General features: G+C 60.4%; 102 protein-coding genes, 1 tRNA gene and 2 pseudogenes (2 of these 105 cut by a window edge). 44 read left to right on the top strand and 61 right to left on the bottom strand.

The features are described from left to right. The 3 genes from PPUTUW4_RS11930 to PPUTUW4_RS11920 form a co-directional block, all read left to right on the top strand. Positions 1–728 carry the 3' portion of a LysR family transcriptional regulator gene (locus PPUTUW4_RS11930; RefSeq protein WP_015094877.1) on the top strand. Its footprint begins 136 nt before the window's first position, so the window shows 728 of its 864 coding nt (coding positions 137–864); the start codon falls outside the window, past its left edge; it ends in the stop codon at positions 726–728. A 106-nt stretch (positions 729–834) separates the two neighbouring features. Next, a complete protein-coding gene (locus tag PPUTUW4_RS11925) occupies positions 835–1,980 on the top strand; it encodes an SRPBCC family protein (protein ID WP_015094876.1) in 1,146 nt (381 codons plus the stop codon). Next, positions 1,977–3,056, top strand: a complete 1,080-nt coding sequence (locus tag PPUTUW4_RS11920) for an SMP-30/gluconolactonase/LRE family protein (RefSeq protein WP_015094875.1) — start codon at positions 1,977–1,979, stop codon at positions 3,054–3,056. The genes PPUTUW4_RS11925 and PPUTUW4_RS11920 overlap by 4 nt, the downstream gene beginning before the upstream one ends. 274 nt (positions 3,057–3,330) lie before the next feature. On the opposite strand, the gene PPUTUW4_RS11915 is transcribed toward PPUTUW4_RS11920, so the two are convergent. Next, positions 3,331–3,564 (bottom strand): DUF465 domain-containing protein, encoded by a 234-nt coding sequence (locus tag PPUTUW4_RS11915; protein ID WP_015094874.1) that lies wholly within the window; start codon positions 3,562–3,564, stop codon positions 3,331–3,333. Here PPUTUW4_RS11915 and PPUTUW4_RS29905 point away from each other — a divergent pair. Continuing rightward, positions 3,563–3,739 carry a hypothetical protein gene (locus tag PPUTUW4_RS29905; protein ID WP_158467549.1) on the top strand — a complete coding sequence of 59 codons (177 nt, stop codon included), beginning with the start codon at positions 3,563–3,565 and terminating at the stop codon, positions 3,737–3,739. The two genes, PPUTUW4_RS11915 and PPUTUW4_RS29905, sit on opposite strands and share 2 nt — an antisense overlap. A 43-nt stretch (positions 3,740–3,782) precedes the next feature. After that, positions 3,783–4,304: a DUF4142 domain-containing protein gene (locus PPUTUW4_RS11910; RefSeq protein ID WP_015094873.1), complete on the top strand. Its 522-nt coding sequence runs from the start codon at positions 3,783–3,785 to the stop codon at positions 4,302–4,304. A gap of 149 nt (positions 4,305–4,453) precedes the next feature. On the opposite strand, the gene PPUTUW4_RS11905 is transcribed toward PPUTUW4_RS11910, so the two are convergent. After that, positions 4,454–6,565: an ATP-binding protein gene (locus tag PPUTUW4_RS11905; protein WP_041474851.1), complete on the bottom strand. Its 2,112-nt coding sequence runs from the start codon at positions 6,563–6,565 to the stop codon at positions 4,454–4,456. Positions 6,566–6,704: 139 nt separating this feature from the next. Beyond that, on the bottom strand, positions 6,705–7,394 hold the full coding sequence (locus PPUTUW4_RS11900) for a GntR family transcriptional regulator (protein ID WP_007973313.1): 690 nt from the start codon (positions 7,392–7,394) through the stop codon (positions 6,705–6,707). A 140-nt stretch (positions 7,395–7,534) separates the two neighbouring features. On the opposite strand from PPUTUW4_RS11900, the gene PPUTUW4_RS11895 reads away from it, so the two are divergent. The 7 genes from PPUTUW4_RS11895 (at position 7,535) to PPUTUW4_RS11865 (ending at position 14,900) form a co-directional block, all read left to right on the top strand. Continuing rightward, positions 7,535–8,620: an ABC transporter ATP-binding protein gene (locus PPUTUW4_RS11895; RefSeq protein ID WP_015094871.1), complete on the top strand. Its 1,086-nt coding sequence runs from the start codon at positions 7,535–7,537 to the stop codon at positions 8,618–8,620. A gap of 1 nt (position 8,621) precedes the next feature. Beyond that, a complete protein-coding gene (locus tag PPUTUW4_RS11890) occupies positions 8,622–9,539 on the top strand; it encodes an ABC transporter permease (RefSeq protein ID WP_015094870.1) in 918 nt (305 codons plus the stop codon). Continuing rightward, the gene (locus tag PPUTUW4_RS11885) at positions 9,536–10,324 is read left to right on the top strand and encodes an ABC transporter permease (RefSeq protein WP_007995935.1); all 789 of its coding nucleotides are present in this window, start codon (positions 9,536–9,538) and stop codon (positions 10,322–10,324) included. The genes PPUTUW4_RS11890 and PPUTUW4_RS11885 overlap by 4 nt, the downstream gene beginning before the upstream one ends. A gap of 16 nt (positions 10,325–10,340) precedes the next feature. Continuing rightward, positions 10,341–11,423 (top strand): extracellular solute-binding protein, encoded by a 1,083-nt coding sequence (locus tag PPUTUW4_RS11880; protein ID WP_015094869.1) that lies wholly within the window; start codon positions 10,341–10,343, stop codon positions 11,421–11,423. Positions 11,424–11,544: 121 nt separating this feature from the next. After that, a complete protein-coding gene (locus tag PPUTUW4_RS11875; protein ID WP_015094868.1) occupies positions 11,545–12,741 on the top strand; it encodes an amidohydrolase family protein in 1,197 nt (398 codons plus the stop codon). Beyond that, positions 12,738–14,225, top strand: a complete 1,488-nt coding sequence (locus PPUTUW4_RS11870; RefSeq protein ID WP_015094867.1) for an amidohydrolase family protein — start codon at positions 12,738–12,740, stop codon at positions 14,223–14,225. Before PPUTUW4_RS11875 ends, PPUTUW4_RS11870 begins: the two co-directional genes overlap by 4 nt. A gap of 12 nt (positions 14,226–14,237) precedes the next feature. Next, positions 14,238–14,900, top strand: a complete 663-nt coding sequence (locus PPUTUW4_RS11865; RefSeq protein WP_007995928.1) for a flavin reductase family protein — start codon at positions 14,238–14,240, stop codon at positions 14,898–14,900. Positions 14,901–15,020: 120 nt separating this feature from the next. On the opposite strand, the gene PPUTUW4_RS11860 is transcribed toward PPUTUW4_RS11865, so the two are convergent. From PPUTUW4_RS11860 to PPUTUW4_RS29170, 7 genes and pseudogenes are all read right to left on the bottom strand, one after another. Beyond that, positions 15,021–18,119, bottom strand: a complete 3,099-nt coding sequence (locus tag PPUTUW4_RS11860; protein WP_227698125.1) for an error-prone DNA polymerase — start codon at positions 18,117–18,119, stop codon at positions 15,021–15,023. Beyond that, positions 18,095–19,510 carry a DNA polymerase Y family protein gene (locus PPUTUW4_RS11855; protein WP_015094865.1) on the bottom strand — a complete coding sequence of 472 codons (1,416 nt, stop codon included), beginning with the start codon at positions 19,508–19,510 and terminating at the stop codon, positions 18,095–18,097. Before PPUTUW4_RS11855 ends, PPUTUW4_RS11860 begins: the two co-directional genes overlap by 25 nt. A gap of 7 nt (positions 19,511–19,517) precedes the next feature. Then, positions 19,518–20,135: a translesion DNA synthesis-associated protein ImuA gene (gene imuA, locus PPUTUW4_RS11850; RefSeq protein WP_007973327.1), complete on the bottom strand. Its 618-nt coding sequence runs from the start codon at positions 20,133–20,135 to the stop codon at positions 19,518–19,520. After that, positions 20,135–20,752 carry a transcriptional repressor LexA gene (gene lexA, locus PPUTUW4_RS11845; RefSeq protein ID WP_015094864.1) on the bottom strand — a complete coding sequence of 206 codons (618 nt, stop codon included), beginning with the start codon at positions 20,750–20,752 and terminating at the stop codon, positions 20,135–20,137. The genes imuA and lexA overlap by 1 nt, the downstream gene beginning before the upstream one ends. Positions 20,753–20,917: 165 nt before the next feature. Next, positions 20,918–21,037: pseudogene (locus tag PPUTUW4_RS30615) on the bottom strand (gamma-butyrobetaine hydroxylase-like domain-containing protein); the annotation flags it as partial. After that, positions 21,019–22,251 (bottom strand): MFS transporter, encoded by a 1,233-nt coding sequence (locus tag PPUTUW4_RS11840; protein WP_015094863.1) that lies wholly within the window; start codon positions 22,249–22,251, stop codon positions 21,019–21,021. The pseudogene PPUTUW4_RS30615 and the gene PPUTUW4_RS11840, both read right to left, overlap by 19 nt. 93 nt (positions 22,252–22,344) lie before the next feature. Beyond that, positions 22,345–22,416, bottom strand: a pseudogene (locus PPUTUW4_RS29170) (gamma-butyrobetaine hydroxylase-like domain-containing protein); the annotation flags it as partial. A 1,202-nt stretch (positions 22,417–23,618) separates the two neighbouring features. Here PPUTUW4_RS29170 and PPUTUW4_RS11830 point away from each other — a divergent pair. Continuing rightward, positions 23,619–24,338, top strand: a complete 720-nt coding sequence (locus tag PPUTUW4_RS11830) for an AAA family ATPase (protein WP_041474850.1) — start codon at positions 23,619–23,621, stop codon at positions 24,336–24,338. A gap of 69 nt (positions 24,339–24,407) precedes the next feature. On the opposite strand, the gene PPUTUW4_RS11825 is transcribed toward PPUTUW4_RS11830, so the two are convergent. The 10 genes from PPUTUW4_RS11825 to PPUTUW4_RS11780 all read right to left on the bottom strand — a co-directional run bounded on the left by PPUTUW4_RS11825 (position 24,408) and on the right by PPUTUW4_RS11780 (position 33,891). Beyond that, on the bottom strand, positions 24,408–24,686 hold the full coding sequence (locus PPUTUW4_RS11825) for a DUF971 domain-containing protein (protein ID WP_015094860.1): 279 nt from the start codon (positions 24,684–24,686) through the stop codon (positions 24,408–24,410). After that, positions 24,683–25,645 (bottom strand): HEAT repeat domain-containing protein, encoded by a 963-nt coding sequence (locus PPUTUW4_RS11820; protein WP_015094859.1) that lies wholly within the window; start codon positions 25,643–25,645, stop codon positions 24,683–24,685. The genes PPUTUW4_RS11825 and PPUTUW4_RS11820 overlap by 4 nt, the downstream gene beginning before the upstream one ends. Further along, a complete protein-coding gene (locus PPUTUW4_RS11815; RefSeq protein ID WP_015094858.1) occupies positions 25,642–26,490 on the bottom strand; it encodes an ABC transporter ATP-binding protein in 849 nt (282 codons plus the stop codon). Before PPUTUW4_RS11815 ends, PPUTUW4_RS11820 begins: the two co-directional genes overlap by 4 nt. Next, positions 26,490–27,272 (bottom strand): ABC transporter permease, encoded by a 783-nt coding sequence (locus tag PPUTUW4_RS11810; protein ID WP_015094857.1) that lies wholly within the window; start codon positions 27,270–27,272, stop codon positions 26,490–26,492. The genes PPUTUW4_RS11815 and PPUTUW4_RS11810 overlap by 1 nt, the downstream gene beginning before the upstream one ends. Before the next feature lie 137 nt (positions 27,273–27,409). Further along, positions 27,410–28,816 carry an ABC transporter substrate-binding protein gene (locus PPUTUW4_RS11805; RefSeq protein ID WP_015094856.1) on the bottom strand — a complete coding sequence of 469 codons (1,407 nt, stop codon included), beginning with the start codon at positions 28,814–28,816 and terminating at the stop codon, positions 27,410–27,412. Positions 28,817–29,052: 236 nt separating this feature from the next. Then, entirely contained in the window at positions 29,053–29,298 is a 246-nt protein-coding gene (locus PPUTUW4_RS11800; protein ID WP_003180418.1) for a ferredoxin family protein, read from the bottom strand. A gap of 26 nt (positions 29,299–29,324) precedes the next feature. Further along, the gene (locus PPUTUW4_RS11795) at positions 29,325–31,055 is read right to left on the bottom strand and encodes a fumarate reductase/succinate dehydrogenase flavoprotein subunit (RefSeq protein ID WP_015094855.1); all 1,731 of its coding nucleotides are present in this window, start codon (positions 31,053–31,055) and stop codon (positions 29,325–29,327) included. Further along, entirely contained in the window at positions 31,052–31,804 is a 753-nt protein-coding gene (locus PPUTUW4_RS11790; RefSeq protein ID WP_015094854.1) for a GntR family transcriptional regulator, read from the bottom strand. The genes PPUTUW4_RS11795 and PPUTUW4_RS11790 overlap by 4 nt, the downstream gene beginning before the upstream one ends. Positions 31,805–32,018: 214 nt before the next feature. Then, positions 32,019–32,987, bottom strand: coding sequence for a Gfo/Idh/MocA family oxidoreductase (locus PPUTUW4_RS11785; RefSeq protein ID WP_015094853.1), 969 nt, complete (start codon positions 32,985–32,987; stop codon positions 32,019–32,021). A gap of 16 nt (positions 32,988–33,003) precedes the next feature. Next, positions 33,004–33,891, bottom strand: coding sequence for a Dyp-type peroxidase (locus tag PPUTUW4_RS11780; RefSeq protein ID WP_015094852.1), 888 nt, complete (start codon positions 33,889–33,891; stop codon positions 33,004–33,006). Between the two features lie 282 nt (positions 33,892–34,173). Here PPUTUW4_RS11780 and PPUTUW4_RS11775 point away from each other — a divergent pair, with 282 nt between their 5' ends. Both PPUTUW4_RS11775 and PPUTUW4_RS11770 read left to right on the top strand, forming a co-directional pair. Beyond that, the gene (locus tag PPUTUW4_RS11775; protein WP_015094851.1) at positions 34,174–35,799 is read left to right on the top strand and encodes an NADP-dependent glyceraldehyde-3-phosphate dehydrogenase; all 1,626 of its coding nucleotides are present in this window, start codon (positions 34,174–34,176) and stop codon (positions 35,797–35,799) included. 44 nt (positions 35,800–35,843) lie between these two features. After that, entirely contained in the window at positions 35,844–36,884 is a 1,041-nt protein-coding gene (locus PPUTUW4_RS11770; protein ID WP_041474849.1) for an FUSC family protein, read from the top strand. Positions 36,885–36,899: 15 nt separating this feature from the next. Here PPUTUW4_RS11770 and PPUTUW4_RS11765 read toward each other — a convergent pair whose 3' ends face one another. Beyond that, the gene (locus PPUTUW4_RS11765) at positions 36,900–37,793 is read right to left on the bottom strand and encodes a DMT family transporter (protein ID WP_015094849.1); all 894 of its coding nucleotides are present in this window, start codon (positions 37,791–37,793) and stop codon (positions 36,900–36,902) included. 135 nt (positions 37,794–37,928) lie between these two features. Here PPUTUW4_RS11765 and PPUTUW4_RS11760 point away from each other — a divergent pair, with 135 nt between their 5' ends. Together PPUTUW4_RS11760 and PPUTUW4_RS11755 are read left to right on the top strand one after the other, a co-directional pair. Next, complete coding sequence (locus PPUTUW4_RS11760; protein ID WP_015094848.1) at positions 37,929–38,366, top strand: Lrp/AsnC family transcriptional regulator; 438 nt, start codon at positions 37,929–37,931, stop codon at positions 38,364–38,366. Positions 38,367–38,422: 56 nt separating this feature from the next. Then, positions 38,423–38,752 carry a YceK/YidQ family lipoprotein gene (locus PPUTUW4_RS11755; protein WP_015094847.1) on the top strand — a complete coding sequence of 110 codons (330 nt, stop codon included), beginning with the start codon at positions 38,423–38,425 and terminating at the stop codon, positions 38,750–38,752. A gap of 60 nt (positions 38,753–38,812) precedes the next feature. Here PPUTUW4_RS11755 and PPUTUW4_RS11750 read toward each other — a convergent pair whose 3' ends face one another. Continuing rightward, positions 38,813–39,484: a Bax inhibitor-1/YccA family protein gene (locus tag PPUTUW4_RS11750; RefSeq protein ID WP_015094846.1), complete on the bottom strand. Its 672-nt coding sequence runs from the start codon at positions 39,482–39,484 to the stop codon at positions 38,813–38,815. 123 nt (positions 39,485–39,607) lie between these two features. Here PPUTUW4_RS11750 and PPUTUW4_RS11745 point away from each other — a divergent pair. After that, positions 39,608–39,695: transfer RNA gene (locus PPUTUW4_RS11745), tRNA-Ser, on the top strand. Between the two features lie 198 nt (positions 39,696–39,893). On the opposite strand, the gene PPUTUW4_RS11740 is transcribed toward PPUTUW4_RS11745, so the two are convergent. From PPUTUW4_RS11740 to PPUTUW4_RS11670, 15 genes are all read right to left on the bottom strand, one after another. Further along, positions 39,894–42,320: an efflux RND transporter permease subunit gene (locus PPUTUW4_RS11740; protein ID WP_015094845.1), complete on the bottom strand. Its 2,427-nt coding sequence runs from the start codon at positions 42,318–42,320 to the stop codon at positions 39,894–39,896. Between the two features lie 7 nt (positions 42,321–42,327). Continuing rightward, the gene (locus PPUTUW4_RS11735; RefSeq protein ID WP_015094844.1) at positions 42,328–43,284 is read right to left on the bottom strand and encodes a YCF48-related protein; all 957 of its coding nucleotides are present in this window, start codon (positions 43,282–43,284) and stop codon (positions 42,328–42,330) included. 68 nt (positions 43,285–43,352) lie between these two features. Beyond that, positions 43,353–44,711 carry a DUF1329 domain-containing protein gene (locus tag PPUTUW4_RS11730; protein WP_015094843.1) on the bottom strand — a complete coding sequence of 453 codons (1,359 nt, stop codon included), beginning with the start codon at positions 44,709–44,711 and terminating at the stop codon, positions 43,353–43,355. Positions 44,712–44,724: 13 nt separating this feature from the next. Next, positions 44,725–46,539 carry a DUF1302 domain-containing protein gene (locus tag PPUTUW4_RS11725; RefSeq protein ID WP_227698124.1) on the bottom strand — a complete coding sequence of 605 codons (1,815 nt, stop codon included), beginning with the start codon at positions 46,537–46,539 and terminating at the stop codon, positions 44,725–44,727. A gap of 440 nt (positions 46,540–46,979) precedes the next feature. After that, positions 46,980–48,539, bottom strand: a complete 1,560-nt coding sequence (locus tag PPUTUW4_RS11720; RefSeq protein WP_015094841.1) for a long-chain fatty acid--CoA ligase — start codon at positions 48,537–48,539, stop codon at positions 46,980–46,982. A 268-nt stretch (positions 48,540–48,807) separates the two neighbouring features. Next, the gene (locus tag PPUTUW4_RS11715; RefSeq protein WP_015094840.1) at positions 48,808–51,528 is read right to left on the bottom strand and encodes a LuxR C-terminal-related transcriptional regulator; all 2,721 of its coding nucleotides are present in this window, start codon (positions 51,526–51,528) and stop codon (positions 48,808–48,810) included. A gap of 29 nt (positions 51,529–51,557) precedes the next feature. Beyond that, a complete protein-coding gene (gene phaZ, locus PPUTUW4_RS11710) occupies positions 51,558–52,394 on the bottom strand; it encodes a poly(3-hydroxyalkanoate) depolymerase (RefSeq protein WP_015094839.1) in 837 nt (278 codons plus the stop codon). Positions 52,395–52,481: 87 nt separating this feature from the next. Continuing rightward, positions 52,482–54,158: a class II poly(R)-hydroxyalkanoic acid synthase gene (gene phaC, locus PPUTUW4_RS11705; protein WP_007973374.1), complete on the bottom strand. Its 1,677-nt coding sequence runs from the start codon at positions 54,156–54,158 to the stop codon at positions 52,482–52,484. Between the two features lie 85 nt (positions 54,159–54,243). Next, positions 54,244–55,860 carry a GMC family oxidoreductase N-terminal domain-containing protein gene (locus tag PPUTUW4_RS11700; protein ID WP_015094838.1) on the bottom strand — a complete coding sequence of 539 codons (1,617 nt, stop codon included), beginning with the start codon at positions 55,858–55,860 and terminating at the stop codon, positions 54,244–54,246. An 11-nt stretch (positions 55,861–55,871) separates the two neighbouring features. Next, a complete protein-coding gene (locus PPUTUW4_RS11695) occupies positions 55,872–57,305 on the bottom strand; it encodes a coniferyl aldehyde dehydrogenase (RefSeq protein WP_015094837.1) in 1,434 nt (477 codons plus the stop codon). 227 nt (positions 57,306–57,532) lie between these two features. After that, complete coding sequence (locus PPUTUW4_RS11690; RefSeq protein WP_015094836.1) at positions 57,533–59,113, bottom strand: arylsulfatase; 1,581 nt, start codon at positions 59,111–59,113, stop codon at positions 57,533–57,535. A 56-nt stretch (positions 59,114–59,169) separates the two neighbouring features. Then, a complete protein-coding gene (locus PPUTUW4_RS11685; RefSeq protein ID WP_008059174.1) occupies positions 59,170–60,003 on the bottom strand; it encodes an SDR family NAD(P)-dependent oxidoreductase in 834 nt (277 codons plus the stop codon). Positions 60,004–60,036: 33 nt separating this feature from the next. Then, positions 60,037–60,459, bottom strand: coding sequence for a MaoC family dehydratase (locus tag PPUTUW4_RS11680; protein WP_007973379.1), 423 nt, complete (start codon positions 60,457–60,459; stop codon positions 60,037–60,039). A gap of 12 nt (positions 60,460–60,471) precedes the next feature. Then, complete coding sequence (locus tag PPUTUW4_RS11675) at positions 60,472–60,912, bottom strand: MaoC family dehydratase N-terminal domain-containing protein (protein WP_007973380.1); 441 nt, start codon at positions 60,910–60,912, stop codon at positions 60,472–60,474. Between the two features lie 10 nt (positions 60,913–60,922). After that, positions 60,923–62,107, bottom strand: a complete 1,185-nt coding sequence (locus tag PPUTUW4_RS11670) for a lipid-transfer protein (protein WP_015094835.1) — start codon at positions 62,105–62,107, stop codon at positions 60,923–60,925. Between the two features lie 114 nt (positions 62,108–62,221). On the opposite strand from PPUTUW4_RS11670, the gene PPUTUW4_RS11665 reads away from it, so the two are divergent. Further along, entirely contained in the window at positions 62,222–63,235 is a 1,014-nt protein-coding gene (locus PPUTUW4_RS11665) for an AraC family transcriptional regulator (RefSeq protein ID WP_007973383.1), read from the top strand. 125 nt (positions 63,236–63,360) lie between these two features. Beyond that, positions 63,361–64,503: an acyl-CoA dehydrogenase family protein gene (locus PPUTUW4_RS11660; protein WP_015094834.1), complete on the top strand. Its 1,143-nt coding sequence runs from the start codon at positions 63,361–63,363 to the stop codon at positions 64,501–64,503. A 378-nt stretch (positions 64,504–64,881) separates the two neighbouring features. Here PPUTUW4_RS11660 and PPUTUW4_RS11650 read toward each other — a convergent pair whose 3' ends face one another. After that, the gene (locus tag PPUTUW4_RS11650; RefSeq protein WP_015094833.1) at positions 64,882–65,805 is read right to left on the bottom strand and encodes a universal stress protein; all 924 of its coding nucleotides are present in this window, start codon (positions 65,803–65,805) and stop codon (positions 64,882–64,884) included. 322 nt (positions 65,806–66,127) lie between these two features. Here PPUTUW4_RS11650 and PPUTUW4_RS11645 point away from each other — a divergent pair, with 322 nt between their 5' ends. Next, positions 66,128–66,553, top strand: a complete 426-nt coding sequence (locus tag PPUTUW4_RS11645; RefSeq protein ID WP_015094832.1) for a potassium channel family protein — start codon at positions 66,128–66,130, stop codon at positions 66,551–66,553. A 60-nt stretch (positions 66,554–66,613) separates the two neighbouring features. On the opposite strand, the gene PPUTUW4_RS11640 is transcribed toward PPUTUW4_RS11645, so the two are convergent. Further along, complete coding sequence (locus PPUTUW4_RS11640; protein WP_015094831.1) at positions 66,614–67,498, bottom strand: universal stress protein; 885 nt, start codon at positions 67,496–67,498, stop codon at positions 66,614–66,616. Positions 67,499–67,759: 261 nt separating this feature from the next. Between PPUTUW4_RS11640 and fnr the strand changes: the two genes are divergently transcribed. Beyond that, positions 67,760–68,503, top strand: a complete 744-nt coding sequence (fnr, locus tag PPUTUW4_RS11635; protein WP_015094830.1) for a fumarate/nitrate reduction transcriptional regulator Fnr — start codon at positions 67,760–67,762, stop codon at positions 68,501–68,503. Between the two features lie 85 nt (positions 68,504–68,588). Here fnr and PPUTUW4_RS11630 read toward each other — a convergent pair whose 3' ends face one another. Beyond that, complete coding sequence (locus PPUTUW4_RS11630; RefSeq protein WP_015094829.1) at positions 68,589–69,500, bottom strand: universal stress protein; 912 nt, start codon at positions 69,498–69,500, stop codon at positions 68,589–68,591. A gap of 225 nt (positions 69,501–69,725) precedes the next feature. On the opposite strand from PPUTUW4_RS11630, the gene PPUTUW4_RS11625 reads away from it, so the two are divergent. Beyond that, positions 69,726–70,289 (top strand): GNAT family N-acetyltransferase, encoded by a 564-nt coding sequence (locus PPUTUW4_RS11625; RefSeq protein ID WP_015094828.1) that lies wholly within the window; start codon positions 69,726–69,728, stop codon positions 70,287–70,289. 53 nt (positions 70,290–70,342) lie between these two features. Here the strand turns inward: PPUTUW4_RS11625 and PPUTUW4_RS11620 are convergent, their stop codons facing one another. Further along, on the bottom strand, positions 70,343–71,266 hold the full coding sequence (locus tag PPUTUW4_RS11620) for a universal stress protein (RefSeq protein WP_015094827.1): 924 nt from the start codon (positions 71,264–71,266) through the stop codon (positions 70,343–70,345). A gap of 185 nt (positions 71,267–71,451) precedes the next feature. Continuing rightward, a complete protein-coding gene (locus tag PPUTUW4_RS11615) occupies positions 71,452–71,667 on the bottom strand; it encodes a hypothetical protein (protein WP_041474847.1) in 216 nt (71 codons plus the stop codon). Between the two features lie 349 nt (positions 71,668–72,016). On the opposite strand from PPUTUW4_RS11615, the gene PPUTUW4_RS11610 reads away from it, so the two are divergent. After that, complete coding sequence (locus tag PPUTUW4_RS11610; protein WP_015094825.1) at positions 72,017–72,937, top strand: universal stress protein; 921 nt, start codon at positions 72,017–72,019, stop codon at positions 72,935–72,937. 21 nt (positions 72,938–72,958) lie between these two features. Here PPUTUW4_RS11610 and PPUTUW4_RS11605 read toward each other — a convergent pair whose 3' ends face one another. From PPUTUW4_RS11605 to PPUTUW4_RS11590, 4 genes are all read right to left on the bottom strand, one after another. Beyond that, positions 72,959–74,158, bottom strand: a complete 1,200-nt coding sequence (locus PPUTUW4_RS11605; RefSeq protein ID WP_015094824.1) for a patatin-like phospholipase family protein — start codon at positions 74,156–74,158, stop codon at positions 72,959–72,961. 328 nt (positions 74,159–74,486) lie between these two features. Next, positions 74,487–74,768 (bottom strand): hypothetical protein, encoded by a 282-nt coding sequence (locus tag PPUTUW4_RS11600; protein WP_041474846.1) that lies wholly within the window; start codon positions 74,766–74,768, stop codon positions 74,487–74,489. Between the two features lie 396 nt (positions 74,769–75,164). Continuing rightward, positions 75,165–75,350, bottom strand: coding sequence for a hypothetical protein (locus tag PPUTUW4_RS30220; RefSeq protein WP_041474845.1), 186 nt, complete (start codon positions 75,348–75,350; stop codon positions 75,165–75,167). Positions 75,351–75,361: 11 nt separating this feature from the next. Then, positions 75,362–77,497 (bottom strand): calcium-binding protein, encoded by a 2,136-nt coding sequence (locus PPUTUW4_RS11590; protein ID WP_015094822.1) that lies wholly within the window; start codon positions 77,495–77,497, stop codon positions 75,362–75,364. Between the two features lie 530 nt (positions 77,498–78,027). On the opposite strand from PPUTUW4_RS11590, the gene PPUTUW4_RS11585 reads away from it, so the two are divergent. From PPUTUW4_RS11585 to PPUTUW4_RS11570, 4 genes are all read left to right on the top strand, one after another. Then, positions 78,028–78,588, top strand: coding sequence for a YSC84-related protein (locus PPUTUW4_RS11585; protein WP_015094821.1), 561 nt, complete (start codon positions 78,028–78,030; stop codon positions 78,586–78,588). Positions 78,589–78,820: 232 nt separating this feature from the next. Beyond that, entirely contained in the window at positions 78,821–80,035 is a 1,215-nt protein-coding gene (gene gltS, locus PPUTUW4_RS11580; protein ID WP_015094820.1) for a sodium/glutamate symporter, read from the top strand. A 115-nt stretch (positions 80,036–80,150) separates the two neighbouring features. Then, positions 80,151–80,966 carry an AraC family transcriptional regulator gene (locus PPUTUW4_RS11575; RefSeq protein WP_015094819.1) on the top strand — a complete coding sequence of 272 codons (816 nt, stop codon included), beginning with the start codon at positions 80,151–80,153 and terminating at the stop codon, positions 80,964–80,966. A 62-nt stretch (positions 80,967–81,028) separates the two neighbouring features. Further along, positions 81,029–82,150: a low specificity L-threonine aldolase gene (locus tag PPUTUW4_RS11570; protein WP_343228946.1), complete on the top strand. Its 1,122-nt coding sequence runs from the start codon at positions 81,029–81,031 to the stop codon at positions 82,148–82,150. Positions 82,151–82,229: 79 nt separating this feature from the next. Here the strand turns inward: PPUTUW4_RS11570 and PPUTUW4_RS11565 are convergent, their stop codons facing one another. The 4 genes from PPUTUW4_RS11565 to PPUTUW4_RS11550 all read right to left on the bottom strand — a co-directional run bounded on the left by PPUTUW4_RS11565 (position 82,230) and on the right by PPUTUW4_RS11550 (position 84,812). Next, positions 82,230–82,487: an Atu4866 domain-containing protein gene (locus PPUTUW4_RS11565; protein WP_015094817.1), complete on the bottom strand. Its 258-nt coding sequence runs from the start codon at positions 82,485–82,487 to the stop codon at positions 82,230–82,232. A 15-nt stretch (positions 82,488–82,502) separates the two neighbouring features. Further along, on the bottom strand, positions 82,503–83,240 hold the full coding sequence (locus PPUTUW4_RS11560; RefSeq protein ID WP_015094816.1) for an SDR family oxidoreductase: 738 nt from the start codon (positions 83,238–83,240) through the stop codon (positions 82,503–82,505). A 133-nt stretch (positions 83,241–83,373) separates the two neighbouring features. Continuing rightward, the gene (locus tag PPUTUW4_RS11555) at positions 83,374–84,297 is read right to left on the bottom strand and encodes an NADP-dependent oxidoreductase (protein WP_015094815.1); all 924 of its coding nucleotides are present in this window, start codon (positions 84,295–84,297) and stop codon (positions 83,374–83,376) included. Positions 84,298–84,371: 74 nt separating this feature from the next. After that, positions 84,372–84,812 (bottom strand): DoxX family protein, encoded by a 441-nt coding sequence (locus PPUTUW4_RS11550; protein WP_015094814.1) that lies wholly within the window; start codon positions 84,810–84,812, stop codon positions 84,372–84,374. A 153-nt stretch (positions 84,813–84,965) separates the two neighbouring features. Between PPUTUW4_RS11550 and PPUTUW4_RS11545 the strand changes: the two genes are divergently transcribed. Continuing rightward, entirely contained in the window at positions 84,966–85,868 is a 903-nt protein-coding gene (locus PPUTUW4_RS11545) for a helix-turn-helix domain-containing protein (protein WP_015094813.1), read from the top strand. Positions 85,869–85,912: 44 nt separating this feature from the next. On the opposite strand, the gene PPUTUW4_RS11540 is transcribed toward PPUTUW4_RS11545, so the two are convergent. Beyond that, positions 85,913–86,677 (bottom strand): SDR family oxidoreductase, encoded by a 765-nt coding sequence (locus PPUTUW4_RS11540; RefSeq protein WP_015094812.1) that lies wholly within the window; start codon positions 86,675–86,677, stop codon positions 85,913–85,915. 246 nt (positions 86,678–86,923) lie between these two features. Between PPUTUW4_RS11540 and PPUTUW4_RS11535 the strand changes: the two genes are divergently transcribed. Next, complete coding sequence (locus PPUTUW4_RS11535; protein ID WP_015094811.1) at positions 86,924–87,841, top strand: LysR family transcriptional regulator; 918 nt, start codon at positions 86,924–86,926, stop codon at positions 87,839–87,841. A gap of 163 nt (positions 87,842–88,004) precedes the next feature. After that, on the top strand, positions 88,005–88,898 hold the full coding sequence (locus PPUTUW4_RS11530; protein WP_015094810.1) for a LysR family transcriptional regulator: 894 nt from the start codon (positions 88,005–88,007) through the stop codon (positions 88,896–88,898). Here PPUTUW4_RS11530 and PPUTUW4_RS11525 read toward each other — a convergent pair. The 3 genes from PPUTUW4_RS11525 to PPUTUW4_RS11515 form a co-directional block, all read right to left on the bottom strand. Beyond that, the gene (locus tag PPUTUW4_RS11525; RefSeq protein WP_015094809.1) at positions 88,886–90,058 is read right to left on the bottom strand and encodes a carboxymuconolactone decarboxylase family protein; all 1,173 of its coding nucleotides are present in this window, start codon (positions 90,056–90,058) and stop codon (positions 88,886–88,888) included. The genes PPUTUW4_RS11530 and PPUTUW4_RS11525 overlap by 13 nt on opposite strands. Before the next feature lie 18 nt (positions 90,059–90,076). Then, positions 90,077–91,129, bottom strand: a complete 1,053-nt coding sequence (locus PPUTUW4_RS11520; protein ID WP_015094808.1) for an alpha/beta hydrolase — start codon at positions 91,127–91,129, stop codon at positions 90,077–90,079. Positions 91,130–91,193: 64 nt separating this feature from the next. Beyond that, positions 91,194–92,288, bottom strand: coding sequence for an alpha/beta fold hydrolase (locus PPUTUW4_RS11515; protein ID WP_015094807.1), 1,095 nt, complete (start codon positions 92,286–92,288; stop codon positions 91,194–91,196). Positions 92,289–92,494: 206 nt separating this feature from the next. On the opposite strand from PPUTUW4_RS11515, the gene PPUTUW4_RS28030 reads away from it, so the two are divergent. Together PPUTUW4_RS28030 and PPUTUW4_RS11510 are read left to right on the top strand one after the other, a co-directional pair. After that, positions 92,495–92,794, top strand: a complete 300-nt coding sequence (locus tag PPUTUW4_RS28030) for a DUF4189 domain-containing protein (protein ID WP_015094806.1) — start codon at positions 92,495–92,497, stop codon at positions 92,792–92,794. A gap of 160 nt (positions 92,795–92,954) precedes the next feature. Then, positions 92,955–94,694, top strand: coding sequence for a dipeptidase (locus PPUTUW4_RS11510; protein ID WP_015094805.1), 1,740 nt, complete (start codon positions 92,955–92,957; stop codon positions 94,692–94,694). Between the two features lie 454 nt (positions 94,695–95,148). Here PPUTUW4_RS11510 and PPUTUW4_RS11505 read toward each other — a convergent pair whose 3' ends face one another. Together PPUTUW4_RS11505 and PPUTUW4_RS11500 are read right to left on the bottom strand one after the other, a co-directional pair. Further along, a complete protein-coding gene (locus tag PPUTUW4_RS11505; RefSeq protein ID WP_015094804.1) occupies positions 95,149–95,676 on the bottom strand; it encodes a GNAT family N-acetyltransferase in 528 nt (175 codons plus the stop codon). A 3-nt stretch (positions 95,677–95,679) separates the two neighbouring features. Then, positions 95,680–97,164: a PLP-dependent aminotransferase family protein gene (locus PPUTUW4_RS11500; protein WP_015094803.1), complete on the bottom strand. Its 1,485-nt coding sequence runs from the start codon at positions 97,162–97,164 to the stop codon at positions 95,680–95,682. Between the two features lie 116 nt (positions 97,165–97,280). Here PPUTUW4_RS11500 and PPUTUW4_RS11495 point away from each other — a divergent pair, with 116 nt between their 5' ends. Both PPUTUW4_RS11495 and PPUTUW4_RS11490 read left to right on the top strand, forming a co-directional pair. Then, the gene (locus PPUTUW4_RS11495) at positions 97,281–98,045 is read left to right on the top strand and encodes a sulfite exporter TauE/SafE family protein (protein WP_015094802.1); all 765 of its coding nucleotides are present in this window, start codon (positions 97,281–97,283) and stop codon (positions 98,043–98,045) included. Between the two features lie 176 nt (positions 98,046–98,221). Next, complete coding sequence (locus tag PPUTUW4_RS11490) at positions 98,222–100,348, top strand: TonB-dependent receptor (RefSeq protein ID WP_015094801.1); 2,127 nt, start codon at positions 98,222–98,224, stop codon at positions 100,346–100,348. Between the two features lie 46 nt (positions 100,349–100,394). Here PPUTUW4_RS11490 and PPUTUW4_RS11485 read toward each other — a convergent pair whose 3' ends face one another. Next, complete coding sequence (locus PPUTUW4_RS11485; RefSeq protein WP_015094800.1) at positions 100,395–101,225, bottom strand: oxidoreductase; 831 nt, start codon at positions 101,223–101,225, stop codon at positions 100,395–100,397. 130 nt (positions 101,226–101,355) lie between these two features. Between PPUTUW4_RS11485 and PPUTUW4_RS11480 the strand changes: the two genes are divergently transcribed. The 4 genes from PPUTUW4_RS11480 (at position 101,356) to PPUTUW4_RS11465 (ending at position 106,225) form a co-directional block, all read left to right on the top strand. Continuing rightward, positions 101,356–102,276, top strand: coding sequence for a LysR family transcriptional regulator (locus PPUTUW4_RS11480; RefSeq protein WP_015094799.1), 921 nt, complete (start codon positions 101,356–101,358; stop codon positions 102,274–102,276). 28 nt (positions 102,277–102,304) lie between these two features. Next, positions 102,305–103,582 carry a flavohemoglobin expression-modulating QEGLA motif protein gene (locus PPUTUW4_RS11475; RefSeq protein WP_015094798.1) on the top strand — a complete coding sequence of 426 codons (1,278 nt, stop codon included), beginning with the start codon at positions 102,305–102,307 and terminating at the stop codon, positions 103,580–103,582. Between the two features lie 172 nt (positions 103,583–103,754). Beyond that, a complete protein-coding gene (locus PPUTUW4_RS11470) occupies positions 103,755–105,305 on the top strand; it encodes a DUF3300 domain-containing protein (RefSeq protein WP_015094797.1) in 1,551 nt (516 codons plus the stop codon). Positions 105,306–105,385: 80 nt separating this feature from the next. Then, positions 105,386–106,225, top strand: a complete 840-nt coding sequence (locus PPUTUW4_RS11465; RefSeq protein ID WP_049810800.1) for a DUF2950 domain-containing protein — start codon at positions 105,386–105,388, stop codon at positions 106,223–106,225. Between the two features lie 30 nt (positions 106,226–106,255). Here PPUTUW4_RS11465 and PPUTUW4_RS11460 read toward each other — a convergent pair whose 3' ends face one another. Beyond that, positions 106,256–106,759, bottom strand: a complete 504-nt coding sequence (locus PPUTUW4_RS11460; RefSeq protein ID WP_015094795.1) for a GNAT family N-acetyltransferase — start codon at positions 106,757–106,759, stop codon at positions 106,256–106,258. A 144-nt stretch (positions 106,760–106,903) separates the two neighbouring features. Here PPUTUW4_RS11460 and PPUTUW4_RS11455 point away from each other — a divergent pair, with 144 nt between their 5' ends. Genes PPUTUW4_RS11455 through arsH form a run of 4 tightly spaced genes read left to right on the top strand, consistent with a single transcriptional unit; the run spans position 106,904 to position 109,764 of the window. Beyond that, the gene (locus PPUTUW4_RS11455; protein ID WP_015094794.1) at positions 106,904–107,251 is read left to right on the top strand and encodes a metalloregulator ArsR/SmtB family transcription factor; all 348 of its coding nucleotides are present in this window, start codon (positions 106,904–106,906) and stop codon (positions 107,249–107,251) included. Between the two features lie 23 nt (positions 107,252–107,274). Then, on the top strand, positions 107,275–108,558 hold the full coding sequence (locus PPUTUW4_RS11450) for an arsenic transporter (RefSeq protein WP_015094793.1): 1,284 nt from the start codon (positions 107,275–107,277) through the stop codon (positions 108,556–108,558). A 28-nt stretch (positions 108,559–108,586) separates the two neighbouring features. Further along, positions 108,587–109,057: an arsenate reductase ArsC gene (locus PPUTUW4_RS11445; protein WP_015094792.1), complete on the top strand. Its 471-nt coding sequence runs from the start codon at positions 108,587–108,589 to the stop codon at positions 109,055–109,057. A gap of 11 nt (positions 109,058–109,068) precedes the next feature. Beyond that, on the top strand, positions 109,069–109,764 hold the full coding sequence (gene arsH, locus PPUTUW4_RS11440) for an arsenical resistance protein ArsH (RefSeq protein ID WP_015094791.1): 696 nt from the start codon (positions 109,069–109,071) through the stop codon (positions 109,762–109,764). 222 nt (positions 109,765–109,986) lie between these two features. On the opposite strand, the gene PPUTUW4_RS11435 is transcribed toward arsH, so the two are convergent. Both PPUTUW4_RS11435 and PPUTUW4_RS11430 read right to left on the bottom strand, forming a co-directional pair. Beyond that, on the bottom strand, positions 109,987–110,373 hold the full coding sequence (locus tag PPUTUW4_RS11435; protein ID WP_015094790.1) for a YkvA family protein: 387 nt from the start codon (positions 110,371–110,373) through the stop codon (positions 109,987–109,989). Positions 110,374–110,502: 129 nt separating this feature from the next. After that, a complete protein-coding gene (locus PPUTUW4_RS11430) occupies positions 110,503–111,717 on the bottom strand; it encodes an aldose 1-epimerase family protein (protein WP_015094789.1) in 1,215 nt (404 codons plus the stop codon). 303 nt (positions 111,718–112,020) lie between these two features. Here PPUTUW4_RS11430 and PPUTUW4_RS11420 point away from each other — a divergent pair, with 303 nt between their 5' ends. Then, positions 112,021–113,154: an aminotransferase class V-fold PLP-dependent enzyme gene (locus PPUTUW4_RS11420; protein WP_015094788.1), complete on the top strand. Its 1,134-nt coding sequence runs from the start codon at positions 112,021–112,023 to the stop codon at positions 113,152–113,154. A gap of 89 nt (positions 113,155–113,243) precedes the next feature. On the opposite strand, the gene PPUTUW4_RS11415 is transcribed toward PPUTUW4_RS11420, so the two are convergent. Beyond that, positions 113,244–113,335: the 3' end of an alpha/beta hydrolase gene (locus PPUTUW4_RS11415; protein ID WP_015094787.1), read on the bottom strand. It continues 739 nt past the right edge of the window; only the last 92 of its 831 coding nucleotides appear in the window; its start codon lies off the right edge, out of view; the stop codon is at positions 113,244–113,246.

Below are 113,335 nucleotides of genomic sequence, written 5' to 3'. Positions count from 1 at the left end.
CCCTGTTCGTGCGCAATCGTGCCGGTGCTCGCCTGACGCCCAACGGTGAAGCGTTCGTGGTGTACGCCAACCAACTGGTGCAAACCTGGGACGCCGCGCGGCGTGATCTGCCCTTGCCCGAGGGGTATCGCGATGTGCTGCACATCGGTGGCGAGGTGAGCCTGTGTAACCCGCTGATGCTCGGCTGGGCCGGCGAAATCCGCAAGCACATCCCCAGCCACGCCCTGCGCATGGAAATCCATGACGGCGAAAACCTCCTGCGCCAACTGGAGTTGGGCGTTCTGGATGCTGCGCTGGTGTATCAGCCCGAGTATTGGCCGCGTTTGCAGGTCGAGCAGGTACTCGAAGAAAAACTCATTCTCGTGCGCCTGGCCGACAGGCCCGATCCTTATGTGTACATCGATTGGGGCGCCGAATTCCGGCGCCAGCACGATGCCGCCCTGCCGGAAAATGCCAAGGCTGCGCTGAGTTTCAATCTTGGCCCGTTGGGCTTGCAGTACCTTCTCGAAAACGGCGGTAGTGGTTACTTCCGTACCCGTGTCGTGCAGAGTTATCTCGATAGCGGTGCCCTGGAACGGGTGCCCAAGGCTCCGGAATTCAGCTACCCGACCTATCTGGTCTACTCCCGCGATCGTGACTCGCCGATGCTGCAACGCGCCTTCGACCTGCTGCGCGAGGTGATCGATTCCGACGAAGACTGGTCGCAACGCTGGGACCCGCTGACCTGAGACCGGTTTGCACCGGATCATGGCCGTTGTGTCCTCAAGGTTCGCCCCGCCAGAACAGCGGAATCGACTAATCTGCAGGAGATAACAATAACGACAGGTGATTGCAGTGAGGCAGACCACCGAAGGATTCCGCAGCCATTACCGCGCCGCCATTCATCCGCTCTACAACCCTTGGCTGCATGGCGCTTTTGTCCTGTTGTTCGGGGCGCTGGCGATCAGCGTTTTCTGGAGCAACGTGCATCAGGTACAGCTGGCACAATGGATTGCGGTGCCCGTCACGCTGCTAGTGTTCAACCTCGGCGTGTACATGGTGCATCGCCACCTGGGGCATCATAAAAAGGGATTCGCCCGGCTGTTTTATGCCCGTCACGCCGGCGACCACCACAGTTTTTTCACCCCAGGCCACATGACCTACGACAGCGCCCGCGACTGGCGGGTGATCCTGTTTCCGGCATGGCTGATCGTACTGCACACACTCGCCGTGGCCCTGCCCCTCTGGTGGCTGCTCAAGCACATCGATACCAACGTCGCCGGACTGGTCGGCGGTGTTCTTGTCCTCGGCTACCTGGCTTATGAAGTGTTCCATGCCTGCGAGCATCTGCCGTCGCACAATCCGCTCACACGGCTGCCGTGGATCCGCCAGATGCGCCGGCTGCACGAACTGCACCACCGCCGCGAACTGATGCAGGAGCGCAATTTCAACATCGTTTTCCCGCTGATGGACTACCTGTTCGGCACCCTCTATTGGGAGCCGGAGCCCGTGCCGCTCAACCCGACGAGAACGCCCATGACCCGCATGCAGCATCAGATTGTCATTGCCGGACACCCGATCGATGTACTGGCCTACGCCAGCACCGTGACCCTTTGGCCGCAATGGCACCCGTCGTCGCTGCACATCGATGGGCCCAAAGGTCCATTGCATGCCGGCGCACGTTTCGAGGAGGACATCCGCGCCGGCGGCCGTGAAGGACACTTGCGCTGGGAAGTGGCGCAGTACCTGCCCGGCCAGCGCTGGAGCGCGCGTGCCCAGGGTGACCATGGCCTGTCGCTGGTGGTCACCTACGAATGCGAAGCCCTGGGCAAGGACACACGTTTCGTCCGCACCCTGGAATACCGGTTCAGCGGTCTGGCGATGCGGATTGCCAACCGGTTGTTGCTCAAGCGGCGCATCGATCGGGAATCGGCGGCGTCGATGCAAGCGTTGCGCGAGATGGCGCAGAAATACCTGGTGGCAACCGGAGTCAACGCGTGAGCAGAATCCTCAAATGCCTGCTGCTGGTCATTGTCGTCATCGGCGCCTTCCTGCTGCTGATGCCGACCAAGGTGCGACCGGTGGCCTGGACGCCACAACCCGCGCCGTCCCTCTCCAGCGGCATCTACGCCGACAATCAGCGCCTCAAAGGCATGGAGCGCGTCGGTGCCGCCGACATCGACGGGCCGGAAGCCCTGCTGCTGGAAAACGACACGCTCATCACCGGCCTGCACGACGGGCGCCTGATCCGCACCAGCCTGGATGGCAAGACCACCAAAGTCCTGGCCGACACCGGTGGCCGGCCACTGGGCCTGGCCCGGCATCCCAATGGCCTGCTGGTGATCGCCGATGCCGTCAAGGGTTTGTTGTCCCTCGACGCCCAGGGGCGCCTGGTGGCCTTGACCACGGAGGCCGGCGGCGTTCCCTTCGGTTTTACCGACGATGTAGTCATCGACAAACCCGGTCACTACGCTTATTTCAGCGACGCTTCGAGCCGCTTCGGCTATGGCCACGACGGTGAGGCCGTGCTCGAACACGGTGGTGACGGTCGATTGCTGCGCTACGACTTCCAGACCGGCAAAACGTCGGTTGTGCTGGACAAGCTGGAGTTTGCCAACGGCGTGGCCCTCGGACCGGACGACGCCTACGTGCTGGTCAATGAAACCGGCGCCTACCGCATCAGCCGCTTTTGGCTCAGCGGCCCCAAGGCCGGCACCCAAGACCTGTTCATCGACAACCTGCCGGGCCTGCCGGACAACCTGTCGTTCAATGGTCACGACCGGTTCTGGGTGGCATTGTACGCCCCCCGAAACGCCCTGCTCGATGGCACGGCGGCGCATCCCTTCGTGCGCAAGATGATCGTGCGAGCCATGACCGTCCTGCCCAAACCCGTGGAAAAGCGCGGGTTCGCCCTGGGCCTGGACCTTGAAGGCAAGGTGATCGCCAACCTGCAGGACGCCAGCAGCGACAACTACTCACCGATCACTACGGTGCGCGAGTATGGGGACTGGTTGTATTTCGGTTCACTGAAGGCGCAGAACATGGCGCGGTTGCCTTTGAGCAAGGCGTTGCAATGATCGGCACTACTATCTGAATACACTGAAGACCCAATGTGGGAGCGAGCCTGCTCGCGATGACTGAGGCACATTCAAAACAACTGGTGACTGACCCTCCGCTATCGCGAGCAGGCTCGCTCCCACATGGACAGCGGTGAGTTCACCGGGATATTCGGGCTGGGTCATGAGGCACCTCGTTGAGAGCCGTAATATCGGTCTCTGAGCATTCGAGGTGCCGGTTCTGGTGGCCGTTCCAACTTTCCAGTCACCGATAGTCTGTGTCAGGCACGCTGGATCAGGACCGCAACTGGAGTTGTTTGACGATCTTGTCCTTGACCTCCAAGCGCTTCGCCTTGAGCTTCGTCACCGCGTCATCGCTGGATTTGGCTTCCTCCGCTTTCACCACTTCGGCATCAGCCTGGGAATACTTGTTGATCAGTGAATCCAGTAACGGATCCTTGGTGCGTTTCTGCTGGATTTCTTCCTTTGTGCAACTCAGATCCTGAAAAAGGTCATGGGGCACCGGCATGGAACACCTCCGTTTGTTAATCGGTAGCAAACGCCGACTGATTGCGTTCACCAACTATCAGAATGGCCTCGGTTGGCCCGTTCTGTCGACCACCTGTCAGACCAGCGGTGCCCGTTCGTCGTCCTGTCGCAAATACGATAAAACCTTTGTCTGCACCGCCGCCTCCACCGGTTAACGATCACTCGATCACCTTTGAAAACCTGTGTGGAGAATCACCGATGGACAGACTCAACGTGCGTCACCTGGCCCTGGTTATCGCAATGAGCAGCTGCATGGGCAGTGCCCTGGCTGCCACTTCCAATGACTTTGTCGACAAAGCGGCCGCCGGCGGCATCGCCGAAGTCGAGGCCAGCCGGCTGGCCCTGGAAAAAAGTGCATCAGCCGACGTCAAGAAATTCGCCAACATGATGATTACCGATCATTCCAAGGCCAACGATGAACTGGCCGCCCTGGCGAAAAAATTCGACATCGAAGTGCCGGACAGCACGACGCTGACCAAACAAGCCAAGGAAAAAATCCTCGACATGCGCGACGAATCCTTCGACGCGGCCTATGCCGACAACCAGGTCAAGGCCCATGAGGAAGCCATCGACCTGTTCAAGAAGGAAGCCGATACGGTGACGGACGACCGGGTCAAGGGCGCCACCGAGCTCAAAGGCTTTGCGCAAAAAATGCTGCCGGCGCTGAAAAAACACCTGGAAATGGCGAAAAAACTCCAGGCCGCCCATCCGAGCAAGTAACTGCGTCATCCATGCACCCTTGTGGGGGCGGGCTTGCTCCGGGAAGCGATCCGATCAAGGCGTCAGGTCAGCAAGCATCTCTATTGGATGTACCGGCCTCCTCGCGAGCAAGTCGGATCGCCGCACCGCCGCCCCCACAGGGAATTGTGTCAGCCGCCAAGAACTGTCCGCACCATTTGCGTCAACGCGTCAGGACTGTAGGGTTTGCTGAGCAAATGGGTATCCGGGCTAAGCTGATGATTGCGCGAGATGATGTCGCGGGTATGCCCCGAAGTGAACAGCACCGCCACCGGCGGCTCCTGCACCTTCGCCCATGCCGCCAGGTCCGAACTCTTGATCAGGCCGGGCATGACCACGTCGGTGAATATCAGGTCCACCGTCACCCCTTCCAGCAACATTTGCATGGCAGCGTCTGCGTTGGTGGCCGTGAGGACTTGATAGCCCTCCTCGCACAACAACTCCACCGCCGACACTCTCACGGCCTCATTGTCCTCGACCACCAGGATGCGCTCGTGCCCACCCCGTTGCGGCATATCGGGGCCCGGCGTTTCACTGGGTACCGCGCGCAAGGTGCGCGGAAAGTACAACTGCACCCGGGTCCCCGCCCCCACGTCACTGGCGATTTCGATATGACCGCCACTCTGCTTGACGAAGCCAAACACCATGCTCAAGCCCAATCCGGTGCCCTGCCCGTCGGCCTTGGTGGTGAAGAATGGCTCGAACACCTGGGCCAGCACCTGCGGCGGCATGCCGACGCCGGTATCCGTCACGGACACCCGCACATAGTCCCCCGGGGCAATGCCCCTACCGGCGCAAAACTTGCGATCGAGGACGAGGTTTTCCGCGCACAGGTCAATCCTGCCCTCGCCTTGAAGGGCGTCACGGGCATTGATCGCCAGATTGAGAATGGCGTTTTCCAGTTGGTTGCGATCAACAAACACATTCCACGAATCTTCGGGTGCCGTCATGTGAACCTGAAGGGTTTCACCCAGGGCACGCAGCAACAACTCCGCCAGGCCATCGAAAATCTGCCGCAATGTGAAGACCGCGGGCGACAAGGGTTGGCGGCGGGCGAATGCCAGCAATTGCGAGGACAGCTTGGCACCGCGCTCGACAGCGGCAATCGACGCCGAAACCCGGCGCTGCACATTGGCGTTACCCCGCTCATGGCGCGCCAGCAAGTGCAGGTTACCGGCGATCACTTGCAACAGGTTGTTGAAGTCATGGGCCACACCGCCGGTGAGGCCGCCGATGGCTTCCAGCTTCTGTGACTGGCGCAATTGTTCTTCCGCCGCCAGCCGCGCCTCGACCTCGTCGGCCACCCGGTGCTCCAGGTTGCGGGTGAACTTGAGCAGGGACTCTTCGGCGGTCTTGCGTTCGTGGATGTCGATCAGCACGCCGGGGAAACGAAACGCCTCGCCCTGTTCATTGAACTCGCAACAGCCACTGGCGAGTACCCAGAGGTAACTGCCGTCGGGGCGCCGGATCCGGTATTCGACGTTATAGGGCTCGCCCGTCTCCACCGACAATTTGACGCGTTCCCGGACCCAGCTGCGGTCGTCTGGATGGATGCGGCTTTCTGCGATTTCCTGGGACAGGTTTTCCAGGTCTTGCCCGAGGGGATAGGAAAACGTGCGGGCAAAACGCTCATCGCCCGACAGCACGTTGGCCTTGATGTCCCAGACAAAAGAGCCGAGCAATGCACCGGCGTTCAGCGCCAGGCGCACCCGTTCGTTGTCGGCGCGGTAGGCGTTTTCAGCCGCCTGTCGCCGACGTTCGGAGATCACCCGATCCGTGGTTTCCACCACCATGGCCATGACCCCGGCCGGGCGTCCGTCATCGTCGGCTACCGGGCTGTAGTAGAGGTCCATCCAGACATCTTCCGGAACCCCGTCACGCAGCAGCACCAGTTCTTTGTTGCGATAGGACAAGGTGCCGCCCGCCAGGCAGGTGTCGACCACGTGGCGATTGAATTCGGCGACCTCGGGCCAACCCAGTTCCACGGCGGAGCCGAGCAGGTACGGATGACGCCCACCGGCAAACTTGGAATAAGCGTCGTTATAGATCATGTACCCGGACTGGCCCCAGAGCATCACCATCGGCAGTGGCGAGGCGAGCATCAACTGCACCGCGCTGCTCAGGCTCCTGGACCATGAGTCGAGCGGGCCAAGTTCGGTCCGGCTCCAGTCGAACGCACGAATGCGCCCGGCCATTTCGCCGCTCCACCCGGCACACCCGTGGCTATCCGCTAGAAACTGCATCGGCTGGCTCTATCCCGGTAAATGGCACCCGTTTGTTTCGAGCATGCTGCACGCGATTCGTTTCATAGAGGTATAGCTGATTCTGGCGGGCTACCGGAGATCCCCACACTTTGGTCCTCAGTAACCGAGAGACCGTGCACTACACCTCAATCAAATGCTTGAGCGGGTTGTAACTGCTTTTCAGGGTCGCCGCGACATCGAGAATGGCCTTCTCGATGCCATTCAAATGCATGCAGGTCAGCTCGATGGCCGCGCTCTGGTTGCCCGCTTCGATGTACTCGATCAATCGCAGGTGTTCATCGTCGCGACAGGCTTCGTGGCTGTCGTCATCCAGTGCGGCGGCATACAGCGAGGCCCGGGAAATCAGCTTCTGGAACCAGTCGAGCAATACCGGATTGTTCAGGCTGCGGGCCAGTTTGATATGGAACTCGCCGAGCAGGTGAATCAGCCGTTCGTGATCACCGCTTTGATGTGCTTCATCTTCCAGCAGCAGGTGATCGCGCAGATCCTGGGTCACCGCCGTATCACGGCGACGGCACAGTTCACTGACGATACCGATCTCGACCAGACGCCGGGTTTCGAACAGCGAGCGGATCTCCTCGTCACTGGGCAATGACACCGATGCACCTTTATTAGGCTCGGTGGTGACCAAGCCATCGGCCTCCAACTGCTTGAGCGCAGCCCGCACAGACGTGCGGCTGACGTTGAACAGCTCGGCCAGCGAGGCTTCGCCCAGCTTCATCCCCGGACGCAACGAACGCTTGCTGATCGCCTCGTAAACCCCTTGGTAGACGCGGTCGACCGTGGTTTCCAGTTTCTTTTCCGTCATTCATCAACTCCTTGCGCCCTGTGCAAACAACCCTGGCGAATGATCAGCCTTTGAAAAAGGGGCTTGCACGAGCAGGTTAATCCGGGTATTTCTAAATTGCATCCAGATTTTGCATACAATAATTAGAGGAATGCACCATTATGGGTCATCCAGTTGCAATTGAAGTGCGAAACGTCTCCAAGCGATATTCCGACGACCCTGGGCTGGCGCCAGCCCTCGACAATGTTTCTGTCGACATCGCCGACAACGAATTCTTCACCCTGCTCGGCCCCTCCGGCTGTGGCAAGACCACCCTGCTGCGCACCATTGCCGGCTTCGAACACGTCAGCGACGGTGAGATCCGCCTCGCGGGCGAGCCGGTCAACGATTTGCCGCCGTTCAAGCGTCGGGTCAACACGGTGTTCCAGAGTTACGCGCTGTTTCCGCACATGAGTGTTGCGCAGAATATCGCCTTCGGCCTCGAGATGCAGGGCCTTGATCGCAAACTGATCCCGCAGCGGGTCGAGGAAATGCTCGCGCTGGTGCAAATGCAGCACCTGGCCAAACGCAAACCGGCCGAATTGTCCGGCGGCCAACAGCAACGGGTGGCTCTGGCCCGGGCCCTGGCGCCGAAACCGAAAGTGCTGTTGCTCGATGAGCCGCTGTCGGCGCTCGACCTCAAGCTGCGCAAGGAAATGCAGGTCGAACTCAAGCGCGTGCAAAAAGAAGCCGGGATCACCTTCATTTTCGTCACCCACGATCAGGAAGAAGCGCTGACCCTGTCCGATCGCATTGCCGTGATGTCCGCCGGCAAGATCCTGCAAATCGGCACGCCCAACGAAATCTACGAGCGTCCGCAGCACCAGTTCGTCGCGCAATTCATCGGCGACATCAACTTCCTCCCCGGGCACCTCAAGCGCGGCCAGCAGAACGAAAAGCTCTTCGTGCCCAACGGCATGCCCGTGGAAATCCCCTGCCCGGCCCAGGGCTTTGACGGCAGCAAGGTGCAACTGGCGTTCCGCCCCGAGCGTTCGCAACTGGTTGAGCCGTCGCAGCCCCATCACCTGCGCGGCGTGATCGAGGCCGTGCTGTACGTCGGCACGGCCACGCTCTATCAGTGCCGCCTGAACAACGACATCAAGGTCATGCTGCGCGAGAACAACGAAGGCCTGAACCACGGGCGGGTGGTGGGTGATCGCGTCGCGGTCAACCTGCCGCCCCACGCCTGCCTGCTGATGGAGGCCTGAGATGAGCGTCAGCAGCACTTCCCCTGCCCTCAACCGCGCGCTGTTGCTCAGCCCGGTTGTCCTGACCCTGTTGGCCCTGATCGCCATTCCGCTGGGCATCATGGGCTACATCAGCCTGTTGCCGCGCAACGTCTATGGCGGCGTCGACTGGCAGGCCGACTGGCAATTGCAAAGTTATGTGCAGCTGTTCTTCCAGGAAGGTTTCGACGGCGAACTGGAGTTGAACTGGGTCTACGCCCAGGCGTTGTTGCGCTCGGTGTTCCAGGCCGGCGGCACCACGGTCCTGTGCTTCCTGTTCGGCTTCCCGGTGGCGTTGTGGATGTCGAGCCTGACACCGCGCCGACGCAACCTGATGGTGTTGCTGATCACCATCCCGTTCTGGACCAACCTGCTGATTCGCAACTATGCCTGGCTGATCATCCTGCGCGAACACGGCTGGGTCGCCCAGAGCCTCAACGCGCTGTTCCCCCAGGCCGGCGGCATCACCCTGCTCTACAACGACTTCGCGGTCAGCGTCGGCCTGGTCTACAGCTTCCTGCCGTTCATGATCCTGCCGATCTACTCGACCCTGGAGAAACTCGACTGGCGTCTGGTGGAAGCCGCCTATGACCTGGGCGCCAATCGCTGGCATGCGTTGCGGCGGATCATCCTGCCGCTGTCGATGCCGGGGGTGATTGCCGGTGCCTTGCTGGTGTTCGTGCCGAGCCTGGGTGCCTTCATTACCCCGGCGATCCTCGGTGGCGGCAAGACGCTGATGATCGGCAACCTGATCCAGCAGCAGTTCGGCACCGCGCGCAACTGGCCGCTGGGCAGTTCGCTGTCGTTCCTGCTGCTGGGGATCATGTTGCTGTCCCTGGTGCTCTACGCCCTCTATAGCCGCAATGCCGCCAAGACCCAACGCCCAGGAGCCCAAGCATGATTGCCCTGCACCTGAAGAAACTGCCGCTGACCCGTGAAGTCAGCCTGTTGATGCTGGCCTATCTGTACCTGCCGATCTTCGTGCTGATCGCCTACAGCTTCAACGCCAACCGTTCGGCGACGGTGTGGACCGAGTTCTCGTTTGCCTGGTACGGACGCATCCTGGCCAACCCGTCGATCCAGACCGCGGCATTGAACTCGATCATCGTCGCCAGCATCGCCACGGTCTGCGCCACGGCGATTGCCCTGCTCGCGGCGCTGGCGACGTACCGGCCGTTCTACGGACAGAAAATGGTCGAAGGCGGGATCAACCTGCCGCTGATCCTGCCGGAGATCGTCACGGCCGTGGCCACCCTGCTGCTGTTCATGGCACTGGGAATCAAGCTCGGCCTGCTGACGGTAATCGTCGCCCACATCGGCTTTTGCATCCCCTTTGCCTACCTGCCGATCCGCGCGCGGCTCAATGACCTGGACAAGAGCCTGCTGGAAGCGGCGAACGACCTGTACGCCAACCCCTGGCAGGTGTTTCGCCGGGTGACCTTGCCGCTGCTGTGGCCGGCGGTGCTGTCCGGTTCGGTGCTGGCGTTCGTGGTCAGCCTCGACGATTTCATCATGACCTTCTTCGTCGCAGGGCCGGGTTCGACCACCTTGCCGGTGTACATCTTCTCGGCGATCAAGGCCGGCGTGACGCCGGAGATCAATGCGATTTCGACCCTGATGCTGGTGATATCCATCGTGCTGGTAGTGCTGGCCTTCTGGCTGGGACAGCGCGGCAAACAACAATGAGCCTAGAGACTTCTTTATGAGCAAGAAAGTGAAAAGCCCCCGTTTTGCTGCTGCCGGTTTCGCCGTTGCCGGTCTGGCCTTGAGTTGCTTCACCGCGTTCGCTGCGTCCAGCGCCCAGGCCGCCGAGCCCAAGGAGCTGTTCTTCTACAACTGGACCGATTACTACCCGGTCGACCTGCTGGCCAAGTTCGAAAAGGAGACCGGCATCAAGGTCACCATGGACGGCTACGACAGCAACGAAACCCTGCTGGCCAAATTGCAGGCCGGCGGCGCGGCGTACGACGTGATCGTGCCGTCGCAATCGATCATGCGCACTTTGATCAACCAGAACCTGCTGCTGGAAATCGACGCCTCGGCCCTGCCCAACTTCCAGTACGTCAAGCCGGCATTCCGCGACCCGAGCTTCGACCCGGGCCGCAAGTTCTCGGCACCGTACCTGTGGGGCACCACCGGGTTCTCCTATGACAGCGCCCGGGTGCCCGGCGGCAAGCTCGATGACTCGTGGAAAGAGTTCTTCGAGCCACGCAAGGAACTGCAAGGCCAGCTCGCCGCCCTCGACACCTCCAGCAGCGTGATCAACGCCGCCAGCCACTACCTGAATGTCGACGAGTGCAGCGAAAACCCGCAGGACGCCAAGCGCATCCTCGAACTGCTGCAAAAACAGAAACCCTTCCTGAAGATGTACAGCTCGGACAACACCGTCGACCGCATGGCCTCCGGTGAAGTGATCATGATGCAGAACTGGAACGGGTCTACAGCGCGGGCCACCCTGCAGAAGAGCACCATCAAGTACGTGTATCCGAAGGAAGGCCTGGCCATGTTCCAGGACAACTTCGCCGTACCCAAGAGCGCGCCCCACCCCGGCAACGCGAAGATTTTCATCGACTGGATGATGAAACCGGAAAACGCCGCCGCCGTGTCCAACGCCATCGCCTACGCCAACGGCATCCAGAGCGACAAGCTGATCGACGCCAAATGGCGGGTGATGGATGCCATCAACATGCCCGACGAATTCGCCTCGCGCCTGCGTCCTGAAAAGGAATGCAGCAACAAGGCGCGTGAACTGCAGGACCGGATCTGGGCGAAGCTCAAGGGCTGATCCGAAACCGAGTCGCGGCCTTCGCGAGCAGGCTCGCTCCCACATTTGAAATGCATTCCATTGTGGGAGCGAGCCTGCTCGCGAAGACGCCCGTCCAGACAACATCGAATTTGAGGTTTGTATGACCCAACCCCGCTGGCTGCGCAACGTGCGCCCCTACGGCTCCCCCGCCGAAGACCTGCTGATCGAAAACGGCCGGTTCACCCAACGCCGTCCGGCCTCGATCGAAACTCTGTCCGCCACCGACATCGACGGCCAGAATCAGTTGCTCACTCCCGCCCTGGTGGAAAGCCACGTACACCTGGACAAAACCCTCTGGGGCCAGCCCTGGCGCCCCAACAGCGCCGGTCCGACCCTCAAGGACTACATCGCCAACGAACGGCGCATCCTGCGCGAAGTCACCACCCCCATCGCCCAACGGGCCGGGGCCCTGCTGGAAAACTGCATTGCCCGGGGCTCACTGACCATGCGTTGCCACGTCGACATCGACCCGGAATTCGGCCTGCGGCATGTCGAGGCCATGCAGCAACTGCGCGAACAATACCGCGACCTGATCGACCTGCAACTGGTGGTGTTCCCGCAAACCGGGCTGATCAGCCGCCCCGGCACCGCCGAACTGATGCGCGAAGCCATGGCCCTGGGCGTGGAGAACGTCGGTGGCCTGGACCCGTGCGGCATCGACAACGACCCGATCGCCCAACTGGATTTCGTCTTCAAGCTGGCCAGCGAATTTGACCGTGGCGTCGACATTCACCTGCACGACAAGGGTGAGCTGGGTCTGTGGCAGATCGCGCTCATCGCCGACTACACCGAGCGCTTCGGCCGCCAAGGCCAGGTGATGATCAGTCATGCCTACTGCCTCGGCATGCTGCCATGGAGCCAGGTCAAACCGGTGGCCGAGCGCCTGGCGACACTGGGTATTTCGCTGATGAGTTCGGCCCCGGCCGATTGCGCGGTGCCGCCGTTCCTGGCCCTGCGCGAAGTCGGCGTGAATCTGTGCCTGGGCTCGGACGGCATTCGTGATGCATGGTCGCCGATGGGCAACGGCGACATGCTGGAGCGCGCGATGCTGCTGGCGTTCCGTTTCGATTTGAACAAGGACGAAGAACTGGCGGCGGCGTTCGAGGCGGCGACCGTCAACGGCGCCCAGGCACTGGGTTGCGCAGCCAATCGCCTGCAGGTCGGCCAGCCGGCGGACTTCCTGCTGATGCCCGTGCAAACGTTGGGTGAAGCGGTGGTTTCGCGACCGCTGCGTCAAGTCTATCGCGCCGGTCGTTTGATCGCTGCGGGTGGTCGTTTGCTGGAAAGCCGCCTGTGAAGCGCATCGGTTTGCGGGCCAGTTGCGTGGTCGGCTTCGACGGCACGCAGCATGTGCTGTGGCGCGACGGCGAAGTGGTGTTCGAAGGCTCGCGCATCGAGTTTGTCGGGCGCGGTTATCCGGGCCCGGTAGATCAGTGGACCGATTACGGCAACGCGCTGATCGGCCCCGGCTTCATCGATCTGGATGCCCTTGGCGATCTCGACTCCACGGTACTGACCCTGGACAACGGCGACGAGCGCGACATGGGCCGGATGTGGTCAGCACAGTATCTGGCGCGCGGATCGCGGGAAAGTTACAGCCCCGAAGAAGAAGTCTTCAAATACCGCTATGCCTTCACGCAACTGATCCGCAACGGCATCACCACGGCCATGCCGATCACCTCGATGTATTACCGCGAGTGGGCCGAGACCTACGACGAGTTTGCGGCGGTCGCCGGCGTGGCGGCCGAGTTGGGACTGCGCACTTACCTGGGCCCTTGCTACATGAGCGGCATGAGCTACTGGCGCGCCGATGGCAGCCTGGCGCACCACTGGGACGAAGCCCGGGGCATGGCCGGCCTCGATTCCGCCGATCGGTTTTTCCGGGATTTCGACGGCGCGCACAACGACCTGATTCGCGGCGCGCTGCTGCCCGATCGCATCCAGACCTGCACCCCGGCGCTGCTGCAACGCACCGCCGCGCTGAGCCGGGAACTGAACGCACCAATGCGCCTGCACTGCTGCCAGGGCCTGGGTGAAGTGGCGATGGTCGAGCAATTGCGCGGCACCTCGCCGCTGGGCTGGTTGCAGCAGCTTGGGCTGCTGACCCCGCGCAGCCTGCTGCCCCACGGCATCTACACCCACGGCGATGACGACCTGCAACGTGTGGTGGATGGCGGCGCGAGCCTGGTGCATTGCCCGGTGGTGTTTGCCCGGGACGGCGAGGCATTGAATTCGTTTGGCCGCTATCGGGCCAAGGGCATCAACTTCGCCCTCGGTACCGACACCTGGCCGGCGGACTTGCTCGACAACATGCGCCAGGGCCTGAACATCGCCCGACTGATGGAGGGCGGCAACGAGCTGACCAGCACACTGGATATGTATAACGCCGCGACCCTCGGCGGCGCCAGGGCCCTGGGCCGCGACGATCTCGGCCGACTGGCACCGGGGTGCAAGGCCGACATCAGCGTGTTCAACCTGCGCGGGATGCACCTGGGGCCTTTGTTCGACCCGCTGAAAAATCTTCTACTGGCCGGTCGCGGCGACGACTGCATCGCCAGCTACATCGATGGCCGCTGCGTGATGCAGGACGGCCAGGTCGAGGGCGTCGACTACCCCGCCCTGCAACGCCAGGCCCAACGCCAATTCGAAAAACTGATGCGCAGCCACAGTGACCGGGCCTTCGGCCAACCGGACTGGAAAAGCCTGTTCCAGCCGGCCATCCCGTTCGCCGACGACTACAGCGCACAGACGCCACTGAGCGCGATCGAGCCTCTCCTTTAGGGAATTCTGCCTATGCAAAGCTTTGACTTCAGCACACTGAGTCCACGGGACAAATACAAGATTCTGATCGGCAGCGTCGTGCCACGACCGATTGCCCTGGTCACCACCGTCGACGGCGAAGGCCGGGTCAACGCGGCGCCGTTCAGCTTTTTCAATGCGCTGTCGGCCGATCCGCCCATCCTCGCCCTTGGCGTGGAAAATTACGGCGACCAAAGCCCCAAGGACACCACCCGCAATATCCAGCTCAATCAGGAATTCACCGTGAACATCGTCAGCGACGCGCTGGTGGAGGCCATGAACGTCTGTGCCGTGCCCTTCGCCCCCGGCTTCGATGAACTGACCGCCGCCGGCCTCACCGCCATCCCCGGCACCACGGTCAAATGCCCGCGCATCGGCGAAGCCCCGGTGGCGCTGGAGTGCCGGCGGATGATGGCGCTGTCCATCGGACAATCCCGGGAGATCATCTTTGGTGAAGTGCTGATGGCGCATGTGCGTGACGAACTGATCGACCCGAAAACCCTGTACATCGATCAGTTGGGGCTTGATGCGATCGGCCGCATGGGTGGGCATGGCTATGCGCGCACGCGGGATTACTTCGATTTGCCGACTCGCTCGTTACAGGCGTGGACGGATGCACCGGGCGGTGGCGAGCGGTTTTGGCCACTGGCCAAATAGCAGGCATTAACACAAACCCTGTGGGAGCGAGCTTGCTCGCGATAGCGGTCTGTCAGGCAGCGCAGATGTTGACTGTAAAACCGTCATCGCGAGCAAGCTCGCTCCCACAGGCTTGCGGCGTCAGTGAAAATCCCGGCTACGCACAGTGATGCCATCGAGCAACGCACTCAGGTCACTCAAGCGCCCGGCTATCAGATGCCGGACCTCGCCCTCCTTCTCCCAGCGCCCGTCGACCTTGAGCAGCTGCGAGCCGACCAGCACCTGGCGCTGGCGCTCGGCCAGGTCGCGCCACACCACCACGTTGACGTTGCCAAACTCGTCCTCGAGGGTGACGAAGGTCACGCCGCTGGCGGTGGCCGGGCGTTGTCGGCCGGTGACCAGCCCGGCGACGCTGACCGGCCGACCGTGCTCGACGTCAAGCAACTCTTTCGAACTGCGGCAGCGCCGCGCCTTCAACTCACCACGCAACAGGGTCAGCGGATGCGGCCCGAGGGTGGTGCCGACACTGGCGTAATCGGCTTGCAGGTCCTCGCCCACGGTGGGTTTGGGTAGCGCCACCGCGTCCTCCTCCTGGCTCGGCAGGCCGGCAAACAAACCCAGCTGCTTTTGTACCCCGGCCACTTCCCAGCGCGCCCGGTGGCGGTCGCCGGCCAGGCCACGCAACGCGCCGGCATCGGCCAGTTGCTCCTGGGCGCGGGCATCGAGCCGTGCCCGTTCGCCGAGGTCGGCGATATCGGCGAACGCGCCTTGCGAACGGGCCGCTTCGATGCGTCGGGCATCGTCCTCGCGAAAGCCCTTGATCATGCGTAGCCCCAAGCGAAGCGCCGGTTGCGCACCGCTGATCGGTTCCAGGCTGCAATCCCAGTCACTGGCGCGCACGTCCACCGGGCGAACCTGCAAATGATGACGCCGAACATCCTGCAGAATCTGGTCCGGGCTGTAGAACCCCATCGGCCAGCTGTTGATCAGCGCACAGGCAAAGGCCGCCGGTTCGTGGCATTTCAACCAGCAACTGGCGTAAGTCAGCAAGGCAAAGCTGGCGGCGTGGGACTCGGGGAAACCGTAGCTGCCAAAGCCCTTGATCTGCTCGAAGATCTGCGCGGCGAACTCGGCGGTGTAGCCGTTTTTCTTCATGCCGGCGGCCAGCCGCTCCTTGTGCGGTTCGAGCCCGCCGTGGCGTTTCCAGGCGGCCATGGAGCGGCGCAGCTGATCGGCCTCGCCGGGGCTGTAGTCGGCGGCGACGATGGCGATCTGCATCACCTGCTCCTGAAACAGCGGCACGCCAAGGGTGCGCTTGAGCACCACTTCCAGTTCCGGCGACGGATACGCCTCCGGCTCTTCCTTGTTCCGTCGCCGCAGGTACGGGTGCACCATGCCGCCCTGGATCGGCCCTGGCCGAACGATGGCGACCTCGATCACCAGGTCGTAAAACGTCTTGGGCCTGAGCCTCGGCAACATCGACATCTGCGCCCGGGACTCGATCTGGAACACGCCGATGGTGTCGGCCCGACCGATCATTTCGTAGGTGGCCGCATCCTCGGGCGGGATGGTCGCCAGGCTCAGGTCCAGGCCCCGGTGCCGGCGCAGCAGATCGAAACATCGGCGAATCGCGCTGAGCATGCCCAGCGCCAGGATATCGACCTTGAGCAGGCCCACTGCGTCGAGGTCATCCTTGTCCCACTGGATGATGGTGCGCTCGGCCATGGCGGCGTTTTCCACCGGCACCAGACTGTCCAGCGGCTGCTCGGAAATCACGAAACCGCCGGGGTGCTGGGACAAATGCCGGGGGAAGCCGATCAACTGCCCCGTCAGGCTCAGCACCCGGTGCAGCACCGGGCTCTGCGGGTCAAAACCACCTTCACGCAGGCGCTCGACGGGGGGCGTTTCATCGCTCCAGTGACCGCAGCAATCGGCCAGGGCGTTGATCTGGTCCGGCGGCAAGCCCAAGGCCTTGGCCACATCCCGTACCGCACCGGCGGCGTGGTAAGTGCTGACCACCGCCGTCAGCGCGGCGCGGGCCCGGCCATAACGCAGGAACACGTACTGCAAGACTTCTTCGCGGCGTTCATGCTCGAAATCGACGTCGATGTCCGGCGGTTCGTTACGTTCCCTGGACAGAAAGCGCTCGAACAGCAACGTGGTGCGATCCGGATCGATTTCGGTGATCCCCAGGGCGAAGCACACTGCCGAGTTGGCCGCAGAACCACGCCCCTGACAAAGAATCTGTTGCTGGCGGGCAAAGCGGACGATGTCGTGGACCGTCAGGAAATAACTTTCATAGCCCAGTTCGGCGATCAGTTGCAGCTCTTTATCGATCTGCACCAACACTTCGTTTTTCGGCCCTTTTGGCCAGCGCCACTCGATGCCTTCCTCGGTCAAATGACGCAGCCACGAGGTGGCCGAGTGCCCTTGCGGCACCAGTTCGCGGGGGTATTGATAACGCAACTGGCCGAGGTCGAAGGTGCAGCGCTGGGCAATGACCAGCGTTTGCGCCAGCAAGTCTGGTGGGTAAAGCGCCTGCAGCACATCGAGACTACGCAGATGGCGCTCGCCGTTGGGATGCAGGCGCAACCCGGCATCGGCCACCGGCAGGTGGTGACGGATCGCGGTCATGGTGTCCTGCAAGGCCCGGCGCCCGCGTGCGTGCATGTGCACATCGCCACTGGCCACGGCGGGAATTCGCAGTTCCCGAGCCAGTATGAGCAAATCGTTCAGGCGTTGCCCATCGTCCTGACCGCAATGCAACTGCACCGCCAGCCACAGGCGTTCGCCGAAGACCTGCTTGAGCCAGTGGCCCTGTGCAAAGGCATCGACAGCGTCCGGCACCCACAACGCCAACAGCCCCGGCAACGGTTCGCCGAAATCTTCGCGCAGCACCTGATACTGGCCTTTGTGCGTGCGGCGCCGGGCGCGGGTGATCAATCGGCACAGCGCCTGATAGCCCTCGAGGCTCTCCACCAGCAGCACCAGTTTCGGACCGTTCTCGATGCGAATTTCACTGCCGATGATCAGCGGCAACTCCACGGACTTCGCCGCTTGCCAGGCACGAACGATGCCTGCCAGGGTGCATTCGTCGGTGATCGCCAGGGCTTGGTAACCCTGTTTTTTCGCGCGCTGGAACAGCTCGAGGGCACTGGAGGCACCGCGCTGGAAGCTGAAGTTCGACAGGCAGTGCAATTCGGCATAGTCGCGGCTCATGCGAACCAGCCCTGCAACCACAACGGGCCGTCCTCGCCGACCGCCCGGTAGGCCCAGCCCTGTTGGCCGGCACGGGTTTCGATCAGGTAATAGTCACGGCGTACGTCGTCACCGTCCCACCAGCCGGACTCGATACGCTCCGGCCCCATGAGGATGCGCGCCGAACCCTGGTGCACGGCCAGCGGCTCGGTCAGCAGCCAGCCCGGCCGCTTCACGGCGCCCAGCACTGCGCACGGCTGGCTGTCGGCACTGGCCTGCCACGCGCACTCGGGGCGATGATCGGCCTGGAAGCGCAAGCCATGCACCGCGTCATCCCCCAGCCGTGCGCGCAGGCGTTCGCGCAGTTGCTCCCAGGGCAAGGACTGCTGCGGGCGATCGTCGAACAGTTCCTGATGCTGGGGCACGAAGGTCGGCAAATCCTCGGCACACAGGCGAAAACCGCGCACCGGCGCCTCGACCTGGACTTGCTCCAGCCGCCCCCGGGCCAGTTCGAAGAGCATCGCCGGATCACGCTCGGCGCTGAGCAGGCCGACCTTGATCAGCGTATCCGGCAACCCGGCGTGCTCCAGATGCAGGTCGAAACGCTGTACGCCGCTGTCGCGACCGCACAGGAACGCCGACAGGTCGCCCGTCAACCGGCGCAACGGAAACAGCAGGGCTTGATGGGACTGCACATCGAAATTGAGCTCGATACGCACATCGAAGCGGTCCGGCGGCAGGTAAAACGCCAGCGCCAGCCGCCGCGTGCCAAGCAACGCATCCAGATGCTTGAGCACCTGGGCCTCGAAACGCCGGGCCAGGCTATGTCGGGGCAACGCCTGCACCTGGCTCAAGGTGCGCAGGCCCATGCGCGACAAGGCCGTGGCAACCTGTGCTTCGAGGCCGATCCGGTCGACGGGCATCTGCCCCAGGTGATGCTGCAAGGCTTGATCATCCGGTACCACCAGGCCGTCATAGGCATTGGCCAGCACCCGCGCCGCCACCGGGTTGGGCGCGGCCACGATGCGGTGCCGAAACCCCAGTTCGCCGAGCTCACGGCGCAAAAGCGCTTCGAATTGCGGCCAGGCGCCGAACAGGCCGAGGCTGGACTCGATCTCGAACACCACGGCCCGGGGGTAATGCACGCTGACCTGGGAACTGAAGCGATAGGCCCAGGCGGCGAGAAACTGCTGCCAGCGCTCGATTTCACTGGCGTCGTATTCAGCCGTGGCAAACCCCTTGCTCAAGGCCTGTGCCGCGCTCATGGACTGGCCGGGACGCAAACCCAGCGCCCGCGCCGCAGTGTTGACGGCCTGCAGCACCCGGCGCTGGGCCGGGCCGGTCAGCAACGCCAGGGGTTCATCAGGATCGGCGCGCTGACGCAATGCCGCGTCCAGCGCCAATTGCGGGAAAACAATGCAGACCCAGCGCATGGCAACCTCAATGCCCCACGGCGAAGGCAATCGGCGCCGAACGGGCCAGGCCGCCGCGGCACTTGAGCACGCGCAGTTGTGCCGGCCGGGCATCGATGGCGATGCGCAGGGCCGCCGGCGAAGGGTTGATCGCTTCACTGAGGGGACGATAGGCGAAGGCCAGGGTCTGGCCGGTTTCCGCCGCCACCTGCAAACGGCGCAAGGCGCGGTCATCGGCCTTGTGCGGCCAGCACAGCACCGCGCCGCAACTGCCCGAACGCAGGCATTGTTCCGCGGCCCACAGCGCATCGCGCTCGCTGGCCCGGATGATCGACAGCTGACGCAGATCGACCCCGGCGCCCTGCCACGCCTGGGGATATGGCACATAAGGCGGCGCCACCAGCACGATGCGTTCGCCCGCCGCAGACAGCCGTGCCAGCGTCGGCCACACCAGTTGCAACTCGCCCACGCCCTGCCCGGCCAGCAGGATTTCCGTCAGCGCCGCCTCCGGCCAGCCGCCGCTGGGCAATGCCGCGTCCAGCGCGGCGTGCCCGGTGGGCTGCGGGCTGGCGGCCGGCGGCGCAGGCCGGCCCCTCCAGACCTGGCCGCCATTGAACAGCGTATCCAGCGCAACGACGGCACCCATCAGCCTTGCCTCACCAGGCCACAGAACACACCTTCGATGGCCAGGTCCTGATCGGCGTTCACAATGATCGGCTGGTAGGCCGGGTTGCGCGGCAGCAGGCGAACCACATCGCCGACCCGCTCGAAGCGCTTGATGGTGACTTCACCGTCGAGCCGTGCCACGACGATCTGGCCATTAACGGCCTCGGGGTTGCGGTGCACGCCCACCAGATCGCCGTCGAGAATACCGTCCTCGATCATCGAATCACCGCGCACCCGCAACATGTAGTCCGGCACCCGCGAGAAGAGCGACGGATCGAGCAGCAAGCGGCTATGGATTTGCGCATCGACCCCGATCGGCGCACCAGCCGCCACCCGACCAAGCACCGGGATGTCCAGCAACTCGGGACGCGGCGGCTGCCCGAGCAGGCGAATGCCCCGGGCCTGATGCGGGTTGACCTCGATAAACCCGGCTTCGGTCAGCGCCAGCACATGCTTGCGCGCCACGCTGCGGGAGGCGAAACCGAACGCCTCGCTGATTTCAGCGAGGCTCGGAGGCTGACCGTGCTCGGCGATGCGATCGCGGATAAAGGTCAGGATGGCGGTACGGCGGGGAGTCAGAGTCGTCATGGAGTACATTTGTACTCTTTTGGCATTTACCTGGCAAGGACCGTCAATCATCTGGTGGCAGGACCAGTGACCTGTGGGAGCGAGCTTGCTCGCGATGGTCTTTCATTCAACATGTGTATCGACTGAGCGAGCCTCATCGCGAGCAAGCTCGCTCCCACATTGGACTTCAGTGACTCAAGAGGTGAGTTGCGCCAGATACGCCCACGGATAAATCCCCGCTCATGGCCATCGCTGAAGACCAGTTGCAGGCCATACCCCCTGCGAGTGCTATTCGATCACCCGAACCCGCGCATCCTTGGCATGAGCGTAAAGGACACCAAAACAATTAACAGTGTGCCTACGGCACTGAGGATTGCCGTGAGGGAAAGGGTCTGGGAATAACCGACCATCCCGCCGACGATTCCGCTACCAAGAAAAATGAAGGGGTGCACGCCACTGGTAAAGAGCGTATCGACTGCCACCACTTTACCGAGGTCCTTTTCGGGAGACAGTGTCTGCATCGCTGTGGCCCAACCAGTCAACCAGGACGCTTCGACGATACCCACCAGGATCGCCCCCAGTATCGCCATCCAGGACGAGCTTCCCATGCCGAGTAGTGCCATCGCGCCGGCCAGGAACAAGCCGCAGGTCACAGCAAGTCCGATCAGTCGTTCATGCCCGGAAACAAGCGCCGTGATGATTGATCCAATGCACGCACCGAATCCCGAGGCGGCCAGACACAGCCCCCACATTTCTTCGTTGAATCGATCGCTGATGGCATAGGGAGCGACGACCAGGAAAATCGGGAAACACAAGACGTTCACCACAAGGGTGGCCGCGAAGCCCAGCAAAAGCTTGGAGTTGCCGGTAACGATGGCAATGCCATTGACCGCTTCTCGGATCGAGAACTTCTCCTCGAACTCATGGGACTCCACATTGGGCAACATCGCCGTGTAAATGGCGGCGCAGAAGAATGTGAGACCATCGATCAAAATGCCCCAGACCGGGTCCCAGAAAATGATGAATACACCCAGCGTCGCGGGAAACAGCACAGCGACCAGGTTGTCGACAAAGTTCATCGCACCATTGCCCGCCACCAGTGCTTGCTTGGGCAGCAATTTGACGAGCAGTACCTGAGCACACGGACGGGAAACCCCAATGCCGATGCCAAATATCAGGTAGGCAAAGACCAGGTACCACCAAGGCGTACCGGAGACGATCAGCGCCACTGCGGCCAGTTGCGCAACACCCCTCGCCGTGTCGGTGTAAATCAGTACTTGCTTCGGCGACTTTCGATCCGCCAGCAAACCTCCGATCAGGGCCCCGATCACGGTCCCTACCCCGACTGCCGCCATGACAAAACCGAATACTTCTCCTCCGTAGCCGGTCCGGATAAGCGCTATCGGCAGTGCGGCCAGACAAATAACGTCGCCGGCCATCGAGAGACTTTGGCCAATGAGCAACTTGCGAAAAGACGAGACGCTCAGAGCTTCGGTATAAGGTGATAAGCGATCGGCGATAGAGATCATAAGTAATCCTCCTTGAGACCAGAGCAAAAAGATCGCAGCCTGCGGCAGCTCCTACAGGAGGCCGGTTCAGCCAGTGAGTCCAGCCAGATAGGCCTACGGATAAATCCCCCGTTCATGCCCATCGCTGAAGACCAGTTGCAGGCCATAGCCCTGGCGCGCAACTCGATAACCCGCAGACGTAAGGCCCAGCATTCCTTGCTCGAACAAAAAGGACGATCAAAAAAACAAGACCTACCGTTCGTCTCCTTTCTAAAAAAATCAGCACCTGAAGAAAATAAAAATCCATAAAAAAAGTACAAAACGCACATTTACTCCTACAGAAATATTCTACTCAATATATCAAGATCATTTCTGCCTGCCGAAAACTAAAATACAGATTCAAAAAGGAATTCCACAGTTCCATACTAGAGACTATCCACACTAAAACAAAACCAAGCCACCAAGACTCCTGACATCATGTAGGACGCTTCTTAAAAACATGCAGGAATCCCCCTACAACACAAAATCCCTTCGCTTGCATTCAACAGCAAAATCAACTAATCCTTGCAGCACCACTTAATACCAAGCGGCAACCCCACAAACAAAAGCAAAATAAAAAACAACAAGACTGAAAAGCGCCACTCAATGACTAAAAATATTTTACCCAGAGTATTCTCCCTAACCTCCATATTCATCAAAGAACAACTAAAGGAGCCCATCGCCTTTTTCTGGATCATGATACCCCCTTGTGTAATGTTCTATTTCTTTGCAACAACCAGGCAAGACCCCAACTATTTATCCAGCAATTACATTACGATTTCGGCATGGTTTTATGCCTACATCTCTTCAAGTGTCGCGCTATTCGGATTCGCCTTTTACATAATCGGAAGAAGGGAAAGCGGATTCACTCGATCATTTATTTACTCCAGGGAATCAAAACTGATTTTTCTTTTATCGCACTTCATTGCGTACTCGCCAATATCAATATCTTATTGCGCAACCTTTTACTTGACGACCAAGTTTCCATTTGGAAACTACACCCTCGGTGAACTACTGAATCTGGCACTACGCTTTTACATCTGCTTTATCATGTTTTGCACTTTTGGGGCTGCCTTCTCATTGCTACCGATCAATTTTCAGAACTCGAACACTTTGCTTTCCATTTTTTCGTTTTGCATGTTGATCCTCGGAGTAATGAGTGCCAGCAGATCAAACCCCATCACCGACGCTTTGAACCTCGCAAACCCACTGACGCTTGCAAGCCAAATAATGGAACAAGGCATTGAATCCAACAAACTCATCACAACTGCAATAGTTCTTTTGTTTGTTTTTGCATTGTACAAAACGTTCAAGCACCTAAGAATAAATCCCGTATGGAGCCGGTACTGATGAAAAAATTCACGGCGCAGAACATTGACTTCTCCTATACAGATACGCCTCTCTTGACCCGGGCATCTCTTGAGGTTGCTCAAGGCGACATTGTCGGCATTCTGGGGCCCAACGGATCTGGAAAAACAACTTTTTTCGATATCGTCTGCGACCTTAAAGAAGCAAAGTCCGGTTTCATAAAAAACGACTTCAGTCGCTTTTTATACCTTTCCCAAATCATCTCCACGCCCCCACCGCTGCGCATGCGTGACATCTTTAAAATGGTGACGGCGCTGTCATCAAACGAGCCCATGACACAAGACAAAACCCTGAAAAAACTAAGTACCTGGAGCCCAGCGATAGTTGACAGATACCAAGACACATGGAACAAAAAATCATCGTTATGCAGCTACGGAGAGACACGCTGGTTCTTTACGCTTTCACTTCTATCAATTTCTGCAGACTTTGTAATTCTCGATGAACCTACTGCCGGTGTAGATCCAGAATTTCGTCACTATATTTGGCAATGTCTTCACGGCGCTGCCAGGGAAGGCACCGCCATTCTGGTTTCCTCGCACAATGTTGAGGAGATAATCAACCATTGTGATTATTTTTATATGATCAGCCAGCAACGCTTCAATCGCTTTAACAACGGCCGTGAGTTCATGCAAAAGTATGGAGTAAAGACTGTGGACGATGCGTTTATCCGGGCCGTTACTGAACCTGTATTCGCCACATAAACCACTGGAAGCGCAAACGGGGGAGCTGCCGCAGATCGCGACAACTGCCGATGAGGAATGGAATTCGATTCAGTCGGTAAGTCCAGCCAGATACGCCCACGGATAAATCCCCCGCTCATGCCCATCGCTGAAGACCAGTTGCAGGCCATAGCCCTGCGGGTTCAGTTCGATTACCCGCACCCGGGCATCCACCATCGGCGCCATCCCCCGCAGACGAAAGGCCCGGCACTGCGAACATGGACACTGACGACGCAGTTCGGCGTGGTCCAGCCACTGTTCGCGGCCATCGGGCCAGTTCAATCGCAGCTGCTGCCTACCCTGCGAATTACCCACCGCCAGCGGGTTCATTGCAGTTGACTCAAGGCAATGCGCACGGCCTTGCGCACTTCCGGGTCGCCGTCGTGTTGCGCGGCCTGCAATGGCGCAATGGCCCGTGGGTCGTTGAGTTCGCCGAGGGCCAGCGCGGCTTCCTTGCGCAGGTTGCTGATGCGATGGTCGAGGGTGTCGATCAGCGCTTCAAGCGCCGGTACATAACGCAAGCGACCGAGGCTGCGGGTGGCGCGCAGGCGCACCTGCCAGTAATCGTCGCCCAAGGCGTCGACCAGGGCCGGGCCGGCGTCGGGGTGGCCGACCTTGCCCAGGGTGGTGGCGGCTTCTTCGCGGACTTGCCAGGCATCGTCCCGCAAGGCCTGGCGCAGGGCCGGCAGCACCTGGGCGTCAGACGCCAGGCCAAGCGCCCCGGTGGCGGCCCGCCGCACGTCGGTGTCTGGGTCAGCGCTGGCCAGTCGCGCCAGTGCCGGCAAGGCATCAAGCTGCTTGAGCCAGCCGAGTACGCCCACCGCCTCGCGGCGCACGCTGGCGCTTTCATCGTCCAATGCAGCGGCAGCTGCTGCGGCGGCATCGGGGCAGCGCAACTCGCGCAACGCCCGGAACGCGGCAATGCGTACGCCGCTGTCGGCGTGCCCGGTCCACGGCAGAATGACCCGGCCCGCCGCTTCGCTCTTGAGCAGGCTGAGGCTTTGCGCAGCGGCCGCCTGCACCGCCGGGGATGGATCCGTCAGGGCCTGGCACAAGGCTTCGACCACGGGCGCGTCCTCCCAGGCTTCCAGCAACCGGGCGGCTTCGGCGCGGACCTCTGCCATCGGGTCTTCGGCCAGTCGATCGATCAACCACTGCAGGCCTTCCGGCTCCTCGAGATCGGCCAGCTCGATCAGTGCGATCCGGCGCACGCCAGGGTCGTCATCGGTCAGGCGCGGTTGCAGGGCCAGAATGTCGTCGTTATCGGTTACATCAAATAGAGAGGTCATAGGGCAAATCGCGGCAGTTTGTTTTCAGGGGGAAGTCCGAGCGGGTTCAGGCGCGGCAGTTGCCGGCCGTCTTCGTGCCGCAGGAGTTCGAGGCAATGGCGCTTCAGATGCGAGAATTCAGGGCGGGTCATCAGCTCCGTGCTGCGCGGCCGGGGGAAATCCAGGCGCAGGTCTTCGATGATTCGCCCGGGGCGCGAGCTCATGACCAGCAAGCGGTCGGCGAGGAATAGCGCTTCGTCGATGTCATGGGTGACAAACACCACGGTGGTGCGGATGCGCGTCCAGATGTCCAACAGCAGTTCCTGCATGTTCAATCGGGTCAGGGCATCTAGGGCGCCAAAGGGCTCGTCCATCAGCAACAGGCGCGGACGGTTGACCAGCACCCGGGCGATTTCCACCCGCTGCTGCATGCCGCCGGACAGTTGGTCGGGCCAGCGCCCGGCAAAACCTTCGAGGCCCACCAGGGCGAGGATTTCATCCGCTGCCTTGAGCCGTTCGACCTTGCCGACGCCACGCATTTTCAGGCCGAACGCCACGTTGTCACGCACCGTGCGCCACGGAAACAGTGTGTGCTGCTGAAACACCATGCCCCGTTGTGGCGATGGCCCCGACACCGGCGCGCCATCCACGCTCAAGCTGCCGGTGCGCGGTTGCAGGTGGCCGGCCAGCGCCCCGAGCAAGGTGGATTTACCGCAACCGGACGGCCCGAGGATGCACACGAACTGCCCCGGCTCGATCTGGCAGTCGAGGCCCTGCACCGCTTCGAAAGCCCCGTGGCCCTCGCCCAGGCTGATCGACAACCCGCGGATATCGATACGCCCTTCCAGGTGTTGAAAAACGCTCATCAGGCTTTTCCTCGTGGTCGATGCCAAGGCGTGAACAGCCCGCCCAGACGCTTGATCAACAGGCTGCTGCCCATGCCGAGCACGCCGATCAGCAACATGCCGACGACGATGTCGGCGTAGTTCTGGATGGTGTAGGACTCCCAGGTGTAATAGCCGATGCCGAATTGGCCGGAGATCATTTCCGCCGTCACCAGGCAAAACCACGAGGTGCCCATGCCGATGGCCAGGCCGGTGATGATGCTCGGCGCCGCGCCCGGCAGAACGACCTCCAGCAGGATGGCCCGGCGCCCTGCCCCGAGGCTTTTCGCCGAGGCGATCAGCCGTGGGTCGACGCCTTCGACGCCATGCACGGTGTTGAGCAGGATCGGGAACAGGGCGCCGGTGAAGGTGATGAACACCATCGACAGTTCCGACGAAGGAAACATCAGGATCGCCAGGGGAATCCAGGCCACGGCCGGAATCGGCCGCAGTACCTCCAGGGGTGGCAGCAACAGATCTTCGGCCCATTTCGAGCGACCGATGGCCAGGCCCAGGGCGACGCCTATGATCAGCGCCGCGAGGTAGCCGGCGAATACCCGCCCGAGGCTGCTGCCCAGGTGCTGGGCGAGTTTGCCGGAGTCGCCAAGGCCGAAGGCGGCTTCGATGACCGCCAAGGGTGTCGGGACGTTGGCGAAGGTCACCAGGCCGAGGTTCCAGTGGTGGCTGGCGGCGAGTTGCCAGAACAGCAGGCAGAGCAGCAGTGAAGCGGCTCTGGGAATCCAGCGTGCATATGATCGGTACACAAATATTCCTCTCAACCGAGATCCCTGTGGGAGCGAGCCTGCTCGCGAAAGCGGTGGGTCAGTCGACATCGATGCTGAATGTCAGTACGCATTCGCGAGCAGGCTCGCTCCCACAGGAGATCAGTGGTGTTTGGGGGTTAGCGAGCGGCCACGGCCTGGGTCGTGGCATCGGTGAAGTCGAATACCTTGCCGCCCTGGGCAGTGGCGAACTGTTGGGCCTGGCCTTTGAGCAGGAACGCGCTCAGCCGCCCTTTTCCGTCGGTGGCAAACCACGCCTGATCCGCCAGCAGCTTGATCCCGCTGTCGCTGGCCTGGGTGTACACCGCGCGGATGTTCTTGCCTTCCTGTTTCAACGCTGTCAGCGCGGTAAATGCCGACTCCGCCGAGGCGTACTGACGGACCTTCGGCTCGCCACGCACCCAGATTTCCGCCACATGGCTGAAGTCGGTGATGGCTTTACCGCTTGCCGCATCGACGGCCTTGAGCGGCTTCTGCTGGTAATTTCCAAGCTGCGCGCTGTAGTCCAGGTTCGAGGCCTTGAAGGCGGCGCGGATGTACTGGTCGTCGATGAAGGTGTTGAGATCGAGACCGCGATCGGCCTTCTTCAACAGCTTGAGAGTATCGATGGCAGTTCCCACGGCCTGACGGTATTCCGGCTTCCAGCTCAGGTCGCGGGTCTGCACGCCGAGGGGGCCATGGAACAGATAGTTGACCTCGGCATCGACCCCGGTGACCTTGGCGATCAACTCGCTGTATTTCTCCGGTTCAGCCGCCAGCAACTGGTTGGCTTCGATGCTCGCCCGCAGGTAAGCGACGACGATTTCCGGATACTTTTTCGCATAGGCCTGATCGACCAGCGCACCGTGGAAGGTCGGCGCATCGGCCTGGGAACCGTCATAGATCTTGCGGGCGAAACCACGGCTGGGGAACAGCTCGGCGAAGGGTACGAAGTCAGCATGAGCATCGATCTTGCCGGCCTGCAACGCGGAGCCGGCGACTTCCGGCGGCTGAGCGATGATGTTCACGTCCTTGAGCGGGTCCCAGCCCTGGGCCGCGACGGCGCGCAGCAGCATGCCATGGGCGGTGGAAGCGAACGGCACGGAAATGGTCTTGCCCTTGAGTTCGGCCAGCGACTGCACGCCCGATGCACTCGGCACCACGATGCCGTTGCCACTGCCCTTGGTGCTGCCCGATAACACGCTGATGAACAAACTGTGCTTGCCCGCCGTTTCGAAGGCCACGCCGTTGAACGCACCAGGGAAATCGGCCATGGCGCCAAAGTCGAGTTTGCCGGCGACCATCTCGTTGGTCAGCGGTGCGCCGCTGGTGAAGTTTTTCCACTGCACCTCGTATTGGGCGTCTTTGTAGGGGCCGTCGTGGGGCAGGTATTTGTCCAGCAGGCCGAGTTCGCGAATCAACAATCCGCCGGCGGCGCAGTTGATGGTGGTGTCCTGGGTGCCGATGGCAATGCGGATGGTTTCGGCCGAGGCCGACAGGGTGAAGGAAGCCAGTACCAGACCGGCCAAAGCTGCACGCAACATCATGAGTGTTTCCCCTCGAATCATTTATTGGATGTTCGTCTCCGCCACGATCAGGGCGTGGTGGGAAACGAGGGGTGTTCTGGATCAGGCGTCCGGTGGTTGCCGGATGGCTTTTGGGGTTGTTTGAACTCGATTCACTGTGGGAGCGAGCCTGCTCGCGAAGGCGTCCGGTCAGTCAATGGAGATGTCGCCTGTGCCGGCCTCTTCGCGAGCAGGCTCGCTCCCACAGGGACGGTGTTTCAGCGCAGCAGGTAGGGGATCTCCACTTTCACCGCCCCGGTCGGGCAGTCCTTTTCACAGGGCATGCAGTACCAGCATTCGTCGAACGCCATGTAGGCCTTTTGCGTGGCCGGATTGATCGCCAGCAGGTCCATCGGGCAAACGTCGACGCACACGGTGCAGCCTTTGTGGGCGATGCATTTGTCTTCATCGACCGTGACCGGTGCGTTGGAGCGGAAGAAGATTTCCTGGGGTTGGTAAGCCATGTTCGGTCTCTCTCTGGTTGTCGGCATCAAGCCGCATCGGCACCGACCCGCAGCCGGTCGTAGGCCTGCATCTCGTCGGCATCCAGCGGGATGATGTAAGGCTCGACGGCTTTCCTGAAACTGCTCATCAAACCGTTTTCGTCCTTCTTCAGGTGGCAATGGCAGAACCAGTCGCGATCGTTGCGTTGCGGGTGATCGACGCGATGGTGGTAAAGCCCCCAGCGGCTTTCGGCGCGGAACAATGAAGCGCGGGCGGCCATTTCGGCGCAGTCGCGGATCATGCTGACTTCCATGGCGCGCATCAGTTCGTGGGCGTTGTGGGCCTTGATCTGGTCGAGGTCGCGCTGAATGTCGCTGAAGCGTTGCAGGCCGATCTGCATCTTCTTTGTCACTTTCGGCGGTTGCAGGTAGTCGTTGACGAAGCGCCGCAGCTTGTACTCGACCTGGGCCGGTGGCAGGCCGTGTTCGCGGTCCAGCGGTGCATAGACCCGCTGTTTTTCGCTTTCGATCTGCGCGGCATCCAGCGCGGAAAACTCACGCCCGTCGACAAAATCCGCCGCGTTGTTGCCGGCAAACCAGCCATAGGTGAACGCACCGAGCATGTAGTTGTGCGGCACCGCCGCCATGTCCCCCGCCGAGTACAAGCCCTTGACCGAGGTCTCGGCCTTCTCGTTGACCCACACCCCCGACGCCGAATGCCCGCTGCAAAAGCCGATTTCCGAGATGTGCATCTCGACCATCTGCGTGCGGTAGTCGGTGCCGCGATTGGCATGGAACTGGCCACGGCTCGGACGCTCGTTGCTGTGCAGGATCTCTTCGATATTCTGGATGGTTTCCTCGGCCAGGTGATCGAGCTTGAGGAACACCGGGCCGTTGCCGCTTTCCAGTTCCTGATGGAACTCCCACATCATCTGCCCGCTCCAGTAGTCGCACTCGATGAAGCGCTCGCCCTTGTTGTTGGCGGTGTAGCCACCCAGGGGACCGGTGACGTAGGCGCAGGCCGGGCCGTTGTAATCCTTGATCAGCGGGTTGATCTGGAAGCATTCCAGGTTCGCCAGCTCGGCCCCGGCGTGGTAGGCCATCGAGTAGCCGTCGCCGGCATTGGTCGGGTTTTCGTAGGTGCCCATCAGGTAGCCCGAGGACGGCAGGCCCAGGCGGCCGGCGGCACCGCAGGCGAGGATCACCGCCTTGGCCTTGATCACATGGAAGTCCGCCGTGCGGCAATCGAAACCCATCACACCGTTGACCGCGCCCTCCTCGTCCGTCAGCAAACGGGTGCAGACCAGCCGATTGGTGATACTCACCCGCGCGCGCTTCAACTGGCGGTACAGGACTTTCTTGATGTCGTGCCCCTCCGGCATCGGCAACACGTAAGCGCCCATGTGGTGGACCTTCTTCACCGCGTAGTCGCCGGTTTCGTCCTTCTCGAACTTCACGCCCCAGCGGTCCAGTTGCTCGATCGTCTCGAAGCTGTGGGTGGCATAGGCGTACACCGCGGCCTGGTTGACGATGCCGTCGTTGGCGATGGTGATTTCCTTGGTGTACTGCTCAGGCGTCGAGTGGCCGGGAATGATCGCGTTGTTCAGGCCGTCCATGCCCATGCTGATCGCACCGCTGCGCTTGACGTTGGCCTTGTCGATCAACAACACCCGCAGGTCGCGGTTGCGTTCCTTGGCCTTGATCGCCGCCATCGGGCCGGCGGTGCCGCCGCCGATCACGACGATGTCGTATTCCTGCTCCAACGTGCTGCGCGTCATGCCTGATCCCCTTTTTGCCGGTCGATCCGCAGGCGGTACTGGAAGGCATCGCCACGGTAGTAAAGGTGTTCGAAGTCCAGCGGCCGGCCTTCGGCGTCGTGGGTCAGACGCTCGATACGCATGATCGGCGAGCCGGGTTCGACATTCAGCGCCTGGGTCAGGTCGCTGTCGGCCAGTACCGCATCGATGGCCAGGTCCGCGTGACCGAGTGCCAGGCCGCAGTCGTTTTCCAGGATCAGGAAAATGTCGCGGGTGACCAGATCGGCCTTTTCCAGACGCTCGCCAACGGCCTTGGGCAGGTAGGTGATTTCCAGGGAAATCGGCTCGCGATTGATCAGGCGCACCCGTTTGATCTGCGCCACGACCTCGCCTTCTTTGACCTGCAAACGCTCGGCGACCAGCTTGTCGGCTGCAATGAATTTGAAGCTGCGCAGGCGGTTGATCACCTCATAGCCGCGACCGGTCATGGACTCGGCCAGGCCTTGCAGGGTGCTGACGTTCTGGAAGGTTTTCGGCTTGGCGACGAAAGTGCCCTTGCCGTGGATCTTGAAGATCAGCCCTTCCTTTTGCAGGTCACCCAAGGCCTGGCGCACGGTGATGCGGCTGACCTTGAACAAGGCGCCAAGTTCGCTTTCGGAAGGCATCTGGCTGTCTTGCGGGTATTGGCCGTCGAGGATGCGGGCGCGCAGCACGTCTCGCAGCTGGGTGTGCAGCGGGACGCTGCTCAGGGATAGAACGTTATCGGGCATGGCAGATCACTTGTTATAACGAGTTATGACGTGATCTTAGAGAGGTTATGACACGCTTGAGAAATACCGAATGCGCATAAGGTTAGATTCACCACCGTCCCTGTGGGAGCGAGCCTGCTCGCGAAAGCGGAGTGTCAGCCAACAAAATATTGCCTGACACAATGTCTTCGCGAGCAGGCTCGCTCCCACAGGGGACTATGTTTGGTCTGAGGGATCAGTGCCGCTTGAGAATCCGGTCCATCACCCAATCAGTCTTCAGCGCCTCTGCGGCTACCGCCGGATGCTGCGCCTCACCACGAATATGCGCATTCATGCCCAACACATGGTGCCACTGAATGTGCGCGTGATGCTCGATGGTCAGGCTGAGGTTTTCGTCGGCGTGCAGCTCGACCGGGTGCTCGTCGAACACCGAAAAGCTGATCCGGCCTTGACTGCCAATCACTTCGACCCGGTCTTCGCGGCGATCGGCGACGAAGTTCCAGCAGCCCATTCCCAGTGCCCCGCTGGCAAACCGCCAAGTGGCGCTGACGGCATCTTCGGCCGCGTACAAACCGGCCTGCCGTGCGGTGAACCCGGCGACTTCGACGATATCGCCGAACAGGTACTGAAACAGGTCCAGGCCATGGCTGGCCAGATCGGCGAAATAGCCACCACCGGCAATCGCCGGATCGGTACGCCAGTTGTTCGCGCCACCCAGATCCGCTGCCGACGGGGCTTTGGTGAGGGTCCAGCTCAAGTGCCGGACCTCGCCGATCCGCCCCTCCTCCAGCCATTGCCGCACTTGCCGGAAGCGTGGCAGCGAACGCCGGTAATAGGACACGAACAGATGCAACCCGGCATCGGCAAACACCTGCTGCATCTCGCGACTTTGCCCGGCGTTGAGCGCCATCGGTTTCTCGACGCAGCAATGCTTGCCGGCGGCGGCCACCTGCAAGGCATAGGCGTGATGGCTGTCGGGCGGTGTAGCGATGTATACGGCGTCGACCTCGGGATCGTTGATCAACGCTTGCGCATCGGTATAAACCCTCGCGATGCCGTGGCGCGCGGCGTAGTCGGTGACGGCCTCCAGGCGCCGCCCCATCACCGCCACCAGCGCCGATCCGGGCGCTTTGTAGAAGGCTGGTGCGCTTTTGCGTTCAGCGACACTGCCACAACCGATCATGCCCCAGCGCACCAGGTTCATAGGCTCTCCTTGCCGTTCAGTCGATACGCAATGCGCGCAGGTCCAGTCGACCGTCCTTGAGCGGCGGGCACCAGTAGTAGCCACCGGTGACCGGACGGCTGATGCGGTACAGGCCGTCGGTGATGCCGTCTTCCAGGCCACTCATGCGGCGCAGCTGGGCTTCGAAGGCGTCGAGGGAGAAACCGAAGGCCAGGAACATCAGGCCGGCACGGTCACCTTCGATCCACGGCATCGAGCGGCGCACCACGAAGGCCTCGGGCGCAAAACTTTCCTGGGCGGTGCGTTTGACGTGGGCGGAAACCGGCGCATCGTCGATCTCTTCGTTATCGCTCAGGCGGCGGCCCATGATGTTGTCTTTCTCATCCGCCGACAGCCCATGGAAACCTTTCAAGTCATGCTGCCACTGCTGGATCGCGGCGAAGCTGCCACCCACCAGGCCGTCCGCGCCTTCAGCCACCAGTGCAGCAGCCACTGCGGCTTCGTCATGCGGGTTCTCGGTGCCATCTTCGTAGCCGGTCAGGTCATGGCCGGTCATGTGGCGGAAGGTTTCGTTCATCTGCACCAGGCGCAACGCCGGGGCCAGTGCCGCTGTGATGGCGTTGCTGCGGTTGAGCAACTCGCCACGGTCCTCACCGTGCAGCCAGCACCAGAGCGCGTGTTGGGTCGACGGATTGTCGACGCCGACGCCCGTCAGCGCCGGGAACGGCCGCAGACCTTCGATCTGCCCGTCCAGCGCCTTGACCAGGGACTCGCCGAAGCCGGCCACCACCGACTTGCCGTCCACCAGCCCTTGCAGGTTATCGAGCGCAGCCGGCAGTGCAGCGGCGGATTCGAGCGCGAAGAACATATGGCGGGCTTGAGGCGGAACGGGGGTGGCGAGAATGCCCGGCTGGTAATGACTCATATGAACTCCTTGAAAAAGAGCATGGAGTTTAACCGGTGTGTGAGGTTTTGTGTGCCGTCGGAGGCCATGAACCTGTGGCAAAGGGGGGCTTCTGTGGTAAGTGGACTACTATGGCGAGTGGCTTCTGTGGCGAGGGGGCCAACAAGGGGCACTTCTGAGGCCATGACGCAGGGCACCGATAAACCCGCGAACGGCAAAACGCTGAGATGAGTCATGACAAGGGTTGCTGAGGTCTGCTAAAACGATTCATCAGTGCATAACCCAATCCAGAGGGGTAACGACATGACCACAGCCAATATTCTCCAGAACCTGTTCCCGAGCCCTGCCGACATCCCGGAAAAGTACCGCCTCGACGGCCAGACCGAACAGCGTGAGTACCTGGTCGATGGCGTCCTGAGAACCTGGAACGGGCCACTGGCCCAGGTCCGCAGCCCGGTGTACTTGACCGGTGCCAACGGCGACGAGCAAGTGATCCTTGGCAGCACGCCGCTGCTCGATGCCGACACCGCATTGACCGCCCTCGACGCTGCCGTGCGCGCCTACGACCGCGGCCAGGGATTGTGGCCGACCATGCGCGTGGCCGAGCGCATCCAGCACGTCGAAACCTTCCTCGGGCGCATGCGCGAGCAGCGCGACGCCGTGGTCAAGCTGCTGATGTGGGAAATCGGCAAGAACCTCAAGGACTCGGAAAAGGAGTTCGACCGCACCTGCGACTACATCGTCGACACCATCAACGCGCTCAAAGAGCTCGATCGCCGCTCCAGCCGTTTCGAACTGGAACAGGACACCCTCGGCCAGATCCGCCGTGTGCCGCTGGGCGTCGCCCTGTGCATGGGGCCTTACAACTATCCATTGAACGAAACCTTCACCACGCTGATCCCGGCGCTGATCATGGGCAACACCGTGGTGTTCAAACCGGCGAAACTCGGCGTGCTGCTGATTCGCCCGCTGCTGGAAGCCTTCCGCGACAGCTTCCCGGCCGGGGTGATCAACGTCATCTATGGCAGCGGCCGCGAGACGGTCAGTGCGCTGATGGCCAGCGGCAAGATCGACATCTTTGCCTTCATCGGCACCAACAAGGCCGCCAGCGACCTGAAAAAACTCCATCCCAAACCCCACCGCTTGCGCGCGGCGCTGGGCCTGGATGCGAAGAACCCGGGCATCGTCCTGCCGGAAGTGGACCTGGACAATGCGGTCAGTGAAGCGGTGACCGGCTCGCTGTCCTTCAATGGCCAGCGCTGCACCGCCCTGAAGATCCTGTTTGTCCACGAAGACGTGGTCGAGTCCTTCATCGACAAATTCAATGCCAGGCTCGCCAACCTCAAGCCCGGCATGCCCTGGGAAAGTGGCGTAGCCCTGACGCCCCTGCCGGAATCGGGCAAGGTCGACTATCTGCATGCACTGGTGGCGGATGCCGAGAGCAAAGGCGCCAGGGTGGTCAACCCCAACGGCGGCGAGGCCCGTGCGTCGTTCTTCTACCCGGCGGTGCTGTACCCGGTTACGCCGCAGATGCGGGTTTACCAGGAAGAACAGTTCGGCCCGGTCATCCCCATCGTGCCGTACCGCCACCTGGATACCGTGATCGACTACGTGCTGGAGTCGGATTTCGGCCAGCAGTTGAGCATCTTCGGCACCAATCCGGTGGCGGTCGGCCGGCTGGTAGACACCTTTGCCAACCAGGTCGGGCGCATCAACCTCAATGCCCAATGCCAGCGCGGACCGGACACCTACCCCTTCAATGGTCGCAAGAACTCGGCCGAAGGCACCCTGTCGGTGCATGACGCACTGCGGGTGTTTTCGATCCGCACGCTGGTGGCCACCAAGTTCCAGGAGACCAACAAGGACCTGATCAGCGAGATCATCAGTGGCCGCAGTTCGAGCTTCCTGACCACCGACTACATCTTCTGAGGAGAGCCAGCCTGAGTACATCCAGAGCCGATCGACTGCCACCGCTGCTGCGCCGATTGCTGCGTCCATTGCTGGACCCGTACCGGCGCTACCGCCACGCCCGGGTGATCCATGCGGTGCGGGTGTCGCTCGGCTTGCTGGCGACGATCCTGCTGACCACCGGGATCAAACTGCCCCACGGCGAATGGGCGTCGGTGACCATGCTGGTGGTGATCGGCGGCTTGCAGCACCACGGCAACATCGGCAAGAAAGCCGCCGAGCGCGCCATTGGCACCCTGATCGGCGCCGGTGTCGGCCTGGCGTTGGTGGCACAACAGGCTTGGCTCGGGATGCCCTGGCTGACCTATTTCGCGATGTCGGTGGTCTGCGGGTTCTTCTCGTATCACGCCATCGGCAAGGGCGGCTACACCGCGCTGCTGTCGGCGATTACCGTGTTCATCGTCGCGGGGCACGGCGACAACCCGGTCACCGATGGCTTGTGGCGCGGGGTGGATATCCTGGTCGGCATTGCCCTGGCCCTGGCGTTTTCCTTCGCCCTGCCGTTGTATGCGGTGTATTCCTGGCGCTACAACCTGGCCGATGCGCTGCGTGATTGCGCGAAAGTCTACGGGCGCATCATTGACGGCCAGGCCATTACCGCCGACGAACACCTCAAGCTCATGACGCGCCTGAATGCGGCGATGGTGCAACTGCGCTCACTGATGCCGTCGGTGTCCAAGGAAGTGAAGATTTCCATGACCGAGCTCGATGCCATCCAGCGCAACCTGCGCATGTGCGTCAGCACCCTGGAAATCCTTGGCAATACCCGACCCGATGCCAATGACCCCGAGGCGATGACGCTCCTGCAAACGGCATTGAAAGCCGAACATCGGCAGATTCGCGTGCAATTGATCGGCATGGCCCGGGCGTTGAAATCAGGCGCCGCCCAGCGCCTCGATCGGCCCATGGAGGTGCCGCTGGTCAGCCTCGATGCGCCGGTCTACAACGCGTTGGACGGTTATCGCTTGCTGACCCGGCAACTGGCCGCCAACCTCGGCGAGATGCGCCAGCGCCTGGCCAGGAATGCCCCGCGCTGGAACATCTGACGCGGGCGAAGCGGGTTACGGCGTCACCGTGCGCCGAAACTTCAGCGACCAGCCTTGTTGCATACCGGCAGCGGCCAGCAGAATCGCCGCGACGCCGATCCACTGCAGCGGCTCCAGGCGATGGCCGAAGGCAAACCAGTCGACGAAAATCGCCGCAATCGGGTAGATGAAGGACAGCGCCCCCGTCAGCGCAGTCGGCAGTTTTTGAATGGCGCCGTACAGCAACACATACATCACACCGGTGTGCACCATGCCCAGTGTCACCAGGCTGGCCCATGCGCTCGGCGCCTGCGGCAGTGTCGAAAGATTCGCCAATGGCGCGAGCAACAACACGCCGGTGCTGACCTGGATCAGCGCAATCAGGTGCGGTGGCGTCCCCGTCAAACGCTTGATGATCAGCGCGGCAATCGCATAGAGAAACGCCGCGCCCAACGCCAGGGCAATGCCCGTCAGGTAATCGCTGCCGCTCTCGCCCTGGCTGCCATGGGCACTGACGATGGCCAGCATCCCGAGAAACGACACCCCCAGCCAGAGCATTTTCTGCGCGGTGATCTTTTCGTTGAGAAACAGCGCCGCCAGCCCGACCAGCATGAACGGCTGAACGTTATAGACGGCGGTGCCGATGGCAATCGACGCCCGGGAATAGGACGCGAACAACAACACCCAGTTACCGACGATCGCCACCCCGCTGAGCACGGCGAGCAAAAACGTGGTGCGGGTCAGAATGCCGGGGCGCAGAAAGCCGAAGGCGGCGCAAATCAGCAGCAAGGTGCCGGCACCGAACAGGCAGCGCCAGAACACCACATCCAGCACCGGTTGCCCGGACACCAGCACGAACCAACCGATGGTGCCGGAGATCAGCATGGCGGCCGTCATTTCAAACGAACCGCGGCGTAGGGTTTTGTCCATCATCAGACTCCTGTGTTTGTGGCCAAAGTATGCCAATGCAGCCGGGGGCTACTCCATAGCAGAAAGCAGGCTAAACTCTGAGTCAGCCTTTTTTACAAAGGCAATTTTGAAAAAACGCCTAACAGAGGGTTCGCCATGACCGATGACATCGACCAAGTGCTGATCACGGCCCTGATGCAAGATTCGCGACGCTCGCTCAAGGCCCTGGCGCAAATCAGTGGCCTGTCCTCCCCCAGCGTCGCCGAGCGCCTGCGCCGCCTGGAAGAGCGCGGCGTGCTCAAGGGCTACACCGTTGAAATCGACCCGAAAAGCTTCGGCTATCAACTCCAGGCCATCGTGCGTATTCGCCCGTTGCCGGGCCAGTTGCAAGAGGTGGAGCGGCAAATCATGGCCATTCCCGAATTCACCGAGTGCGACAAGGTGACCGGCGACGACTGTTTCATCGCACGCCTGCACGTGCGCTCGATGGAGCAACTGGACACCCTGCTCGACCGCCTCAACACCCACGCTGAAACCAACACGGCCATCGTGAAGAAAACCCCGGTCAAGCGCCGGTTACCGCCCATGGCGTGAGTGATATTTGATTCAGGCTGCAGTAGATTGATGGTTTCCGGCGAAGGATTGACGGTATGAAAACTCAGGCAATGCTACTGGTGGCTATGATGCTTGCGGGTTGCGGCACGATTCAGACGGTTGTGCGCAGTGATGAAGTAGCGTCGAAAAGTCTCAAGGAACAAAAGAGTTACTGCGGCGCGGTACCGCGAATCTACAGCGGCGTGACCTACGACTTTTGCATGCTGAACGCGCCCCTCGAAGAGGGTCGGGATGCACAGATACATGGCCCCGCCCCCGCCGTCGTGCTGCTTGACGTGGTCGTGTCCGGGGCGATGGACACCTTGCTGCTGCCATACACCATCTACCGCCAGCAAGCTGACGGCAGCATTGTCATTACCGAGTAACCCTGGTTTCCAGGCAATAAAAAACCCGCCTGAGCGGGTTTTTTACTTCAAGGCCGACGATCAGTCATCACGGCTCATGATGCCGAACAGCTGCAACAGGCTGACGAACAGGTTGTAGATCGATACATACAGGCTGATGGTGGCCATGATGTAGTTGCGCTCACCGCCGTGAATGATGGCGCTGGTCTGGAACAGAATGCACACCGAGGAGAACAGCACGAAACCTGCGCTGATCGCCAGTTGCAGGCCGCTGATCTGGAAGAACAGGCTCGCCAGCGTCGCACCCAGCAGCACAAAGAAGCCTGCCGTGATGAAACCGCCGAGGAAGCTCATGTCCTTGCGGGTAATCAGCACATAGGCCGACAGGCCACCGAACACCAGCGCGGTCATCGCGAAGGCCGAGCTGACCACTTCAGCGCCGCCCTGCATACCCAGGTAACGGTTGAGGATCGGACCAAGCAGGAAACCCATGAAACCGGTCAGGGCAAATGCCGACACCAGGCCCCAGGCGGAATCACGGAGTTTGTTGGTGAGGAAGAAAAGGCCGTAGAAGCCGATCAGCACCACGAAGATATTCGGGTAGCCAACACGCATCTGCTGGGCAACGTAGGCCATCACACCACTGAATGCGAGGGTCAGGGCGAGCAAGCCGTATGTGTTGCGCAGGACGCGGCTAACCTCTAGCTGCTCAGCCTGCACGCTGTTATTAACTGCGTAATCCTGTTCGCGCATGGCGACACTCCTGTTGGTTTGAAACGTTCAGTCGCAAAGATCATAACAGACACTCTGTAACTAGCTATGCAGAGAGTTTGACAGTGTGTTTCATTCAGGTATTATGGCGCCCGCAACGCAAACGGAGGTGTGGCCGAGTGGTTTAAGGCAACGGTCTTGAAAACCGTCGACTGTAACAGGTCCATGAGTTCGAATCCCATCGCCTCCGCCATCTTTATACGACAAAGCCCTGATTATTCAGGGCTTTGTCGTTTCTGGGGTTTGGTAAAGTTTCCCAGCCCACACTTCAGCCCACTTCTTTGCAGCAGCCAAACTGGCAGATGCCCAAGCGTAACGATACAAGCGTTGCCCCCCCTGACTCCCCCCCAAAAAAAAGACGGCCCGAAGGCCGCCAAAGTACTGCATGGAGTTAGTTTGCGGATGGCTGCGCAGGATGCTTGCCGGCGTGCACCGGCGGTAGCAGCCATGCCGCCAGTGCCGGTAGCAACAGGATGGCGCCCCAAACGTTGACCAGGAACATGAACGCCAACAGCACGCCCATGTCGGCCTGGAACTTGAGGGTGGAAAACACCCATGTGGACACGGACACCGTCATTGTTATTGCGGTGAACAACGAGGCAGTGCCACGCTGCTTCAGCGCTTCGACAAACGCCTGACGCAGGTCTGAATGACGTGAATGCATTTCGTGCTTGATCCGCTCGAACAAGTAAATGCCGTAATCCACACCGACCCCGACGCCCAGTGCCACCACCGGTAGCGTGTTGACCTTCAGACCAATACCCAGCCATGCCATCAACCCGTTGCACAGCACCGTGACCAGCGCCAGTGGAAGAATGATGCACAGGGTGATACGCAGCGAGCGAAAGCTCAGCAGGCAGAGTAAGGTCACCGAGCCGAAAAGCGCGAGGTTCACCCACTTGTCCGCCGCCTCGACCGCCTCATTGGTCGCGGCCATTACCCCGACATTGCCACTGGCCAGTTGAAAACGGAGGTCATCGCCGTCGTGGGTTACCTTGAACGCCTTGATCCGTTCGATGATGTTGCTGATAGTCGAGGCCTGGTGATCTTCGGTGTACAGCGAGATCGGCATGGCACTGCAGGTGGAGTTCATCAGTTCATTGCCAAGGCGCGTAGCAAACCCCACGCCTTGGGCAATTTGCGCCTGCTCCTCGGGAATGGTGCGCCATTTGATGAAGGTTTCCGCGTAGCCTTGGGTGATCTGCCCGACATAGCCCGCCAGCCCTCGCACCGTACCGACACCCGGGGTCTGCTTCATCTCGAATTCGAAATCTTCGACTTTGCCCAGAATGTTGCGATCAACACAGGGCGACTCGTTGCCCTTTGCCTCAACCACCACCTGCAACAGGTCAACGCCGATGGCGAAGTTACGGGTGACCATCGCCACGTCCTGGTTGTAACGCGAATCGGCACGCAGCTCCGGGACACCCTGCCCCGTGTCTCCCACCTTCAACTTTCCCGCCTGCCACATGCCGACGCCGAGCAGAACCATCGCAATCAGGATGACCGGCACACTGCCCTTTCGGGTTGCCAATCCCCCCAGGTGCTCCCACAACCAGTCCCCAGAGGTTTCCTTGCCCCGCAGGCGCTCGGCATCCTTGGCCGAAATGCGCATGTAAGACAGCAGGATCGGCAACAGCAGTTTGTTGGTGAGGATCATCAGGCTGACCCCCAACGTCGCGGTGATGGCCAGTTCCCGCACCATCTCGATCTGCACGAAGGCGATTACCAGAAACCCCAGTGCATTGGCCAGCAGCGCCATGGCACCTGGAATGAAGAGTTTCTGGAAGCAATTGCGCGAAGCGGTAATGCTGTCGTGACCATGCAACACTTCCAGTTTCCAGGCGTTGGTCATCTGCACCGCATGGGAGACACCAATGGAGAAAATCAGGAACGGCACCAAAATCGACATGGGGTCGAGGGCCAACCCCAACAGCGGCAGTAGACCCAGTAGCCATACCACCGGGACCATGGCGCAAACCAATGCCCAGGACGTCAGCATCAGCGAGCCGCAATACCAATAAAGCAACAGTGCGGTGATCACGAACGCCACGGCGAAGAACAGCAGCACCCCGGCGGCACCGTCTGCGATATCCCCGGTCGACTTGGCGAAACCAATGATGTGCACACTGACGCCATCTTTTTCGTGCTTGGCGCGAATCGCCTCCAGGGACTGGCTGACCGCTTGCAGATCCAGGCGCAAGCCTGTCTCCGGGTCCACTTCCTGCAAGTTCGCCACCACCATGGCGGCGCTCAAGTCATTGGAGACGATACGGCCGACCCAATCGGACTTCAGCACATTTTCGCGCACCGCCTTCAGTTGCTCTGGAGTACCGGAGAAGTCGGCCGCAACAATGTTGCCGCCCCTGAAGCCGTCTTCTACCACCTCGTTGTAGCGCACATTGGAGGTGAACAACGAAGTGACCGAGCTACGCTCGACGCCCTTGATGTAGAAAACTTCCTCGGTGACCTGATGCAAGCTCTCCATGAATCCGGGGTCGAAGATCTCGCCCTTTTCGTTCTTCAACGCCAGCAATACTTTGTTGGCGCCGCCGAAAACCGACTGATACTTGAGAAAGGACTGCATGTACTCATGCTGCAGCGGGATCATCTTGGAAAAGCCCGCCTCCACACGCAGCCGTGTGGCGGTGAAGGTAAACAGCAGCGTCAATAGAATGAAAAAAATCAGAAGCGGGCGACGCAAGTGAAAAATCCACCAGGACACCTGACCGACCAGACTACGGGAGAAGTGGTGGCGGTCGAGCACCTGAACGTCGCCCACAAGCTCGAGCCCCTGATTGTCGTGGTACTTACTCATAGAAACCTCAATTGGCTGTCGCTTGCGTCAAGCTCAGAGACTGAACACCGGCATCGCCCACGGCCAGGGCACCGCCGGGCACCGCAACTATCTGCGAGAGCCCGCCACGGGCGGCGTGACTCAGCTCAAAGCTTTTGCCATCGTCGTTACTCAGTGCCAGCAGTCCGGCATTGCCGACCAGGGCGATACGCCCGTCAGACAAAACCTGCCCCCCTTGCAGTGCAACCTTGGCGTCCAGGGGAATCAGCTGCCAGGTATCTCCCTGATCGTTTGAGCGATACAGATTGCCGCGCATGCCGAAAGCCAACAGCGCACCACTTGGCGTCTGCAGTCCGCCAAAAAAAGAACCCTCGTAAGGGGATTGCAACGCGTCCCAGTTCAGCCCCAGGTCACGCGAGCGCAGCAAGGTGCCGGACTCGCCGAAAAGGAACAGGTCACCACCGACCTTCAGCACTTTGGCGATGTGCCGATCAAAGTCCTCCCCCATCACCGTTTTCTTGCTCCAGCTCAAGCCAGCGTCGACGGATTCCAGATAGTGACCGAATGCGCCATAGGCGACGAAATGCTGGCCGCCCAGGTAGGTGACACCGAGCAGCGAATCATGACCGATACCGTCCACCCCTACGGCTGTCCATTGCTGACCGCCATCGGTGGTGCGCAACAGGGTCGCGCCATGTCCAACGGCGATGCCCAGTCGGTCGTTGGCGAAAGCAAGCCCGGTCAGCGTTCGATCGGCTGGCGTATGAATGCCCTGCCAATGTTGCCCATCATCCGCGGAACGAAGGATCCAGCCGCGCTCGCCGGCACTGAACAGTTGACTGCCCACACGCTGGATATCGAGCAGGATGATTCGCTGTGAATTGATCCCGGTCTGGATCGAGCCAGGCGTCTCGGCATGTACAGCAGATGCCGCGATGAGTGCCGCCCACAACACCCTGTGAACGGACTTGCCCAAAATAGCCATTGGCCGCTCCTCTCTTGTATTTGTAATCGACGACCCGCAATCGGGTCGCCTTGAGACTGCCTGAGGGCTTAGTGACCAGCGCGACGCAGGGCATCGGGCTGGAAGTCGGCCTGACGCCCCTTGACGCCGAACTTCCAGGGTTGCTTAACCTCATTGTCCAGGCCCGAGACCATGTAGTTGCCGTTGCTCAGGTCATGGAAGATGTTGGCGCGGTACCACGGCACACCGACGTCATAGAACTGGATCGTCGGGTGTACGCCAATGCGCCATAGCTGCCCTCGGGTGTCGTAGGCGTCTTCGAGCAACACGGTCCAGCTGTCCTCGTCGAGATACATCACGCGCTTGCCGTAGATATGCTTCTGCCCGGCCTTGAGCGTGCCCTCGACGACCCACGTACGGTGGAGTTCGTAGCGCATCAGGTCGGCATTCACGGTGCCTTTTTGCAGGATGTTTTCGTATTTCAGCGACTTATCGGACAACTTGTAGTCGTTGTACGGAACATAGATTTCCTGCTTGCCAACCAGTTTCCAGTCATAGCGGTCGGGCGCGCCGTTATAGCCGTCGTACTGGTCGGTCACCCGCATGCTCTCGGTGCCATCGCTGACGTTGTCATACGCCAGATCCGGCGCGCGGCGCACACGACGTGCACCGGCGTTGTAGATCCAGGCCGAGCGCGCTTCCTTGACCTGGTCCACCGGTTCGCGCACCAGGTAGACCGTGCCCTGTAATGTGGCCGGTTCGAGGAAGTAGCCCAGAAAGGAAAACAGGTGGTTGTCCATACTGCGATCCATGTTCTGGTCGAACACGCGGTTCTCGCGGAAACCAACCTTGTAGAACTCGCCGCTGCTACGTACCGGGAACCAGTGATAGGTCCGCTCGAAGCCACCGCCCAAGTAGCGAACCAAGTGGTTCCAGATTGCTTCCTGACCGTTCTTCGGGATCGGGAACGGTATGTTCGAGCCATTGAGGTTGCTCAGACCGAAACCCTGCAACTCGACCTGAGTGGACTGAGTCTTGGCTTTGGCGGTGACTTCAGCCGGCAGTGCGGCGGTGCGCCGGGTCTGGTAGATCGGCATCTTGAAGTTGTCATACTTCTTCAACAAAGCCAGGGTGCCGGGAGACAGCTTGTCTTTGTATTGATCGGCATTGGCCGCGGTGATCATCATCTGCGGTTTGTCTTGCGGGAACGGATCAACGTAGCCCTTCTCCGGACTCCAGCCTGCCGGAGGAGCCGTCAGGCCGCCCTGCCAGGCTGGAATGCTGCCATCGGCATTGCCGGCCTTCTCGGCGCCAACCGGAGTAAGGTCGTTACCCAGGCGCGCCGCCTCTGCGTCGGTCAATTTGGCGAAAGCGTCGTTCCCGCCAAGCAACAGTGCGATGGCAATAGCCAGGGCACGCGGGGTGTGGCAAGTCTTTATTGTTTTCATGCCTTGTTCCTCATCAGAACTTGTAGCTGTAATTCATCGAGTAGTAGTCCCGGTCACGCAACGGGTCGTACTTGGCGTCGTTGTTGTACGTCACATAGTTGAACTCCAGGCTGTGGGCCTTCAGGTAGTCGAAACGAACGCCGGCACCGACGGTAAACCGGCCTTCGTTGAACTGACCGTCCATCGAAACCCCTTCCACGTCCTGCCCCAGAAACAAACTCGGGTAAGTGCTGACGCCTACGCCCAACAGGTCCGGGTACTCCAGTTGCCCTCGCAATCTGTAGCCCCAGGCGAAGTCGGTGATGTAACCGTCGTTCTTGCAGCCGTCGGGTTGCGGGTTGGTCGCAGTGCCGCAGAGGTTCCCGCCATAGCTGGGCGCCGAACCCGGGCCAAAGATGAAACCGCGACCGTAACGAATGTCGCTGTCATCCTGAGGGATGTCGTTCCACTGGAAGGCCACTTCACCGGCCACCTGCAAGCTCGATGCGCCCAGAACGTTGGGGAACAGGTTGATGCCGTTGATCTGCAACTGGGTTTTATCGAAGCGGTCATACCCGGTGATATAGGCATTCGGGCCAGCGGCTCGCGCGCCCGCACCTTGCGGCCCCACCCCTTGGGCAGCGGCGGCAAGCAGGTCGTTGCCGTTACGTTGTACCGGCGTGTTTGGCGAGTAGCTCAGTTCCGCACCGACCGACCAACTGGCCAGCGTGGTGGCGGCGCTCAGGCCATACAGGTGGATGTCTTCGGGATACTCCCAGAAGGCAGTCGTCGAGGTCGCACCGAACGGCAGATTTTCATGGACCTGCACCGGGTTGAGGAAGGGTGCCCGCGCCCCGGCGGGGATCCGGCCCCAATCGCCGCTTTGGGCGGAAATGATCGGCGTACGCGAGTGAATGGTCATGGCGTAGGCACCGAGCTCCGTGTCGATCGATTCGACCAGATAGTGCAGCGCCACCCCCCATTGCCCCGAATCCCGGGCTTCATCGCCAGTGCTCAGTGGGACGTTCATGCCATTGCGAAAGCCGACCGGGTTGCTGACGTTAGGCAGCGACGTGGCCATGGTGCAACCACCCGGATGAGTCGAAATGATGGTTTCGGTGGTCGACCAGTAGTTGCCACAGCCCTCAACGGCAGTAGGCTCCCACTTGAACTGGTAGAACGCTTCCAGCGACAGCCCGTCACTCAAGCCGAAGCTGCTGGAAATCATCCACACCGGCAGCAACGCTTCCTTGACCTCGGTGCCCGGACGGCGCAGTGAAGGAACGTCGATCGGGTTGATCTGGTTGAGCCCCTGAACAAAGATGCTCTCGCCCCAGTTCAGCACCTGGCGACCCAGGCGCACCTGCAGCGGGTGATCGTCCAGGTGGTAGGTGTCGTAGACGTAGGCGTCGAGCAGGTAAACGCCTTTGTTCCTTTGCAGGTCGTCAAAGCCGTTATCGGACAATGGCTTTTTCTGGTAACCATTGGCCTGGTTGCCAAAGTGCACGTCTTCGTCTTCCAGCGCCTGGTCGTACCAGCCCTTCACGCGCAGCATGCCGCCCATGTCGCCGTTGTGCAGGTTCAGTTCGGTGAGGAACTTGCCGATGGTAGAAAACCGGTCGCCGCGATCGTAGTTGAGGTTGCCGCCATCGGTATTGGAACCGCCCAGGCCGTCTGTCTTGCCGATCACCTGTCCGTCGAGCCGACTGTACAACTCGTTATCGCGCCCTTCGGCACGCCAGCTGCTGCCAACGGAAAGTGTGGTGTCGAGACTCCCCGACCAACCGCTCTCGGTATCAAAATTGAATGCCTGGGCATTGCCGGCGCCCACTCCGAGAATTCCAAGCACGACTGCCTGACCAAGCTGATGCCGGACAAAGCCTGTTTGTGGCGAACTTATTCTTATCATTGTTCACATTCCTAAATAATCTCGACGCTACGGTTCAACCCACCACTCTTTGGCTCCTGGATTCCCTGTGAAAAAACCTCCCTCCCCAACCACCCCGGCCGCCAGAGACTGGCCGGACAAGTAAACATTGACTGCGCAGCGCTTAACCCTCCCGAGATGGGAGGGGGTTGGGAGGGAGGCAGGAAAGGGAGTCACACCGCACTGGCGAATGGGAAATGCAGGCGCACGCCGCTGCCGGCTGTTGTGCACAACAGCCGGAGCGAATCAAGCAGGAAGCGAGAAACAGCCGGGGCGCAAAGCCCGTCCACAAGAGCTCATCGATGACCTGGCAGTTGCCGGCTCAAGTCATCCATGGTCGATTGCGCCCGGAGATGGGTCGCTCAACCAACTCGCCGCGAACTGCCCTGCCAGAACGGTTCACGCAGTTCGCTCTTGAGCACCTTGCCAGCGCCCGAGAGCGGTAACGCAGCACGGAACTCCACGCTTTTCGGCGCCTTGTAGCCGGCGATCTGACGCTTGCAATGGGCGATCAATTCTTCGCCATTCGGTTCAGTGCCAGGCTTGAGTACCACCACGGCATGCACCGCCTCGCCCCATTGCTCGCTAGGGATCCCGATCACCGCACACATGGCGATATCCGGATGGCTGCACAAGGCATTCTCGACCTCCGCCGAGAACACGTTTTCGCCACCGGTGACGATCATGTCCTTGAGGCGGTCGACAATGAAGATGTAGCCATTTTCGTCCATCCTGGCCCCGTCCCCCGTACGCAACCAGCCATCACCAGGCAGAGCCGCCAGGGTTTGCTCGGGTTTGTTCAGGTACCCGCTCATTGCATTCGGGCCCCGAACGACGATTTCACCGATGCTGCCACGAGGCACCTCACGGCCATCGTCGTCGACGATCTTGACTTCCACCGCCCGGGTGGCACGACCACAGGAGCGCAGCATGCCGGCAGCGGCGGCCGCCGCGGTGTGCTGAGCCGGGCCGAGCAGCGAAACAATGGGCGACATCTCCGTCTGGCCATAAGCCTGGAACAGCTGCAGTTGCGGCAGTATGGCCTGCAGGCTCCACAGCGTCTGCTCCTGAATGGGCGAAGCGCCGTACACCAGGTGCTGCAACGAGGACAGGTCGTAATTGCCCACCTCGGGATGATTGATCAACAACTGAATCATGGTCGGCACCAGCATGGCCACCTGAATGCCGTGACGCTGAATCGCCGCCATCGCTTCGGCCGGCTGGAACGCCGGCAGAATGACGTGAGTCGCGCCTTCAAGCACACCGACATAACCGGTGGACATGTCCGCCAGATGGAACATCGGTGCTGCGCGCAGCATGACTGAATCAGGCGGCACCAGGCCCTCGACATCCAGCGCAATCTGGCTGCTCCAGAAGGCCGTATGACTGATCATCACGCCCTTGGGGAAACCCGTGGTGCCGCCGGTATAGAACACACCAAGGAGTGAATCGCCGCCACGTCGGGCATCCTCCATGGGCGAGGCCTGGGCAATCAGCGTTTCGTAATCCAGCATCGCATCCGGCGTGGTGCCGTCACCGACGTAGATGACATGACGCAACGAAGGAACCTGCCTGGATAACCGCAGACCGATGTCCTTGAAAGTCTCGTCAACCAACAGTACCGAGGTTTGCGAATCGGTCAGGGCATAAGCGTTCTCCTCCGCACTCCAGCGCGTGTTGCAAAGATTGAGAACGGCATCGGCCCAGGGTACGGCGAAGCAATATTCGAGGTAACGATCAGAGTTCAAACCCAGCATGGCGACGCAATCGCCACTCTGTACGCCAAGCTCACGCAACGCTCCGGCCAGTCTCGCAACACGCTCGACAAACTGCTGCAGAGTGCGACTGCGATCGCCGTAGATCGTCATTAATCGCTCGGGCGCGCACTGTAGATTACGGTGCAAGGGCTGAGTGAAGTACATGGTCTCTCCTGAAGTTGCAGCTATTGTTATTGTCCGTGCCTTGACGGCAGGAGACGGCAGTGCCGGGCGCTCACAGCGTGGGTGCAGGAGCATTGCAGGTCTGGAGCCATCTGCGCTCACATGAACCCTGCATGCACGGTCTCACCACCGTTACCCGGCACCCTACCCTAAGGTGAATACTGGTAACCCTCCCATCTAGGGAGGGGTGGTGGCGCAGTTCGCCGATTCAATACCTGGACTTTTTCGAGGGTGCCAAGGCTACGCTGCGTTAGTTAAGCAAGCCGACTTGCCGCGCCTTGCTCACTGCATCCTCGCGAGAAAAGGCACCCAACTTGCCGAAGATATTCTTCAGGTGCCACTTGATGGTTCCAGGCGAAAGATCGAGGGCCTTGGCGATGCTCTTGGTTGACAGTCCACGGGCCAGATGTTCGACCACTTCAAGCTCACGGGGCGAGAGGATATCGCTGCCAGGCGCAGGCGCCCGACCACCCTCACCGGTCCCGCTCGAGAGGCTCTGCGAATCGGCTCCGTGCATCAGACAGTGTTGAATGTAGTCACGCTCCAGCGCTGTCAGCGCATCGACACTGAGCGATTGCAGCAGGCGCAGCCCCGCCGCTCCTTCATCAAGAAACACCCGGAACATCCCGTATTCGCAGGCATTGCGCAGTGCCGTGGACATGTGGCGCTGGGCCTCTTGTGGTTCATGGAGCGCTGTCCTGGCAATAGCGACACGGATTCGCAGCACGGTAGCTGGTTGTAACTGCCCCCACTCCTGACAGAGCAGTGCCCAGCTTTCCCCTACCTCGACCGCGCATCGATAGTCGCCTTCGGCCAGAGCCAAGGCCGTGTGTGCCATTGCGCAGGCCAAGGGGATCTCCGCCCAGGCACAACCGCGCTTGTCCAGGTAAGGCATGGCCAGCGCGCGCAGTCTGCGAAACAGCTCGCGCGCGCGGGCCAGATCATGCTGATGGCAGGCAATACGTATCTGCTCGGCAAAACGCCACGCCTGCAGGCGATCAAGGCCAATGCTTTCGGCGATCTCGCCCAATCGATCGAGGGTGGCGTGGGCCGCCTCCAGCCTGCCCGCAGCACACTGCAAATGCGCCTGGGCAAGGTAGGTATACAAAATGCAGTCAGAGGTCCCCAGGACCTCGGCGACCCCGAAACAGCCTTCAACGTAATCCCCGGCGGCTTCCAGGCTGTTCAAGTGATAGCAGGTCAAGGCCAGGGTGGACTTGATGAAGATGGCGACATCCTGCGCCAGTGACTCGTTGCGCGTCACTTGCACCAGGACACCTTCGAGATCGCGGCGGGCCTGGTTCATATCGCCCTGGACAAAAAAACTGAGGCCACACAGCGCATCGAAAAACGGCCGGGCCCGAGGACCTTGCGCGCGCCGGAGCAGACCTCGCGTGCTGTAGACCAGATCCCGTACAAACACTGTTCGACCCGCCTTGAGCAATGCCACGCCGCCAAGGGTATAGAGCATCAGCAGGTGAAAGTGGCGCTGGCTGGGCGGCTGCGCCATCAAGGGCTCGAGCAGCGCCAGTACAGCTGTCGTATCGTCCCTCCTGAGCAGGTACATGGCCCTCAGCAATTGCAACTCAGTGTCTATTTCCGGCCGGCTGACTTCCGGGTGAGCTTCGATCGAGGCGAGTGTGAGCTCGAACCTCTCCATGCGATTGCAGGTGAGCTCTGCCCAGGCAACCGCCAGGAGCAGGTCAATCTGCTTGGACCAGGCTTCACGCGGCAACTCGTCGGCCAACTGCAGCAATTGTGCAAAATGCGCGTCACCGATCAGCGACCTCGCCGCCCGTGCCAGCAACTGCACGCTGCCCTCAAGATCCTGGGCTGCCTGAGCATGACGAATCGCCTCGACGTACAAACCGTGGTCAGCAAACCATTGGCTGGCGGCATGATTGACCCCAATCACCTCCACAACCGGCAGCTCATTGCGGCGCCGTTGCAGATACCCGGAAAACATCTGGTGGAAACGGAACCACTGCAGGCGCCCCTCGAGGTCGATCGGCAACAGGAACAGGTTCTGCTCGAGCAATATGTCAAGCACCGCCGCGTTCTCCTGGCTGCCCGTCAATGCGACGCACAGCTCGCGATTGAATCGTCGGCAGGTCGAAACCTGGACCATGGCAGCGATTTGCCCGGCAGAAAGCACACGACTGATGCAGTCATCCAGGTAGGCATCGAGACCTGATTCATCGATCGCCATGACCATGCCGCCACAGGCTCGCAGGCTCTGTTCAAAGTTACCGCTGTGGCGAAGTGACAGGACACCGATCTGCAGGCCCGCGGCCCAACCGTCCGTCAGCTCATACAGACGTTGTTGCTGCTCGCCGGACAGGTTTTCGAGACCATTGAGCTCAAGCAGACTGAACTGCTCCTGGGCCGTCAGGCGCAAGTCGGCAAAATCAATCTGGGTCAACTGCCCCTTGATGCCGATCGCCAACAGATTGAGCGCCGGACGCTGGCGTGTGGTGATCACCAGATGGAAATTGTCCGGTGCCAGATCGATCAGGCGCTGGATCATCGCCAATGCCGGCTGCGCAGAGAGGAAATGCAGGTCTTCGAGGAAGAGATAAATCGATCGAGGATGCTCGTAGAGCGCGTTGACCAGCAGCGACAGCAATACCTCCAGCGAACGCTGGTCAGTGCGCTCGCTCAGGCCAATGATATCGTCGCCGACAGCCAGGCCCGCGGCCCCCAGACTGGCGACCAGATACGCCGCCCAGAGCGTCTCGTCGTCGGCCCCCAGGTTGAACCAGGCTACGTCCAGCCCCGCACTGATCAAGCGCTGGCGCCATTGCGCCGCCAGCGTGCTCTTGCCACTGCCCGCAGGTCCCAGGATCAAGGTCAACTTGCGCTCGCGTCCTGCCTCGATCAGTTCCAGCAGACGCTCGCGCGGCAGCGACCGGGGATCGATTCGGGGCGGCGACCATTTGGTGCGGATGAGTATCGTGTTGGAGGATTTCATAAGGCTAGCGAACCAATGAACTGCTCATGTCACGCTTGATGAATTCTAGCGCGCTGTCGTTCCTGCGCGAGGAAGGACGAGATGATCGGTGCAACGGTTTGCGCCCGGGCCACCAGGAACAGATGGCCATCGCCGATCACATGCAATTGCGAATTGGGAATGCGCCTGGCCAGCAGGCGCATGTTGGGCAGCGGAATGATCGGGTCGTCATCGCCGGCCAGAATCAGGGTCGGCTGATGGATCCGATGCAGCCAGTGGATGCTGGTCCAGCCCAGGCCTGCCAGCAGTTGCAGGTAGTAACCGCGCCTGCCGCCGGAGCGCACCTTGCTGGCGAACGCTTGTGCCAGTGCCGGGTCATGGCGAAAAGCGCCGCCATAGATGTCCGGCGCGATCCGCGCGCCGTAGGACGGCTGGATGTAACGGCGCGCAGAGGCCATCCTCCAGAGCACTTTGGGTTTGGCCGGCAGCATGGCCATGCCCGCACACGTGGCGGCCAGGATCAGTTTCTTGCAACGCTGCGGAAAATCGTGGGCGAACTGTTGTGCCAGCGCTCCGCCCCAGGACACGCCGATCACGTTGACCTGGCCAACGTCCAGGTAGTCGAGCATGCGCGAAACCCGTTTCGCCAGGTCAGAAAACCGGTAAGGCAAGCTCGGCAGGGAGGAGCCGCCGACACCAGGCACGTCGAAGGCGATCACTTCCATGTCCGGATCAAGCGCCCGGACGAATGGAAACAAAAGCTCCAGGTTGGCGCCAATGCCATTGAAGACTAGCAACGGCGGCAGATCGGCCTTGCCTGGACGAATGGCAACGCGCAGATGCCCGCCATCCAGTTCGATGGTGCGATAGACAAAGGGCTGTGACATGTTACGGAGGTTCCTTCTGCGGCGCCGGGCCAAGGGATCTGGAACGTGGACAGGACGGGACGCAAGCGCCCGTCCGGCTACAGCGAGTCAGCGCACGTGCACGTAGGTGCCAGGAGCCGCTTCAGCAGCGACGTAAGCCTTGTTGCCAAGCTTGACGGGGGCCTTCCTGCTCTGACCGGAGCGTGCTTGCAACCAGGCCAGCCAGTGAGTCCACCAGGAGCCGGTCTCTTTACTGGAACCTTCCAGCCAATCCTGGGCATCAACCGGCAGGCTGCTGCCGGTCATGAAGCGGGCCTTGGGGTTACCCGGCGGGTTGAGAATGCTCTGGATATGCCCGCTGTTGGACACCACGAACTCACCCTGGCCGCCGAACAGGTGCATCGAGCGGTAGCAGGCATCCCATGGGGTGATGTGGTCGGTCAGGCCCGCCATGCAATAGAAATCGCTGGTGACCTGCTTGAGATCTATTGGAGTGCCGCAGACCTCAAGGGCACCGGCACGGGCCAACGGGTTGGTCTGGTACATCTCAATGAATTCGCCGTGCAGCGCGGCCGGCAGGTTGGTGGTGTCGTTGTTCCAGTAGAGGACATCGAATGCAGGCGGCTCGTTACCGAGCAGGTAGTTGTTGATCCAGTAGCTCCAGATCAGGTCATTGGGGCGCATCCAGGCGAAGACTTTTGCCAGCTCACGACCTTCCAGCACACCCGCTTGATAGGAACGGCGTTTGGCCGCCTCCAGGGTTTTTTCATCAGCGAACAGCGAGACCTGGGTGTCGGGGCGAATATCGAGCATGCTGACCACCAGGGTGAAGGCATTCACCTTGCTCTCGCCCAGTGCCGCGTAGTGGCCCAAAAGCGATGACATGGTGCTGCCTCCGGAGCACGCTCCGAAGGTGTTCAGATCAGTGCTGCCGGTAATCGCCAGCACTGCGTCAACCGCCTCTTTCAGGGCTTCGACATAGGTGGACAAGCCCCACTCGCGCTGCGCCTTGCCCGGATTGCGCCAGCTGACGGCAAAGGTCTGGATGCCACTGTCGAGAAGGAAACCAATCAGGCTCTTCTGCGGCGCCAAATCAAACAGATAGAACTTGTTGATCTGGGGCGGAACCACCAGCAAAGGGCGTTCAAGCACCTGCTCGCTGCGAGGTTTGTACTGAATCAGCTCCAGCACCTCGTTTCGAAACACCACCGCGCCAGGCGTCGTGCCCAGATTGCCGCCCACCTCGAAGGCCGTCTTGTCCACCTGACTGGGCATGCCACCGTTTTCAATCAGATCGCGGGTCAAGTGCGCGAATCCATCCAGAATGCTCTTGCCACCGGTTTCAAAGAAACGCTTGAGGGCCGCAGGGTTGGCCAGGGTGTTGGTCGGCGCCATCGCCTCGGCCAGCAGGTTGATGACGAACTGGCCACGGCTGGCATCCTGATCGCTGAGGTTGCTGCTACTGATCCAGTCGTTCATTTCCCGACACCAGGCCAGGTAGGCCCGCATATAGCGACGATACAGCGGGTTGCCCTGCCAGGCTGGCTCATCGAAACGCTTGTCCCCCGCCGCCGGCTTGAGATCCGAACGGTCGAGCAGGATGTTTTTCAGTTCCATGCCGAACGCAGCCATGTGTCGGGCGCTGTGCACGGGTTGCTTCAACACTTGTTGCAGGACCATGCGAGCGCTGCTGAGTATGTCGCGCCCACGAGGGCCGAACGCTGGATTCAGGCTAAGCGTGTGCTTGGCGGCTTGCAGGGAGAGCTCTTTATCATTTTTATCCATTGTGACACCCCATGCTTGACACTAGGCCCCTTGGTGGCTCGGGGCCTTGATCGCTTCGTGGAAGTAGCTCGAATCACAGACAGGCTCACAGGTGACGCGCGTCTTCCTTGAGCATGGCGGCAGCCTTTTCACCGATCATGATGGTCGGCGCGTTGGTATTGCCCCCGGGAATGGTCGGCATGATCGAGGCGTCGGCAATCCGCAGGCCTTCGACACCGCGCACCCGCAGACGCGCATCGACCACGGCCAGCGGGTCACTGTCAGGGCCCATCTTGCAGCTGCCTACCGGGTGATATTGGGTATCCGCGCGACGGCGGATGTCCTGCTCGATCTGCCGGTCGTCATTCCAGTCGACGGGATAGATCAGTTGCGGTCCGAAACGGGCGAAATGGGTGGACTCGAGGATCCGGGCCTGGGTCTTCGCCGCCTGGATCAGCAACTCGATGTCTTCCCGTCGATCGAAAAAGCGTGGGTCGATGACCGGCGCGTCGAGCGGATTACGGCTGCGCAGGGTCACGATGCCTGTGCTTTTCGGGCGCAGTACCTCGATATGGCAGCTGTAGCCATAACCCCAATGCAGGTGACGACCATGGTCGTCGACCACGGCGGTGACGAAGACCATCTGCAGGTCGGGCTTGTCCAGCGCCGGATCGGAGCGCAGGAAGGCGCCGGCCTCGGCGAAATTGGTGGTCAGCATGCCGCTGCGCTTGCTCGCCCACTCCACGGCGGCAGCCGCCAGCTTGACGCTGGAACCCACGGTGAGGCCCAGGCAACCCTCCGGATGACTGACCTTGTACGGCACCGTGTAGTCGATGTGATCCTGCAGGTTCTGGCCGACGCCTGGCAGGTCCACCAGCACCGGGATACCCAGCCGCGTCAACTCCTCGGCCGGCCCGATACCCGACAGCATCAAGGCCTGTGGAGTACCAAAGGCGCCAGCGGCGAGAATCACTTCACGGCGGGCACGCACTTCCTGCACATCCTTGCCGTTGTGGTAACGCACACCCACGCAGCGCTTGCCCTCGAAAATCAGGCTGTGGAACGGAGCATTGAGGAAAAGCTGAAGATTTTTCCGATCAAGGATCGGCCACAGGTAGCCCTTGGCCGCACTGCAGCGTTCTCCGTCCTTCTGGGTCACCTGGTAGCGGAAGCAACCGTCCTGCTGGCGACCGTTGTAGTCGTCAGTACGGGCGATGCCCTGCTCCTCGGCGGCGCTCATGAAGACTTCGCACAGAGGGCTCGGCGACTTCAATTCAGCGACATTCAGCGGGCCGCCAGCGCCATGGAACTCGGTCTCGCCAAAGCGCTCGTTGTGTTCCGACTTCTTGAAAAACGGAAGAACCTCTTCATAACTCCAACCGGGGTTGCCGAGGCTCTCCCAATGGTCATAGTCCCAGCGATGGCCGCGGACGTAGACCATGCCGTTGATCGAGCTGGACCCGCCCAACGCCTTGCCACGCGGCTGGTAACCCTTGCGCCCGTTGAGCCCCGGCTGGGGCACGGTTTCGTAGGACCAGTTATGGAAACCTTCGCGCATCATCACCACTACGCCCGGTGGTGCCTGAATCAACACTTTCTTGTCACTGCCACCGGCTTCGAGCAGGCAAACACTGACCTGAGGATCCTCACTGAGGCGCGCCGCCACCGGACAACCACCCGAGCCGCCACCCACCACCACGTAATCGAACACACTCTGACTCATATTGATCTTCCTCAAGACTTCACATCCGCATCCGGCTTGCCCAGGTAAAACGCCAGAGCCAGGCTCTGAAGCCGGCCGCCAAAGGGTGGATGGAAGAGATGGGTGGGGAACCAGGTTCGCCTCTTGAACACAGTTCGCGCGTGACTGAGCTCGCGAAACCCTTCTTCTGCGTGATAGTTGCCCATACCGGAATTTCCCGTGCCACCGAAAGGAGCACCGTGGTTGAAAGCGTGCCAGCCCCAATCGTTGATGGTCACGCCACCGGAATGGGTCCGTTTGAGCAATCGATCGATGCTCGTCGTGTCGGTTGAAAAAATGTACAGCGCCAGGGGACGTTGACCGCTGTTGATGTGAGCCACCACACCGGTGAGGCTGTCATAACCCAATACCGGCAGCAGCGGACCGAAAATTTCTTCCTGCATCACCCGCATTTCCGGCGTCACCCCCGTCAGGATGTGCAACGGCATCCTGCGCCCCGGGGCAACCTCGCCACAGACAATGATCCGGGCGCCCTTGGCCCGCGCATCTTCAAGCAGACCCTGGAGGCGCTGAAACTGACGATCATCGATGATCGAACTGTAGTCATCGTTAGCGGCCGGCTGCGCGCCGTACAGCGCTTGGAACTGGCGGCGCACTTCGCCGACGAAGCGCTCGATATCGTCCTGGGGAACCAGGGCGTAGTCCGGTGCGATGCAGATCTGCCCGCCATTGGTGCCCTTGCCGTGAACGATACGTCGCGCGGCATCGCTCAGGTTGTAGTCCGCCAGTACCACCGCAGGCGACTTGCCACCCAACTCCAGTGTTACCGGTGTCAGGTTGGCTGCGGCGGCACGCATGACCAGACGCCCGACCCCGGGGGATCCGGTGAAGATGATGTGGTCGAATGGCAGCGAAGAGAAAAAGCCTGGATCTTCAAGCTCACCACCGACCAGGGCCACTTGCGAGTCGTCGAACACCTCTGCCAGCAGACGCTTGAGTACCTCGTTGGTGTGCGGGTTGAACTCGGACATCTTGAGCATCACCCGGTTGCCTGCGGCGAGCGCACTGACCAAACCCGCAATGGCGATGTAAACCGGGAAATTCCATGCCGATATGACCCCCACCACGCCTTTTGCCTGATATTCCACCCACAACTGATTGCCTTTGAACAGCAGCTCTGTGGGGCGTCGGCTTGGCTTCATCCAGCTCCCCAGATGCTTGAGGGTGTGATTGATGTGCAAGATGCAACCCATCAGGTCAAGGAACTTGGTGTCGACGGCGGAGCGATGGCCAAAATCGGCGCTCATCGCCGCGACAATGGCGTCCTGGTAACGCCGTAGCTGGGTACGCAGTGCGATCAGATTGGCCTGGCGCTCAGCCAGCGAGGAATGAGGTTGAGCACGGAAAGCCTCACGCTGGGTATTAAACACGCGGGCCACTCGCTGAACCGCCATTTCCTGGATCATGCCTTGATTCCTCTGAACTGAAGACCACCAACACCCACTGTCGCGTTCAACCATGCAGGTATCGATGCGTGAGCAGAGGGTATGGCCGTCACTGTGGACTTCAAATAGCCGAAGACATCAAAGCTATTGCACTTGACCTCAGTTGCTGGCCGCCTTGCCTGGCACAACACGCGGGTGAAATCTTCGTCGCGCCAATAAAGATGCCACCCGGAGGTGGCATCGATGGGTTACTGCTGCTTCTGCTGCCGCGCGTTCTCTTCGATCTGCGCATCCACCCGCTTGCGTACCTGGTCGATACTGAAGCTGGCCGGTTTCTGGCTGGGCGGGTACTCGACGAAAGTTTGCAGAAACTTCGCGGCTTTCATCGTGGCCACACCAAGCAGGTAAGCGTTCTTGATTATCCAGTCGTAGTACTGATTGGAAACAACGTCCGCCCTTTCGTAAGGGTCCATACGCAAATTGAAGATCTTCGGCGCCCGCAGACAAACGAAAGGTTCGCTCCAGACCTCGAATCCTCCTGGCTTGCGCTGCTCACAGAACACCGCCTTCCAGTCACCGAAACGCGACGCGACCAGCACGCCGTCGTCGTTGAAGTAGTAGAACTCCTTGCGCGCACCGCTCTTGGCCTTGCCGGTCAAATAGTCGAGCTGGTTGTAGCCGTCCAGGTGCACCTTGAAGTTCTTGCCCGCAAAATTCGCCCCCTTGAGCAGGCGTTCCTTGACGTCGGTATCACCCGCTACCGCCAGCAAGGTCGGGAACCAGTCAAGACCGGAGAACATTTCAGTGGACACTTCACCAGCCTTGATCTTGCCCGGCCAACGAACCATCGCCGGCACACGGAACCCGCCTTCCCAGTTGGAGTTTTTTTCGTTGCGAAACGGTGTGGTTGCCGCGTCCGGCCAGGAAAACTGATTCGGACCATTGTCGGTGGTGTAGACGACGATGGTGTTGTCGGCGATTTTCAGGTCGTCGAGGGTTTTCAGCAGTTTTCCGACGTCACCGTCGTGCTCGAGCATGCCGTCCGCGTACTCGTTGCCGGGCATGCCACTCTGGCCTTTCATCGAGTCGCGCACATGGGTAAACAGGTGCATGCGGGTGGTGTTCATCCACACGAAAAACGGTTTGTCTGCCTTGGCTTGTCTCTCCATGAACGCTTGAGCAGCGGCGGTGGTTTCGTCGTCGATGGTCTCCATGCGCTTGGCGGTCAGTGCGCCGGTGTCTTCAATCTTGCCATCGGCATAGGAATGGATGACCCCACGCGGTGCGGCGGCCTTGACAAAGTCCGGATCATCTTTAGGCCAATTGGCACGCTCGGGTTCTTCTTCGGCATTGAGGTGGTACAAGTTGCCGAAAAACTCGTCAAAACCGTGATTACTCGGCAGGAACTCATCGCGATCGCCCAGATGGTTTTTGCCGAACTGACCGGTCGAATAGCCCCGAGCCTTGAGTGCCTGCGCAATGGTAATGTCGCGCGCCTGCAGGCCGACTGGCGCCCCGGGCATTCCGACTTTGGTCAGGCCCGTACGCAACGGCGTCTGGCCGGTGATGAACGAAGAACGTCCTGCGGTGCAACTGTTCTCCGCGTAGTAGTCAGTGAACATCATGCCTTCGTTGGCAATGCGATCGATGTTCGGTGTCTTATAGCCGACCACGCCATGGCTATAGGCACTGATGTTGGTCTGGCCGATATCGTCGCCGAAGATCACCAGAATATTGGGTTTATCCGCCGCCCCGGCTGTCGCCGAAAGGCCTATCAACGAGACGCCCACCAGGGCTATCCGCGACAACCACGCGCGCTTGTCTTTCATGATTTGTCCTTGTTGTTTTGACTGAATGCTTCGGATTGTCCGGACAGCGGTGGCGCTTAGATTCCGGTCAGACCGCCGCTACAGATCAACGTCTGGCCACTGACATAGTCGGACTCGGGGATGCAGAACATGTACACCGAGCCGGCAGCTTCTTGCGGGGTACCGGCACGCCCCAACGGAATGCTGCGCTCGAGCATGGTCATCAGGTCAGGGTTGATACCGACCTTGATCTCGCGACCTTCGATCTCGGCGGTGGCGTTACCGTCGGCGGTGGCTTCGGTCAGACGAGTCTTGATAAAGCCGTAGGCCACGCAGTTGACGGTGGTGTTCAGGCGCCCCCACTCTTTGGCCAGCGTCATGGTCATGCCGGTGATACCGGCCTTGGCGGTGGAGTAGTTGGCCTGACCGGCATTACCGAACAGCCCGGCAACGGAGGAAATGTTCACCACTTTGCGAATGTTACGCAGGCCGGCGTCCTGTTCAGCCTTGACCAGGCTGCGGATGACCGGCTGCGCCGCGCGCAGGATGCGAAAAGGCGCGGTAAGGTGCACATCGAGCATCGCGTACCACTGCTCGTCAGTCATCTTCTGGATCACGCTGTCCCAAGTGTAGCCCGCGTTGTTGACGATGATGTCCAGACCCTTGTAATGCTCGACCGCGGTGCCGACGAAGCGCTCGGCGAAGTCAGGCGCTGAAACGCTGCCGATACAGGCGACGGCTTCCCCGCCCATGGCTTTGATGGCCTCGACCACTTCCTGAGCCGGCTCGGCGTCAAGGTCATTGACCACCACGCGGGCACCATCGGCTGCCAGCTTCAGGGCGATGGCACGGCCGATTCCACGACCGGAACCGGTAATCAGGGCAACTTTACCTTCGAGTTTCTTGCTCATCTGTCTCTTCCGCAAAAGGTTGAAAAAAGGGGGTTAGCCAATGGCGATGGCGATCAACGCGTCGCCGACGATCTTGACCTGGCCGTATTGGTTGACCGTGGCCACCTCGACCCTGGCGCAGCGTTCGCCGTTGACTTCGACGATCTCGGTTACCTGGCCCTTGCAGGTGATGACGTGCCCCAGGTGAGTGATGCCCTGGAAGCGCACGCCAAAGCTGCGCAGCCGGCTTTGCGGCACCCACTGGGTCAGCAGGCGACCCAGCCAGGCCATACTCAACATGCCGTGGGCAAACACGTCCGGCATGCCGGCCTTGCGGGCGAAGTCCACGTCGATATGAATCGGGTTGAGGTCGCCCGAGGCGCAACCGAACCGCGCCAGCGTGGTGCGGTCGACCGCCGCCAGCGTCAGGGGTGGCAGCCCGTCACCGACCTTCACGTGTTGCAGTGAATGACTCATGGTCGGGACTCCTCAGTTGCGGACCACGAGCACGGTGCGCAACTCGGCGACCAGCTCGTTTTTGTCGTTGTGGACTTGCGAGGTCTTGACCAGGAACTCCAGCGCGCCGTTTTTCTTGTCGAAAATGTCAGCGATCCGCGACTTCACGGTGACCGTTTCCCCGGCACACACCGGCTTGTGATAGGTGAAGCTCTGTTCACCGTGAAGAATCTTCGCGATCGGGATTTCCAGATCCGCCAGCATGCTGTCTACGGTGCCGGCATCCAGCTCGGCACCGAACAGGAATGTCGGCGGGACCAGCACGTCGCACAAGCCGGCTCCTTGGGCGGCAGCGAGATCGGTGTACAACGGATCGGTTTCGCCAATGGTCCGGGCGAATGCGCAAAGACGCCCGCGCTCAAGCGTCATCGTGGTGGCGGCCAGTTCGTGGCCGATCCACTTCTTGTCGATCATCCGTCGCTCCTCAGGCTTTTTCGTAGAGGGTGACGACGCAGGCGCCGCCCAACCCGAGATTGTGTTGCAAAGCCAGACGCGCGCCGTCTACCTGACGTGGACCCGCCTCGCCACGCAACTGCTGGACCAGCTCGGTGCACTGGGCCAGGCCGGTGGCGCCCAGTGGATGGCCCTTGGAGAGCAACCCGCCGGAAGGATTGGTGACGAACTTGCCGCCATAAGTGTTATCGCCGTCCTCGACAAAGCGCTCCGCCCCGCCGATCGGGCACAGGCCCAGCGACTCGTAGGAGAGCAGCTCGTTCTGTGCGAAACAGTCGTGCAACTCGACGACCTGGATATCTTGCGGACCGACACCGGCCGCCTCGTAGACATTCTGCGCGGCCGTGCGGGTCATGCTGAAACCGACCACTTCGCGCATGTCTCTCGCATCGAACGTCCTGGACGTGTCGGTGGTCATGGATTGCGCACGAATGCGCACTGCGCCCTTCAGGCCGTGGCGCTTGAGGAAGTCCTCCGAACAGAGGATCGCCGCCCCGGCGCCGCAGGTCGGCGGGCAAGCCATCAGGCGCGTCAGCACGCCGGGCCAGACGGCGGGCGAGTTCATCACGTCTTCGGCGCTGACGACGTTACGGAACAACGCCATCGGGTTGTTGGCGGCATGGCGGCTGGCTTTGGCGCGGATCTTGGCAAAGGTTTCCAGGCGGGTGCCGAACTCCTGCATATGCGCCAGGCCAGCGCCACCGAAGTAGCGCAGCGCGAGCGGGATGCCGGCGTGCCCGACCAACTCATCGGTGGCCAGGTCGAAGCGCTCGAAGGGGCTGGGGCGGTCGCCAAAGAGCGTGCCCAGCGCACCCGGACTCATTTGCTCAAAACCCAGCGCCAGGGCACATTCCGCCGTACCGCCGCTGACTGCCTGGTTGGCCAGGAACAGCGCGCTGGAACCGGTGGAGCAGTTGTTGTTGACGTTGACCACCGGGATACCGGTCATGCCGACTTCGTATAGCGCGCGCTGGCCTGCAGTGGAGTCACCATAGACGTAACCGACGTAGGCCTGCTCTACCTGCGCGTAACCCACGCCGGCATCGACCATCGCGGCACGCAAGGCGGCAGCGGCCATTTGCGGATAGGGCGCGTTGGCGCCCGGCTTGACGAAAGGGATCATGCCGACCCCAATCACATAGACATTGCGACTCATAGCGGCTTTCCTGAATTTAAGTTGCGGCACGGTGTGACTTTGTGGGCTTAATGTGATGGCCGTGCGCAAAACCGCCAATGTCATGGCGCCGCAAATGACTTGCAGAATCCACCAATGTCGAATCCAACCCCCGTTACCTTCGCCTCCGTTTTCGTCTCCTCCCTGCTCGCCGCAGCCCGTGATCGCGGCTACGAGATCGAGGGTTTTCTACGCGACGCAGGGATCGATCCACAGCAGCCTCAGGACTTGGACCACCACGTCACCGTCGACCAGTACGTTGCGCTGCTGCGCAAGACCATCAAGGGTCTCGATGACGAAGGCATCGCGCTGTTTTCGCGAAAATTGCGCCGCGGCAGCTTCATGCTGATGATGCGTTCAGCCCTGACCGGCGACACTCTGTTCGGCGCCCTGCGGGAATTCACCCACACCCTGCGGCTCCTGCAAGACGACCTTGACCCGGTGCTGCTGGACGACGGTCGGCACGTAAGGGTCGAACTGCACTTCCTCACCACTCAGGTCGAGTCCCGCGATTTCGCCCACGTGCTGTTTCTGCGACTGATCTGGCGCGTCATGGCCTGGCTGGAAGGCGGGAGCTTGCGCCCCGCTGGTATCGACGTGGCATTCACACAACCTGAATCGGTTGGCGACTACCGCAAGCTCTTCCCTACGGAACTGCGCTTCGGCACAGCCTTCTCGACTATCTGGTTCGACTCCCAGGCACTGCAGGCTCCCGTACGCCGTGACAGTTCTCATCTGCATGAATACCTGGCCAAGGCCCTGCTCGACCTTCTGGTGCCCGCCATACCCGCACGCGTCAGCGACCGGGTGCGGGTCTATCTGCGTGAAGAACGCGCGCGCCATAGCGGCTGGCCAGACCTTGAACAGACCAGTGCCGCCCTGCACTGCTCGGCCAGTTCATTGCAACGTCACCTGGCTCAGGAAGGCGCCTCTTTCCAGAACATCCGCGATAGCCTGCGCCGCGACTGGGCGATCTACCGACTGAAAACCAGCAAGCTGCCGACACCGGTGCTGGCCGAGGAACTTGGCTTCGCCGACAGCGCCAGCTTCCAGCGCGCCTTCAAGCGCTGGACCGGCCAGACTCCGGGCCAGGTTCGCAAGGGCAACTGACAGATTGAGGCCAAGTGCAACAGCTTTGGGGCCAGCGGCTATGTGCGCGCACGCCCCCTCGTTCTAGGCTCGCATTTCGCACGCTGCCATCGGTGGCGAAGCCCAAAATTGCGGAGACCGAGCTTATGCTGCCCCAACTGCACCAACATTCCTGGATGGATAGCGACATCGAGGCCTATCGCGACCAGGTACGTCGCTACATCGCCAATGAGATGACACCGCACAACGATGCCTGGCGCGAACAGGGCTACGTGCCGCGCGATATCTGGCAGGGCTTTGGCGAGATGGGTTTTCTGCTGCCGGAGATCAGTGAGGAATACGGCGGTGCCGGCGCGCCGCTGTCCTACCAACTGGTCGCCCTGGATGAACTGGCTCGCGCCGGAATGCCGCCCAGTACTGCGGTGCACTCCATCGCCACCCACTACATCATCGACTACGGCACCGAAGAGCAGAAGCAAAAATGGATTCCCCGCCTGGCCAGCGGCGAACTCTTCGCCGCCATCGCCATGACCGAACCCGATTGCGGCTCCGACCTCAAGACCCTGCGCACACGCGCCCGCCGTGATGGCGACGAGTACGTGATCGATGGTTCCAAGACCTTCATCACCAACGGCTACAGCGGCAATCTGGTGGTGATCGCCGTGCGCACTTCCGACGATGGCGCCAAGGGTATTTCACTGGTGGTGATCGAGACCGAGAACCTCAAGGGCTACAGCGTCAACAAGCTGAAAAAGATCGGCCTGCATGGCTCGGACACATGCGAAATGTTTTTCGACAGCGTGCGCGTACCGGTCGCCAATCTGCTCGGCCCGGTCGAAGGCAACGGGTTCATCCAGCTGATGAGCCAACTTTGCTATGAACGCATGTTGCTGGCTGTGCCCGCAGTGGCGGTCATGGAGCGTGCGCTGGAGCTGGCCACAGACTACGCCAAGGAACGCCGGATGTTCGGCCAGAAGCTGTTTGATCTGCAGAACACCAAGTTCAAGCTGGCCGAGTGTGCCACCATCACCCACATCGCCCGCACATTCGTCAACGACTGTACCCAGCGCTTGCTCGACGGCAAGCTCGATCCTCAGGCCGCCTATATGGCTAAGTTGTGGTGCAGCGATATGCAGTGCAAGGTTACCGACGAACTGCTGCAACTGTTCGGTGGTTACGGGTATATGGACGAATACCCTATCGCCCGGATGTTTGTCGATTCGCGCGTACAAAAGATCTATGGCGGCGCCAATGAAGTCATGAAGGACCTGATCGCTCGTCAGCTGTAGGTCCGGGCTGCGCCTTTTTCCTTGGCCGCTCCCCTCCCTGGCCTCTGCTTGTTTTGTTAGATGAAAAGCCCGCTCATCGAAGCGGGCATTGACTGTTGTTGCCTCCCACCTCCTGCTCCGAAAGCCAACACTCCCGACCGACGCAGTTGCTCCAGCCGCTCCCCCTCTTCGACATTGCGCGGGAATGGGGACTGACGACCAAGGAAAATCCCAGCCAGGATGTACGCAAGAACAAGGCCACGGCCGATGGCATCCGCATCGCCTTCGCCATCTTTATACGACAAAAACCTGATTATTCAGGGCTTTGTCGTTTCCGGGGTTTGGCGAACATGCGACCACACTCAAAGCGTGGCAAAACCACCCCGTATTCCCGCCTTCCTACATCCTGCCCCCCGATAATGGTTTGACGATCATCAAACTGCACGGTGCCCGGTTCAACACGCTCTCGGCGGTATCGCCGATAAATCGCTCAGGCCCATGGTGATAAGCCGTGCCCAGCACCACCATGTCGAAAGCATGCTGTTGAGCGAACAGTGCGATAACCTTGTGGGGGGAGCCCGTCAATAAATGTCGACGGGCATCCTTGATGCAGTAGCGCTCGGCAAGCACATCGAAAGCCTCTTGTTGGGCATCCTCGATAGCGTCTCTCAAACTCCCATCAAGACTGCCTGTCGGTACACTCATCGGCGCATCGCTTATCTCTGACCAACGACTGACGTTAAGCAAGTGCAACTGCGCACCGCAACTGGCCGCCAGAGTAGAGGCCAGGTCGAGTATTCGGTCATTCAATCCCTGAGTGAGTTCCTCCAGATGGGACAGATCGATCGCCGCGAGAATTTTCAAGGGTTTGGGATTTTTGGCGCTGGTCACCAGGTGCAGGTGGGTCGGACACTCGCGAAGCAGTCGCCAGTCCACAGGCCGGTGAAAGGCACGGTCAAGTGCCGGCACATAATGGGTGTCCTTGATCACCAGGTCCGGAAGAAAGTCGTTCACGTACTCCAGCAGGTTTGTCAGGCTCGACTTGGCCCAGACCACTTCGGTGGTCACCTGTATGCCGCCGCATCGTTGAAACCGGGCCTGCTGCTCCAGCCAATGACGGTGAACTTGCAGATAGCCTTCTCGTGCCTGTGCCATCGCGTCATGGTCAAGCAGACCGGCTACCGCCAGGGCCTGGACATAATCGAACGCGACAATGTGCAATAAGGCACCGGTTGCACCCGCCAAGGCATGTGCACGCTCAAACGCCGGGGTCAGGGTCATTTCGCTGGGGGCTATCAATAGAATGCGTTTGAGCTTGAGCATCACATACCTCGCCCTGAAACCTGCCTGAGTGCAAACCCGCCTGGCTGTCGAGCCTTGAGTCAAGCGTTTGTTACTTCGAGCGAACTCGTGACTGCAGCCAGCAAAAAGTCCTGTCGACTTGTTGCGACTGGAAAGCGGCAGTTCGATTATTTGGCGTTATGCCGTGGGAGATCTGACTTTTATCAACTAATCAACAGCTATCGTTAACGGAACGACTGGCTTGCGATTACTTAAGCCCTTGTTGATTCAGTTCAATGATTCTCCGGCTTCCTGGCGTACAAATACGCTGATGCACCACTCCCCCTAACGCTGGAGATTTGCCATGCTGGCAGTCACGCTGATCAATACGCTGGTGGTCATCATCGTCGTAGCGATCCACTACGAATGCCTGTTACGCCTGAATGACTGGCTACCCCGGCTCAAGGTGTGGAACCGCTTCAGAATCGTGGTTGGAGTATTCGGCGCCCTCCTGGCCCACGCCATAGAGGTCTGGTGCTTTGCGCTGGTCTATTACCTGATGGTGCACTCAGGGAAATGGGGCAACCTGACGGGTAACTTCGACGGTTCGCTGATGGACTGCGTGTACTTTTCCTTTACGACGTACACGACAATCGGCTTCGGCGATATTTCGCCTGTAGGCAACCTCAAATACCTGACCGGTCTACAAGCCCTTACCGGGCTGGTGCTCATCACATGGACCGCATCCTTCCTGTTTCTGGAAATGCAAAAGTACTGGAAGCGCAAATAATCCCCTTTCTGACTCGTATCAGATTCAACTGTCGAACTGACGGTCTGGATGAAGTCTGATCTAGACCGCCAGAACGCAGCATGGCACCTGATACAGAATATGCTCGGTCGTGCTGCCTAGAAGCTTGCCCACACCATGGGACTGGACTCTGCCCATCACGATCACATCCACATTGTGTTCGTTGGCAAACTCGCTCAACACCGTGACCGGGTTTCCCTCAATTAAATGTCGACGATCGGAGGGCACTCCGAACCGATCTGCCAACTCAATGAAAGACTTTTCCAGGTCTCTGCGAAGTTCTTTGGTCAGGTCAGCCAGTGTCAGGCCGCCCATTTCCGCCAGAAAAGCGGCCGAGATATCGCAGGCATACAGCAAATGCAGCTCGGCGTTGCACTGCATCGCAAGGCTGCAAGCCTGCTTGATGATTCGGTCGTTCAATTCATTGTCGGTAGACTCGATATCCGATACCTCGACCGCTGCTACAACCTTGCGAGGCAAAACGAAGCTGCTCCCGCCCACCAGAAAAACCGGCACCGGACAGTGACGCAACAAGTGCCAGTCCAACGGGGTGAAGAAGGCCCGTTTGAGTGCGGACTCATGCTGAACCTCCTTGATCAACACGTCGGACTGCAAGTCCGTGACGTGTTCAATGATGTCTTGCTTCATGTCCTCAGCCCAGGCCACCTCGGTGGTCACCTCTATTCCCCTGCCACGCAAATTTTCGGCCTGAGCCTCAAGCCAGCCGCGATGGTCCTGCAGGTAGCGCTCCCGACCCGATTCTCGATCACCCTCTTCAAGCAGCGATAACCATTTGAACGAAGGGATAAGCGCCGCGATATGCAAACTTGCACCGCTGGCCTTGGCCAGCGCCGCTGCATGACTCATGGCTGGAGAATGGCGCAAGGCCGGGTTGATGATCAGTAACAGGCTTTGATACTGGCTCATGATAAATCTCCCGTGGGGTGGATATTCGACGCAGGCGTACTCTGTGTAGACGAAAGCACTTGGCCATCAATGGCCATTGCCGGCTCAGCCAGGACGTCATGTGCCTGCAGTTGCCCGGCACTTGGATGATTGCTCATGGGAGCCAGCCGACGGAGCGGTTTTCTACCCGTTTGTCTGTTACATCCACAATAGTTCGGAACAACCGGTGGTTTGGGCAGGTAGCACCTATGCTAAGCCCATCCATACGGGGGCATTTAGATCATGTCTGAAGCCAGGCCGTTTCAAAGTCAAAACCTCAAGTCTGCATGTTCCAACTGCAGCGTCCTGGAGTTGTGCCTGCCGCTTGGCCTGACCGGTCCGGAAATCGAACGTCTCGACACACTGATCGTGCAACGATTCAAGGTCAAAAAGGGCGCGACGCTTTACCGCGCAGGCGACCCGTTGCGTTCGCTGTACGCGGTGCGAATCGGTTCGTTCAAGACCAGCGTGCTGTCGATCGATGGTCGCGAGCAGGTCACAGGGTTCCAGATCCCCGGCGAAATGCTTGGCCTGGATGCCATCAGCACCGATCTGCATGCGTGTAATGCCGTTGCTTTGGAAGATAGCGAGGTCTGCCCCATCCATTTTGCTCACCTGGAAAAACTTGCCCGGGAACTGCCTTCGTTGCAGCACAACCTGAACAAAATCCTCAGCCGGGAAATCGTTCGCGATCACGACATGCTGATGATGCTGGGCAATATGAACTCGGATGAACGCCTGGCCGCTTTTCTCCTCAATTGGTCGCAGCGCTTGAATACCCGCGGTTACTCGTCCACCAGCTTTGTGTTGAAAATGCGTCGGGAGGAAATTGGCTCCTACCTGGGCCTGCGCCTTGAAACCATCTGTCGGGGCATCGCGCACCTGCGAGACCAGGGACTGGTGGAAATAAACGGCCGCGACGTCAAGATCCTGAACATGGACGGGCTCAAGCAACTGAACGTGGGCTGCCATCGTAACCTCCACTGACACCTGCAGCCTGGAGAATCTTCATGCGTGCCATGGTGCTGGCTGGCGCTGTTGCGCACAGGTCGGTTCAACGGTGCGATAGTGCTCATTCCCTGACATGCGACCTGACCACCAACAGACTGCCCGGCACGGAGTACAGCGCCCGCTCTGTATTGCTGCCGATCAACCGATCGAGCCCCACCCGATGCGCAGTGCCCATCACCACGACATCGGCCAGGTATTGCTCGACAAACTCACTGATCACCGGCACCGGCAGCCCCATGACGAAATGCCGTCGCTCCGGTGGCACCCCGTAGCGATCCGCCAGTGCAACAAACGCCTGGTGCAAGGATTGACGCAGCTCTTCGCTCAGATCCACGCCCCAACCGCCCCCGGCCAATGGCGCGTCGCTGTTAAAAGCAGGCGACAGGTCATAGGCGTAAAGCAGGTGTAGCGGCGCATCGCATTGCAGGGCCAGGGCATTGGCGGTCTGAATGATGGTGTCGTTCAAACCGCTCAATTGTGTCGATGGATCGAACGGATCCACTGTCGCCACGATTCGGTGCGGCAAGCTGTAACGAACGTGGTTGACCAGATGCACGGGGATCGGGCATTCACGCAACAAGTGACAATCAAGCGGGGTGATGAACACTCGCTTGAGCACAGGTTCAAGGGTTACATCCTTGATCAACAGGTCGGGCTTGAGATCCTCGACCGTCTTCAAGATATCCAGCAGCGCATGGGTGGTGAAGACGGCTTTGACCGTCACCTGCAGGCCCAGGTCGCTGAGTCGATCGAGCTCTTCGGCCTCCCAGCGACGGTAGCGACGCAAATACCGCTGTTGCTCTGCGTCATCGACTTTTTCTTGCCATAAATGCACCACCGGTGCCGGTTCGACAAAGGCCCGCACATCCAGTACGGCCCCGGCTGCCTTGGCCAATGCGACGGCACGCAACTGGGCGGGAGACTGATGCAGGGTTTGGTCAGCGATCAGCAGAAAACGTTGATATTGACCCATCACACACCTCCGTTCGACTCCGGCCATACAGTGCCGGCATATTTTCAAGACTGCGCTCTATCACCTGGCGCGGTTTGATTTACATCAAGCCCACGCAAACCAGTGCCGCCGGCACAGCTATCTGATCCAGATCAGATTCAAGCATCGACAGCGGTGTAGAAAAGTACTAAAGCGCGACTTTTTTACCCCATGCCAAGCTTGCAAACCGCACTGGAGGAACACCCCATGCTTACCGTCAAAGACCACAATGATCAGGCCGCGGCCACCTACGCCGCGGTCGACGGCCAATACTGGATAGAAGCGCTCAGGGACGGTCGCCACGTTTTGATCCGACCACTGGCGCAGGCGGATCGCGACCGTGAATACGCTTTCATCAAACGGCTGTCTCCCGAATCCCGGCACATGCGCTTTCTCGCGCAGATCAGCGAACCCGGCGCTGCGATGCTCGACCAATTGATGGACACGGACAATAAACAGCGTGTGGCCTATATCGCCCTGGTCCATGAAAAAGGGGATCTGGTCGAGATCGGCATCAGCCGTTACGCGGCCACCCGCGAGCATGAGTGTGAATGTGCCGTTACGGTCGCCGATGAATGGATGCATCTGGGGCTGGGCACGTTACTGATGGACCATCTGATCAAGGCAGCCCGCAAAAACGGCTTTCGCCAGATGTATTCGGTGGACGCCTCCAGCAATGCCCCCATGCGCGACCTGGCCAAGGCGCTCGGATTCGAGACGCACAATGATCCCGACGACAGCCGTCAGGTGATCCATCGTCTTTACCTTTAGACAATCGCTGCGCGATGTTCCGGCCACCGGCTCGTCGCGGGGCGATCAAGCCCTCAGGATTGCAGCATTCTTCCCGGCTTGATCGCCAGCACACTGCACGGTGCCCGATGCAGGAGTTGCTCGGCGGTGGTTCCGAGTAATTTGCTCAGGCCCTTGTGCTGTACCGTGCCCATGACAATGACATCGCAGCGGTGCTTGAAGACAAACTCACAAATACTCGGTACGGGTGCCCCCAACCTGAAGTGACGATGCTCCGGTGACACGCCGTGGCGTTCAGCGATGGCCGCAAATGCCTCATGCTGAGCCGCTCCCAACATTTCATGGATCCCGCTGGCCAGCGGCAATGCGCCAATGCCCATGTCCTGTACGTATACAGCCGTCCAGTCATACACATGCAGCAACTCAAGACTGGCATCACAGACTGAGGCCAGTTTCGCCGCGGCGTCGATAACCTGGTCGTTGAACACGCGGTCCTGATCTTCATCGCGCAACACATCAATGATGGCCAGCACGTTGCGGGGTCGGGCATTCATCGCAGTAGTCACCAGATGCACCGGCACAGGACAATCGCGCAGCAGCTGCCAATCCATCGGAGTAAAAAATACTCGTTTGAACGTCGATTCTTCCTGGGCGTCCTTGATGATCAGCGTCAGCGGCATCTCATTGATGAAGTTCAGAATCTCCTCATAAGGATGCTGTACCCACACCACTTCGCTGGTGACCTCGACACCCTGCTTGCTCATCAATCCGGCCTGATCCACGAGCCATTGGCGATGGGTTTGCAGGTAGCCGTCCCGAGCCCGACTGAATTGTTCCGGGGCGAACAACCCGGCCACCGCCAGGGCCTGGGAATAGTCGAACGCCACGATGTGCAAGGGCAGTTGCATCGCGAGCGCAAGCGCAGCAGCCCGGTCGAATGCCGGTGTTCGAGTCATGGCGGCAGGAGCGATCAAGAGTAAACGCTGAGATTGCGACATGGGGCACCTCGGCACACGGCCATTTCAATCCAGGAGTAGAACCACAGATTGATTACTCCTTGTTCCGACCACTTGATTTTTATCAGTTGCGCGCGCGATATCCTTCAGGGCAGCCCCACCCCCAGCGCTGCGGCTGCGCCCTGAAATGGCCCGCATCGTTACTCCACTGGGTCGGCGCAAACGCGTTAGCCATTGGGGTAAGCCGTTTGACGGTCAGGCATGCGTCTTGTGTCATTTGCCAGGCTAGCGCCACTTGGCCAGACATGGGGCGCCTCGATACGTGCCGTGAGCAGGCCAACAAATGCCTGTGCTTCTCCCAGAGTGTTGAAGTTCACTTTCAAGGCATCCATGCACACGACCCAGCAATGGCTTGCCGGTTTCTCCTTGATATCAATGATCATAGAGTCCTCCGCACTGCTTCGAGAATGCACGGTCCGGTTCCTTTCGACGAAAACAGCCGCTCTCCTGGTTGCCGTGATGCTCCCTCCTCCACCGTACGTATGCCGAAGTTCGGCATGAGCCCAAAGATTGCGCCGGGGAGCCAGGCGAAAGATTGATAATGGTCAATAATTTCGTCACTGGACGAAGCCCGGACAACCGCACGTCGGGCAACACCCTCCATTCCCTTCCATTTGACAAAGATCAAACCCGACGCCCTGAACAGTGGCAGGCTAAGGGCAAGGTTTCACTGCCCAATAATGCCGCAGCATTGGGGCAAGCGATTGCGCGATTGCCTACCGGAGATCTGTCATGTCTGATCAATTACGCTTCATGCTGGTCGTTTCGCCGTTGATGGAAAACAGCCCCGCCTTCGACCGGGCCGCTGCCTTGGCCAAGGCCTCAGGTGCTGCCCTGCACATCGTGGCGTTCGACTATCTTGAAGGGCTGGCGACTGCCGGAATGGTCAACGAACAGGCGCTGGAACAGATGCGGCTGGGCTATGTCGAGCGCCATCGTCAGTGGCTCGAAGACCAGGCCCGCCCCCTGCGCAAGATCGGTGTGCACGTCACCACGGAAGTTGTCTGGGTCGAAAGGCCCTTGCAGGAAATCCTCATTCATCTCAAAGAACAGCCAATGGCCGTATTGATCAAGGCGCTGGAACACGAATCGCTGCTGTCACGCCTGATGTTTACGCCATTGGATATCCACCTGCTACGTGAATGCCCGGTGCCCCTGCATTTTGTCAGTCATTCGCACAACACTTTACCGCGCAAGATCGTCGCCGCCGTTGACCCTTTTCATTCTGATGAGCAATACGAAAGCTTCAACGACAGTATTCTGCGCGAGGCCTCCAAACTGGCGAGCACCTGTAATGCAGAACTGGACGTGATCTACGCCCATGACCTTTCCAGCATCAGTGCGGACGAATTCGGTTTCAGCAATGGATCGGCGTTTTTCTCCTCGGGAAAAGCCAAGTCGCTGTTCGAGGCGCAGGCTGATGCGTTTCGCGAACTTTCTGAGCGTAACGGTATCCCGCCGGAGCACCAGCACATGATCATGGGCAATCCGGTCAAGGTGCTGTCCAGCTACGCGCAGACTTATGACATCGATGTGATTGTCATGGGACGCATTGGTCATCGCGGCATGGAGCGGCTGGTTGGCAGTACGGTGGAACATCTGCTTTACAAGTTGCCCTGCAGCGTGTGGGTGGTTTCCCCGGAAAAAATCTGAATGTTCGATGACGCGCTTGTTTCATCGTTTAGCGTTTTCCAGGTACGGCAATTTATGCCACGGATAGCCCTTCGCGCTGAGTTGAAAGGCGTAATCGAATAAACGCTTCATGTACTCGCCATCGAATTTCCGATCGTGCGCAAAGTTAAAGTCGGAGCCAATGTACGCAAGATTGAAATCCGCCCCATCCTGTTGCGCCATACGGTAGATGCGCTCCAGGTCGCTGATCCCCTGGGTTTGAATCAAGGCACTGATGGCTCGACCGCCGATGCTCAATGTGCGGCGCTTGGTCCCGGACCACTGTGGCTCCAGTGTCCCGTTACGAATGACATAGAAATGGCGGTCGAATCGCAACGGTGCTCCGGTGGCTTTGCTCAGCGCCATCACAGTGCTGGGTGGGTAAAGAAACACTTGGGTGATAACCCCTCCGTCCACGTGCATTTCCTGGAACTGTTTGCCGTCCACGTCCACATCAATCATGACGGGTGAGACTGCACCGGGAATGCTCATTGACGCGAGCATGATGTTGCGAAAGAGGTCGAGCGCTCCCGGTGCCTGGCTTGCAGCAATCGCGCCCATGTTCCAGGTGACTGGCCGGCCGGAATCAAGGTCTGTTGTGCCGATCAGCAGGATTCGTCCTTTGGCGTACTCCGTCGCAATTGCCTCAAGAGTCTGTGCCGTGATGTATTTTGCGATGAGCCGCGACAGTGGCTTGCTGTCCGCTATACCGTCGCTGGCAAAACGGGTTAATACGTTTCGCGAATGAAAAATGTCCTTGGGACCGATTGCGTTGGAGACATACCGAATCACGCCGTCGTAATCGGACCCCAGGTAAGCGAACGGGGCGACCAAGGCACCCGCGCTAATGCCTGTGACGACCTTGAACTGGGGGCGAGTCCCATGCGTCGTCCATCCCGCAATCAATCCCGCTGCGAAAGCGCCCGCATCGCCGCCACCGGAAACCGCCAGCATATTGGCCAGCGGAAGGATATGGTTCGGCTTCCCGGCCTTGGCGAGCACCTCGCTCTCACGCTTGTTGGACTGAACCGCATCCTCAATGAAAGGCGTCAGGTCGTGGTCCAGCCTGTAGCGAGCATTGGGAATGCCCGGGATGACCGCTTTCTCCGTCAAGGTTGGCGGAACAGCGTCACGACGTGGCAGACACGCTTGAAGAAACATGTCCAGAGTTGAGGCGCCTGGTCTGAGCGGGAATGGTTTCAAAGCGCGTCTCCAGCCCTTGCCGTCGTCAGCAAGCGCTCATCATCGCCGAGAGAGTCCCTACCCCCTGCTGCTCGAGATGACTACACGCCCGCCCCGCCTGCGGCACTTCATTCGAACGCCGGGCTGCTCATTCTGCGCTCCTTTACCTGATAAAAAAACTCATTGGCCGCGCGCGCCAGGGTTTATGCGAAAGCTGTTGGACTCACCAGGTTAAGGGGCAGAGCGTAATATTCAACAAGCCGGGTTGGAGCGCCTGATGAAAGAGCATGGTTTCAATAACCAGCAGAAGATGCATCAGAACCACTAGTTCACGAATTACAACCCACTATTAGAACAGGACGTTGTATTTATTATTGGCGATGTTCAGTGTTGCCATAACCCTGACAGAACTATCAGCGTAGAACTTCTGGATAATGCCGTCATACACACAGAGCACAACCCCTTCACTTGGCGCGTATGAACTACCGTTATCCACCAGCATCAAGTTGTGCACGCCGTAACTACGAGTGATATCTGGCTTGAGCTCGTCGCAAATGGCCAGGTGATCAGGTTCGCCAGCAATGGCGATAAGGGGTGCAAGCAGGGTCAACAGGATGAGTGACTTTTTCACTTTGGCTCGCCTTGACGCACATTGAGTTTGAATCTGACAGGCTCGGCATTCAGCAATACTGCAGGCACAACAGCAGATGAATATATATTTACACCCGGGTGTCGGAGCAAATGCAAGATACCCGTTATTAGCTGCCTTAAAGCTCATGACGCCGGATGGTAGTTTTGGCTTGACTACCTGTCAATATGCGATATCTGCTAGATTTTTATGCAGTATCGGATCCCGTCAAATGCAAAAACCGACTGTTTAACTATTGGAACATCAATAATAAAACCGACAAGCCAACCAGGTTAATACTGAGTTTCCATCGTTAAGATCAGCGATTTGCAAAGCACCCAAGTTATCTCGTGCTTGCAACCGGTCCTGGTGGTGACGCTCAGCAACTGTCGCAGGTGCTCATCGACAAGCGTGCTGCCCGAGCTCAAGGCCCAGTTCGGTGAAAAACTCAATGGCAGCGTCGATGTCTTCTACAACGATGCCGATGTTGTCCATGCGCTTGACCGTGATGATGTCTCCCTCGCGCTTGAAGGGGCCCGACGCCCGGCCTGAGGCATGCCCACGCCCTCCCCCAGGCGTGAGCATGCGGCGATCACTCAGGTAAAGGCGAAGTCCGACTCGGTGATGGCGGCCTGTGGCACGCCGCTCAAGGTGATGGTTCCCACCTCCGGCTGGCCCGTGACGCTGATGACGGCCTCGCCGGACTGTTCTGCAACGGTGAGTTTGGCGAAGGTCAGACCGCTGGCGCTCAGGTCGATCAGGTCAGTGCCGTCCTCGAAGTCGGCGATGGTGTCCGTTCCCCAGAGGGCACCGAACTGGAACCTGTCCGCATCGAGGCCGGGTTCGAACTGGACGCTGCCAACCATGAAATCACCCGCCGCGCTGCCCACCAGCCGGTCTTCCCCGGTGCCACCAATCATGAAGGCGCCTGCGCTGCCCGATTGCAGTATGTCGTTGCCATCATTGCCCTCAAGGGTCGTCTGGAAGGCGAACTCGGCACTGCTGCCGATCACCAGGTCGTTGCCGGCTCCGCCGAAGGCACTGCCGAAATCCTCGATGGTGAGTGTGTCGTTACCCTCGCCGCCGAACAGATTATCCAGGCCTGTGCCGCTGAGCAGCACGTCGTCACCCGTACCGCCATCGAGCAGGTCCTCTCCTGCCTGGCCGAACAACTGGTCGTTGCCACCGAGGCCGAAGATCTTGTCGTCACCATCGGTGCCGACGATGATGTCGTTGCCATCGGTGCCCGCCGTGACGAACTCGGTATTGTTACCGAAGTCGTCCACCGTGAAGTTGTTGACGCCAAGGAAGTTCGCCGTGAAGTCGGTGCTGTCGAGCCGGCCGTTGTCATCGTCGTCCGCTATCAGCCAGGTGTTGCCCTGGCGGACCGTGTAGAACAGGTCGGTGATGCCGTTGCCGCCGCCGACCAGTGCCGCGCCAAGCTGTGGATTGAGCGTGACCTGGCCACGAAACACGAACTCATCGTTCAGCTCGAGCGTATCGCCCCCGGCCACACCTGCGCCCTGGAAGTCCTGGATCGTATCGAAGGTCGCGAAGGTCGAGCTCGGGTTGAACGAGGCAAGGAAGAACTCGAACTCGTCATTGCCGGCACCGCCGTTCAACTGGTCTGCCCCGGCGTCGCCTTCGAGCGCGTCGTCACCATTGCCACCGAACAACTGGTCGTTGCCGGCATCGCCGAACAGTTCGTCGTTGCCGTCCTCGCCGAAGATCTGGTCGTTACCCTCTCCGCCAAAGAAGTCGTCGTTACCGACACCACCGAACAACTGGTCGTTACCGGCATCGCCGTCGAGGGTATCGTTGCCGGCACCGCCATTGACGATATCAGTGCCGTTGCCGCCGGAAAGCGTCGTGTCATTGCCGGCGCCACCGTCAATGATGTCGTTGCCGTCGCCCCCGGTGATGAGGTCGCGGTCATCGCCGCCGTTGAGGGTGTCATTGCCGAGCCCCCCGGTAAGCCGGTCGATTCCCGTGCCACCGTTGAGGATGTCGTTGCCGGCGCCGCCGTCGACGATGTCATTGCCGTTGCCGGCGTTGACCACGTCATTGCCACCGAGCGCGAAGATCGTATCGGCGTCCGGGGTGCCGTTGATCACGTCACCGCCCTCGGTGCCACGCACGACGAAGAGCGTGGTGCCGAAATCGGCTCTTGTGAGGTTGTGCTGTCCCGTCAACTCTACGCAGAAGTCACTGGCGTCGAGCACGCCATTGTCGTTGGAGTCCGCGAACAGCAGCGTGCTGGCGGCACCTACGGCATAGAACACCTCGGTAAAGCCGTTGCCGCCGAAACCGAGCGAAGCGCCCAGTGTTGGCACCGTGGGGCGAGCCCCCTCGAATACCAGGCGGTTGCTCGCGGAGAGAAGCAGGTTGTCACCACCGGCAACGCCGGCCCCCTGGAAGTCGGTCACCGTGTCGCGGGCCAGGGAAGAGGATTCCACGCCACTGCCGACGAACCAGTTGAAAGCGTCATTATCCGCGCCCCCGGTCAGGGTATCGGCACCGACACTGCCCGTGAGGCTGTCGAGTCCGGCGCCACCGCGAAGGAGGTCATCGCCGTCACCACCGACGAGTTCATCGTTGCCGTCACCCCCTTCTATCGTGTCGTTGCCTCCCTCACCCAGGATAAAATCGTCGCCGCCAAGGCCGAAGATCTGATCATCCTCAGGGTTGCCAAATATGAAGTCGCCTTGTTCAGTCCCATTGATAACAGCCATGGTACTACCCTCCATTAAAGGAAATGGTACGCGTTAACTGCGTTACAGCGGGTTGGGGAAATTAGACAAACCCAAGGGGTCACCAGTGCGCCATTTGGGCCTCACCGTTTATCGCGAATACAGACGGGGGTTCTGGAGCCCTCGCCCACCTTCAATACCGCTACATGGCTGGCTCGGGGGTTTCAGGGCAGGAGAGTTTGAAAATCTGCTATCTCCGGCGACCAGAGGAAACATTAAGAAACACTAAAGACTTCCCCTGCGTGAACTTTGACAAAAGTTCTACCGCACACCTTTTTTCTCGACAGGCCCCCAAAGAAAGGCCTGACGAACGAACACCACCATTACGCAGTGGTCACAACATCTGACGGCATCGCAAATGACAGGTTGTTACGAACACCTGCTTCATACAAAAGCGACGCTTGAATTCACACATTTCAGGGTGCGCCGGATAACCTCAGCGGATTCAGTTCCTGCCAAATGCAGGCGCCTGCCGCTGCTCTCATCCAATGCTCCCTCAGCGGAGTATGCAAATGACTCAATCAATGCGGTTCTTCCTCTCGTTCTTCCTCGCCACTGCAACATTGGCATCGACCGGTTTCCTGAACAGTGCAGGAGCGGCCACCGCCGAGGATCTGAATGCCGATGCCAAACAAGCCTTGCAAACGCTTTACAAGGCCCATCCTTTTGCCGAAAAAATCTCGCACGAAGCCAAAGCGGTGCTGGTTTTCCCGAAAATCATCAAGGCGGGTCTTGTGTTCGGTGGCAGCTACGGCGAAGGCGTCATGATGAAAGGCACCAAAGTCGAAAATTACTACAACTCCGTCAGCGGTTCATGGGGGCTGCAGGCCGGCGCCCAGTCGTACGGCTATGCGGTTTTCCTGATGACCGATAAAGCCGTGAAATATGTCGCCGAAACCAAGGGCTGGGAAATCGGTGTGGGGCCAACGGTTGTCGTGGTTGATGAAGGGGTGGCGAAGAACCTGTCCAGCTCGACGCTGAAAGACGACGCCTACGCGTTCATCTTCGACCAGCAAGGGCTAATGGCGGGGGTCAGTATCGAGGGGACGAAGATTTCCCTGATCAAGCGCTAAGCCGCACTGTTGGATTGACCATCGCAAGCGTGATGGCAGCCTATGCCAATACTGGTGGGTTTTCCCATTCAGGCTAGGCTGTCCTCACTGCTGGCGCACAGGCGTAGCTGATGATCGGAGCTATCTGGCGAGCAAGGCTGGAAGTGGCTGTATCGACCATTCATTGATCCAGGTCCAAACATTGAATGACCGGATCCTGATAATGATTGTTCAGTTTTCAGGTAGGCCTTAAATGACTTCACAGCTCTTCCAGGTTCACGGCCTCGTGAGTTTTACCCTTGCCATCCTCCTGCTTTTCCTCGGCAAAACCCTCGTCCAGCACAACGCCTTTCTCCGTCAATACTGTATCCCCGAATCGGTCGTCGGCGGCTTCGTCTGTGCGGCGGTGACATCCCTGCTCTACTTCGGCCTGAATATCCAGGTCGAATTCGACCTGCAGGTTCGCGACACCCTGCTGCTCTATTTCTTTGCCGGCATTGGCTTGAAATCGGACATGCGCCAACTGCTCAAGGGCGGACGCCCGTTGCTGATCCTGCTGTTACTCGCCGCCGTGTTCATTCTCCTGCAGAACTCGCTGGGCATGGGTGTGGCCCAGGCCTTTGGGCTTGATCCGAAGGCTGGCCTGATGGTGGGCTCCATTTCCCTCACGGGCGGAGTGGGTACCACCCTGGCCTGGGCACCGCTTTTCGTCGAGAAACTGGGCATCAGTAACGCCCATGAACTGGGCATCGCCAGCAACACCGTCGGCCTGATTGCCGCTTGTGTCATCGGCGGCCCTATCGCCAACCGACTGATAGATCGTTACCGACTGACGCCGTCCAGGGATGCGGAGCTGGAAGTCGGTATTCTCGAGCAACAACCGAGCAAGGCGCTGGACTACTACGACGTGCTCTGGGCGTGGATGTGGCTCAACCTGACCCTGATGCTCGGCTATGGACTCAACCTGCTGCTGGTCGATGCCGGCATCACCCTGCCCAAGTTTGTCAGCTGCCTGTTCGCGGGCATCGTCATTCACCACCTGGTGCTGGCCTTTGTGGGTGATCAACGCCTGAAAAGCTGGAGCGGCGCCAGCCTGGGTCTGTCACTGATCTCCGATATCTGCCTGGGCATGTTTTTGACCATGGCCCTGATGGGGCTTCAACTTTGGCAGCTCAGCGGCGCGCTGTTGTTCATTCTGTGTGCGTTGACCCTGCAAATTCTGCTGACGGTCGCCTATACGTATTTTGTGGTCTTCCGCTTCATGGGGCGCGATTACGAAGCGAGCGTGATCGCTTCCGGATTCGGCGGGATCGCCCTCGGTTCCACGGCGACAGCCATCGTCAACATGTCGACCGTGACACAGAAGTACGGCGCGGCGCACCAGGCCTTCCTGATCGTGCCGCTGGTGTGTGGCTTTTTCATTGACCTGGTCAATGCCGTGATCATCAGCCTGTTCAGTGGTCTGTAGCGACCGCGGGTGCCTCAGTAACCACCCCCATTACTGGCACCCCATGGATCTGAACCGCGTGAGCACCTAGACTTTGTGCGCCCCTGCCCTCCTTGCCGATTGTTGAACGGGTCCCATGACTGAGCATGCCAAGTACCATCACGTGTCCGAAGTACCAGGCCTGGTGCTGGGTTCCGCACGTTTTGCCGATGTCGGCTTCGATCGCCATTACCACCTCGACTTCCACATTGGCTTTGTCACCGAAGGCATCCAGCGTCATCGTTCGAAAGGCGAGTCGTTTCTTTTGGGGCCGGGACGTATTGCCCTGATGCCGCCGGGTGAAATTCACGATGGTGCGTCTGAAGGCGGCGGCGCCTATACGCTCAAGACGTTCCGTCTGTCGCAGGCACTGATCGCGGACATGACCGAGGAGATCAGCGGTCAACCGAGAGAACTTGAGTTGACCAGTGTGTTGCTCGAAGACCCGCGGCTTGTCGGCAACCTGCGCGGGCTGCACGAAGCGATGCAGCAGGACGTTGGACCTGGCAGCCTAGCGCTGCAGACGCAATGGTTCACCCTGCTTGAACGCCTGTTGTGCCAGTCACGGACAATCACGCCCGAAAGCATTCCCGGATCGCTCTCAGCCCTGCAATGGTCCCGCGTCAGGGACTATTGCTTCAGTCACATCGATCAGCGAATCACGCTCGATGATCTTGCCGGACTGTGCGGTCTGGGCCGATTCCCGTTCCTCAAGCAGTTCAAGCGGACCATCGGCATGACGCCGCACGCATGGCTGCTTCGGCTGCGTCTGGAACGGGCGTGTGGCCTGCTATCGCGCAGCGGGCAACCGATCATCGATGTCGCCCACGCCGTCGGCTTTTACGATCAGAGCCATTTCAACCGCGCCTTTCGCCAGGCGTTCGGCGTCGCACCCTCGCGCTACAGGACTTAGGGCGTCGACCATCAGGCAAGCGTCAATTTTTTACAAGCGCGACAACCGTCCCTCTCCCTAGGATGCGCCCATCCAGGCGAAACACCTTCGCCTGCGCAGCCGAGAATTCGATGATGAACGGTGAAACAAGCAGAGCGCCCGCCCTGGGTTTTTCAAGTGACAACATCGCAGGCGCATCGCCTGAGGTGGCACACGCCATGGTGAAACACAGCACGGGCCAGGCGGGCCCCTATGGCAGCGACGAGCTGACGGCGCGGGTCCAGCGCAAATTCTGCGAGATCTTCGAGCGCGATGTGGAGGTCCTTCTCGTGCCCACCGGCACCGCCGCCAACGGCCTGTGCCTGAGCGCGATGACGCCACCCTGGGGCAATATCTATTGCCATCCGGCCAGTCACATCAACAACGACGAATGTGGTGCGCCGGAGTTCTTCTCCAACGGCGCGAAGCTGATGACCATCGACGGTCCGTCGGCCAAGCTGGACATCACCCGACTGCGTGAGCGCACCCGCGAAAAACTGGGTGACGTGCACACGACCCAGCCCGCTTGCGTCAGCATCACCCAGGCCACCGAAGTCGGCAGCCTCTACACCCTGGACGAAATCGCGGCTATCGGTGAGGTCTGCAAGTCGGCTTCCCTTGGGTTCCATATGGATGGGTCCCGATTCGCCAACGCCCTGGTATCCCTGGATTGCTCGGCGGCAGAGATGACCTGGAAGGCCGGCGTGGATGCCCTGTCGTTTGGCGCCACCAAGAATGGCGTGCTGGCGGCGGAAGCCATCGTCCTGTTCAACACCTCGCTCGCCACCGAAATGAGGTACCGCCGCAAGCGTGCAGGTCACCTCTTCTCCAAAATGCGTTTTCTTTCGGCGCAGATCGATGCGTACCTGAGCGATGATCTCTGGCTGCGCAATGCCCGCAAGGCCAACGATGCCGCCCAGCGCCTGGCGCAGGGGCTTGCCGGGCTGAGCGGCGTTGAAGTGCTGGGCGGCACCGAGGCGAATATCCTGTTCTGTCGGCTGGACTCTGCCGTGATCGATGCACTGCTGAAGGCCGGGTTCGTCTTCTACCATGATCGCTGGGGCCCCAACATCGTGCGTTTTGTCACCTCGTTCGCCACCACCGCCGAGGATGTCGATCACCTGTTGAGCCACGTGAGGCGAGTGGTGAGGTCGGTACACGCATAACGGGCGCAATGCTCGATGACGGATGCCGGCGGTGCTCACTCTTAGTCGAATGAGCACCCGCCACTGCGGCCTCAGGCGTCTACATCTGGCGATAAAGAATCATGCCCGCGTGATACAGGATCCCGTCGCGGAACTCCCCGTCAGCCGTGAAGCCGGTGTCGTCGACGTACTCGATATGGTCACCCTCCAGCCAATACTGGCCCTGATAGGCACTCGTCTTGCGGCCCCGGGCTTCATCGTACCGGCCACCGGGCAACAGCTCATGGCGGATGAGCCCGTCTGCCGTGACCCACAGACCGACATACTTATCCTGATCAGCGGATTTTTTCATCGTCATGTTCAAGTCCTCCGTTCAGAACGCACTGGCGGTCGGGCGGACAATCAGCTCACTGACGTCCACATCGGCAGGCTGTTCAATGGCGTAAGCGATCGCACGAGCGACCGCCATTGCAGGGATGGCGATCTTGCGGAACTCGCGCATCTCGGCCCGCCCGCCTTCATCGGAAATGCTCTCGGCCAATTCGGACTCGGTAACGCCCGGGGAAATCACGGTGACACGGATGTCCCCGCCGACCTCCTGGCGCAACCCTTCCGAGATGGCGCGCACGGCAAATTTGGTCGCGCAGTAGACCGCCGCCGTAGGGCTGACGGTGTAGGCACCGATCGAGGCGATATTGATGAACTGGCCTGATTGCTGTTTTTGCATCAGCGGCAAACCGGCCGCGATACCGTGCAACACGCCGCGAATATTGACGTCGATCATCCGGTCCCACTCGGAGACTTTCAGCGCCTCGAGTTTCGACAGCGGCATCACCCCGGCATTGTTGACGATCACATCGACCCGGCCATGCAGCTTGAACGCAAAGTCCACAAACCCTTGTACGTCGTCTCGGCGGGTGACATCCAATGCCTGAAAGTGCGCGACTCCACCGCTCGCGTTGATCTCGCCACAGAGTACTTCGAGGCGCTCGGTACGACGCGCCCCGAGTACGACATGCGCCCCCTTGCTGGCTAACAGGCGCGCTGTCGCCTCGCCTATGCCACTGCTCGCGCCCGTGATCAGAACGACTTTTTTCGAGATGTTCGACATGACCCTAATCCCTCACTTGAGTGTCTGGTGACGCGAGAGCGGTGTCTCGCTACCAGTCCAGATTAGGGATAACGGCGGTCGGCCAGTTAGTCAGATCCTTCTGACAACTTGCCTGATCCTGTCGGGGAACCCCTTACTTCGTGGCGTCGAGAACAAGCCTGCCCTGTAAATGCCGGCCCATGCTTTTCTCGATCGCCACTTTCGCGTCACTCAACAGGAATGCCTCGACGTCGACCCTGAGGTGTCCCTTGTCGAACAGTTCGGCAATCAGCGAAAGCTGCCGGCCATCGGAGCGGGTGGCAAAGTTGGCGGGGGTCACACCGTAGTCGTTGGCCAGCGACATGTTCGGCAGGCTCACGGGCGATACCAGCACGCCATGCTTTTTCAGCACCGCAAAGGAACGGGTCTGTGTGTCGCCGCCCACCAGGTCCAGTACCACATCGACACCGGACACCAACTCGTCGAATGCCTGGGTCCTGTAGTCGATGGTGTAATCAGCGCCGAGGTCTTTCAGGTAAGCATGATTATGCGCGGAGGCCGTTGCGTAGACTTCGGCGCCCAGGTACTTGGCCATCTGCACGGCCATGCTGCCCACGCCACCGGCCGCGGCGTGGATCAACACTTTCTGCCGACGTTGCACACCCGCGTGTTCGGTCAGGGCCTGCCAGGCTGTCAGGGCTGTTGCGGGGACAGCGCCGGCCTGCAAGGCACTGAGTGACTTGGGTTTCAGCGCCAGCTTTGCAACCTGGGCGACGGCTTTGGTCGCATACCCTCCGACGATGTTGATGAAGCCAAACACTTCATCACCAAGGCTGAACTCAGTGACACCCTGCCCCAGCGCGATCACGGTACCGGCCACTTCAACCCCCGGGGTAAAGGGCAGCGGCAAAGGGATGAACGCTTTCATGGCACCGGAAAGGATCTTCCAGTCAATCGGGTTCACCCCGGCTCCGGCGACATCGATCAGCACTTCACCGACACCGGCCACCGGGTCGGCAATATCTTCCAGACGTAAAACTTCAGGGCTGCCGTATTCGTATACGCGTATGGCTTTCATGGAGGTCTCGACTATCGAAAAAGAAGGGAGAGAAACATTGCGCTGCGAGGGGCTGGCCTTCGCAGCGCGGGGTATCAACGACGGCGAGCGTCGAGGCTGAAACGACCGGCACCGAAGGCCACGACCTGCAACAGGCCACCGGCCATCGCGATGTTCTTGAAGAAGTGGATGAACTGGTTTTGATCGCCCAGGGCGTTATGGAAGGCCAGTGCGGTAAACACGCTGAACACAGCCAGCACAGCGGCAACGGTGCGGGTGCGGTAACCGGCGATCAGTGCCAGGCCACCACCGATCTCAACGATGATCGCCAGCGCCAGCGCCAATTGCGGAAGGGGAAGCCCCACAGAGCCGATGTAGCCGACCATCATGGTCGGAGCGGCCAGTTTCGAAAAACCGGAGAGGATGAAGATTGCGCTGAGCAGCACGCGGCCGATCAACGAGGCCGAAGCCTGGGTGACGTTGGAACGGCTCTGTTCAGCGGTGGCGGAATGAGCGATGTTTGCGGAAGTCGTCATGAGGCATTTCCTTCAATGGGGTGCGATTCGACATGAACCGCCCTGTTGAGGAAATGTTGCTCTCGGCCAGCTCATCTGAATAGCCGACTAATTTAGATCATTAGATTCGATAAAATAGACAAGCAAATCACCCCATCGAAAGGGAGCTCAATCGTGCAAACCGCTGAGCGAACGTCTGCAACAGGCCTGGAGGCCCACATTCGCGGTCAGCGCCTGGCCGCCTCCGACGAGGTTTTTTCCAACGATGTGCTGGTGCAGATCTTTACCCGCGAGCGGATCGAGCAAAGCGTCATCGTTCCCGCCGTGGCTGAGCCGCTGATTGTCTGGGTACTTTCCGGGAGCGCCACCATTGAGGAACGGGAGGCAGGCGAAGCGTGGCGGGCGAGTGAAGTGACAAAGGGGGATTTTTTCCTCACCACCAGCGCCGTGCCCTACGAAATGCGCTGGCAAGTGACCAGTGCGGAGCCCTTTGTGGTGATGCACATTTACCTCGGCCTGCCCCTGCTGGAACGAGCGATTCAGGAAACCGGCAAACACGTCACTGGTTCGATTGGTCTGCGTGAAATATCCGGGGGGCGTGACGAGACTTTATCGTTGTTGTTCGAACAGTTCAGAGTCGAACTGCAATCCCGGGGAGAAACCAGCCCGCTGCTGATGCAAGGCATCGCCCAGTGCATCGCCGTGCACCTGGCGCGCCACTATCTGGATGCGCAAGCCGATAACATCGTTCAGCGCAACGCCCTGCCGGCCTTCAAGCTCAAGCGTGCGGTGACTGCGATGGAGGCGTCGCTGGGCGAGACGTTTTGCCTGGGGGATCTGGCCGACGCAGCCGGGATGAGCGAGTACCACTTCAGCCGCCTGTTCAAACGCGCCACGGGGCTTTCACCCTCGCGCTACTTCATCAGGCTGAGAATGACCAAGGCCAGGCAACTGCTGATCGAAACCGACATGAGCATCATCGATGCGGGGCTTGAGGTCGGGTACAGCAGCGCCAGCCATTTTTCCCAGGCATTCAAACGGGAGGTCGGCGTTCCGCCCAGTCATTACCGCAAATGAAAACGCGGCACGGCGCTCGTCGTGCCGCAAGTACAACCGGCCAATCAACTGCCCACGGGAATGCTCATGCCGCCATCGGCCATGACGACCGAGCCGACAATGAAACTGGCGCGCTCGGAGGCCAGGAATGCCACGATCTCGGCGATTTCATCGGGCGAAGCGGCACGGCCGATCGGTGCCGACTTGCCGTGCTCTTGCAGGAAGCCCGGGCCATCTTCCATGAAGTGATTGAGCAGATTGGTGACCACGTCGCCCACGCCAATCGCATTGACTCGAATACCGTGCTCTATCGCTTCCAGCGCCTGGGTTCGGGTCAGTTGCGCCAGTGCCCCTTTCGATGCGGTGTAGGCCGCGATGCCCGGGAACGCGAAGTAAGAGGCATAGGACGCAATGTTGACGATGGCGCCTGACTTTTGCTTCATCATTTCCTTCGCCGCTTCACGGGAATGAAGGAACGCGCCCGTCACGTTGGTCTCCATCTGCCAGCTCCAGTCCTCGCGCGTCATCTCGACCAGAGGCTTGTAGATGATCCGTCCCGCGTTGTTAACCAGCACATCGAGCTTGCCGAAGTGCTGAACGGCCAGGGCAACCGCTTGTTCCGCCGAGCCATCGACCGTGATGTCGGCCACGAATGGCACCAGGCCCGGACGCTCGAGAGCGTTCACTTCAGGGTTGATGTCTTCGGCAATGACCTTGGCGCCACGGCAATGAAACAGCTCGGCGATGGCACGGCCGATACCACTGGCGGCGCCCGTGACAATCACGACTTTGCCGGCGATTTCGTTGGGGGTAGGCATAAAATCAGTCATTTCGTTTCTCCTTTCCAGAGAGCAGCTGAACCATTCCAGCCGCTGCGCATACGCCGTATGCGGGTGTCGCTTTCGACGACTCAACTGTCGCCGATCACGGTTCGCCACTCTTTAGGAGCCTTGTTCAACCTGTCGCGGTTTTGCGCTTATCTGCCTGGTGTTTCATTTTTTCAGCACACCGGGCAGATGCATGACGCTATACGTTGTACCGGGATAATATTGGCCATTACGTTCGAGGAAATTGGCATGATCTCTGACCCCGGAACACCGACACTGGACCAGCTGCGCGTTTTCCTGACGGTCGTGGAAGTCGGCAGTTTTGCCGCAGCGGCCAGAAAACTGCACCGGGCCACCTCGGTCATCAGTTACTCGATCGCCAACCTGGAAATGCAGCTCGGCGTGTCGCTGTTTGACCGTCAGACCACCCGCAAACCCCAGCTCACCGATGCCGGCCGCACCGTGCTGGCCGAAGCCAGGACCATCGCCAACGGTATTCATGGATTACGCGCCAAAGTGAAGGGCCTGCTCCAGGGGCTCGAAGCCGAGGTTCACGTGGTACTCGATGTAATGCTTCCGCCCGAACGCGTGGTGGATGCACTCAAATCCTTTCGCGAAGCATTCCCGACCGTTGCCCTGCACTTGCATATGGAGGCCCTCGGCGCCGTCACCGAGCTGGTGATCAACCGTGGCGCGATCATCGGCGTCAGTGGGCCCATGAATGAAGGCATCGACGGTATCGAAAGAATGGGCGTCGGCAGTGTCGAGTTGATTCCGGTGGCCGCCCCGAATCATCCTCTGGCATCGAGCGACTCGAATGTTCCGGGCACCGGGCGAGAGTTCACGCAACTGGTGCTGTCCGACCGTTCGGTGCTGACCAAGGACAAGGATTTCGCCGTGCTCAGCAACCGCACCTGGCGGCTGGCGGACCTGGGCGCCAAGCACATGCTGCTGCGTGAAGGCATCGGCTGGGGCAACATGCCGGCCCCGATGGTCCAGGAAGATCTGGAGAGCGGCCGACTCGTGCAACTGAACATTCCGGAATACAAAAGCGGTCAATACTCCTTCGACGTCATCTACCGCACGGATGTGCCACCGGGGCCGGCGGCGCGGTGGTTGATTGAACGCTTCGTTCAGCAAGGCTCGGCGCAGGAGGCATTGGCTTGAGGACGGTACTTGTCGATTTTCTGTAACCAGGGGATTGAAAAATCGTTTTTTCGAGCAGAGATCCCAGGGGCACTCTTTTGACCAGACCGTAAGCGTTCCAGGACAACACCATTACTCACTTCAAATGGCATAATCGCAACCGGTTCATAACAGGTGCGTATCAATGACCGTCGAAAGCTACGACCAACTGGCGATCTTCTCGGCCGTGGCACAGGAGCGCAGTTTCACCCGTGCCGCTGCCAGGCTGGGTATGTCGCAGCCGGCCTTGAGCCGCGCCATGCGCCAGCTGGAGGATCGACTGGGTGTCCGGTTGCTGTCTCGCACCACGCGCAGCGTTTCGCCGACTGAAGCCGGCGAGCATCTGCTACGGGTGATCGCCCCCAGGTTCGAAGAGATCGACAACGAACTGGCCCTGCTCAGCGCGTTCCGCGACAAGCCGGCGGGCAAATTGCGGATCACGGCCGGCGAGCATGCTGCGATCACGGTTCTGCACCCCGTACTGGCCAAATTGCTGCCGGACTATCCTGACCTCAACATCGAAATCATCGTCGACTACGGCTTTACCGACATAGTGGCCGAAGGCTTCGACGCTGGCGTGCGGTTGGGTGAGCAGGTCGCCAAGGACATGATCGCCATGCGCATCGGCCCCGACATGCGCATGGCGGTGGTCGGCTCCCCCGCGTACTTCGCCCGATACTCAAAGCCCGTCGTCCCGAATGATTTGATGCAGCACAATTGCATCACCTTGCGCATGCCGACTCACGGCGGGCTGTATTCGTGGGAGTTCGAGAAGAATGGCCAGCCAGTGAACGTCCGCGTCGAGGGCCAACTGGTGTTCAACAACATCGCCATGCGCCTGCAGGCTGCCCTGCAGGGGTTGGGCCTGGCCTACATGCCGCAAGACCTGGTGCAGGAGCATGTCACGCAGGGCCGGTTGATACGCGTGCTCACGGACTGGTGCGAACCCTTCTCTGGCTACCACCTCTATTACCCGAGCCGACGGCAAAGCTCGCCAGCCTTTACCCTGCTGCGCGAAGCCTTGCGCTATCCGGGCTGATTGGCCTGGGTGGCGTCCAGCGCCTCGGCGGCGCGCTTGGCGGCTTCAGCATCCCCCTGATCGGCCAGTAACCGGGTCAACTGACGCAATTGCCCGACAGTCAGGCCAACCCGCAGGCTGGCGGCCATGTGCGAGCGCAGTTGTGACTCTACGCCCGGTGTGGTGGCCAGCGCCGCGACGGTCGCCAGCTCCCGACTTTGCCAGTCAAGGTTGTCGCGCTCGAAAATGTCGCCGAACAGATGCGCTTGCAGGTACTGATTGATGACAGGGACGAAGTCGAACAGCGGCCCCTGGACAGGCGCCCCGGCAATGCGCGTCTGGTTGGCCTTGCCAACTGCCAGCAACTCATCGCCGACGGGAATGACGCGACCGGGCTCGCGCCCCGCAACATCCTTGATGCCCCGCTGTTTGCGTGCATCCACCACTTTCATCAACTCGCCAAGGGCATTGAGACTGCGCGGGAAACCGCTGTAGGCGTAGAGCTGCACCAGTATTTCCTTGGCCTCGCTGACCGTCAGCCCCGCATCAAGCCCCTGGTTCAGGGCCGCATTGAGTCGGGGAATATTGCTCGTGGCCATGGCGGCGGCAATCAACGGGATGGCCTGCTGCCTGGCGGACAATGTCTCGGAAACGGGTCGCGTAGCAGGCAAGGTTTGCGGTGCAACGGAACGCTGGGCGCTGTACTGGGCATCGGTGACCTTCTCCAGCCATTGCACGCTTTTGCCCTCTACCGAACCGGTCACGGCCAGGTGCGTCATGCGGCTCGTCGCAGCGGCACCATGCCAGTGCTTGACGCCCGGCGGGCAGACAATCACATCCCCCGGATGGATTTCCTGCACGGGCTTGCCCCACTCCTGCGTCAGGCCGACGCCGGAGGTCACCACCAATCGCTGGCCGGCAGGATGGGTGTGCCAGGCCGAACGCGCGCCCGGCTCGAAGGTGACGTAGGCACCGGACGCATTGTTCTCGCCCGTGGCAGGAAACAACGGATCGACGCGCACCTGTCCGGTGAAATAATCCGCCGGGCCGGCGACCGAAGCCTGGCTTCCTGCCCGGCTGATCTGCTGGGCGGCCCTGGGCTCACTGACACTGTCGGCCCCTGCTGCGCCGGCAAAAGGCGCCGCGGCGCACACCGCGATGCCAAAAAGCGTGTTTTTCATGATCAAGGATTCCTCGAGTCAGAGTGTTCTGGCGTAGAACGCGTTCAACTGGCCTATGGCGACGTCCACATACTCGGGCACCCAATAGGTTTCGATATGGGTCGCGCCATCGATCGTGAACAGTTTCTTGTCCCGGGTTCCAGTGGCCTTGGCGAACGCCTGCTCCGACATGTACAGGCTGTCGGCCTTGCTGCCGGCGATCATCAGCAAGGGTTGGTCGATCAGTTCGATCTGGTCCGTGGCATCGAAGCTCATCAGGTCCAGCAGGCTGCTCTGGGTGTAGCGGAAGGTCGAGTTCGGATGGGCGTGGGTCTTGCCGTAATACTCGAAACCCTGCCGATACAGATCGAATGGCAGCCTGGCGATCTGCTCATCGGTCAGTCTGGCGTCGCCGACGTAGAGCACCTCCCCGCCCGCTGCTTCCTGCGCGCGGGCGGCCGAAGCCTGCTGCAGGCGCTCCTGGATCGTCGACAGTTGCGAGTCCCGGTAGCCATTGCGACGTACCAGCCCGGAGTTGAACATGCTCAGGGTCGCGATCGACTGGAAGCGCTTGTCGGTTTGCGCCGCCTTCAACGAATACCCACCGCCGCCGCAGATACCGAGCAAGCCCAGTCGTGCGCTGTCGACGCCCGGATTGCGGGCGATGAAGTCCGCCATGCCATGGATGTCCTCGATGCGGTACGCGGGCTTGTCGATGTTGCGCGGCTCGCCACCGCTGGCCCCCTGATACGCCGCATCCGCCGTGATCGTGATGTAGCCCTGATCGGCCAGGCGCTGGGCATACAGGCCGGCGACCTGCTCCTTCACCCCGCCATTGGGATGCGCCACGACGACGGCCGGGTATTTCTTCGCCGCGTCATAATGGGCCGGGGTGTAGACGTTGGCGGCGATGTCCAGGCCGTTGAGTTTGTAAGTGACCGGATGGATGTTGACCTTGCCTGGTTCGTTCTTCACCAGCGCGCCTGCGTAGGTCAAGGTGTAGGGATTGTGTTTGTAGTCCGCGGCCTCGGCGTCAACGCCCGACATGCCGATCATGGCGGCCATGAGAGTGGCCTTCAGCGTGGTTCGCATCTTGTGAATACTCCTGACAATTCCAGTTTCCAAGGGTGTGCGGCAGCGATTGCCCTGCTCGGCATCAATCGAGGTTTTTCTCGGCGAGAAACTGCGAAACCAGGTCCGCGATTTCGACGTTATTCAGGTCCGAAAACGGGAAGTGGCTGTTGCCCCTGATGCCGATCTCCGGCAGGTGAATGAGCCGCACGTCGCCGCCATGGCGGTTCACGGTGTCTCGCCACAGTCGCGCCATCTCGAGCCGGGCACGCCAGCTGTCCTGTGCCGGTAAACGAACCGGCTTGTCGGGGATGTTGTCGCCGTAGATGATCAGGATGGGGATATGCGTCAGCGCTTCGAACTGCGCCTTCGATACGACCTGCGCCGAGAGCGTGTCGAACGCGCTGGGAATCGGCGCCGGCACCTCGCCTTCGGGAAACACGAAGCTGCTACCCGGCTCGAACGCGACGATGCCCCGCACCTGTTGGCTCTTGATCGCGGTCATCCAGCCGGGGCCGCCGCCCTGAGAGTGGGTGAACAGGATGGCCGGCCCGGTCTTGTCCAGCAGCGCCGATACGCCATCGGAGGCGACTTCAATGTCATAAGGACCGGTGTTGGGTGTCATCGAACGGAAGAATTGCTCCAGCGCCTGTGGCCCACGGGGGAACTGACTGCCCTCGAAGGTTTCAGGCCACAGTCCGATGCGGAACTGGTTGAACCACAGTTGCTCGTCCGGCACTGGCTTGATCGTCGTTTCCACCAGGCTGCGCCCCGCATCGCCACGGCGCGGTTGGTCGATCAGGTAGGTGGAGAACCCGCGCCGCAGGAAGATGTTCTGGAAGCCTTCACGACCATCGGCCGTGGTTTCCCAGGACTTCGCCGATTGCCCTGCGCCATGCCACATGACGATGGGCAACGGGTGCGCATCGACCGGTACCTGATAGAACGCATACACATGGTCGCCATGGTAGGTCTGGCCATCCGGCATCAGCGGTTTGTAAGGATCGAAGCGGCCCGGCTGAGTGATCAGTCCCCCGCCGGCAATCAGGCTGCCTTGATCCTTGATGATCAGCGGGCTGCGCTCGGCAGCCTCCACCAGCGCCCCGCCAGTCAGGGTGAGACAGAGGGTACCCGCCCTGACGGCGGCATGTGCGTACTTGCGGATGGAATCCCGGGTCATGAGTGGCTCTCGACGTGTCATCGCAGAGATGCAAACTACCGCCCAGGCATTAATTAATGAATAGACCCAATCGGATAGCAGTAATACCAAAACCACATAATTCAATTGAATGAGGCAGGTCCAGCCGAAGGTGGAGGATGTCCTGAAAGAGGCCTAATCTGAATAGGCACGACCTTGAGCACGCCTCTTGATACAGGGGAACCGCAATGACGGGACATACAGCACGCCAAGGCTCGTCATGGATCCTGCTTTCCCTGCTCGCCGCCAATCTGGCGCTGCTGGCCGGATGTTCAGGCAAAACCACCACGGCTCGCCCTGCAGCCTCAAGCATCGGCTCAACCTGCTATGCAAAGGCACTTCCCACTGTCGGCGAAGGAGGCCTCGCTTGGGGCAACACCTTGAACATCGCACGCCAGAAATCCCTGGCTAATTGCAAACGCTATGCCGGCCGATCGGGTGGCACGCCGGATACCTGCCAGGTGGTGTTGGCGGAATGTAAACACTGAAAGAGCGTTTTTTCGTTTCTGCGTCGCTTTTGCATTTCTGTGCGACAGATCCCACTTCAGGGACTCCCGTTTCACAGGCTCATGGTGTTAGTTTTGAAATGTTTCTGATCAAACGATCAGATATTTCTTACAACCCGCCTGCAAAGGAATGCCCCCAGCAATGGATTTTTCACTCAAGCACCTGGCTGCGACCACCCTGATGCTCGCCAGCCTTTCGTCGTTCACCAGCGTTGCCCACGCCAACATCACACCGCAACAGAGCGCGATCATCCTCAAGACGTTCACTGATGCTTCGGTCAAGGATTTCCGCCAGTTCCTGCAAACCCTGGCCAAGAGCGATGTCGCCAAAACCGACGACCTCGGCCCGGCCATCGGTGCCTTCCTCGACAACAAGGCGCTGTCCGCTGAGCAGCAGAACGAAATCCATCGTTTGCTGGGTCTTTATGCCCGGGTGAAGTACGGCAGCGCGGCCACCGAGACCCTGAAGGAGTTGGTGGCCATTCCGACCGTGCGCGTGGACGGCGTTGACCAGCACGACAATCCCGAGTTCCTCAAGATTGCCGAGAAGATCAAGGGCATCGCCCAGGCGTTCAACCTGAACTTTCGCAACATCGACAACCGCGTCTACGAGATCTCCCTCGAAGGCAAGGGCGATGAAGTCGTCGGCATTCACGCCCATGCCGATGTGGTGCCGGTGACGCCGGAGAACTGGGTTCTGCAGGACGGCACCCGCCTCGATCCGTTCAAGGTCACCCTGGTCGGCGATCGCATGTATGGCCGCGGCACCGAAGATGACAAGAACGGCATCGTGGTGGCGCTCTACGCCATGAAGATCATCAAGGAGGAGCAACTGCCGCTGGCGCGCAACTTCAAGCTGCTGGTCGACACCACCGAAGAAACCAGCGGTGACGCCATCCCCTACTACTTCGAGCGCAACCCGACGCCCAACTACAACCTGGCGCTGGATGGCGGCTACCCGGTGGTGATCGCCGAGAAAGGCTACGGCACCGTCATGGCGAGCTTCGCCAAGCGTGCTGGCGAAGGCAAAGGCGCGCAAATCATTTCGATGACCGGCGGCCTGGCCACCAACCAGATTCCATCGACATCGGTCGCGACCCTGGTGACCGACAAGCCCGCCGAACTGGCTGCCAGCCTGCAAAAAGCCGGCACTGAGTACGCCAAGCAAAATGGCGGCAACTTCGAAGTGGCTGCCAAGGTCGACGGCAAGGACGTCAAACTGACGGTCACCGGCGTTTCCGCCCACTCCTCCGAGCCCGAGTCTGGCGTCAACCCGGTGGCCAGAATGCTCGACTTCATCAATAGCCTCGACGGCAAGGTCGCGCTCAAGCACAACCAGATCACCGACGCCGCCCGCTACGCCGCCGACAACTGGGGGCTGGACTACCTGGGTGGCAAGCTGGGGGTCGGTTTTGCCGATGAGTTCATGGGCCCGCTGACCACTTCCCTGACTTTTGTCGGGATGGATGACAAAGCCTTCAAACTCGCCGTCAACCTGCGCGTGCCGAAGGGCAAGACGCCAGAAGCGCTCAAGTCCGAAATCGCCACCAAGCTGGACGCCTGGAGCAAGAAGACCGGGATCGCCCCGACCTTCGACCTGTCGATTGCCGAACCGATGTACCGCAACCCCGAGGGTGAATGGGTCAAGGCCCTGCTCGCGGTGGCCAGCGAAAACCTCGGCATGGAACACAAATTCGGCACCTCCGCCGGCGCCACGTCCGTGCATGAATTGCCTAACGGCGTGCAATTCGGCCTGGCCATGCCGGACGTCAAGTACACCGGTCACAACGACAACGAGTTCAAGACGACAGAGCAATTCCTGCTGGACTTGCAGATCGTGACCGAGATGATGGGCCGCATCGGGCAATTGCCGACGCTTTGATCGGTTCTTTCACTGGATTGGACTCGGACGCGGTCCCCTGTGGGAGCTGGCTTGCCAGCGATGGTCGTTAGCGATAACGCGTGTTAACCGGATAACCGCGGCGCACTTGAGTCCATCGCCAGCAGGCTGGCTCCTACAGTTTTAGCGTGGACACGGTCCTTTGTGGGAGCTGGCTTGCCAGCGATGGGCGTTAACGATAACGCGTGTTAACCGGATGAACGCGGCGCATCTGAGTCCATCGCCAGCAGGCTGGCTCCTACAGTTTCAGCGTGGGCAGGGTCCCCTGTGGGAGCTGGCTTGCCAGCGATGGTCGTTAACGATTACGCGTGTGAACTGGATGAACGCGGCGCATTTGAGTCCATCACCAGCAGGCTGGCTCCTACAGTTTTCCGGGAATGTGTGAAGAAAATCTCCCTTCGGACCCGCCCTCCCGGCGGGTCCGGTTTGATGCCGGCTACGGGACCTGGGGTACCCGCCACGACATGGCGCAGCGGCTACCGGGCTCAAAACCGCAGCCGTACTCTTGTGCCAGGATGTCTGCAAGGCGCTTGCCCAGAGTTGCCCCAGCGGTGACTTCAAACCCCAGCCGCCGGTAAAAGGGCGCGTTCCACGGCACCTGTGTGAAGGTCGTCAGCGTGACACAAGCCAGCTGATTCAAGCGTGCATATTCCATCGCCGTTTCAACCAGTCTTCGTCCCCAGCCCTGCCCCTGCACGGACTGTTTGACCGACAGTTCATGGATATGAAGATCGCTGCCGTGGCGTTCTGCACTCAGGAAACCCATGGGCCGAGCTTGCGCGTCGACAGCCACCCAGCAAGTCGATAACGCGATCAACTGCCTGTGACGGTCGACTGTCATGGTGGCAGCGTCCGCCAGCCAACCCAGCTCATCGATCGAGCGGAATGATTGAGCGGCGCAACGCTCAACAGGGGGCAGCAACGGTGCATCATCGGGTACAGCCAGGCGAATGTGTGCAGGCATGAGTTAGCTTTTCTCCTCGACGTCCCGAATCACGGCAGCAAGAATGCGGACCCCGTCATGAACCTGCTGCGGTGTCAGACCGGCATAGCCCAAAATGAGTCCTGCGGGTCGCTCATGCTCTGCGCACGAGGGTTTGGCAAACAGCGGCGAGAGCGGATAAACGCCCACCCCGCGTTCGAGCGCCAGCGCCTGTAGCCTGGGCTCATCCTGAGCGCGCAGTGCCGATAACAGCAGTACGCCATGCAGGCCCGCCGCCATGCCGACCAGTTGCCCGTGCCCCGCCAGATGTTGCTCGACAGCCTCCAGCAAAGCCCTTCGCCGCTGCTCATTCTCCCGGCGCAGACGGCGTACGTGGCGCTCATAGGTGCCACTCTCGATCAACGAGGCGAGCACGTTTTGCTCCCAGCGCGGTGAGTGGCGATCGGTCAGCCGCTTGGCTTCACGGAAAACATGCACCAACTCCCGTGGCAGCACCAGATAGCCCAATCTGAGCTGCGGTGAAAGTGCCTTGGAGAAGGTCCCGACATAAATGACGCGGGCTTGCGCGTCCATCGATTGCAGCGCGTCGATGGGTCGCTGACCGTAACGAAACTCACCGCCGTAATCGTCCTCAATGATCCACGCGCGGTGTCGACTCGCCCACCCCAGCAGTTCCAGTCGACGTGCGACAGGCAGCACCGCCCCCATGGGAAACTGGTGCGACGGCGTCACATAGGCCAGGCGCACGCGATCATCTTCCGGCAAGGCGGCGGTATTGAGTCCAAAGGTGTCGACGGACAGGGGCAGCGCCACGGCGCCCACGGCCTCAAAGCAATATCTGGCCATGCGGTAACCCGGTTCCTCGAAGACGAACCCATCGCCGGGGTTCAACAAAAGCCGGGCACACAGGTCAAGTCCCTGCTGCGAGCCATGCACGACGAGGATTTGCTCCGCATCGCACGTCAGGCCTCGTGCCCGTTGCAGATAGCCTTGCAGGGCGCTGCGCAAACGCGCCTCCCCTTCGGGCTGCCCGAACGAGAGGCTCGGCTGACGCTTGACCAGTTCGACACGATAGGCGCGCTGCCAGCCCAGGGCCGGAAAGTCCCTCGATGCGACCGAACCGTAGCGGAAATCGATGCGCGCACCCGGCGATGCCATGCTGTAGGGCTTCAGGTCGGCAACACGCTGCCCGTACAGGGAAAGCGCAGGTGGCAGCGCTTTGTGCCGCACTAAGTTCCCCCTGGCGTGCCCGGACGAGGGACTGATCATGCTCGCGACCGTGGCAGCCTTACCCGTCGATGTCGCGACAAAGCCCTCGGCCGCCAGTTGCTCGTAAGCCGCCGTCACCGTGGTTCGCGACACGCCGAGCTCGGCCGCCAGTGCCCTGGTCGACATCAGCTTCGTGCCCGCTGCGAGCGTACCCTCTTCGATCTGCGCCCGCAGCCTGGCATAGATACGGCGCTGCGCACTGCGCAAGGATGCATCCGGCCCATCTGAAAACTGGCCCATGGAAAAACCTCAAAACTGGCACTTTCTGTGAAGCAGGTCGTGGTCGACATTATGGATACCCGGCCACCCGGAATGAAATCCCCATTTTCAACCGACAACGGCAAGGAGACCGCCCCTTGGAACTGGAACTGACCGCCACCACACTCCTTGTCACCTTCGCCGGCGTCTTTCTGATCTGCTTCATGAAAGGCGCGTTCGGTGGCGGCTTTGCCATTGTCGGCATTCCGCTGCTGTCGCTGGTAATGGACCCGATCACTGCCGGCGGACTGCTCGCGCCGCTGTTCATCGCCATGGACTTGTTCGGCCTGCGCTACTGGAAGCCGTCTACCTGGTCAAAACCGGACCTTGGGCTGCTGGTCCCTGGCCTGGTCGTCGGCATTGGCGTCGGCTATTGGCTCTTTCGCGTGATGGACCACCGCGCGGTCGCCATCGTGATGGCAGCGATCACACTGATTTTTGTCGGTCTCTGGTTCAAGGCCGGTGGAGAAGTCCGCGTACGCCCGCGCTCATCGCCCAAGGCGGTGGCCGCGGGCGTCACCTCGGGCATCACGACCATGGTCGCGCATTCAGGTGGACCACCCTTGGCGATGTACCTGTTGCCGCTGGGTCTGAGCAAGCAACTCTATGCCGGCACCACCAGCATGTTCTTCACGGTGGGCAATCTCCTCAAGGCGGTGCCCTGGCTGCTGCTGGCCAAGCCCACCGGAAACGTGCTGAGCCTGATGCTCATTTGCCTGCTCGCCGTTCCCAGCGGTGTCTGGCTTGGCTGGCGTCTGCACGCCAGACTGGATCAACGCCAGATGTACCGCGCCTGTTACGGCTTGCTGGTGGTCACCGCCGTGAAGCTGCTTTGGGATGGCATCGGCGGCTACATCGCCTGAGACTGTCCCGCCATCTGAACGTATTGCTCAGCCAGACCCGGCCCCGGGCGTTGCAGTGACGTCAACGCCACTGGAAATATCCGGAGGGCAAAAAACCAAATTGCCATGTGTTCCCTTCGTTCATTCTTGCGTCGCACTGTTCATTGCCCGTTCCCTGTACGTCTGGAGTTTCCCCAATGCCCTCGCCTAATTCCTTGCCCGCCGCGCTGCTGGGCCTGGCCCTTGTTTGTCCGGCCATGACCCAGGCTCAGGGCCTTGAACTGGGGCAAGTGCTGATCGGGGCCGAGGACCTGAGTGACGAAGACCAGGGGATCGAGGACGCCAGGGCCCGGCTGGCCCAGGTACCCGGCGGTACCAATGTGGTCGACATGCGCCGTCCGCTGCAGGGCCGTGTGGCGAGTAACCAGGATGTGCTGGCTTATCAGCCCGGGATCTATGCCCAGTCGGCGGGCAATGAGGGGGTGAAGATCTCGATACGCGGATCGGGCATCAACCGTGCGCCGGGTGCCCATGCCTCGGGGTTGTACGCCATGCTCGACGGTCTGCCGCTGACCGGCCCTGGTGGCACGCCCTATGAACTGCTGGAGCCGCTGTGGCTCGACCATGTGGAAGTGCTGCGCGGCGCCAACGGTTTCGACCGCGGTGCCCTGGCTCTGGGCGGGGCCATCGATTACGTCAGCCATACCGGCTACAACGCGCCGAAGTTGCAGGTACGCTACGCCACCGGCAGTCACGGTTATCAGCAGCGTCAGGTCAGTTCCGGACAGGTGCTGGGTGACTTCGATTACTACGTGGCCATGACCGACGCAAACGCCAATGGCTACCAGGACCACACGGCCAGCGAGAGCCAGGGCGTGATCGCCAACTTCGGTTATCGCTTCAACCCGAACCTGGAAACGCGCTTCTACCTGCGCCACCGCCAGACCGACAACGACCTCGCGGGACGCGTGACCAAGCACTCCATCGAGCACGATCCACGGGCGGCCAACCCAGCCTACGTGGCGCGGGACGATCGCCGCGACGAGCCCGGCAGCACCTTTATCGGCAACAAGACCACCTGGTACCTCGATGACGATTCGAGCATCCAGACCGGCCTGGTCTACCACGACTACCCCATGGACTTGCGTGAGGGGCCCAACCGCCTGAAGGTGGCGTACACCGATGTCAGCGGCACGTTCGACTACAAGCGCCGCGACACCCTCTGGGGTCTGCAAAGCCAGAGCACGCTGGGCCTGCGGGTGACCAAACACCTGCCCAACGCCGGCGCCAGCGAGTTCGTGCGCATCCCCACTGGCAACACCGCCGGTTACGCACCGGGCACGCTGATGCGCAACTTCACCTACCAGGGCTCGGACACGGTCCTGCATGTCGGCAACGACCTGGAGATCGCCGACGACCTGTGGCTGACCACGGGCCTGGCCGCCATTTACACCCGCCGTGAAAGCGACGTCACCTATCCGCAGGAAGGCGGCAAGACCAGCCTGCACGACTGGGACTATGCCCCGCGCGTGGGCTTGCGCTACCAGCTGACACCTGACCTGCAACTGTTCGGCAATCTCAGTCGCTCGGTCGAGGCGCCGCACCCCTGGTCGCTGATCTATAGCTCCAACATTCGCTTCCCCGCCGGCAGCGGCCCCGCCACAGGCGCCCAGCGCGATCCGGTCAAGCTGCAAAACCAGACCGCCACCACCCTGGAAATCGGTGGTCGTGGTGACAGTAACCTGGGCCAGTGGAGCCTGGCCTGGTACTACGCCCAGGTGCACCATGAACTGCTCTCGGTGTTGCCGGACGCCAACGCCACCACGCCGTACGAGCTCAACGCCAGCCCCACCGTGCACCAGGGCGTCGAAGCCAGCCTGCTGAGCCCGCTCTGGTCGCCGGGCGATGGCGGCCAGTTGAGCCTGCGCCAGAGCTACACCTTCAGTGACTTCCACTACCGCGACGATGACCGCTTCGGCGACAACCGCCTGCCGGGCCTGCCGATGCACTATTACCAGGGCGAACTGCGTTACGACTGGCCACAAGGCTTTTTCGCCGCGGTCAACACCCAATGGGTATCCAAGGTGGCGGTCGATTACGCCAACAGCTACTACGCCGATCCCTATGCCATATTCGGCGCGACCCTGGGCTACAACGCGCCCAAGGGCGACTGGCAGACCTGGCTGGACCTGCGCAACCTGACCGACAAGCACTATGCCGCCACGGTCACGCCGGGCTACGACGACAAAGGGCTGGACGCGGCCCGCTCCACCCCCGGCGAGGGCATGGCGATGTACGTCGGGGTGTCGTGGAGCCTGCTCTGAGGCCGCGTTGGACAGGCTTTGAACCTCCACACGGCCCCTGTACGCGTCAGACCTTGAAGTCGGTGGACAGCGCCAACGCTTTCCACTCGCTCAACTCCGCCTCCACAAAGCGGTTTTTCGCCTCGATGCGTGCAACAGTGTCGCTGCCCAGCGCAAGGCGTTGTGGCGGTTTCGGGGCGTTGACCAGCGCGAGCATCGCTTCGGCAAACTTCACCGGATCCCCAGGCTGCGCATGGTTGGCGCCTTCGGCAAACTGGCGCATCTTGCCGACGGTTTCCTCGTAGTCCGGCAGTTCCAGGGCGGTCTTGATCAGCGACTGCTCGTCCAGGAAGTCGGTGCGGAAGAACCCGGGTTCGACAACCGTCGCATGGATGCCCAGCGGCGCCAGCTCCTGATGCAGCGCTTCGGTAATGCCCTCCACCGCAAACTTGGTGGAACCGTAGACGCCCCAGCCCATGTAGGCCTGATAACCACCGATCGACGAGATATTGATCACATGACCGCTACGCTGGCGTCGCATGTGCGGCAGTACCGCGCGGGTGACATTGAGCACGCCGAACACGTTGGTGGCGAACAGGCGTTGGGTTTCGCTGGCGCTGGTCTCTTCCACCGCGCCCAGCACACCGAAACCGGCATTGTTGATCAGCACGTCAATGCGCCCGAAACGCTTGATGCCTTCGGCGACCGCCTGATGTGCCTCTTCCTCGCGGGTGACGTCCAGCCGCACGGCGAGCAGGTTCGGGTGATCGCCCAAGCGATCAGTGATGTCTTGTGGTTGACGAGCGGTGGCAATCACAGCGTCGCCGGCACGCAGGGCGTGTTCTGCGATGAGGGTGCCAAAACCACGGGAAGCGCCAGTAATGAACCAGGTACGCATTTCAACTCCTCCTGCATGCGACCCGAGCGTTGTTGCCGGGCCTTCTCGATGAGTTGATGCCACTTTAAGGCTGTGCTACTGATGTGATAATCCCAGCAATTTTGCATGACATTGTGAAAGGTATTCACAAATGAAATCCCCCTCCACCGCCGACCTGTCGATCTTCCTGTGCATCGCCCGGCACCTGAACTTCAGCCGGGCAGCGGTCGAACTGGGCCTGACACCCTCGGCACTCAGTCATTCATTGCGAGCGCTGGAGAATCGCCTGGGCGTACGCCTGTTCAATCGCACGACGCGCAGCGTGGCGTTGACTGATGCCGGGGAACGACTTTTCGCACGGCTGAAACCAGCCTTCCGGGACATCGATGATGCCTTGGAAGACCTCAATAGTTTTCGCGACAAGCCCTCAGGGAACCTGCGCATAACAGCAGGCCGACAGGCGTGTGAGTTGGTGCTCTTGCCGATCGTCAGCCAGTTCCTCAAGGAGTATCCGGATATCCGCCTTGAGATCGTCGAAAGCGACGCATTGGTCGACGTGGTGGCTGGCGGTTTTGATGCGGGGGTACGTTTCGGCAACCGTCTGGAAGCCGACATGGTCTCGCGACCTATCGGGCCGAACATGCGCTCGGTGGTCGTGGGCTCGCCGGCATTCTTCGAGCAGCATGCCGCCCCCCAGAAACCCGTGGACTTGCATGGCATCCCGTGCATCCGCCATCGCTTCCCCAGCGGCTCGATGTACCGCTGGGAATTCGAACGCGGCGCGATCACCCAGGAAATCGAAGTCAATGGCCCGCTCACGCTCGGCGATGTCAGCCTGATGATCGGCCCGGCACTGCAGGGTGTGGGCCTGGCCTACGTGTTCGAGGACATGGTCAGCGGGTATCTGGCCGATGGCCACCTGATCCAGGTGCTGGCCGATTGGTGCCCCTTTTATCCGGGCCTGCATCTGTATTACCCCAGTCGCCGTCATGTGCCCGCAGCGCTCAAGGCCTTCATCGACTTTACCCGTACGGCTCAACACGCACCGCGCGCGACAACTAAGCTTTTGTAACGTCACCTCGTCCCTCAAGGAGCTATCCATGAGCGCCGCTGCCCTGTCCGAACTCGATGCCGCCCTGCCCGGCCTGACCCGCAAGATCCGCGTGCTCGATGCGCTGTCCTGGCCCGATGGCGTCGAGGAGGACTTCCTGGCGAAATGGCGCAGCGGGCGTGCCACGCTGCCCAATGTCAAGTTGCAGCCCCGCGACCACAGCGCCGACATCGCCGCCCTGGAAACCTTTATCAGCCATTGCGATGTGGGGCATCCGGCCGGGAACCACCTGGCCCTGACCGCCCGTAGCTATGCCACGGCCGGGCACATGCTGGGGGCCGTGGGTACTCCCGCCTTTACCCAATACTCGTCAGCGCTGTACCGGCGTCCGGATTTCCATTACTCGCGCCTGCAACTGAGCATGCTCGACGCGGCCCGGTTCTTTCTCGACACCACCGACGCCCTGCTCGGGGGTGCACGAATTCCACCCTGCCCTGCCGAGATTCCGGCCAAGGTGTTCGCCGCCTGGATTCAACCGGAACTGGACCGTTTCTTCGGCGTCGGACAGATCACGGTGGTGCTCGATCCGAACCTGGCCGCCAAGGCCATCGCCGGATCGAGCCGCATTCGCCTGCGGGCCAGTGCGCTGTTCTCGGAGCTGGACAAGCATCAGCTGTTGCAACACGAGGCCTTCGTGCATGTCGCCACCGCACAGAACGGCGCGCGGCAGCCCAACCTCACCAGCCTGGGCCTGGGCGCTCCGCGCACAACCCAGACCCAGGAGGGCATTGCCACCCTGGCCGAACTGTTCACCGGCAGCATGGACATCAACCGCCTGCGTCGCCTGGCCCTGCGCGTGCTGGCCGTCCAGCAGGCGCTGGAGGGCGCCGACTTCATCCAGGTATTTGAAGGATTTCTGGCTGCCGGGCAGACGCAAGAGGAATCCTTCCGCTCAACCCAACGGGTGTTCCGCGGCGCCGATCTGCGGGGCGGTTCAGCGTTTACCAAGGATGCCGCTTACCTGACCGGGCTGCTCGGCGTCCACACCCTGCTGCGCATTGCAATTCGCGATAACCGGCCGGAACTGATCGGGCACTTGTTTGCAGGGCGCCTCAGCCTGGCGGACACTGTGCGCCTGGCGCCACTGTTCGAGTCCGGCTGGCTCAAGGGACCGACCTACCTTCCGCCCTGGGCCTCTGATCTGCGTCTGCTGGCGGCCAACCTGGCCTTCTCGGCGTTCATTTCCCGGATCAAGCTGGATGTGCTGGACCTGGACGTGTTCATGGCATTTGCCGAAGAACACGAAAGCGATGCCAGCGCACACTGATCAGAATCAGGACCTGGATCACAGCGTTTCAAAGCCAGCCTGTCTCCTCCAAATGAGCTGCTACCCTTAGGGAGCGGTGTCGAGGCGCAGCTCTGTGGCTTGCAGAGTCGGCTTTCACCTGCCGGGGATTGATCCACTCATTTCAAGCCTGCCTGACCACATGGGGGGTGCAATGCACATTCCATTTCTTTACGCGTTGTCGGCCGTACTGTTATTGAGCGGATCTTCCAGCCTGGCACTGGGTGCGGATGAGACCGCAGCCGCACCGGCCCCGGTTCCGGCACCCGCCACCGCTCCAGCAAGCGCGGCCAATGCGGCGCCCGTCGCCCCGGTGGTCAAGGATCCGGTGTTCAACCAGGAACAGCTGGATCAGATGCTGGCGCCCATTGCGCTTTACCCGGACCCTCTTTTTGCACAGGTGCTGATGGCCACCACCTACCCCGGGGAAGTCGGCGAGGCCGTCAGCTGGTCCAAAGCGCATCCGGACGCCAAGGGTGACGACGCGGTCAAACAGGTGGCGAACCAGCCCTGGGATCCGAGCGTGCAAGCGCTGGTCGCTTTCCCGCAGGTTCTGGCAACGCTGGGGCAGGACCCCGTCTGGGTGCAACGCCTGGGTGATGCCTTCCTGGCGCAGCCCGACGATGTCATGGAAAGCGCGCAACGCCTGCGTCGCCAGGCACAGGCAGCCGGCAACCTGCAGAGCAACCAGTATCAGAACGTGACGATCCAGAATGTCGCGGCGCCCGCGCCTGCAACCACGAATGCGGCACCGGCTCCTGCTCCTGAATCGGCACCGGCGCCGGCCAGCAGCTCCACCATCATCATCCAGCCTGCCGATCCGCAGGTGGTGTACGTCCCCACGTATAACCCGACGACCACCTACGGCACCTGGCCCTACCCGGCCTCGCCGCCCGCGTACTATCCACCGCCACCGGCCTATTACCCGGGCCAGGCCCTGATGGCCGGGCTCGCGTTTGGCGCCGGCGTGGCGATCATTGGATCGTTGTGGGGTGAATGTGACTGGGGCAATAACGACATCGACATCGACGTCAATCGCTACAACAACATCAACGCCAACAACCGGATCACCAACAACAAATGGCAGCACAACCCGGTGCACCGCAATGGCGTGCCTTATCGAGACAATGCGAGCCGCGCGCAATACGGCCGCCAACTCAGCGGTGCCAGTCAGCGTGAAGCCTATCGCGGGGACACTGCCCAGCGCGCCCAGGCCCGTGAAAATGCCCGCAGTTCAATGGACAGGCACGGTATCGAACGACCTGCCACCAGCAACCGCGAAGCCCGTGATCAAACGCGCAAACTCCAGTCAGCAGCCGCGGACGGCAATCGGTTACAGGGCGGTGCGGACAGGCCCAAGGCGGCTGACAGAGGCCAGGGTACCGCCAGAAATACCCGGGAAAATCAGCAGCCGAGGACCCAGGCCCGCCAGGAACCCAGAAACCAGACCGCCCAGTTGAACCAGCGCAGAGAAGGCGCCGCGCAGACGCGGCAAGCACCGAACAAACGGCCCGCCGCCAGTGCCGGCAGTGCCCGCAACAATGCGTTCGCCGGCGCACGCTCACCGTCCCAGGCCAACGTCCAGGCCAATCGTGGCCGGGCCAGCCAGGCATCCGCCCATCGCCCCAGTGCCGCCCGTTCGGCCGGTCACCAGGTCAGTCGGCCGTCCAATTCACCAGCGCGTCAAAGGGGGGGCCGTCGTTGAAAAACCATCCTCAAGTGAAAGGACTCACGGGCTTGCTGCCTCCTGTCCTTGCGGTAGCTGCCGGCTTGTTGTGGTCGTGCATGGCGACGGCGCAGCAGGCCTTTCCAACACCGGAAAAGGCCGCAGAAGCCTTGGTCCAGGCACTGGGTACGGAACACGCCGACCAGGCACGCCTGACGGAACTGCTCGGTAGTGACTGGCACAATTACATCCCGCGTGAAGGCGTGCAGCGCAAAGACGTCGATGCGTTTTTGCAGCAGTACCGCGAGCAACACCACATTGAAAAAATCGGCGACCGCAAGGGCATCCTGGCGGTCGGCCCCGAGAATTGGACACTGCCGATCCCCTTGGTAAAAGTGGCGAGCGGCTGGCGCTTCGACTTGAAGGCCGGCAGTGCCGAGATCCGCGCACGCCAGATCGGACGCAATGAACTCGACGCGGTGCAGTCGGTGCTGGCCTATCACGACGCCCAGATGGACTATGCGTCAGTCGATCGGGACGGTGATGGCGCACTCGAATATGCGCAGAAAATCTTCAGCACCCCCGGCAAGCACGACGGACTCTATTGGGCGCAAGACGATAGCGGCCAGATCAGCCCGCTGGGGCCTTCGTTCGGCAAAGCCATTGCCGACGAAGAATGGCATGGCTACCGCTTCCGCATCCTGCATGGCCAGGGGCCTTCGGCACCGGGTGGTGCCTACAGTTACCTTATCGGCGACAAGATGAGCCGCGGCTTTGCCCTGATCGCATGGCCGGCGAAATACAACGTCACCGGGGTGATGAGCTTCATGATCAGTCACGAAGGCCAGGTGTTCGAAAAAGACCTGGGGCCCGAAGGTGAAAAACTGGCGCAATCGATGAAGCGCTTTGACCCGGATGACAGCTGGCAGGAGGTGGCGGCAGATCAGGATCAGGAGTAGCCCGCAGCAACCTGCTACGGGCTGGCAGAACTATTGAAACGACAGGACGAATCGCTCTTCGCTGCCCGGGCTGTCATCACGGCAAGGTTGCTCAAGCTTGAATCCGCACCGCTCCAGTACCTTTCTGGAGCCCAGGTTTTCCTTGAAGGCATAGGCCACCAGTTGTGCAAGTCCCCAGCGCACCTGTGCCTGCTGGATCAGATGCCTCAGCGCCAGAGTTGCCAGCCCCTGCCCGCACACGCGCTGATCGATCCGATAACCCACTTCGGCAGACCCCATCGCCAGGTCGATGCTTTTCAGATTGGCTCGACCAACGATTGCCTGGCTTGAGTCCTCGATGACAAACGGGTGCCAGGCACCGCTGGCCAAACCGGACAGATAGCTGTCGATATGATCGGCGACACCGCGCAACGAATAAAACGCAGGTTCGCGCGCATCGATATGCGATTCGAACCATTCACGGTTGCGGATTTCGAACGCCAGTAAAGCTTCAGCGTCAGTGGTTTTCAGCTCGCGAACGCTAAACGATTCCATTCAGTGCGTCTCCTTTGCCTTGTGTCGAAACAGCGCAAGTCTATCGCATACCTGAACAACCCTGCCCTTCCTGAGTCCGAGCGGCTTGCACGAAACATATGGATAAACGTATATTCGCATGACCATATGTACAGTGCCCTGCCAATGCTCAACCCTGCCTCCGTATTCAAATGCCTGTCCGACGAAACCCGCGCCCGGGCCACTTTGCTCATCGCTCGTGAAGGCGAGTTATGCGTGTGTGAGCTGGTCTGTGCCCTGGACGATAGCCAGCCGAAAATTTCCCGCCATCTTGCCCAGCTTCGCGGATGCGGCCTGCTTCTGGACCGCCGCCAGGGGCAATGGGTGTATTACCGGCTCAACCCTGATCTGCCCGTGTGGGTTCGTGATGTTCTGCAGACCACGCTGGCAGCGAACGCCGACTGGCTCAAGGACGACAGCACCCGCCTGAACGCCATGGGCGACCGCCCTCTCAACACTGCCGCCTGCTGCTGACCCTTCAACCGTCGAGAATCCACATGCTGATTGCGTTTTCCATTTTCCTGCTCACCATGGTGTTGGTCATCTGGCAACCCAAGGGCCTGGGCGTCGGTTGGAGCGCCTCCCTGGGCGCCGTTCTTGCCCTGCTGGCAGGCGTCGTGACGCTGCACGATATTCCGCTGGTGTGGGCCATTGTCTGGAACGCCACCGCGACCTTCATCTCGCTGATCATCATCAGTCTGTTGCTCGATGAGGCCGGGTTCTTCCAGTGGGCCGCCTTGCATGTGGCGCGCTGGGCCAAGGGTGACGGGCGACGCCTGTTCGTCTTCACGATACTGCTGGGGGCCGGCGTCTCCGCGTTGTTTGCCAACGACGGCGCCGCCCTGATCCTGACCCCCATTGTTGTTTCAATCCTGCTCGCACTGCGTTTTTCGCCGGCGTCCACCCTGGCGTTCGTCATGGCGGCCGGCTTTATCGCCGACACGGCGAGCCTGCCCCTGGTGGTGTCCAACCTCGTCAACATCGTTTCGGCGGACTACTTCGACCTGGGGTTCAGCGAATACGCCGCCATCATGGTGCCGGTCAACTTCGTTGCCGTGGCGACCACCCTGGTGGTGCTGTACTGGTTTTTCCGCCGTGACATTCCCCGGCACTACGCGCTCGATGACGTGATGGATCCGCGACGCGCCGTGCGTGATCCCCTGACCTTCCGCGTCGGCTGGATCGTTCTGGCCCTGTTGTTGGTCGGGCTGTTTGCCCTGGAGCCCCTGGGCATTCCGGTCAGCGCCATCGCAGCGGTCTGTGCCGCGATGCTGTTCGCCGTGGCGGCGCGCGGGCATGTGATTTCCACCCGCCGGGTGCTGCGTGAAGCGCCCTGGCAGGTCGTGATCTTTTCGCTGGGCATGTACCTGGTGGTGTACGGGTTGAAAAACGCCGGACTGACCACTTACATGACAATGGCCCTGAACCGCATGGCCGAGTTCGGCATCTGGGGCGCCGCGCTGGGCACCGGCCTGCTCACGGCCTTGCTGTCATCGGGCATGAACAACATGCCCACGGTGCTGGTGGGCGCGCTGTCGATTCAAGCCAGTGACGCCACCGGCGTAGTGCGTGAAGCCATGATCTACGCCAACGTCATCGGCTCTGACCTGGGCCCCAAGATCACCCCCATCGGCAGCCTGGCCACCCTGCTCTGGCTGCATGTTCTGGAGCGCAAGGGCATCCGCATTACCTGGGGTTACTACTTCAAGGTCGGCGTGGTCCTGACCCTGCCGATCCTGCTCATCACCTTGTCTGCCCTGGCCCTGCGCCTGAGCGTATAGCCCCGTGCGACCGCAAAGAGGAGTCACCATGCGCGTTCTGTTTATGTGTACCGCCAACAGCTGTCGCAGCATCCTGTCCGAAGCCATGTTCAACCATCTCGCGCCGGAAGGCTTTGAGGCAATCAGTGCCGGCAGTTTCCCCAAGGGACAGGTGCTGCCCCGCAGCCTGCGCACCTTGCAAGAGGCCGGCATTGCCATCGACGGCTTGAGCAGCAAAGGCAATGAGGCTTTCGAAGCCAACCCGCCGGACATCGTCATCACGGTCTGCGACAAGGCTGCCGGCGAGGCATGCCCGGTGTACTTCGGGCCGGCACTGAAAGCCCATTGGGGCCTGGAAGATCCCTCGGACATAACGGGCGATGAAGCACGGATAGCGGCGGCGTTCCACTCAACCCTGGCGCGCATCGAAACGCGCTGCAGGGCATTCCTCGAACTGCCTTTTGCACAACTTGACCGCGATGCATTGAAGCGCGAACTCGAACGCATCGGCACGCTTTGACTGGAGCCCTTATGACCCATTCCCTGCCAAATCTCGACGCGGCACTGACCCAACCCATTGCCGGTGGACGCGACGACCAGCACAAGCCGCGCATCCTGTTGTTATACGGCTCGACTCGTGCGCGGTCATTCAGTCGTCTGCTGGTCGAGGAAGCAGCCCGGTTGCTCGAACACTTCGGCGCCGAGACGCGGATCTTCAATCCATCCGGCCTGCCGCTGCCGGACGACGCGCCCTCCGACCACCCGAAAGTCCAGGAACTGCTCGAACTGATGCAGTGGTCTGAAGGACAGGTCTGGTGCTCGCCAGAGCGCCACGGCTCGATGTCTGCGGTGTTCAAGGCGCAAATCGACTGGGTGCCGTTGGCGTTGGGGGCTATTCGCCCAACCCAGGGTAAAACCCTTGCGGTCATGCAAGTCTGCGGCGGCTCCCAGTCCTTCAATGTGGTGAATCAGCTTCGTGTGCTGGGACGCTGGATGCGCATGTTCACCATCCCCAATCAATCTTCGGTGCCAAAGGCTTTTCTGGAGTTTGACGAAGCCAATCGCATGAAACCCTCATCGTTGTACGACAGGGTCGTAGACGTCATGGAGGAACTGGTGAAATTCACCCTGCTGCTACGGGATCGCCCCGACCTGGTTGACCGCTACTCGGAACGCAAAGAGTCCGCGCAAGAACTGACTCAGCGCGTGAATCAGCGCTCGATCTGACTATGGAGATTTGACTCGATAGCCGAAAAAAGTCGCAAACCCCATGACCTTTAAGGGCTTGCGACTCCCTCTCTGGCTGCCGTCGCCTCGGCTTTGGCGGCGTCCCGAGCGGCATCCGCGGCATCGTTGTCGTCCGCGTCGCTGTCATGGCCATTGCCCGGGCCTTTGTTCCCGAGTTCAAAAAAATCAGGACTGACGCATGGGTTGAGCAACAACTTCAACTCACAGCAAGCAAGCTACCAGACTGCTCGCAGCAACGAGCCAGACCACTACAACGATCACCGCAGCAAATCTGTTCACTGGCCGCTTCCTGTGGCTTTTCTCCCACTCACTCGCTTTGAACCGACAATCTTCGAGCACCTGTGCAGGCATCAAGCGAATAGCGAGCAGAATGCCAAGCGGCAAAATAATCACGTCGTCCAGATACCCAAGCACAGGAATGAAATCGGGAATGAGGTCGATTGGACTCAGTGCGTACGCCACGACAAAAACCGAAATCCATTTGGGTAACCAGGGTGTTTGCGGATGCTGAAAGCAAAACCAGAGAACCATCGTTTGCTGTTTGAGCTTTCTGGCCCAGCCACGTAAACGATCAAGCAGGTGTTTCATATCGGCATCGTCTGTAGTTGAAGGCGCGTGCCTGCGAGCGTAGCGCCTTGGGTGATTGACAGCCATGAGTCAAGAGCTGGCAAACAGCAACAGACTGGTGCGATCAGCGAAGCAACGCTCTAGCCGGTGTCACCCCTTGGTCAGATCAACCAACGGCGTCTGCCGCACCTCAGTCTCCCGCCCGCCCTGAATCTCGCTCACCTGCTGCAAGGCCTTGTCCACAGCCGCCTTATCCGCCAACAAGCTGTAGCTGATGCGGAACTGCTTGTGTTCCTTGGGCCCAATTGTCGGTACCAGGTTCAGTGGCCGTTGATAACGGCGGTTGTAGGAAAAACTTGTCCCCGGCTCCAGCCCCGTGACATAGCCCTGGCCTTGGGTGTCGGTGTTTTTCCATAGGGAAAACACGGGCAGTGTCTGAGTGTTGAAGCCGACCGAAACGCCCAGGCTGCCGGCCTTGTTATGCAACACGGTCAATGTATCGCCCTTGGCATCGGCATAGGGCACCACGTTGTAAACCGTTTCGTCGTAGTCCCTGGTCGGTGCGCGGTAGGTTTGCCAGTCGGGCAGATCACCCTTGGCCTTGTCGTTGAACGGCGACACCTGTTTCACCGGCGCGGCGAACCGGGCGCCCTGTTCCAGGAACGGGGTGCTGAAGTTGCTGTGGTACAGCGCCTGGTATTCCTTCGGATAGTCGCCGTTGTTGGTCAGGGTGTCGTTGAGGGCGAACACTACGCTGCCGGGTTCGGTGACCAGTTCGGTCGCGACGGAGAAGTCGACTTTCTTGAACGCCTGCTCTTTCAGCTCGCCGCGCAGGGTGATGGCGTATGGCGGTTTTTCATCGATGTGCAGGGTGACTTTGTTCGCGGGGATATTGGCGGCGCGACCGTGCAGGGTCAGCAGTTCACCATTGTCGATGCCGGGGTGACCGACCCATTCGTAGCCGCAGCGAGTGACCAGTTCGTTGAAACCTTCCAGCCAGCCCAGGCCACCACGACCGTTGAGTTCGATGAAGGATGGATTGACCACTTCCTTGACCGGTGAATCCCAGCCCATGCGCACATCGCCGACCGAGGCTTGCAGGACGTTCATTCCGCGAGTCGGCACTACCGAAAGTTTCATCGTGCCGTTATCGATGTCGACGATGCTGACGCCCTCCTGCCGACCGCCGTGCATGGTGCGCAGGGTAACGCTGAAGGGTTTGTCGGTTTTTATGCCGAGTTGCTGACTGGTGATCTGCCAGTTCCGGGCGGCCTTGTCGGTGTCGAGCAGAACGTAATCCCAGGCCATGGCGTGGGAGGCAGCGGACAGTGCGCTGAGGGCAACAAAGAGTTTGAGCGGGGTCATGGCAGCAGCCTTTCTTGGAGTTGTGCCGTTTTTATAGACTTGAAGAAACGTTTCAGCAAGCTTAAAAAGCGAAAAAACGCCGGCAAATGCCAAGACAAATCCGGGAGCAACCGGAAAATCGAGGCGATGCCATCGCGAGCAGGCTCGCTCCCACATTCACCTGCGAGCATTGCTACGTCCATAATCGACATGATGATGCCAACCGCTCGACAGAAGTCGCCATTCAATCCCGGGCAATCTTGTCATTTGCCAAGGCTTGGCGCAGGGTCGATACCACTGAGATCTCTGCCAAAGGAGTCACCTATGTCAAAGCTATATCCCAGTATCGATCCCGAGGGACTGGTCGAGTACTCAGTGGTCTACACCGACCGCTCGCTCAACCACATGTCGCAGTCATTTCAAGGTGTGATGAAGAACATTTCCAGGACCCTGAAACAGGTCTACAACGCCCAGGCTGTTGCGGTGGTCCCGGGCAGCGGCACATTCGGCATGGAAGCGGTGGCGCGACAGTTCGCCACCGACCAGCAATGCCTGGTGATACGCAACGGCTGGTTCAGTTATCGCTGGAGCCAGATCCTTGAGATGGGCAACATCCCGGCGGCCACCACGGTGCTCAAAGCCCGACCGGTCGACACTGCTCGCCAGGCTGCCTACGCCCCACCCCCTCTGGACGACGTGCTGGCAGCCATTGCGGCTTCGAGGCCGCAGATTGTCTTCGCCCCCCACGTTGAAACCTCATCAGGGATTATCCTGCCCGACGAGTACCTGCGGGCCGTCGGCGACGCCGTGCATGCGGTGGGTGGCCTGTTCGTGCTGGACTGCATCGCCTCAGGCACGCTTTGGGTTGATATGCACAAATGCGCAGTCGACCTGCTGATCAGCGCACCGCAGAAAGGCTGGAGCGCCTCCCCTTGCTGCGCCCTGGTGATGTTCAGTTCCCTGGCCCTCGAGCGCATCGAACAGACGCAAAGCAGCAGCTTCGCCTGCGACCTGAAAAAGTGGCTTCAGATCATGCAGGCCTACGAACAGGGCGGACATGCCTACCATGCGACCATGCCCAGCGATTCCCTCGCGCGATTTAACGAGGTGATGAAAGAGACGCAAGCCTACGGTTTCGACAAGGTCCGCGGCGAACAACAGGCGCTGGGCGATCGGGTGCGCGCAATGTTGACCGGCAAAGGTTTCAAAAGCGTCGCTGCAGCCGGCTTTCAGGCCCCTGGCGTAGTGGTGAGCTACACCGATGATGCCGACATCAAGAGCGGCAAGAAATTTGCCAACCACGGCCTGCAAATCGCCGCCGGAGTGCCGTTGCAATGCGACGAGCCGGCCGACTTCCAGACCTTCCGCATCGGTCTGTTCGGACTCGAAAAGCTGCACAATATCGAGCGTACGGTCAGCACCCTCGAGCAGGCACTGGACGAGGTAATGGTTGACTAAGGCTTCATCTTGCCCGCAGCACATGCCGAACTTGTGAATTGCAGGCCTTGAAGAGGTTAAGGGCGGGGTGTTTACCCGCCCTCCATTGTTTAGCTCCGCACGAATGCCAGCAGATCGACGTTAATCGTATCGGCGTTGGTTGTAGGCATTCCATGCGGGAAGCCCGGGTAAATTTTCAGCG

This window comes from Pseudomonas sp. UW4 (genome assembly GCF_000316175.1).
Lineage (GTDB): Bacteria > Pseudomonadota > Gammaproteobacteria > Pseudomonadales > Pseudomonadaceae > Aquipseudomonas > Aquipseudomonas laurylsulfatiphila.
Note: the sequence above shows the minus strand (reverse complement) of the source record. Positions and strands in the feature narration are given on the sequence as shown.

What these genes read in the sequence shown, in the direction of transcription:
- imuA (WP_007973327.1), bottom strand. Translation starts at nt 20,135, where the DNA reads ATGGGTGCCGTCGTTGCGCTGGATACGCTGTTCAATGGCGGCCAGGTC.
- gltS (WP_015094820.1), top strand. Translation starts at nt 78,821, where the DNA reads ATGACTTCACAGCTCTTCCAGGTTCACGGCCTCGTGAGTTTTACCCTT.
- PPUTUW4_RS11750 (WP_015094846.1), bottom strand. Translation starts at nt 39,484, where the DNA reads ATGCGCGAACAGGATTACGCAGTTAATAACAGCGTGCAGGCTGAGCAG.
- PPUTUW4_RS11790 (WP_015094854.1), bottom strand. Translation starts at nt 31,804, where the DNA reads ATGCCCGATAACGTTCTATCCCTGAGCAGCGTCCCGCTGCACACCCAG.
- PPUTUW4_RS11520 (WP_015094808.1), bottom strand. Translation starts at nt 91,129, where the DNA reads ATGCGAACCACGCTGAAGGCCACTCTCATGGCCGCCATGATCGGCATG.
- PPUTUW4_RS11775 (WP_015094851.1), top strand. Translation starts at nt 34,174, where the DNA reads ATGACCACAGCCAATATTCTCCAGAACCTGTTCCCGAGCCCTGCCGAC.
- PPUTUW4_RS11575 (WP_015094819.1), top strand. Translation starts at nt 80,151, where the DNA reads ATGACTGAGCATGCCAAGTACCATCACGTGTCCGAAGTACCAGGCCTG.
- PPUTUW4_RS11460 (WP_015094795.1), bottom strand. Translation starts at nt 106,759, where the DNA reads ATGGAATCGTTTAGCGTTCGCGAGCTGAAAACCACTGACGCTGAAGCT.
- PPUTUW4_RS11510 (WP_015094805.1), top strand. Translation starts at nt 92,955, where the DNA reads ATGGATTTTTCACTCAAGCACCTGGCTGCGACCACCCTGATGCTCGCC.
- PPUTUW4_RS11740 (WP_015094845.1), bottom strand. Translation starts at nt 42,320, where the DNA reads ATGAGTAAGTACCACGACAATCAGGGGCTCGAGCTTGTGGGCGACGTT.
- PPUTUW4_RS11735 (WP_015094844.1), bottom strand. Translation starts at nt 43,284, where the DNA reads ATGGCTATTTTGGGCAAGTCCGTTCACAGGGTGTTGTGGGCGGCACTC.
- PPUTUW4_RS11555 (WP_015094815.1), bottom strand. Translation starts at nt 84,297, where the DNA reads ATGAAAGCCATACGCGTATACGAATACGGCAGCCCTGAAGTTTTACGT.
- fnr (WP_015094830.1), top strand. Translation starts at nt 67,760, where the DNA reads ATGTCTGAAGCCAGGCCGTTTCAAAGTCAAAACCTCAAGTCTGCATGT.
- PPUTUW4_RS11475 (WP_015094798.1), top strand. Translation starts at nt 102,305, where the DNA reads ATGAGCGCCGCTGCCCTGTCCGAACTCGATGCCGCCCTGCCCGGCCTG.
- PPUTUW4_RS28030 (WP_015094806.1), top strand. Translation starts at nt 92,495, where the DNA reads ATGACGGGACATACAGCACGCCAAGGCTCGTCATGGATCCTGCTTTCC.
- PPUTUW4_RS11625 (WP_015094828.1), top strand. Translation starts at nt 69,726, where the DNA reads ATGCTTACCGTCAAAGACCACAATGATCAGGCCGCGGCCACCTACGCC.
- PPUTUW4_RS11470 (WP_015094797.1), top strand. Translation starts at nt 103,755, where the DNA reads ATGCACATTCCATTTCTTTACGCGTTGTCGGCCGTACTGTTATTGAGC.
- phaZ (WP_015094839.1), bottom strand. Translation starts at nt 52,394, where the DNA reads ATGTCACAGCCCTTTGTCTATCGCACCATCGAACTGGATGGCGGGCAT.
- PPUTUW4_RS11450 (WP_015094793.1), top strand. Translation starts at nt 107,275, where the DNA reads ATGCTGATTGCGTTTTCCATTTTCCTGCTCACCATGGTGTTGGTCATC.
- PPUTUW4_RS11695 (WP_015094837.1), bottom strand. Translation starts at nt 57,305, where the DNA reads ATGATCCAGGAAATGGCGGTTCAGCGAGTGGCCCGCGTGTTTAATACC.
- PPUTUW4_RS11490 (WP_015094801.1), top strand. Translation starts at nt 98,222, where the DNA reads ATGCCCTCGCCTAATTCCTTGCCCGCCGCGCTGCTGGGCCTGGCCCTT.
- PPUTUW4_RS11585 (WP_015094821.1), top strand. Translation starts at nt 78,028, where the DNA reads ATGACTCAATCAATGCGGTTCTTCCTCTCGTTCTTCCTCGCCACTGCA.
- PPUTUW4_RS11875 (WP_015094868.1), top strand. Translation starts at nt 11,545, where the DNA reads ATGACCCAACCCCGCTGGCTGCGCAACGTGCGCCCCTACGGCTCCCCC.
- PPUTUW4_RS11480 (WP_015094799.1), top strand. Translation starts at nt 101,356, where the DNA reads ATGAAATCCCCCTCCACCGCCGACCTGTCGATCTTCCTGTGCATCGCC.
- arsH (WP_015094791.1), top strand. Translation starts at nt 109,069, where the DNA reads ATGACCCATTCCCTGCCAAATCTCGACGCGGCACTGACCCAACCCATT.
- PPUTUW4_RS11915 (WP_015094874.1), bottom strand. Translation starts at nt 3,564, where the DNA reads ATGCCGGTGCCCCATGACCTTTTTCAGGATCTGAGTTGCACAAAGGAA.
- PPUTUW4_RS11610 (WP_015094825.1), top strand. Translation starts at nt 72,017, where the DNA reads ATGTCTGATCAATTACGCTTCATGCTGGTCGTTTCGCCGTTGATGGAA.
- PPUTUW4_RS11805 (WP_015094856.1), bottom strand. Translation starts at nt 28,816, where the DNA reads ATGATGTTGCGTGCAGCTTTGGCCGGTCTGGTACTGGCTTCCTTCACC.
- PPUTUW4_RS11560 (WP_015094816.1), bottom strand. Translation starts at nt 83,240, where the DNA reads ATGTCGAACATCTCGAAAAAAGTCGTTCTGATCACGGGCGCGAGCAGT.
- PPUTUW4_RS11830 (WP_041474850.1), top strand. Translation starts at nt 23,619, where the DNA reads ATGAAAAAATTCACGGCGCAGAACATTGACTTCTCCTATACAGATACG.
- PPUTUW4_RS11525 (WP_015094809.1), bottom strand. Translation starts at nt 90,058, where the DNA reads ATGAAAAACACGCTTTTTGGCATCGCGGTGTGCGCCGCGGCGCCTTTT.
- PPUTUW4_RS11780 (WP_015094852.1), bottom strand. Translation starts at nt 33,891, where the DNA reads ATGAGTCATTACCAGCCGGGCATTCTCGCCACCCCCGTTCCGCCTCAA.
- PPUTUW4_RS11565 (WP_015094817.1), bottom strand. Translation starts at nt 82,487, where the DNA reads ATGACGATGAAAAAATCCGCTGATCAGGATAAGTATGTCGGTCTGTGG.
- PPUTUW4_RS11900 (WP_007973313.1), bottom strand. Translation starts at nt 7,394, where the DNA reads ATGACGGAAAAGAAACTGGAAACCACGGTCGACCGCGTCTACCAAGGG.
- PPUTUW4_RS11720 (WP_015094841.1), bottom strand. Translation starts at nt 48,539, where the DNA reads ATGTACTTCACTCAGCCCTTGCACCGTAATCTACAGTGCGCGCCCGAG.
- PPUTUW4_RS11590 (WP_015094822.1), bottom strand. Translation starts at nt 77,497, where the DNA reads ATGGCTGTTATCAATGGGACTGAACAAGGCGACTTCATATTTGGCAAC.
- PPUTUW4_RS11795 (WP_015094855.1), bottom strand. Translation starts at nt 31,055, where the DNA reads ATGACGCGCAGCACGTTGGAGCAGGAATACGACATCGTCGTGATCGGC.
- PPUTUW4_RS11640 (WP_015094831.1), bottom strand. Translation starts at nt 67,498, where the DNA reads ATGAGCCAGTATCAAAGCCTGTTACTGATCATCAACCCGGCCTTGCGC.
- PPUTUW4_RS11670 (WP_015094835.1), bottom strand. Translation starts at nt 62,107, where the DNA reads ATGAGTCGCAATGTCTATGTGATTGGGGTCGGCATGATCCCTTTCGTC.
- PPUTUW4_RS11700 (WP_015094838.1), bottom strand. Translation starts at nt 55,860, where the DNA reads ATGAGTCAGAGTGTGTTCGATTACGTGGTGGTGGGTGGCGGCTCGGGT.
- PPUTUW4_RS11825 (WP_015094860.1), bottom strand. Translation starts at nt 24,686, where the DNA reads ATGAACCCGCTGGCGGTGGGTAATTCGCAGGGTAGGCAGCAGCTGCGA.
- PPUTUW4_RS29905 (WP_158467549.1), top strand. Translation starts at nt 3,563, where the DNA reads ATGGAACACCTCCGTTTGTTAATCGGTAGCAAACGCCGACTGATTGCG.
- PPUTUW4_RS11540 (WP_015094812.1), bottom strand. Translation starts at nt 86,677, where the DNA reads ATGACTGATTTTATGCCTACCCCCAACGAAATCGCCGGCAAAGTCGTG.
- PPUTUW4_RS11535 (WP_015094811.1), top strand. Translation starts at nt 86,924, where the DNA reads ATGATCTCTGACCCCGGAACACCGACACTGGACCAGCTGCGCGTTTTC.
- PPUTUW4_RS11765 (WP_015094849.1), bottom strand. Translation starts at nt 37,793, where the DNA reads ATGGACAAAACCCTACGCCGCGGTTCGTTTGAAATGACGGCCGCCATG.
- PPUTUW4_RS11730 (WP_015094843.1), bottom strand. Translation starts at nt 44,711, where the DNA reads ATGAAAACAATAAAGACTTGCCACACCCCGCGTGCCCTGGCTATTGCC.
- lexA (WP_015094864.1), bottom strand. Translation starts at nt 20,752, where the DNA reads ATGTACTCCATGACGACTCTGACTCCCCGCCGTACCGCCATCCTGACC.
- PPUTUW4_RS11660 (WP_015094834.1), top strand. Translation starts at nt 63,361, where the DNA reads ATGCTGCCCCAACTGCACCAACATTCCTGGATGGATAGCGACATCGAG.
- PPUTUW4_RS11820 (WP_015094859.1), bottom strand. Translation starts at nt 25,645, where the DNA reads ATGACCTCTCTATTTGATGTAACCGATAACGACGACATTCTGGCCCTG.
- PPUTUW4_RS30220 (WP_041474845.1), bottom strand. Translation starts at nt 75,350, where the DNA reads ATGCTCACGCCTGGGGGAGGGCGTGGGCATGCCTCAGGCCGGGCGTCG.
- PPUTUW4_RS11675 (WP_007973380.1), bottom strand. Translation starts at nt 60,912, where the DNA reads ATGATCGACAAGAAGTGGATCGGCCACGAACTGGCCGCCACCACGATG.
- PPUTUW4_RS11430 (WP_015094789.1), bottom strand. Translation starts at nt 111,717, where the DNA reads ATGACCCCGCTCAAACTCTTTGTTGCCCTCAGCGCACTGTCCGCTGCC.
- PPUTUW4_RS11880 (WP_015094869.1), top strand. Translation starts at nt 10,341, where the DNA reads ATGAGCAAGAAAGTGAAAAGCCCCCGTTTTGCTGCTGCCGGTTTCGCC.
- PPUTUW4_RS11615 (WP_041474847.1), bottom strand. Translation starts at nt 71,667, where the DNA reads ATGATCATTGATATCAAGGAGAAACCGGCAAGCCATTGCTGGGTCGTG.
- PPUTUW4_RS11755 (WP_015094847.1), top strand. Translation starts at nt 38,423, where the DNA reads ATGAAAACTCAGGCAATGCTACTGGTGGCTATGATGCTTGCGGGTTGC.
- PPUTUW4_RS11785 (WP_015094853.1), bottom strand. Translation starts at nt 32,987, where the DNA reads ATGAACCTGGTGCGCTGGGGCATGATCGGTTGTGGCAGTGTCGCTGAA.
- PPUTUW4_RS11890 (WP_015094870.1), top strand. Translation starts at nt 8,622, where the DNA reads ATGAGCGTCAGCAGCACTTCCCCTGCCCTCAACCGCGCGCTGTTGCTC.
- PPUTUW4_RS11760 (WP_015094848.1), top strand. Translation starts at nt 37,929, where the DNA reads ATGACCGATGACATCGACCAAGTGCTGATCACGGCCCTGATGCAAGAT.
- PPUTUW4_RS11885 (WP_007995935.1), top strand. Translation starts at nt 9,536, where the DNA reads ATGATTGCCCTGCACCTGAAGAAACTGCCGCTGACCCGTGAAGTCAGC.
- PPUTUW4_RS11465 (WP_049810800.1), top strand. Translation starts at nt 105,386, where the DNA reads ATGGCGACGGCGCAGCAGGCCTTTCCAACACCGGAAAAGGCCGCAGAA.
- PPUTUW4_RS11650 (WP_015094833.1), bottom strand. Translation starts at nt 65,805, where the DNA reads ATGCTCAAGCTCAAACGCATTCTATTGATAGCCCCCAGCGAAATGACC.
- PPUTUW4_RS11800 (WP_003180418.1), bottom strand. Translation starts at nt 29,298, where the DNA reads ATGGCTTACCAACCCCAGGAAATCTTCTTCCGCTCCAACGCACCGGTC.
- PPUTUW4_RS11910 (WP_015094873.1), top strand. Translation starts at nt 3,783, where the DNA reads ATGGACAGACTCAACGTGCGTCACCTGGCCCTGGTTATCGCAATGAGC.
- PPUTUW4_RS11620 (WP_015094827.1), bottom strand. Translation starts at nt 71,266, where the DNA reads ATGTCGCAATCTCAGCGTTTACTCTTGATCGCTCCTGCCGCCATGACT.
- PPUTUW4_RS11645 (WP_015094832.1), top strand. Translation starts at nt 66,128, where the DNA reads ATGCTGGCAGTCACGCTGATCAATACGCTGGTGGTCATCATCGTCGTA.
- PPUTUW4_RS11420 (WP_015094788.1), top strand. Translation starts at nt 112,021, where the DNA reads ATGTCAAAGCTATATCCCAGTATCGATCCCGAGGGACTGGTCGAGTAC.
- phaC (WP_007973374.1), bottom strand. Translation starts at nt 54,158, where the DNA reads ATGGATAAAAATGATAAAGAGCTCTCCCTGCAAGCCGCCAAGCACACG.
- PPUTUW4_RS11455 (WP_015094794.1), top strand. Translation starts at nt 106,904, where the DNA reads ATGCTCAACCCTGCCTCCGTATTCAAATGCCTGTCCGACGAAACCCGC.
- PPUTUW4_RS11550 (WP_015094814.1), bottom strand. Translation starts at nt 84,812, where the DNA reads ATGACGACTTCCGCAAACATCGCTCATTCCGCCACCGCTGAACAGAGC.
- PPUTUW4_RS11680 (WP_007973379.1), bottom strand. Translation starts at nt 60,459, where the DNA reads ATGAGTCATTCACTGCAACACGTGAAGGTCGGTGACGGGCTGCCACCC.
- PPUTUW4_RS11690 (WP_015094836.1), bottom strand. Translation starts at nt 59,113, where the DNA reads ATGAAAGACAAGCGCGCGTGGTTGTCGCGGATAGCCCTGGTGGGCGTC.
- PPUTUW4_RS11515 (WP_015094807.1), bottom strand. Translation starts at nt 92,288, where the DNA reads ATGACCCGGGATTCCATCCGCAAGTACGCACATGCCGCCGTCAGGGCG.
- PPUTUW4_RS11895 (WP_015094871.1), top strand. Translation starts at nt 7,535, where the DNA reads ATGGGTCATCCAGTTGCAATTGAAGTGCGAAACGTCTCCAAGCGATAT.
- PPUTUW4_RS11505 (WP_015094804.1), bottom strand. Translation starts at nt 95,676, where the DNA reads ATGCCTGCACACATTCGCCTGGCTGTACCCGATGATGCACCGTTGCTG.
- PPUTUW4_RS11500 (WP_015094803.1), bottom strand. Translation starts at nt 97,164, where the DNA reads ATGGGCCAGTTTTCAGATGGGCCGGATGCATCCTTGCGCAGTGCGCAG.
- PPUTUW4_RS11715 (WP_015094840.1), bottom strand. Translation starts at nt 51,528, where the DNA reads ATGAAATCCTCCAACACGATACTCATCCGCACCAAATGGTCGCCGCCC.
- PPUTUW4_RS11865 (WP_007995928.1), top strand. Translation starts at nt 14,238, where the DNA reads ATGCAAAGCTTTGACTTCAGCACACTGAGTCCACGGGACAAATACAAG.
- PPUTUW4_RS11840 (WP_015094863.1), bottom strand. Translation starts at nt 22,251, where the DNA reads ATGATCTCTATCGCCGATCGCTTATCACCTTATACCGAAGCTCTGAGC.
- PPUTUW4_RS11905 (WP_041474851.1), bottom strand. Translation starts at nt 6,565, where the DNA reads ATGCAGTTTCTAGCGGATAGCCACGGGTGTGCCGGGTGGAGCGGCGAA.
- PPUTUW4_RS11485 (WP_015094800.1), bottom strand. Translation starts at nt 101,225, where the DNA reads ATGCGTACCTGGTTCATTACTGGCGCTTCCCGTGGTTTTGGCACCCTC.
- PPUTUW4_RS11665 (WP_007973383.1), top strand. Translation starts at nt 62,222, where the DNA reads ATGTCGAATCCAACCCCCGTTACCTTCGCCTCCGTTTTCGTCTCCTCC.
- PPUTUW4_RS11445 (WP_015094792.1), top strand. Translation starts at nt 108,587, where the DNA reads ATGCGCGTTCTGTTTATGTGTACCGCCAACAGCTGTCGCAGCATCCTG.
- PPUTUW4_RS11435 (WP_015094790.1), bottom strand. Translation starts at nt 110,373, where the DNA reads ATGAAACACCTGCTTGATCGTTTACGTGGCTGGGCCAGAAAGCTCAAA.
- PPUTUW4_RS11685 (WP_008059174.1), bottom strand. Translation starts at nt 60,003, where the DNA reads ATGAGCAAGAAACTCGAAGGTAAAGTTGCCCTGATTACCGGTTCCGGT.
- PPUTUW4_RS11530 (WP_015094810.1), top strand. Translation starts at nt 88,005, where the DNA reads ATGACCGTCGAAAGCTACGACCAACTGGCGATCTTCTCGGCCGTGGCA.
- PPUTUW4_RS11570 (WP_343228946.1), top strand. Translation starts at nt 81,029, where the DNA reads ATGCGCCCATCCAGGCGAAACACCTTCGCCTGCGCAGCCGAGAATTCG.
- PPUTUW4_RS11855 (WP_015094865.1), bottom strand. Translation starts at nt 19,510, where the DNA reads ATGCGCTGGGTCTGCATTGTTTTCCCGCAATTGGCGCTGGACGCGGCA.
- PPUTUW4_RS11630 (WP_015094829.1), bottom strand. Translation starts at nt 69,500, where the DNA reads ATGGGTCAATATCAACGTTTTCTGCTGATCGCTGACCAAACCCTGCAT.
- PPUTUW4_RS11815 (WP_015094858.1), bottom strand. Translation starts at nt 26,490, where the DNA reads ATGAGCGTTTTTCAACACCTGGAAGGGCGTATCGATATCCGCGGGTTG.